The sequence below is a fragment of the uncultured Lactobacillus sp. genome (genome assembly GCF_948948975.1).
GTDB lineage: Bacteria > Bacillota > Bacilli > Lactobacillales > Lactobacillaceae > Lactobacillus.
Genome location: NZ_CARBVX010000001.1, coordinates 1 through 115,343 on the forward strand (window position 1 = coordinate 1; position 115,343 = coordinate 115,343).

Sequence of the window (115,343 nt, forward strand, 5' to 3'; positions counted from 1 at the left end):
AGAATCCTTCTTTCTTTTTATTTAATATAGTTAACCTTGTCAATCATAACGCACTAAAGGTTTAAATTCAATCTAGGAATTGCTTTTTTCTTGACGATGTCTAAGCCAATAAACAAAAATACAAATTAAAATCGCTAAAAGTGCACCAGCTGAATCAAGAGCCACATCATGGACACTGGGTGTTCTATCTCCAGTTAAATACTGGTGAAATTCGTCTAATCCAGCCAAACCAATGATACCTAGCCAAATAAATAAAGGACCACACCATTTCTTAAACAATCGATCTAATCCCAAGCAAGCAAATAGACCCACTAAAAAATAAGATGAGAAGTGAGAAAATTTTCTCATAACAAACTGTGTCATCCCCGCTTCACCATTGTCTAAAATTGCATTATGCCATCTGCCACCATAATAAATATTCCATTTTCCAACTATTCTTTCAATGATTGGAAAATCCCGGTGACATCTCTTGCTCATGATAAGTCATTGAACTAGAAATAAACAATCCAAGTAATACAGCAAGCATTAAACATACAAAAATAATTTCTCGCTTAGTTAACAAAGTTTTTCTCATTTTATAACTTTCCTGCTTTCAAGCTCCTCAGCAACTAAAGTAATTATTTTTTTTGCTATTTCTACTTTAGTTGTTTCTATTATATCTTCATTTGCCCTATCTTTTCTTAATACGGTAACTTTATCCTTATCGCTTCCAAATACTCCTCGACTAACATCATTGACTACAATCATATCGGCATTTTTATTTTTTAATTTTTTAGCCGCATTTTCGAGTAAATCATTTGTTTCAGCCGCAAAACCAACTACAACTTGTTGTTCTTGCTTTAAATTTCCCATTGTTTTTAATATATCTGGAGTTTCTTTTAAATAAATTTTTAGTTTATCCCCTTGATCTCGCTTTTTAATTTTATGATCTATGTAGTTCACGGGCTCATAATCTGCTACAGCAGCTGCCATAATTAAAACATCCGCAGTAGAAAAAGCTTTCTTCACAGCGGTAAGCATTTCTTCAGTCGTTTCCACATGAGTAACTGTAATTTTTGATGACTCAGGAATAGGAACTGAAATATGTCCTACAATCAAAACAACCTCTGCCCCAGCTGCAAGAGCTGCTTTTGCTAAGGCAATTCCCATCTTTCCACTAGAACGATTGCCTAAATAACGAACAGGATCAAGTGGTGAGACAGTTCCACCAGCAGTAATTATAACTTTTTTACCAGCTAATTCATCATTTACTTGAAGATATGCGCTTATCCACTGCATAATTGCTATTGGTTCTGGCATTCTCCCCTTGCCACTATATCCTTCAGCTAAACGACCAGTATCAGGATCCATTACAAAAATTCCATCTTGCTTTAACTGCTGTAAGTTTCTTTGAAAAGCAGCATTACTCCACATATGACTGTTCATTGCCGGAATAACATACTTAGGTGCAGCAGTTCCTAAGAACGTTGTACTTGCAGCATCATCTGCTATCCCATTGGCTATCTTAGCAATGAAGTTAGCTGTTGCCGGAACTACAACCGCAATATCAGTCCAGTCGGCCAATTCAATATGCTGGATCTTATCGGCTGTATTCTCCTGCCAGAGATCCGTTAATACTGGATACTTCGTTAAAGCAGCTAAAGTTTGCGTTCCAATCAAGTGAACTGCCTCTTCCGTCATCGCTATTCTTACTTCATGTCCTTCTTTTTGAAAATCACGTACAACACTAATTGCCTTATATGCAGCAATACTACCCGTGATATATATTGTAGCTTTCATTTTTTATCAACCTTAATTCATAATTTCTTTCTACTATAACACAAGCTTATTAAGTCGAATTACTAAAAATAAATTAGCAAATTAAAAAATATTAGTAAATTCTGCTATGATTTATATTGAATGAAGATCTAAACAATATAATTCGAAAGGATAAATATATAGAAATGAGAAAATATTATCAAAAGATTTTTGCTCTCTTTTTTGTAATCAGTAGTCTTATTTTAATTCTTACTGGCTGCTCAAAAAAAGAAGATTCATCAAATAAAATTTCTATTGTAACAAGTACTAATGTGTATGCTAACATCGCACAAAATGTCTTAGGAAAATATGGTAAGGCGACTGCTATTATTACTAATAGTGCTACTGATCCACATGATTTTGAACCAACAACTGCAGATGCAAAAAAAGTTCAAAATGCAAAAATTGTTGTTGCTAATGGTTTAGGGTATGATTCCTGGCTTCCCAAGCTTGCTAAATCAACGAATAAGTCTGCCGTTTTAGTTGGTGAAGATTTAATGGATCTAAAAAATGGCGCGAATCCGCATATTTGGTTTGATTTAAAGATGCCTAAAAAATATGTTAATTATTTAGTAGAGCGACTCTCTAAAATAGACAAAAAGCATGCAGCTTACTACAAAGAAAATGGAAAGAAATATCTTGCAAAAATCAATAAGATCCAAAAGATTGCGGATTCTATTGATGGCGCAAAACAAAAGCCAGTATATGTTAGCGAGCCAGTATTTGACTATGCCTTAAATGCTACTCATTTTAAGATTGGTGATAAAGCTTTTGAAGAAGCAATTGAAAATGAAACAGACCCAAGTGCCAAAATTATTCATCAAATGAATCAAACAATTAATAATCATGGAATTTCTTTCTTTGTTAAAAATTCTCAAGTAAACAGTTCAACTGTTAATAATTTTGTAAAAAGAGCTAAGTCAAAAAATATCCCAATCTTGCAAGTTCGTGAAACCATCCCCAACAATACAACTTACATAAAATGGATGACAGAAAATTATCAGAATTTAGCAAATATTACTAAAAAACTAAATTAGTTTATTAAAAAGAGAGCCTCTACAAGAGACCCTCTTTTTTTACTTTAAAACATCTTTTAACTTTATATTAAATTGTTGTGGGATTTCCGCCATAATTACATGTCCGGTCGGTGACATAATAAAACTATTTATTCGAGTATTCTTTTGCTTTAGCTTATTTTCATACCCCTCTCGGTAATATGGACTTTCCTTTGCAACAAAAAAAGTAGTTGGAATTACTGTTTCTTCTAAAACTCTTCGCCAATCTAATGACATATGATTTTCAAGCAAATCTATATTATCTCTTCTATCAAATCGATTAGCTTTCTTGGCCTCCATTAACTTAGCATAAACATCATCATCCAAGCCATTATATGTTTCATGAACCTGTGGTCTTTCTTGGCACTTTTCTAAATAATTTTCTTTTGTATAGTTCATAAAGCCATATTTCCAATTTTCGTCATTAAGCATTTTAGGTGACTGATCTATTAAGAATGCTTGTGTTACCAGCTTTGGATTATTTTTCATTAAACAACAGATGATAGAAGCACCCATTGAATGTCCCATAAAAATAGCTTGTCTAATTTTCAAAAATGATGTCAATTCATCTAAATCTTGTGTCAAACGCTCGATAGTATGGCCTTTTTCTGTCCGTTGGCTTTTCCCCATATTTCTGTGGTCGTAAGTTAAAACTTGATACCCTAATTTATTTAAAAATGGGACTTGTGCTGACCATATTTCTTGATAAGCTCCAAAGCCGTTAACCAAAACAATAGGTTTTCCTTTTCCCGTTAATTCATAGTTAATTTTTACATTATCACTTGTCTTAAATAGCATTTTTTATTCCTTAGTCTGCTTAATTTTAATAAATAAACAACCCACAGCCGCAATAATTGCAGTAATTAAGGCTTGTGTTAATCCACTGCTTAAGCTTACATTAATTCCGCTATAAACACTCTCATGGAGCGAACTTGTTGCAATCTGGGCTGCATACGATAAAACACCATATGATCCAATAGCCGCAATTAAAAGTGGAATAAGGGCTACTTTTTTTCCAAACAAAGCTAAGGCCATTGCTAAAATATACAGTCCAATCAATAAGAAGTAAATTAAATGATAAATCTCAGCAGCCTGTTTGACCGAATCAGAATTCTGTCTCAACTGTTCATTTACCAATTGCAATACGACTTGATTAAAAACTTGTTCCTGCTGTGTATCATTCTTTAAATTCAGATCAGCAGCCGTTAACTTATCATTAGCCAAATAATTGGTGCTTAATTGATTTAATCCTTGATAAGACGTCTTTAATTCAATATTTTTAGGCAACTGTGACAAAAGTGTATCTTCAATACCTGAGTCTTGTAGAAAACTAACACCCATTTGCAAATCACTATTATTTGCTTGATCAACAACCTTATTAATAGAACTTTTTACTAAGCCGGCTGTACTGTCTACTTTTAATTCTACGGGACTAGTTAAAGTTAAACTCAATGATATATAGATAAGCCCAACTACCACCAATCTCCAAATCCATTTTACAAATTTCAATTTTTTCTCCTAATGAAAACTTTAAAATTATTTTTTACACTTAATAAAGTAAATCCATAGATTTTTTAGTGCTATATAATAAAAGTGTAACAAATATTAAAGGAGTTCAGCATGATTGATGAAAAACTAAAAGAATTTTTCAATAAATTTCCTCACATTAAAGAAAATAAACCTTTACAAAATACTTTAAGTAAAAAAATTAAAAACTTAATAAAAAAAGAAATTCAGCATGGTGCCAGTCAATTTGAAGCAGAACAAAAAGCACTTTTAAATTTAACAGATCTTGATACCATGCTTTCTCAACTAAAATCTTTAGAAGAAAATGACTATGTAAAATATAATGATTTTTTCGCCAAAATTTTCGATTCAAAACTAGTCAATGAACTAAAGATAAAATTAAATCAAATTGATGAAATTCATCTTAACTATCGCTTGGGTGATATTTTAGTTTTACCAACCACTTCTTCCCAACTAATCGTGCATGACTTTATGTCTCGCGATATTGAAAATCTACACTCAACGGTTGAAAAAGTTGGAAATGTTCTAAAAATTACCCAAGGACCGCGCAAATTAGTTGGTATTTTTAAAAATAAAACTTTGCTATTTTTACCTAAAGAGTTCACTGGTTTTCTAACTATTCGCAGTCAAAGTGGGGACGTCTATATTAATAAGATTTCCAATTATTGTATGGTAGATGTAACTGCTATTTCAGGAGATTTTCTATTAGCTCATTCTACTCTTAAGCGAGTACAAGCAGACTTAAAATCTGGAGACATCGTCATTTCTAATACTTTAGCTAATGTCTTTCATGTTAATGGTCACTCAGGAATGCTAAGCAGTAATGATGTGTATGCAAAAGAAGAAATATCTTATCACACAATCAGTGGAAATATTGAATTAGAAAATATTACTACTAAAAACTTTTTTGTGGACACTAAAAGTGGCAAAATCGTTGTAAATAAACTTACAAGTGAGAATATAGATTTAGTAACCGATACCGGATTAATGCTTCTAAATAATCTTACTGGAAGTGGTAATATTAAATCTGATGTGGGGAAAATTAACTTATCACTGGCTGAAAAGTCTAAATTTAATTTATCAATTCAAAGTAAAGTTGGTAATATATCGGTTAATGTCCCACCGGCAATATTTTTCAAATTCAAAATTAATACCAAAAAAATTGGTCCAACTGATTTTCCTCTTGATGCCATTATTTACGGAAACGATGATTACGATAAAATTGAAGGCTATGTTGGTAAGGAAGATTCAACTAATTTAATTAATATTTCAAGCAAAGTAGGAAAAGTTTCGATTAAAAACTCGAATTAATAACTAACAAAAAGAATGTTGACGAAATTCGCCAACATTCTTTTTGTTAGAAGTCTAAATCACAGTCCCTATCTCATATCCTAAAAATACTAAAATTAAGCCAACACCATATGATAGCAATGCATACAAGGTAAATACACAATAATTACGATCTCGCCAATGAGATAGTAATTCAACGTTTAACGTTGAAAATGTTGTGTACCCACCTAATACTCCTGTTCCAATAAAAGCATAGATAAAGGGCGAGAATTTACAAGAAAAAATAAATCCCAATAACAGTGCTCCTGTAAGATTTATTAATAGCGTTGCGTATGGAAATTTCTTAGACCAATGTTTTTTACCATAGTTAGTAATACCATATCTTAAAATTGCTCCCCAAATAGCTCCGAATCCGGCTGTTAAAACTGTTATCATGCTTTTTCTGCCAACTTTCTACCTATTCTTTTACCTACTAACATTCCCAAATAAGCAAATAAAAAACCAATAAAGATCGAACTAAAGAAATAAATAGTTGCTTGACTATTCATCCCACTTTCTAATTGCTTAAGCGTATCTAAATTAAAACTTGAAAAAGTAGTAAAGGAGCCAACAAATCCTGTACTTAGTCCAGTAACTAGCCAATCTCTTCCTTCTCGATATTCAACAAAAAAATAAGTAAAAAATGCCAATAAAAAGCAGCCGATAATATTAGCAGTCAAAGTTCCAGTCTGTGACCAGATTAAATTTAAATAGGCTCGCAGTCCACCTCCAAAAAAAGCAAAAATCCCTACACTTAAATAATTTTTCAATCGTCTATTCATTAAAAACCAGCCTTCTTAATGCATACGCTATTCCGTCTTCATTATTTGTTTTAGTTATAAAATTCGCACGCTTTTTTATCTCAGAAACCGCATTTCCCATAGCTACTTTATAGAATCCCGAAACATCAAACATAGAAATATCATTAGTTTGATCACCGAAAATCATTACTTCATCTTCTTTTAAATTTAGTTTTTTAGCCAACTCTTTTAACGCATTTCCTTTAGATGCATGCTTAGAATTAATCTCAATCAAAGTTTCATCTGAAGTTGAGACATTATATCTTTCAAATACTTCCTCTGATAAATTCCCATAAATATTCTTCATTTCAGCTGGAGATCCTGAAAACATTGCCTTAGCAAATTTAATATCTTCCGAAATATCTTTTAGTTCAGAAACCTCTATTGGCATTCTTGTCAACCAACTTTCACGTGATAGATAGTAATTAATAAAGTGATCTAATGTAATAAACTTGTCTCTTACTTCAATATGAAAATTCGCTTGTAATTTATCAGCAATTTTTTCAAAAAAGATAAAATCATCATAACTTAACAGTTCTTCAACGATTGGCTTTCCTTGAGTATTTAACACTAAAGCCCCATTAAATGCAACAACGTACTGAGTAGAATCCTTTAAATCTAATTCATTAAGATAATCCTTAATACCTGGAAATGGTCTACCTGAGCAAGGAACTATTTTAATTCCCATTTTTGATGCCTTTTGAAGAGCTTGTTTTGTTTTAATACTTATTTCTTGTTTATCATTTAATAAAGTTCCATCAAGATCTACAGCAATTAATTTTATATTCATTAGTTTTTCTCCTTATGTAATCGGTTACTCTCCTTCCTATTATACAAAAAAAGCATAAAAAAAGACGACACTACCTCCCTGTTAATACAAGAAAGTAGGCGTTGTCAGATGTTAATCGGTTAAATTGGTGAACACCATCACCATATTAAATTTTAAATAAAGCCAGAGAATTAATTTGAACCCATTTCTTCTTCAACAACCTTAGCAACTTCTTCACAGTACTTGTCAGCTAATTCTTGTGTTGGAGCTTCAGTCATTACACGAAGCAAACTTTGAGTTCCAGATGGACGGACAAAAATACGTCCTTCATCACTTAATTCTTTTTCAACTTTTTCAATGGCTTCAGTAATACGTTTATGTTCTTTCCAGTCTTTTTTGTTTTCAACAGGAACATTAATTAAACGTTGTGGGTATTCTTTAAAGTCACTCAATAATTCACTGAGAGATTTACCGGTATCCTTCATTACATATAATAAATGTAACCCAGTAAGCATCCCATCACCTGTGTTGTGGTAGTCGCTGATAATAACGTGACCTGATTGTTCTCCACCAAGATTATAACCATTAGCTCTCATTTCTTCTGAAACATAACGGTCACCAACTTGTGTTCTTATATTTTTAAGACCACGTCTTTCCAAAGCCTTTGTAAAACCAAGGTTACTCATTACAGTTGTAACAATTGTATCTTTCTTTAAGCGACCGTGATCAGCAAGATAGGAACCAATAACGTACATAATGTGATCACCATCAACTTCATTCCCATTTTCATCGACCGCAATACAACGATCAGCATCCCCATCAAAAGCTAAACCTAATTGGGCTCCTTGTTTTACAACTTCTTCTTGTAATTTCTTAGTATGAGTTGCACCAACATGATCATTAATGTTTAAACCATCTGGATGAGTTGCAATAGTAGTAAAGTCAACCCCCATATCAGCAAATAACCTTGAAATCAAAGCACTAGCAGCACCATTAGCGCCATCTACAACAACTTTAATTCCACTTAATTCTTCTGGTAAAGTATTTTCAATAAATTGTAAGTACTTAGAAGCTCCTTCATGGTAATTTGTTACAGTTCCTAAACCTTCTGCAGAAGGACGTGGAAGCTTATCTTCAGGTGCATCAATCAATTTTTCAATTTCTTCTTCTTTAGCATCAGATAATTTCAAACCATCACTACCAAAGAATTTAATTCCATTATCTTCAACCGGATTATGTGAAGCTGAAATTTGAACACCGGCATCTGCCCCTTGTGCACGTACTAAGTAAGAAAGACCGGGAGTAGTAATTACACCAACTTCTAAAACTTCAATTCCGACGGAAAGCAAACCAGAAATCAATGCGTACTCTAACATTTGTCCAGAAATACGTGTATCACGAGAAACTAATACCTTGGCTCTTTCTCCATCCTTTTTATCCTTAGTAAGAACGTATCCTCCATCACGACCTAATTTAAAAGCCATTTCTGGAGTTAAGCCCGCATTAGCAACCCCCCGTACACCATCTGTTCCAAAATATTTAAGCATAATTTTTAACAACCTTTCCTTGTTTTATTCTTTTTTAGCAGTAGTATCAGTTACTTTTATATGAACTGGTATTACTGATGGTGATGCCTTAACAACGCCATCTGGCAATTTAAGTGCAACATTTTTCGTAACGTCATGGTTAATACCGCTTAAATCAACCTTTAAAGGTAGAGACGTTATCTTCTTGAGCGTATTTTCATCACCATATATCTCAATATTTTCTTCCTTTGCAGTTAAAGAATAAACATGAGTCGAAGATTCATTCTTCGAAGTTACATTTATCTTAACCTTCTTCTTAGATAAGCTAATTGGGATAGTAATATATGCCGTTACTGGATCCATAACGACGTTAAGCTGATGTCCATCTTTATCAAGTGCTACCAGCATTTCTTCTCGTTCAAATGTGCTGTCTATTCCCTTTGGTAAACTTGCCCGAGCTACTACTCGATCAACTTGGTTAACCTCACTTTTAGCTCCAGTAATATTAACTACTTCTGGATCGCTTTTAGCTTTTCCAAGATTATACCCACGAGCTACAGCACTCTTATTATACTCTATTTGCACAGGAAGCGTACGAGATTTTCTCTTTTGAATACTTACGCGTACTTTACTTGGGCTAATATTATAAGTTAATTGACTGCTTAAACCATTTACCTTAATTGGTACAGTATGCTCTCCTGTTTTTAAATGACTTAAATCAATGTAGACACGAAAGTTTTGAGTATTAATAGTAGATATGACTAGAGCATTTGATCCTTCTAAAGTTAAATTTACTTTTTCAGGATATCCCGTTACATAGTACTTATCCGTATTAACTGAAACTTGTAAGGGGGCCTTAATTACCTGGGTTTTAGTTGCAGTTTTTAAGGTTTCTTCACGTCGGCCTTGAGTAACATAACCTTGTTGATTAGATGCTACATAAACAGCTAATAAAATAGCCAAAATCAAAGCAATAATTCTATAGAACCAAGGTTTGTCAAAAAACTTTTTCATTTTTTATTTGACCCCCAATTCCAAACATGATTTACAATTCGTTGATACCACTTTGGCTTTTCTTCTTCCTCTTTTGGAACTAATTGAGCATTTAAATATTTTAAATATTCCTCTCTAGTTAGATCAAGCATAAATTGGCTGTTGCGAGTAATGGTTACACCACCCGTTTCCTCTGAAACAACGATTGTAATCGCATCGGTAACTTCTGAAATACCAACAGCTGCCCGGTGGCGTGTCCCAAGTTTTTTAGGAATCATACTATTATCCGAAAGAGGTAAATAAGCTGCAGCAACTGCTATGCGATTATTGCGAATAATTACGGCACCATCGTGCAATGGCGTATTAGGTATAAAAATGTTGATTAATAATTCTCCGGTAATATCAGCATCAATTGGAATACCGGTTTCAATATAGTCCTCTAGTCCTGTATTTTGTTGAATCGTGATCAAAGCACCAATTCTTCTTTTTGACATATACTGAATTGCTTTATCTAATTCTCCAATCATCTTTTCGGCAGCTTGCTTTTCAGTCATTGTAGTCCCACCAAAAATTGGTGATCTACCTAAGTGCTCTAAGCCACGCCTAATTTCTGGCTGGAAAATAACAATTATTCCAATTACTGACCAAGAAAGAATTTGATCGACAAAATACGTTAACGTATGTAAATGTAACAACCCAGCTACAATTCTGACAAGAATAATTAATGATATCCCTTTAACTAACTGAACTGCTTTGGTCCCTCTTACCAACATAATTAAACGATAAATAATATACCATACAATTAAAATATCAATAATATTCATCAGGTTTTGCCAGGTAAATATTTGCTCAATATTAAACTTCATTGCCACCCTCCTAAAATTCAATTATACCTAAACGAAGCTCTTATCGACCATACATTTTAAATTCGAGAAATAGATCATTATATTCTTGAATTTTCTTTGGACCTAAGTCTCGATAAACTTGTAAATTTTTCATTGCTTGTTTACTTGGATAAAATTGTTTATCATTTTTTATTTTCTTTGGTAATAATTCTTGAGCTTTTACATTAGGAGTTGCATACCCGATATACTCTGCATTCTGAGCAGCATTTTTAGGATCAAGCATAAAATTAATAAAAGCATAAGCACCTTTTTTATTCTTTACGGTCTTAGGAATGACAAAATTATCAAACCATAAGTTTGAGCCTTCAGGCGGTACTACATAATGTAAGTGTTTATTATCGTTTAGCATTGTACGAGCCTCTCCAGACCACGTTACTCCAACAGCAGCTTCATTTTGAATCATATACATTTTTAATTCATCTGAAATAATTGCTTTTACATTGGGTCCGAGACCGTCCAATTTTGTTTTTGCTAATTTTAGATCTAAGGAATTAGTAGTATTCAAAGACTTTCCCATAGACGCTAAAGAAAGTCCCATAATATCTCTAGCGGAATCCACTAATAAAATATTATGCCGATAATCTTTGGACCAGAGATCATTCCAATGTTTTATTTGTCCAGGTTTCATAAATTTATCATTATATACAATCCCTAACGTTCCCCAAAAATACGGAACAGAGTAGGTATTTTTTGGATCAAAAGAGTGATGTAAAAACTCACTCCCAATATTTTTGTAATTTGGAATTTCTTTAGTATCAATTTTATCAAGCAATTTAGCTTTTCGCATTTTTGAAATCATGTAATCGGAAGGAACACAAATATCGTATGCAGTACCACCTTGTTTTATTTTCGTGTACATAGCTTCATTAGAATCAAATGTTTCATAAATTACATGATATCCAGTTTGTTTTTCAAATTTCTTGATTAGCTTGGGGTCAATATAATCACCCCAATTATAGATAATCAAATTTTTGTTATTAGCGCTAACGCCATTATTATTTAATTGTTTAGCACCAGCTTCTAAGCCAAAGCAGACTAGTAGAATAGCCACTATCCCAATTAATAGCTTCTTCATTGTGCACGCCCCTTACCAATATGGGTTTTATGATTAGTAATTACATAATAAATAAGTACTAAAATCATTACAAAAATAAACATTATAGTACTCAAGGCATTGATTTCTAGGTTAATTCCTTGGCGCGCACGTGAATAAATTTCTACTGACAATGTTGAAAAACCATTTCCTGTCACAAAAAAAGTAACTGCAAAATCATCTAAAGAATAAGTCAAAGCCATAAAAAAGCCAGCTAAAATCCCTGGTGTAATCGCCGGAATCATTACCTTGCTATAAACTTGCCAAGTAGATGCACCTAAATCTCGAGCTGCATCCACTAAAGAGTAATCAAATTCTTTTAACCGCGGTAATACCATTAATACAACAATCGGAATCGAAAAAGCAATGTGACTTAATAGAACAGATCCAAAACCTAAGCCAATTCCTAAAAAAGTAAAGAAGATTAAAAAACTCGCCCCGATAATTACATCTGGTGATACCATCAAAACATTATTTAAGGCTAATAGAGTTTTTCGCCCTTTTTTATTTTTAGTCTGACTAATTGCAATCGCTCCAAAAGTACCAATTATAGTAGCAATCAAACTAGATAAGAGAGCTAGTAAAATTGTTTCTAAAAAGATAGCTAATAGCCTATTATCATTAAAAAGATCCTGATAGTGACTGAAAGTAAACTTTTCAAAATGATCCATATTATGACCACTTGAAAAAGAATAAAATATTAAATAAAAAATGGGTAAATACATCAAAACCAGAACAAAAGCAAAATAGATTCGGGACCATTTGATTTTTTTCATAGTTTGATCTCCTTTTTATGATGATGATCTGATGAAGTAAAGAGCATAACAATCACCATTAACACTATTAATACCACACCAATTGTTGAACCCATTGACCAATTCATAGTAGTCATAAAATATTCTTCAATTGCAGTACCAAGGGTAATTACTCGATTTCCTCCAATTAGCCTCGTTAGCATAAATAAAGAAAGTGAAGGTATAAAGACTGCTTGAATTCCTGATTCAACTCCAGATTTTGAAAGTGGCCATAAAACCTTAATAAATGTTTGCCATTTACTTGCGCCTAAATCATAAGCTGCTTGAATTACAGCTGGATTAATGTCACAAATTGCATTATAAATTGGCAAAATCATAAATGGAATTTCGATATAAGCCGCAACAAAAATAAAGGCAAAATCTGTAAATAAAATATTCGCAGGTGCTATTCCAAATAGCCGTAAAAAATTATTTAACAATCCATGCTTACTAAAAATGCCAATAAATGCGTAAGCTTTCAAAAGTAAATTAATCCAAGTAGGCAAAATAATTAATAACAACCAAAATTGTTGGTTTTTCATTTGGCTTAAAATATAGGCAATTGGATAAGAGATTAGCAAGGTAATTAAGGTAATTAAGAATGCATACCAAAATGAATTTAGAGTCATTCTTAAAAACGTACCATTGACAAAAAATTGCTGAAAATTCTTTAAGGTAAAGCCATCCTCTCCCTTAAATGCATTAATTGTGATCAAAATAATCGGAGCAATAACAAATAAACTAAGCCATAAAATATAAGGAATGAGAAAAAATAACTTGCTTTTTTTCATATCTTACTCCTCTCCTTCATATGCCTCTAAACGCTTATCAAATTCAGCTTCACTTTCGCCAAAACGCATAACATGAATATCTTCAGGATCAAAATATACTCCTACTTCCTTACCGATTTTAGTTGGATTAGTTGAGTGAATTAACCATTCATTTTCGTCACTATCAATGGCCTTAATTTCAAAATGATCTCCTAAAAAGAGCTGACTTTCAACCACAACTCTTAGTTTTCCATGTTCAATATCAGTGATATCTAAATCTTCCGGTCTTAAAACGACCTCTACCTTTTCACCAGGTTTAATACCTGCATCAGCACATTCAAAGCGATGATTTCCAAATTCTACTTCATAATCCTTAATCATTCGTCCACTTAAGATATTAGAATCGCCAATAAAGCGAGCAACAAAGTCATTAACTGGTTCATCATAAATATCAACCGGACTACCACTTTGTTGAATTTTCCCTTCATTTAAAACAAAAATTTCATCACTCATTGCTAGGGCTTCCTCTTGATCATGAGTAACAAAAATAAAAGTAATCCCCAGCTTTTTTTGAATTTCACGTAATTCAAATTGCATATCTTTTCTTAACCGTTTATCTAAGGCAGATAAAGATTCATCTAAAAGTAGTACCTTTGGTTGATTAACAATTGCTCTGGCAATTGCAACTCGTTGCTGCTGCCCACCACTTAACTCAGAAATTTCTCGATTTGCAAAACCATCTAATTGAACCATGTGTAAAGCTTCTTTAACAGCCAATTTTATTTCTTGCTTATCCTTTTTCTTGATCTGCAAACCGAATGCCACATTTTCAAAAACATTCATATGAGGAAATAAAGCATAATTTTGAAAAACAGTATTAATTTTTCTTTTAGCAGCATCTAAATTAGTAATATCTTTCCCATCAAAAAAAACTTGTCCACTCGTTGGTTCGCTAAATCCAGCAATTATTCTTAAAATAGTAGTTTTTCCAGAACCCGATGGCCCTAATAAAGAATAAAATTTTCCTGATTCAATCGTTAAATTAATATCCTTCAGTGCTACAAACCCATCATCATATTCCTTACGAACATGCTTTAATTTAATAATATCGCTCAATTTTTTCTCACCATCTATCTCATAAAAAAAGCTACAAGCCGTTACTTGTAGCTCTGTACTAGTATCTAATCTCTTTCTTTCCCAATAATTCTTACTTCAGTTTGTAAATCAACACCAAAGTCTTTTTTTATTGTTTTTTGAATTAAATGAATTAAATCTAAATAATCCGTAGCTGTAGCGCCACCAACATTAACAATAAAGCCAGCATGCTTCATTGAATCTTCTGCTCCGCCAATTCTTTTACCTTGAAGACCTGCTTTAATAATCATTGGTCCTACGAAATGTCCTGCTGGTCGTTTAAAAACACTCCCGCAAGAAGGATACTCAAGTGGTTGTTTTGCTCTACGTAAGCCATTAAAATATTCCATCTTTGCTTTGATAGCCCACTTATCCCCTGGCTCAAGACCAAAAGTAGCACTCACAACAATATCTCCAGTTTCTTGAACTAAGGAGTGACGATAACCAAATTCCATTTCATCATGTGTGTAAGTCTTAAATTCACCAGCCCGAGTTAAGACACGAACAGACTTAATAACAAATTCTGTTTCACCGCCATAAGCTCCAGCATTCATGAAAACTGCTCCTCCAACACTACCGGGAATACCAGCCGCAAATTCTAGGCCGCTTAGACCAGCTTCACATGCTGCTTCAGATGTATCAATAATTCTTGCACCAGCATCCGCTGTGACAGTTGCCTCATCTTTATTTGCAACAATTGTGTCCATTTTTGTCAAAATCAAAACTAAACCAGAAATACCACCATCTCTAATGATCAAGTTAGAAGCATTTCCAATAACAGTTAAGGGAATATTATTTTCTTTAACCGTATCTACTAATAGTTCGAGCTCATTTAAATTTTTAGGAAAAGCAAGATACTGCGCAGGTCCTCCCGTCTTAGTAAAAGTAAAACGGCTCAATGGAATATTTTCTTGAATGTCAATCCCCTGTTTTTTTAAATCCATCAGTTGCATTTTTATCTCTCTTCCTTAAATAATCATCTCTTTAATCATACCGCATTAAATGGATAGTTTTCTACCTTAAGTGTTATACTAAAAAGAAAAATAATGTTTTATTTAGAGGATAAAAATGAACTTTACTGCAATGGATTTTGAAACGGCAAACAGTCATCCCGAAAGCGCCTGTTCTCTTGCTTTAGTTATGGTCAGAAATAATGAAATTGTGGATCGTTTTTATACAGTTATCAATCCGCAAATGCCTTTTGATGGAAGAAATATAAGAATTCATGGCATTACAGCTGAGGACGTAAAAAATGCTCCAACAATGGCTGAAGTCTGGCCAAAAATAAAAAAATTATATCAACCAGGAATGTTAGTAGCTGCCCATAACGCTCGCTTTGATTGCCGCGTAATGGAGAAATCGCTGGCTCGCTATAATATTCCGGCACCCCATTACTTTGCAATTGATACTTTAGCAACTAGTAAAGCCTTTGAACCCTATCTTCCTAATCACAAACTAGATACTGTCTCAGAAGCTTTAAATATCAATTTATGGCATCACCATAATGCTTTAAGCGATAGCGAAGCTTGTGCAGGTATTTTAATTGAGGAAAATAAACGTGTTGGAGATGATCCAATCAAAAAAATGGTTAAGCCTATCTAAGCTTAACCATTTTTTATTATTCAAAATATTTTTTTATTTCTGACAACCAAACTTGGTTTCTTTCTCCGACAGCTTTGAACTCAACTATTCTTTTGGTAGAATCCCATGAATCATCTACACGCTTAATCGATAATTCAAGATAATCGTTAGGTAGGTCTTCAATAATAAATTGTGGCCATTCGATTACAACCAATCCATCTTCAGCTAAATAACCGGGCATATCTATACTTGATAAGTCACCATCTTCTAGCCGATACATATCCATATGAAAAAGCGGTCTCTTACCTTCTCGATATTCTCTAACAATTGTAAAAGTTGGACTTTTAACCGGACGCTTAATCCCCAGAGCTCGTGCAATTCCTTTAGTCAAAGTCGTTTTTCCGGCACCTAGATCACCTGACAAGAGTAATAAATCATGGCCCTTACTACTTTTACCAATTGCGTTACCTAGCTTTTTCATCTGTTCATCAGAATTTATTTCTAAGGAGTTCATTTTACTTCTCCATATTAGCTTGAGCAGCAGTTAAAATAGCTAACAAATATACATCTTCAGTTTTGCATCCACGTGACAAATCATTAATTGGTGCAGCCAGACCTTGCAATACAGGACCAATTGCACTGAATCCACCTAAACGTTCTGCAACTTTATAAGAAATATTACCGGATTGTAATTCTGGAAAAATAAATACATTTGCATGTCCTGCAACCGCAGAACCTGGGGCTTTTGCTTCTCCAACCCGAGGAACAATTGCAGCATCAAATTGTAATTCTCCATCACAAATTAATTCAGGATATTTTTGATGGACTAATTCAGTAGCTTCTTGCACTTTAGTTACCATTGGTCCCTTTGCTGATCCCTTAGTTGAAAAGCTAAGCATTGCAATTTTAGGCTCAAGACCAATCATTTCAGCGGTTTTACTTGATTGATAAGCAATTTCAGCTAGAGTTTCACTATCTGGATCAATATTAATAGCACAATCAGCAAAAATATATTTTTCATCTCCGCGTTCCATAATCATAGCTCCTGAAACACGGCTCATACCTTTTTTAGTCTTAATAATTTGAAGAGCTGGACGCACAGTATTAGCAGTAGAATGAGTAGCCCCTGACACCATCCCATCGGCTTTTCCTTCATATACTAACATTGTGCCAAAGTAAGAAACGTCTTGTAAAATTTCCTTTGCTTCTGTTAAAGTATTCTTTCCTTTTCTTAACTCAACAAAGTCTTGACACATTTTTTCAAAATCTGGATAAACTGCCGGATTAATAATTTCAATTGAACCTAAATCAACATTCAAGCTTTGAGCAGTCTCTATTACTTCATCAGGCTTTCCCAGTAAAAGTGGTTTAACAATGCCTTCTTTTTCGAGGCGAACAGCAGCTTTTATTATTCGGTCATCGTTTCCTTCTGGAAAAACAATTACCTTCTTTGATTCTTCTGCTTTTTTCTTAAGTGAGTCAAATACTTTCATAACAAATTAAGCCTTTCTTTTTTATTTATAAATAATATTTTACAATTTCAAAGCTTTTTCTCAAAACAAAACCTACGCCATATCTGCTGGGTTTACTTCTTGTGGTAATTGCCAATCAATTGGACTTTCACCAAATTTAATCAAAGCATCATTACATCTAGAAAACGGACGTGAACCGAAAAAGCCACGATCTGCTGAAAAAGGGCTAGGGTGAGGAGATTTGATAATTACATTCTTTCCCTCATCAATTAAAGGAATTTTATTTTGCGCAAATCTTCCCCATAAAATAAATACAACTTTTCCTCGATCGCTTAATGCCTTAATAGCTGCATCAGTAATTAGTTCCCATCCTTTTCCTTGATGACCATTTGCCTTTCCATATGGTACAGTCAAAACTGCATTTAACAGTAATACTCCTTGATCTGCCCATTTTTTGAGGTAGCCATGATTTACTGGAACTGCCCCTACATCATCATATAGTTCCTTATAAATATTTTTTAAAGATGGGGGTAATGAGACTCCTGGATTAACACTAAAGCTCATTCCAGTAGCTTGACCTGGATTATGATATGGATCTTGTCCTAAAATTACAACTTTCGTATCTGCAAAACTTGTTAGTTTAAAAGCAGTAAAAATATGATACATATCGGGAAATATCTGTTTTGTTTGATATTCTTCTTTTAAAAAATTACGTAATTCTTGATACTTCTCACTTTCAAAAACAGGTTCTAAAACTTCATCCCAATCATTTCCAATTAATTTTTTCATACTTATTCTATCCTCTTGTCTCTCTAAGAAATCCAAGTTCATGATATCATATAGATAAAAGATTGGAGGACTTAAAATGATTAAACTTATTGCAAGTGACATGGACGGAACATTGTTAAATAAACAAATGCAAATTTCATCTAAAAATATCGCTGCTATTAAAGAAGCACAAGCTAAAGGCGTTGAATTTTTAGTTGCAACAGGTCGCGCACCTTCCGAATCCCAAGGAATACTTACTAAAGCAGGCCTTCATACCGGATTTATTAATTTGAATGGTGCTATGGTTTTTAATACAGCTGGCAAACTAATTGTAAATGAGCCAATTCCTAAAGACCAAAGTATTAAGATCAATAGATTACTCAAAGATTCTGGTTTTTACTTTGAAATAGTTGCTGCAGATAACGTTTATTCAGATTCTCGTTTGCGCAGAATTGCTAACTTTTCTGATCTATTAGTTGATCTCAACAAAAAATTAACTTTTAAAAAGGCGGTTTCTTTTGCTGCTGGCTCAGATGAAATCATGAGAATTAAATACGTTTCTGACTTTAAAGATTTGCTTGAAAAACCCAACTTTGAAGCCATGAAATTTGTTGCTTTTCATCCTGATGGTCCTAAAGTATTTAAACATATTCGTGATGAAATCGGCAAAATGGGTGACTTAATTGTTACTGCAAGTTCTTCAACCAATATTGAAATTAACAATATTAAAGCTCAAAAAGGCATTGCTTTAATGGATTATGCACGTCTGCAAGGCTATCAACCAAATGAAATAATGGCCATTGGTGATAATCTTAATGATGAATCGATGATTCGCATGGCTGGTGTAGGTGTAGCAATGGAAAATGCTGCCCCTGAAATTAAAAAAATTGCTAATTTTATTACCAAAAGTAACAATGATAATGGAGTTGCATATGCAATTCGTCATTTTTGTAAATAAACATAATTTTTCTAAAGGTAGATGAAATTATGCGTTATACTGTTCAACTTACACATGGCCAAACTTGTGGTCAAATCCCAGTAAAAAATGATCAAGGGGAAATAGTTTATATTTTAAAGGGTAATCTTAATGAATTTAACCAACCAATTATTCTAACTGATACTAACCATAATGAAATTGGTCGACTTTATTTAGACTCTAACCATCTTTTAGCAAGTTATAGTGTTGATGTGGTCAATCATTCTCTAGTCAAAGTAAAAAAACTTAATAGTCGTTTTACTAATTTATTCTATATTACTCGGTTAAATTATTGGATCAAAGGTAGTCTAAAACAAGGTAGATATGGCTTTTACTCAGGTATTAAAAAAGTGGCTAGCGTCTGTTCGCTAGTCACCGATATGGGGCTTACATGGAGCTGTGATATCTCTCGTCCTGAAGATGTCCCCTTTATTATTTTAATCAGTTTGCTTTTTACACAATGGCATACTAAGCCCTTGTTTTTGCCGACCTTTAATTTTCAAAATCGAATTAATGTACTTTCTTAATCACAGTTTAAATAGTAATGTGAAAAATTAAACACTTGATATTGATGAGAACAAACATGCTTTTGAAAATCAATCAATTCAATAATGATTGCTAAATCTTCCAGTAAATAACTATAACTTTTATTACATCCATGACTTATCCAAAAACAGATTCGATCATAGAGGATATTAGTCAATTGTTTAAGTATAAGCTCTGAAAAACTTCCTCGTTTGTAAACATATGATCGAATATATTGAAAAAAATGTTCTCTCATCTTTTCACACATGCAGTTTTCTTCACTTAAATTATATGCATTGTAAAAATATTGTTTATGTTTTTGAATATAGCTACATAAAATATTAAGAATTTGTCTTAAACTATTTTTTTCATTTTTACGTAACTCTGTTTTTAACTCTAACAAAATACAAGCTTCGATACAGTTATTTATTTTTCCGTATCTCAAATAAAAAGTTCTTCTCCTAATTCCTGCTTCAATACAAAGTTTAGAAATATTTATTTTCTTTAGGTCTGGTTGAGATAACATATCATGTAAAGCTACTTGGACTCGTTGTAATTCATCCAGCATTTCATTCTAATTTCCTTTCTAAGTTAAACTATGATCACTCTCCAATCTTACATAGTTTTATTACTTTAACAGGTTTTTAAATGGTGTGCAACATTAATAATGTAATTAATGTTATTTTTAAATATTTCTTTAAATTTAATAACAAAAAGAGAATCAATCTTTCTTTAATGATTGATTCTCTTTTATTTTAATTAACTTTTTTAATCATATGATCATACATACGATCTCCAATCGTCATGGTAGAGGTCGTTTTAAAGCCCATGTAATCGTACAAGCGAGCAGCTCTAGGATTATCTTGATCAACGTTCAAGCTTATCTTTTTATATCCCTTTTGCGTTGCTATATCGGGAGCAATTTTAATTAACTTCTGTCCAATTCCTTTTCCCCAGTGTTTTGGAGAAACAGCAATAGCATCCAGATACCATTCATGCGGGAGTGCCTCTTTATCTGAAAAAATAACTGCATCCAGAGGCAATCCAACTTTCGGATAAGAACTTTTTAATGAAATATCGATTAAACCTTGATCGTCATAACCATACATTACTATGAGACCAATTGGTCGATCTAAATCATCTGTTTCTACCCACATTCGATTATGTGAGTAACGATAATGAGGAGAATAAAAGCCATGTTTCATTAAGTCATAAAACTGACTCTCTGGAAGAGCTTTAATAGTATCCATGTCCATCTCGTCAAAGATTTGTTTTAAAATTGGATAAATTAAAGGAAAATCAGTTAATTTTGCCTTTCTAATCATTTAATTCACCTACTAAATCCCATACTTACGATGAATTTCACGGTCTTGATCACGCTTTTTAATGGTTTGGCGTTTATCATATTGCTTCTTCCCCTGGCCTACTCCAATTAAAACCTTAGCAAATCCATGTTTTAAATATACTTTTAAAGGAATAATTGTCATCCCTTGTTGAGCTTGAATTCCGGCTAAACGAGCAATTTCTTTCTTATGAAGCAACAAGCGCCGTGAGCGTAAAGGATCATGATTATAGCGATTACCTTCTTTATATTCACTAATATGAACATTTTCTAAAAAAGCAGATCCATTAATAATTTGAACATATCCATCACGTAAATTGATTCTACGTGCACGAATTGATTTAATCTCTGTCCCAGTTAATGCAATTCCGGCTTCAAGAGTTTCCTTAATAAAATAATCATGACTTGCTTTTTTATTTTGAGCAATCAAATTATCTGCTTTTTGTTTCATCGTTTTCTTCCTAATTATTTTTTATTGGACTTGACAGCTGTTGTTTTGCGATGACGAATCTTAAAACTATGACCATTGTTTACATGAGAAGTGTTGTTATTTTTCTTGTTTCCACCATTTTTTCGTCCTTTATCAAAGCTACGTTTTCCATGATTATTGCTTCTTTGAGGACGTTTTGGTGCATTCGGATCATAAATTTCAAAGTCTAACTGATGTTGTTCCACATCAGCTCTAATCAACTTAACTTTAATTGGCATTCCAATCTTAAATTGCTTATGTAAATTACGTCCAGTTAAAGTCAATGATTTTTCATCAAAGTTGTAGTAGTCATCATTTAAATTCGAAATATGAATCAAACCTTCAACAGTATTCGGCAATTGAATAAACATTCCAAAACTTGTTACTGAAGAAACTATTGCATCAAATGTTTGACCAACTTTATCAGCCATAAACTCGGTCATCTTTAAATCGTTTACACTTCGTTCAGTATCAATTGATTTTCTTTCTTGTGTTGAGGTTTGTTCAGCAACATCTGGAAGTTGAGCCTTAAAGTGTTTTTGAATATCTTGATCCATATTTTCATTTGCATATTCATGAATCATACGATGGACCATTAAATCAGAATAGCGACGAATTGGTGAAGTAAAGTGAGTATAGTACTTAGCTGCTAAACCAAAGTGACCCAGTGGTTCAGGAGAATAATGTGCTTGCTTTAAGCTACGAAGCATCATCATTTGAACAACAGCTTCTTCAGGTGTACCCGTGGTTTTAGCTACAATCTTTTGCAAATCTTTTGGCTTTACGTCATTTGGATCAGCCTTCACGTTTAGTCCAAATGCACTTACAAACTCAAAGAATGATTGCATTTTTTCTTGATCTGGGGTTTCATGTACACGATAAAGGAAAGGTGTATGTTTCTTATAGTAGTCCTCGGCAACAGTTTCATTTGCCATCAACATAAAGGATTCAATCATCTTTTCAGCAGTTCCACGTTCATGAAGAACAATATCTGTTGGCTTACCCTTATCATCAACTACAATTTTTGCTTCTGGTTCTTCAAAATCAATAGCCCCACGTTGGTGACGTTTTTTATACAAAATATTATGTAAATCGGCCATTTCATGAAGCATTGGGGCTGCATCTGCATACTTTTGCTCTAGCTTTTCATGATTATTTGGATCAAGAACTTTATTAACATTATTGTAAGTTAAACGTCCATGTGACTTCATAACTGATGGATAGATTCTATATCCAACACGTTTACCTTCTGGGGTAATTTCCATATCACATGATAGAACTAAACGTTCTACACCCTCATTAAGAGAACAAATACCATTTGATAATCTAAATGGAAGCATTGGGATAACACGATCAACTAAATATGTACTGTTACCACGAGCAAAAGCTTCTTTATCTAGCGGTGTTCCTTCTTTTACATAATGAGATACATCAGCTATATGTACTCCTAAGTGATAGTTACCATTAGGGAGTTTCCAAACTACAACTGCATCATCAAAGTCCTTAGAATCGTCACCGTCAATTGTTACAGCTGGTTGATCTGTAATATCAACGCGTTTGCTTTTTTCTTCTTCAGTTACATGATCAGGAATGTTATTTGCTTGATCCATTGCTTCTTCAGGCCAATCAGTTCGAATGTCATTATCAACAACAATTGACATGATATCAACACCAGGATCATTCTTATTACCGATTGTGAGGAGTGCTACACCCTGCATTTCATCAGGTTGATCTTCATCCGGATATTTAGTAATAGAAATTTTTACCATATCGCCCATTTGTGGCTTAACACCGTTATCAGTAATATTAATCTTGTATTTCTTTAATTTTCTATTTTCACTAACAACATAACCGTAAAATCCACTTGATTTCACTACTTCATCAGAGTATGGATGAAATTCTCCAACTAAAGTTTCTACACCACGTTCAGTAATTTCTTCGACTTTACCTTCGGGACCTTTGCCATTCCATGGATTAGCACCAGCAATAATTTTTACCTTAACGCGGTCTCCATCAATGGCAAATTTAGTATTATGTTTATCAATAAAGGCATCTTCCATGCTTTCATCATCAAATCTAACAAAACCAAATCCCTTATCATTTGCCTTAAAGGTACCTTCAGCAACAGTGTTTAATTGATTCAACTGGTACTTTCCCTGACCATCAGTTACAATCTTTTTACTATGCTCTAAAAAAGTTAAAGCTTTAACCAAATCAGGAAAATTCAATCTTTGGCTACGACTAAGATCATTTTCAAGTTGATCCACATCATATTGTTCTTGAGGATTATGTCTAAATGTTTCATAAACATCAGCTAAAACTCGTTCATTCTGTGTCATTATATAAATTGCCTCAATTTCTTTATAAAATAAGTTAAGTTAAAAGAAATTAAAAAAGCCCTCCTGTGACCGGAAGGCTTTTTTACTTGGATGAAAGTACTGCCAAGATCAAAGCAAGAGCAAAAAAGAGAACCAATAATACAGCGGTAATCCTTTCCATTAATGCTTCAAATCCACGCTTCTTTGTCTGGCCACTAAATACTGCACCGCCAGACAATGCGTTTAAGGCATCTTGTTGCTTTTGCGGCTGCATCAACGTAGCAATAATAATTAAAAAGCTAACAATGATGAGTAGCGTCATGACGATATTATACAAAGCGCTGCCTCCATTACCTAAATTTCTTACTGTACTGATTTTACCATATTTAGCCAATGAATGCTAAAAGAAAAAGGGAGTCACCTAAAGCAACGTCCCTCTTTCTTTTATTCAATTATTAATTAAAATTGTTTGTGTAAGTTGTAGAAACTGTGAATTCCTTTGTATTGAGCAGTGGAACCCAAAGCTTCTTCAATTCTCATTAATTGGTTGTACTTAGCAATTCGATCAGTTCTTGACATTGAACCAGTCTTAATTTGACCAGCATTAGTTGCAACAACTAAATCAGCAATTGTAGTATCTTCAGTTTCACCAGAACGGTGAGAAACAACAGCAGTGTAGCCTGCTTCCTTAGCCATTTCAATAGCTTCAAAAGTTTCAGTCAAAGTACCGATTTGGTTAAGTTTAATTAAGATTGAGTTAGCAACCCCCATCTTAATACCTTTTTCAAGGTAGTTAGTGTTAGTTACGAATAAATCGTCACCAACGATTTGTACCTTATCACCTAAACGTTCAGTGAAGACTTTCCAACCTTCCCAATCGTTTTCATCCAAAGGATCTTCAATAGAAATAACTGGGTATTTGTCAACAATGTCTTCCATAAGTGAAGTCCATTCTTCAGCAGTGTATTCACGGCCATCAGCAACAGTCACATACTTCTGAGTATCCTTGTTGTAGAATTCAGAAGCTGCACAGTCAAATGCAATAGAAATATCTTGACCAGGCTTGTAGCCAGCACGTTGAATAGCTTCAACTAAAATTTCAAATGGTTCTTCGTTGTTCTTCAAGTTTGGTGCAAAACCACCTTCGTCACCTACAGCAGTTGATTCACCACGTTCTTGAAGCAAGCTCTTCAAAGTATGGAAAGTTTCTGCACCCATACGAACAGCTTCATGAAGAGACTTAGCACCAACTGGCATAATCATGAATTCTTGGATATCAACGTTGTTATCTGCGTGCTTACCACCGTTAATAACATTCATCATTGGAGTTGGTAAAACATGAGCGTTTGGTCCACCTAAGTATTCATATAAAGGTAAACCTAATTCATCAGCTGCAGCACGTGCACTTGCTAATGAAACAGCCAACATAGCGTTAGCACCTAAACGACCCTTATTTGGAGTACCGTCAAGGTCAATCATAGTTTGGTCAATTAAACGTTGATCAGTTACATCTAAGCCAATAACAGCTTTTGCAATTTCACCATTAACGTTTTCAACAGCAGTTAAAACACCTTGACCAAGAAAACGAGACTTGTCACCATCACGTAATTCTACTGCTTCATGTTCACCAGTAGAAGCACCAGATGGTACAATAGCACGACCAAAGCCACCTAATTCAGTGTAAACTTCAGCTTCAACAGTTGGATTACCACGAGAGTCAAGAACTTCACGTGCGTGAATATCAGTAATAACAGACATGGAGATTCTCCTTTTTTCTTCTAATTCCGTTTAAATAAATTGTTAATTAATCTTGGTAGTTTACTAATGCTAAGAATGATTCTGGATCAAGAGAAGCACCACCAACTAAACCACCATCAATGTCAGGCTTAGACATTAATTCTTTTACGTTAGCTGGTTTTACTGAACCACCGTATTGGATACGAACATTTTCAGCAGTTTCTTCATTGTACAAGTCTTTTACAGTGTCACGAATAGTCTTGCACATTTCTTCAGCTTGATCAGCAGAAGCAGTCTTACCAGTACCGATAGCCCAAATTGGTTCGTAAGCAATAACAAGTTTAGAAACTTGTTCTGCAGTTAAGCCATCTAAAGCAGCTTTAATTTGAGCTACTACCCATTCATCTTGCTTGTTAGCTTCACGAGTTTCAAGAGACTCACCACAGCAAATAATTGGAGTTACGCCATTAGCAAATAAAGCCTTAGCTTTCTTGTTAATGTCTTCATCAGTTTCGTGGAAGTAACCACGACGTTCTGAGTGACCAATAATACAGTAGTCAATACCCATTTCATTCAAAACTTTAGGTGAAGTTTCACCAGTAAAGGCACCTTCAACTTCAAAGTATGCATTTTCTGCACCAGTATGTAAGTTTGAGCCTTCAGCAGTCTTCTTTAAAACATAAAGATCAACTGCAGGTGCAGCAATAACTGATTCAACTTTACTTGGATCTGGCAACTTACCCTTAACTGCATTAACAAATTCAATGGTTTGTTCAGGGTTCATGTGTAATTTCCAGTTACCAGCAATAATTGGTGTACGCATTAAAAATTCCTCCTAATTTTACTTGTCAGAAACACAAGCGATTCCTGGTAATTCTTTACCTTCAAGGTAGTTAAGTGAAGCACCACCACCAGTAGAAATGTGGCTGATCTTAGGAGCGATTCCTAATTGCTTAGCAGCAGCAGTTGAGTCACCACCACCAATAATAGTTACAGCATCCTTTAAATCAGCTAATGCACGGCCAACTTCCAAAGTACCTTCTGCGTAATTTGGCATTTCGAATGCACCCATAGGTCCGTTCCATACAACAGTCTTAGCATCTTTTAAGATATCTCTGAATTTTTCAACAGTCTTAGGACCGATGTCAAGACCCATTTCGTTGTCAGGAATATCGTCACCAACAACTTCGTGAGGAGCATCATTTGAGAATTCAGTAGCTGCAACGTTATCAACTGGAAGAACAATCTTGTCGCCAGCCTTTTCAAGCAAGCTCTTAGCAAGTTCTACCTTGTCAGCTTCAAACAATGATTTACCAATCTTGTGACCTTGTGCAGCTAAGAAAGTATAAGCCATACCACCACCGATTAGAATGTGATCTGACTTAGGAATTAAGTTTTCAATAACACCAATCTTATCTGATACTTTTGCACCACCAAGAATAGTTACAAATGGGTGAACTGGGTTTTCAACAGCATCACCTAAGAACTTAATTTCCTTTTCAAGTAAGTAACCAGCTGCTGCAGGCTTACCAGCCTTCTTCATAGCAGTTGCAATACCAACGTTTGAAGCGTGACTTCTGTGAGCAGTACCAAATGCATCATTTACAAATACATCACCAAGACTTGCCCAGTATTCGCCAAGCTTTGGATCGTTCTTAGATTCACGTTTACCAAAGTCGTTGTCAATATCTTGGAATCTAGTGTTTTCAAGAACAACAACGTCGCCATCCTTCATGTTGTCGATAGCTTCTTCTACTTCCTTACCTTCGTTTTCTGGTACAAAAGTTACAGGCTTTTCTAATAATTCACTTAAACGTTCTGCTACTGGACGTAATGACAATTCTTTCTTGTCAGCATCTGACTTAACACGACCCAAGTGGCTAAGCAAAATTGCTTTACCACCGTGATCAATAATGTATTTAATAGTTGGTAATGCAGCAACAATACGGTTGTCGTCACCAATAACACCATTCTTAATTGGAACATTGAAGTCAACACGAACTAAAACTTTTTTACCTTTAAGATCAAGGTCTGAAACGATTAATTTAGCCATTTAAACTAATTTACCTCCGATAGATTATTTGAAAAAAGGCGGAGGAAGTAATTCCCTCCGCCTTCTCTCGTCTGCTTACTTAAAATCAGTAATAAACAATTAATGATTAAAGAGTAGCAAATTTCAATAAAGTACGAACCATTTGGCAAGTGAATGAGTATTCGTTGTCGTACCAAGCAACAGTCTTAACTAATTGCTTGTCACCTGCAGTAGTTACCATGGTTTGAGTTGGGTCAAAGATTGAACCAGCAGTCATACCTAAAACGTCGCTAGAAACGATGTTGTGGTCGTTGTATGCAAATGAAGGACTTTCGTACTTCTTAACTGCTTCGTTAACTTCGTCAGCAGTTACATCCTTGCTTAAGATTGAAACTAATTCAGTTACAGAACCATCTGGAACTGGAACACGTTGTGCGTGACCGTTCAACTTACCGTTCAATTCTGGAACAACAAGACCAATAGCCTTAGCAGCACCAGTTGAGTGAGGAATAATGTTGATAGCTGCAGCACGTGCAGAACGTAAGTTACCACCACGTACAGGACCATCTAAAAGCATTTGAGTTGAAGTGTAAGCGTGGATAGTAGTCATAGTACCAACTTCAATGCCGAATTCTTTTTGTAAAGCATTAACCATTGGTGCTAATGAGTTAGTAGTACATGAACCAGCTGAAACAATCTTGTCATCAGCAGTCAAAGTATCATCGTTTACGCCGTAAACAATGGTCTTCAAGTCTGAACCTGCAGGTGCAGAAATTAATACACGCTTTGCACCAGCCTTAAGGTGAGCTTCTGACTTAGCTTTGCTAGTGTAGAAACCAGTACATTCAAGAACAAAGTCAACGCCATCGTTCTTAACCCAAGGAATGTTTTGTGCTTGTGGTTCAGCGTAAACACGGTACTTCTTACCGTCAACTACGATTGAGTCATCAGTTGCTGAAACTTCGTGGTTGAAAGTACCATGAGTTGAGTCGTACTTAAGTAAGTGAGCTAAAAGTGCTGGAGTAGTCAAGTCGTTGATTGCAACAACTTCAATATCTGAAGACTTTTCGCCTAAATCCATAATACGACGGAATGCTAAACGACCAATACGGCCGAAACCGTTAATACCAATTTTAACTGTCATATCCTATATTCCTCCTTAGGAAATATGTAAGTAACAATTTATTTTAAACGGGAATTACTTCCCCTTTAAAACCAAGTTTGAGGCTCCTTCATCTGTGATTAACCACGTTTGTTTAGGAGCATGATGCATGTAAGCTACAATTGCAGAAGCTTTACTAGCCCCAGCAGCAATTGCAAATACATGAGGTATTTTATCTAAGTCTTCTAATTGAAGACCGATCCGTGGGATACGTTTTACAAGTCTACCTTGTTGGTCAAAGAAATACCCAAAACATTCGGCCACAGCTCCATCATTTCGAAGCTTGGAACTAGTCATTACATCTAAGCCACGTCTTTTTGACATGACATCTGCTCTACCAATTCCATGTATCACCATATCACTATTATAAATGTTTGAAATCGCATTCGCAATATCTGTGTCTTGAAGCAATAAAGTCAAGGCCTCAGATGAAACATTTTCAGGTAAATATAGCCCTTTATGCTTTCCTCCTGTCTCAGAAGCCATCATCTGAGCAACAGTATTACTCTGGATTTCAACGCTTTCTCCAACTGCTCCTCTTCCGGGAACAAATAACAGATCCCGATAGCGGCTTAATTTAGGAGAAAGATGATGTGCTACTCCTGCCACAGTAGTACCACCTAAAACGGTAATAATACTTTTTCCTAATGGTAAAAGTAAATCAAGTGCAGAGTTAAGTTGTTCACCCATTAAGTCAACAACGCGCTCTTGTCGATCCATATCACCAGGAACAATAATAGCTCGATCGATCCCTAATTTTTGTGCCAATTCAATTTCAGTTTGACTAGCGTTAAACAAACGATCGATTAAAGGAGCAGCTTCTTTTAAAGTTCTCTTTCCTTTATCAGTTAATTCCATACCGTAGCTCTGGATATTAATGAGTCCTAACTGCCGTAAATAATCAGTTTCAGTTCGCACATTGCGCTCGCTTAATCCTAATTTTTTAGCAACAACTCTTCGCCCAACTGGAGCTAACAGCGAAATCTGTTCAAGAACAAGAAAACGTTGCCGAATTATTTTTAAAACATCAGGAACTAAGCTTTGCAACAAGGTTAAATCCGAGTCCATCGCTCGCTCCCTCTATTGGGTCAAAATTGATACCACCATATGACGGTAAGCGACCCAAAAAGCTTAAAAATATTAGAGAGACGCGAATTAACTATATTTCAATTCACATTTCTCTCTCGACATTTTTTAGTATAGCAATATCTTTTTTTAAATTCAAGATATATCATTCAGAATAATTAATTTGTACTTTCTACATTTTCTGATATACTTATTTTAGTTTGTCGTGCCCTTAGTGTAATGGATCGCACGTAAGATTCCGGTTCTTAAAATCTGAGTTCGACTCTCAGGGGGCGCATAAAAGCAGCCAGCGTATGCTGGCTGCTTTTTTGTATCATTTAATTACTCGGTTTATTTAGAAATAACCTATCATTTGTAAGCATTTTCGTTATAATTAAAATTGGTGTTAACATGTACAAAAACAGAAAGGTTATTTTATGATCGAAGAAGAAAAAAAGTCTGATGCCAAAAAAATGCTTTGGCCTACACTGGCAATGATGGCATTTTCAACTGTTTGGGGCTTTGGCAATGTTGTAAATGGTTATGTTTACTTCGATGGTACTAAGGTCGTTTTCAGTTGGGTTCTAATGTTTTTACTCTATTTTGTTCCCTATGCATTAATGGTTGGAGAATTAGGCGCTACCTTTAAAAATGCAAATGGTGGTGTCTCATCTTGGGTTAATGCGACCATGGGTGCAAAATGGGCATATTATGCCGGATGGACCTATTGGGCTTGTCACGTCGTTTATATTTCCAGTAAAGGTACCGGTGGCTTAAGAGCGATGGCGTGGGGGATTTTTGGAAATACTAAATGGTATGATGGTCTCCCAACAGCCTGGACTCAACTTGCAACTCTAGTAATTTTCCTATTTTTCTGCTGGGTCACTAGTAAAGGAATTCCTGTTCTTAAAAGTTTAGCCACTATTGCTGGATCATCAATGTTTATCATGTCTATTTTGTTTATCATTATGATGTTTGCTGCTCCAGCAATTAACCCTCACGCAGGATATTATTCAATTAACTTTAATTGGAAAAGTTTAATGCCAACATTCAATCTTAAGTATTTAACTTCTCTTTCAATTCTAGTTTTTGCTGTGGGTGGATGTGAAAAAATATCTCCCTATGTAAATAAAGTTAAAGCCCCTTCAAAAAACTTCCCGAAAGCCATGATGGCTCTTGCTATTATGGTTATGATTTCTGCTATTTTAGGAACATTTGCCATGGCTTTGATGTTTGACCCTAAGGTTGTTAACAATAATTTAAATGAATATATTTCAAACGGTGCTTATATGGCATTCCAACGTTTAGGTGAATATTACCATGTTGGTGGCTTGTTTATGTATATCTATTCATGGTGTAACGTTATTGGACAATTTTCTACCTTAGTTATTAGTATCGATGCTCCACTTAGAATGTTATTAGGTAGTAAAGAAGCTAAAAACTTCATCCCTAAGAAACTCCTTAAAGTTAATAAACACGGAGCATATATCAACGGTATTTGGATGGTTGTTATCCTTTCCGGTGGTTTAATTGCAGCTCAAGCTTTACTACCAGATGCACAAGCTGTTATGGCGCAATTAGTTAAGTTAAATTCTACTACAATGCCAATGCGCTATTTATGGGTATTTGCAGCATATATTGCTCTTAGAAAGCAGCAAATAAAATTTGATACTTCTTATCAAATGACAAAGAATCAAGGTCTTGCATATACTGCTGGAATTTGGTGTTTCATTGTAACAGCTGCATGTTGTATTTTTGGAATTTATTCTCCTGATCCATTTACACTTTTCCTTAATATTATTACTCCAATTATTTTGATTGCTTTGGGATTGATTTTACCCGCAATCAAAAAAAGAGAAGATGGAAGTAACCCATTAATAGACTAATTTTAATGACCGATATATTTTTATCGGTCATTTTTTCTACATAAAAGTAAGCTTGATCAGTTGACATGATTAAAAGTAAGTGATTTAATTAGCACTGTACTTATTAGAGTGCTAATTTTGTTTAGGAGGTAAAATTAATGCTCGTACCTACAGTTATTGAACAAACTGCACGTGGCGAACGTGCTTACGACATTTATTCAAGATTATTAAAAGATAGAATCATTATGCTTAGTGGTGAAATTAACGATCAAATGGCTAATTCCATCATTGCTCAACTTTTATTCTTAGATGCACAAGATAACACTAAAGATATTTCTCTTTACATTAATTCTCCAGGTGGTGTTATTACCTCTGGATTAGCAATTATGGATACAATGAACTTTATCAAATCAGATGTATCTACAATTGCCATCGGTATGGCTGCTTCTATGGCTTCCATTCTTTTAACTAGTGGAACTAAGGGTAAACGTTTTGCATTACCAAACTCAACAGTTCTTATCCACCAACCACTAGGTGGTGCACAAGGTCAACAAACTGACATTCAAATTGCAGCTAATGAAATTTTGAAGAGTCGTAAAAAACTCAACCAAATTTTACATGAAACCACTGGTCAACCTCTTGATAAGATCCTTAAGGATACTGAACGCGACAATTACTTGTCTGCTGAAGAAGCTAAAGACTATGGTTTAATCGATGAAATTTTGGTAAACCAAAAGAAAGACTAGTTTATTTTCAGACAAAAATAGAGCTCACGATGTGAGCTCTATTTTTTTATCTAATTTTCTTCTTTTAATTGCTTCGCTATTTCACGAATTTTTTGAAAACGATGGTTAACCCCTGACTTTGAGATTGGACCATCTGGTACTTGTGCTGCAACTTCCTTAAGAGAAAGTTCTGGATGTGTTAATCTAAAACGAGCTAACACAGTCAATTTTTCAGGTAAATTTTCTAAGCCAAATTTTTCTTCAATCAATTGAATATCTTCAACTTGCTTAGCTGCTGCATTCGCAGTTTTTTTAAGATTTGCTGTATCGCAATTCACTAAACGATTTACTGAATTACGCATATCACGCATAATTCTCAAATCTTCAAAAGCTAGCATTGCGTTTACTGCACCAACTACATGGAGAAAATCACCAATTTTTTCTGCTTCTTTTAAATAAACAATATAGCCACTTCGTCTTCTCGTCTCTTTGGCATTTAAATAAAAGAAATTATTCATTAGTTTTAATAAATCTTGATTATGATTCTCATAAAGAGAGTAAATCTCTAAATGATAGCGACTAGTTTCTGGATTATTTACACTTCCAGACGCTAAAAAAGCTCCTCTTAAATAGGACATTGCTCTTTGTTCCGAAGACATAATCTTTTCAGGAATTCCTGTAATAAGACCGTTACTACTATCAAAAATTTCTAAGTCAGTTAGAATTTCATGAACTTGTTTTTGAAGTCTAACTAAATACTGATAATTTTTCTTTAATTTCATCTTCTTAGAAACAATTAACAGGGGTTCAATTCCATAAGCAGTCTTAATAAGAGAAAATATTCTTCTTGCAATCGCTGGATTTTCAGTTGTAATATCCAAGCTAAACTGATGATCGTGCAGGCTAAGTACTCCATTCATTCGCAAAAAAGCTGCTAATTCTGCCTTTGCATGTTCGGGATGAACTGGCAGACTTGTAAGTTCTTTTTTTACGTCACTTGCGTATGAAACCATTACCTAATCCTGTTCCCTCTCTCTTCGACTATATGCTTCAAAAGCTAAATTTAAAATTTCATCAGCTACTTTTTTCCCATCATGAAAAACCAATCCACTATGTTGATCAATAAAGTCAGCTGTAATTACTCGACAATCTTGAGCCCGCAATCCGGCAAAATCATTCCTTACCGGTTCAAGATAAGCATCATAATCGGCCGGGTTAAATTTAGTCATATCAATCTTAGCCCCGTTAACCAAAGCCGTATTAATATAGTGTCCTCCTAAATGATCATTAATAACTTGTACATGCTCAGCTGCTGTAAAATGATCTGTCTCACCTTGCTGAGTCATAATATTACAAATATAAATCACTTCAGCTTTAGTTTGTCTTACAGCATCCCCTAAATTAGAAATCATCAAATTAGGTAAAATCGATGTAAATAAACTTCCCGGTCCTAAAACTACTGCATCTGCCTGCATAATAGCTGCTAAAACTGGTAACACAGCTTTAGGTTTATCATCTGAATCAGTATCTGTGACCCATACACGTTTAATTCTCTTATCTTTTGCTGTAATTTCTGTTTCTCCAGATTCGGTTGTACCATCAACAAATTCTGCGTTTAAAGTTAATGGCTCATTCGAAGCAGGATAAATTCTTCCATCAATTCGCATCATCCTAGATAAAGACTGCACAGCATCAAAAATATTTCCCTGCATTTCATCCAAAGCAGCAATAATTAAGTTTCCAATTGCATGACCTGCAAAAAACGAGTCAGATGAATTAAACCGATATTGAAAAATATCTTTTTCTTCTTGTGGTAAATCTGATAGAGAAACTAACACATTTCTAATATCACCTGGTGGCACCACATTAATATAATCTCGAATTACACCCGAAGATCCGCCATCATCTGCTACAGTAACAATTGCTGTTATATCAGCATTTTGCTCTTTTAGAGCATTCAAAATAACAGGTAACCCTGTCCCTCCGCCAATAACAACAATTTTAGGGCGACGTCCGCGAATGACACGTACAATTTTATTTTCTCCGTATGCCATCTCCCGCTCCTTTATTGTCCAATATAACGACTGATTTCTCGGTGAGAAATATCAACAGGATATTTTTTAGCTAAATCGACTGCTAATTGGCGTGCAATTGAGACACTTCTGTGTTGACCACCTGTACAACCAATTGCAATAGTCAATTTTTCTTTTCCTTCAGCAATATATCCTGGAATAGCCGTCTCCAACATATCCAAAAACTTAGCATAAAACTCTTTAGTTTCTTTCTTGCTCATTACATAATCAAAAACTCGACGATCTAAACCAGTAAATGGCTTAAGTTGAGGAATATAGAATGGATTTGGCAAAAATCTTACATCCATCACAATATCTGCATCAATCGGAATACCATATTTAAATCCAAAACTCATTACCTCAATTGAAAACGTCCGAGTTCGATTATCTCCAAACTTATCTACTAATTTTGTCTTTAATTCCTTGGTAGATAAATGGGAGGTATCAATAATTATGTTTGAAATATTCTTGGTTCTTGATAAAATATTTCTTTCTTCTTGAATTCCATCAAGCAAGCGACCCGTATGAGCTAAAGGAGGCAAGCGTCTCGTCTCTTTATATCTAGATACTAAAACATCGTCTGAAGCATCTAAAAACAAAACTGTTGACTGAACATTTTGACTATCTTCCAAAGATTTGATTTCATCAACCAAATCCTTATAAAAACTCTTTACTCTCAAATCAACAACTACTGCCGCCTTGCTAAAATCTGAAGAATTGTTAATTAATTCCCAGAAACTTCCCAATAATTCTGGTGGTAAATTGTCTACTACAAAATACCCCATATCTTCTAATGCTTTAATAGCAACAGTTTTACCTGCACCACTCATACCAGTAACAATTAATAATTGTTTTTTCTGTTCAGCCATAGCTATTCCTCCTTAACCGACATTATAACATACCGGGTGTTCCATTTTTAAAATAAAATAAAAAGTCGTTATCTTTGGTAGTCTTCCAACGATATACGACTTTTTATTTTATCTATGCATCCATGAAACAAAAATTTCATTAATTCCAAATACCATTAACCAAAATGCTACTAAGTAAACTAAAGTAATAGCGGCTAACATTGGGTTAAATAGTAAAGCAAAAGCAATAATTAAACTAATAATGTTTAAAATTAAGCAAAGAACAAAGTACCCAGTTGAATACTCACGTAAGTGCCATGAGAAAATGATCCCAATAATCGAATCGGTCAAGAACCAAATAGCAAATAAAATAGCTAAAGTTAATCCCCCAATTTCACGTGAACATAAGAACAAAACACCAATTACAATATCAATAATTGCAGAAACTATTGTTACCCAGCTCAAATCAAAAATATTGTGAAATTTAACATATGCTGAAATCCAAATTAGTCCTTGTAAAATTGATAAAATACCGAATACAAATACAAATGCTTGTAAACCACGTCCAGGGTAGCGTAATAACAGGAACGATGCTATAACAAACAAAATCCCTGCTATAAATGAGCCCCAATCAAAGCCTTGATGTCTAGAATTATAAATGTTGTTCATTTTTATATCCTCCCAGATAATATTCTACACTTAATTTTCTAAAACACCATTAACTTTCTTCTTGCTCTTTTTTATTATTTATCATTTGCTTAGTTAATTCAGTATCTCTTTTAAGAACAGGTTTTAAATATTGACCAGTATAACTTTCTTTGACCTGTACAACTTCTTCGGGAGTGCCAGTAGCCACAACTTGTCCACCGCCATCTCCCCCTTCAGGGCCTAGATCAATTAGCCAATCTGCATTTTTAATGACGTCTAAGTTATGTTCAATAATTAAAACTGTATTTCCTTCATCAACTAAGCGCTGCAATACTTCTAATAGACGCTTAATATCATCAGTGTGCAAACCTGTTGTAGGTTCATCCAAGATATAAAAGTTATTTCCAGTAGAAAGTTTTTGTAATTCAGAAGCTAACTTCATTCTTTGCGCTTCCCCACCAGATAACGTAGTTGCTGATTGTCCTAACTTCACATAACCTAATCCTACATCAACAATCGTTTGTAACTTACGATGAATTTTTGGAATATTTTCAAAGAATTTACATGCTTCGTTAATTGTCATATTTAAAACTTGAGAAATATTTTTTTCACGGTAAGTTACTTCTAAAGTTTCTGAATTATATCTTGTTCCGTGACAAACTTCGCAAGGAACATACACATCTGGCAGGAAATTCATTTCTATCTTAATGATCCCATCTCCATGACATGCTTCACAACGACCGCCCTTAACATTAAAAGAAAATCTTGCCTTAGTATATCCACGCATTTTTGCTTCATTAGTCTGTGCAAATAAAGTCCGAATATCATCAAATACACTAGTATATGTTGCTGGATTACTACGGGGAGTTCGTCCAATCGGACTTTGATCAATATCTATAATTTTTTCAATATTTTTATATCCCTTAATTGATTTATACTTCCCGGGCTTTGCAGAATTATTATTCAACTTCTGTGCCAGAGCACGTTTCAAAATTAAGTTAACTAGTGTTGATTTTCCTGAACCCGATACTCCGGTTACAACAACTAATTTACCTAACGGAAAATCGACAGAAATATCTTTTAAATTATTTTCTTTTGCACCTGTAACAGTTATTTTTTTACCGTTACCCTTTCTTCGCTCTAGAGGAACTGGAACAATCTTTTTACCAGACAAGTACTCTCCAGTTAAAGAATGTGGATTCTTCATTACTTCTTCAGGTGTACCAGCAGCCATCACCTTTCCGCCGTATACTCCTGCTCCAGGTCCCATATCAACTAAGTAATCAGCTTGCTTCATGGTCTCATCATCATGTTCCACTACAATCAGAGAATTTCCCAGATCTCTCATTTTCTTAAGAGAAGAAATAAGACGATCATTATCACGCTGATGAAGACCAATCGACGGTTCATCTAGAATATACATGACTCCTGACAAATTAGAACCAATTTGAGTTGCTAATCTAATTCTTTGAGCTTCTCCGCCAGATAAAGTACCAGCAGAGCGAGATAGAGTAAGATAGTCTAAACCAACATTAATTAAAAATGTTAAGCGATCACGTACTTCTTTCAAAATTGGTTTAGCAATCATTTCTTCTTGTTCACTTAATTTTACTGAGTTGAAAAATTCTAATGCTTTTGCAATCGAAAGGTCCGATGCTTCAGCAATATCTTTACCGTTTACTTTTACGGCTAAAGCCTTCTCATTCAATCTTTTACCATGACAAGTTGAACAAGTAAGTTCAGTCATATACTTACCCATTGCCTCGCGCATGAATTTAGACATTGGATGGTGGTAGCGACGATTGATATTATTTAAAATTCCTTCAAATTCCTGAACTGTATCGTTTACGCCAAAGTCCCCTTCAAGATGGAATTTTATTTTCTTTCCCTTAGATCCATTTAAAATTAAATCTTTTTGTCTTTTAGTTAATTTTTTATATGGTTTATCTAAAGGTATTTTCAAGGCTGTACAAGCTTGTTCTAACATAGCAGTATAGTACTTAGAATTAGCCCATGGAACTAGAGCTCCTTCGCTTAATGACTTATCCTTATCAGGAATTACTAAATCTTCATCTACTGACAGCTTCATCCCCAATCCATCGCAATCAGGACAAGCCCCAAAAGGCGCATTAAATGAAAACAAACGTGGCTCCATTTCACCAACAGTAAAACCACAAATAGGACAAGCATAGTATTCTGAAAAATTGATGCGTTCGCCCTTAATTACATCAACATCCATGTACCCATCTGCTAAACGGAGGGCTGCTTCTACTGAATCAAATAACCGACTACGAATATTTTCTTTAACAATTAGACGATCTACAACAATATCAATACTGTGTCGCTTGTTTTTATCTAGATCAAACTCATCAGTAATTTCATGCATTTCGCCATCTACAATTACACGCACGTATCCTGCACGCTGAATTCGCTTAAATACCTCTTTATGTTCTCCTCTTTTAGAGCGGATAACTGGAGCTAAAATTTGAATTCTACTTCTTTCAGGTAAATCCATTACTCGATCTACCATTTGATCTACGCTTTGTCTCTCAATCAAAGTTCCATCATTTGGACAAATTGGATGGCCGACACGGGCCCACAATAAACGTAAATAATCGTTAATTTCTGTTACAGTTCCAACTGTTGAGCGCGGATTGTGTGAAGTTGTCTTTTGGTCAATTGAAATTGCTGGATTTAGCCCGTCAATCGAGTCAACATCCGCTTTATCCATTTGCCCTAAAAATTGTCTCGCATAACTTGATAATGACTCTACATATCGTCTTCTACCTTCAGCATATAAGGTATCAAACGCCAATGAACTTTTTCCTGAACCCGATAGACCAGTAATAACTACTAATTTATCTTTTGGAATTGATAAACTTATATCTTTTAAATTATGTTCCCTGGCTCCGTGAATAACAATTTCATCATTTACCATTTAACTGTCCTCCTCTACTTTTTCTTTTCATGCACCTGTTTTTTTAAGTCCATAATTGCATCACGCAAATTAGCTGCTTCTTCAAAGTCCAACTTTTTAGCAGCTTCCTGCATTTGTGCAGTTAAAGTCTTAATCATATTTTGTTTTTGCTTCTTAGTCAATTCATCAAAGTTTAGGTCAGCAAAACTTTCTTTATTCTCTTTATCATCACTATCCTTAGTGATAGAAATTACATCTCTAATAGGCTTAACGATAGTTTTAGGAGTAATGCCGTGTTCTTTGTTGAACTTCATCTGTAGACTACGTCTTCTCTCCGTAGCGTCAATTGCTTCACGCATTGAATCAGTAATCGAATCAGCATACATAATTACTTTACCATTTGAATTTCGAGCAGCACGTCCAATCGTTTGAACCAATGGTCTAGTAGAACGGAGAAAACCTTCTTTATCAGCATCTAGAATTGCAACTAGAGAAACTTCAGGAACATCGATACCTTCCCTTAGAAGATTAATTCCTATTAGTACATCAAACTTTCCTAGTCTTAAGTCTCTAATAATTTCAAGACGCTCTAAAGTTTTGATATCAGAATGTAGATATCGCACTTTTATCCCCAAATCCTTTAAATAGTCGGTTAAGTCTTCGGCCATTTTCTTAGTTAAAGTTGTAACAAAAACACGCTCATTACGTTCAATACGCTTATTAACTTCACCAACTAAATCATCGATTTGTCCCTTAATTGGTCTAACCTCAATTTCAGGATCAAGTAATCCAGTAGGACGAATAATTTGCTCAACCTTGTGATCAGTTTGATTAAGTTCATAATCACCTGGAGTTGCTGATACATACATGATTTGATTTACATGTTTTTCAAACTCTTCTAATTTTAAAGGTCGGTTATCCAAAGCAGATGGAAGTCTAAAACCATAATCAATTAAGGTTTGCTTACGTACCCTATCTCCATTGTACATTGCCTTTAGTTCTGGCATTGTGGCATGCGATTCATCAATTAAAATTAAGAAGTCATCAGGAAAAAAATCTAACAAGGTATGTGGTGGCTGTCCAGCTTTTCGTCCTTCCATGTGTCTAGAATAGTTTTCAATTCCATTAGTGTAGCCAACTTCACTCATCATTTCCATATCATACGTGGTTCTTTGTTTAATTCGTTGAGCTTCTAAAAGTTTTCCTTCCCCTTCGAACTTTTTCACCTGAATATTCATTTCATCTTTAATTGAGGCCAAAGCTCTTTCCATAATTTGTTCATTAGTAACAAAGTGAGTTGCTGGGAAAATAGAAACTTGTTCTCGCTCTCCAATTACTTCACCGGTCAAAGAATCCACTTCAACAATTCGGTCAATCTCATCACCAAAAAATTCAACTCTAAATGCATGATCAGAATATCCTGCTGGAAAAATTTCTACTACATCACCGCGTACTCTAAAGCGTCCACGCTGAAAATCAATATCATTACGATCATATTGAATATTTACTAAATCTCGTAATAACACATCCCGGCTAATCTCTTGACCTTCAGATAAAGAGACTACACTAGCCGCATACTCTCTTGGATCACCTAAACCATAAATACATGATACTGACGCCACAACAATTACATCATTTCTCGACATTAAATCACTAGTGGTCTTATGCCGTAATTGATCAATTTCATCATTAATTGATGAATCTTTCTCAATATAAGTATCAGATTGTGGTACATAAGCTTCTGGTTGATAGTAATCGTAATAAGACACAAAATAATCAACGGCATTCTTAGGGAAAAACTCTTTAAATTCACCATACAGTTGGCCAACCAAAGTTTTATTATGAGAAATTACTAAAGTTGGCTTATTTAACTTAGCTATTACATTCGCCATAGTAAAAGTCTTACCAGTTCCAGTAGCACCTTCTAGGATTTGTGCTTTTTCTCCTTGCTCAAATCCATCAGTCAACTTTTTAATTGCTTGCTCTTGATCTCCTGCTGGTTGAAATTTAGAGACAAGTTCAAATTTTTTATTTTTTTGTCGTCTAATCATTTTTCATCCTCCGCAAAAAAAGTTGGACTAAAATAGCCCAACTTCTATATAACGTATTCATTTTACTACAGCGAACGTATTTTCGCACTATTTTTGCATTACTTTAATATATTAGCTAATGCATCTTGATACTCTTCTGCAGCTTTTTCTGCAGTTTCAATATCTTTCTTATTTACTCCAACATAAGCCTTAATTACAGGTTCAGTTCCTGATGGACGAAGAGCAACCCAAGTTTCATCATCTAAGAAGTACTTCAAAACATTAGACTTAGGGAAACCAGTTAATGGAGTTTTCTTTCCATCTTCAATAGTTTCTTGGGTTTCAAAGTCTTGAATCTTAACAACTTTTGCACCATTAATTTCAGTTAAATGTTCTTTACGTAACTTACTCATTAATTCAGCCATCTTCTTTTGACCACCAATACCAGGCATTTCGATAGCCTTAGTAATTTCGTAAGCTACACCATATTTTTGCCAGATCTCTTGTAGTCCATCAAAAACAGTCATTCCTTTAGATGCATAGTAACTTGCTACTTCTGCAAACATTAATGCACCTTGCATAGCATCTTTATCTCTAGCGAATGGCTTGAATAAGTAACCGTAACTTTCTTCAAATCCCATCAAGAATTTACCGTCATTTTCTTTATTCATCCGGTCAACTTCTTCACCAATGTACTTGAATCCAGTTAGCACATGCTTAGTTTTAATACCAAAATCATCAGCAATCTTAAATGGAAGTGCACTTGAAACTACTGAAGTCACTAATTCATAGTCGGATGAAAGAGTTCCGTTTTCCTTCATATGAACTAATAAGTAATAGGCCATTAATGTAGCAATTTGATTACCAGTTAAAACTTGGAAATCACCATCTGATTTTCTAACAGCTGCACCCATTCTATCTGCATCTGGGTCAGTTGCGATAATAACATTTGCATCAACTTCATTAGCAAGCTTAAATCCTGGTTCAAATACATCACGATATTCTGGATTAGGTTTGATAGTTGTAGGGAATTCTGGATCAATAATGGATTGGTTTGGAACTGGAATCACATTGTCAAAACCACCTTGTCTGAATGCACGATCATATAGCATCTTTCCAGTACCATGTAATGGAGTGTAGATAATCTTTAATTTATCAGCATTAGCCTTAACCATTTCAGGATCAACAGTAACATCCTTTAAACGAGCTAAGTATGCTTCATCTACATCTTCACCAATCAATTGTAGCGTGCCATTAGCCCGTAGTTCTTCCACAGGAGCAGCTTTAACACTAAAAATGTCATCAACTTTTTGAGCATAAGCAAACAAACGGTCAGCATTTTCTGGCGCCATTTGAGCACCATCTTCACCATAAACCTTATAACCATTATATTGTTTAGCATTATGTGAAGCAGTAATGTTAATTCCAGCAAAGGTATTTAAGTGACGGACAGCAAATGATAATTCAGGAGTTGGTCTCAAATCATCAAATAAGTATACATGAATTCCATGTGCACCTAAAATACGAGCTGCGTGTTCGGCGAATTCTCTTGAGTGATAGCGTGAATCAAAAGAAATTGCAACGCCACGTTTTTTAGCTTCTTCACCATTTTCATCAATTAGTCTTGCAAGACCTTCGGTTACTCTTCCCACAGTAAACAAATTAATTCTGTTTGTACCAGGTTCAAGTCTACCTCTCATCCCGGCAGTACCAAAATTAATATCTTGTCCGAAAGCATCTTCAATCCACTTTTCATCTTTACCTAGATCATTTAATTGATCTTTTAAATAATCGGGTAAATTATTTGCATTAGTCCATTGACTATAAATTTCTTTTGCGTTCATAATTTCCTCTTTACGTAAATTTTATGGTTTCATCTGCTATTTTAACGCAACTCATTGTGAAATTGCTATCATATAACCATAAAATTTTTCTATGCATCAAAGATACTTATGACCCTTACTTTATAATCACTTGAAATTCCAGTTGATTTCACGTTCAAACTTTTCATAAGGAAGTAACGTAATCTCTCCTAAATCTGTTCCTTCCGCAGGTGGACATTGTGCTTCTAATGTAATTCCATCATACCGTCCAATATTATTTGCCACACCAGTATGATTAAAGTGATTAGCAGTATACATAACAATTGCAGGTGCATTCGTAGTCATAATCATTTGATGACTTTTTGATGTTAAGATTGCAGCTGGCTGCATCCCATTTAAGATAAAAGGATGATCTAAACCATTCCGCTTAAGATAAAAGGCTGATCTAAACCATTCCGCAATTTAATTTGATCATCATCGCTGTTTAAAGCTAGAGAAATTCTCTTTTTCTTTCTAAAGTCAAAAGGAGTATTTTTAACATTTTTCATCCCATGATTGGGCAAACCATCTGCACCAACCGGTAAGTAATAGTCTGCTGCAAGTTGCAATTCTAAGTCTGCTGCTTTTTCTCCTAAATTAAAATAAGTATGATTAGCTGGATTAAAAATCGTCAATTGATCACTTACAGCTGTAAGTATATAAGTTAGGTTGTTCTCATTATCTAACTTATAACGAGCATGTAATTTCATATTACCAGGATAACCATTCTCACCATCTGCATCAAAAAGGAAAAAGTCAGCTTGAGCCCCTTGATCAGAATTTTTTAACTTAAAACTCCAAATCTTCATGTCAGTCCCAAGACCTCCATGAATATGATTTTTTCCATCATTTTGAGGCAATTGCTGGATCTGTCTTCCATGTCTCCATTGTCCTAGACGAACACGACCACAAATCCGACCAACTGTCCCACCTAAAAAATTTCTTTCTTTTGAATAATCTTCTGGACTATTCAAAGTCAAAATCATATTTTCCTGATTCAGTAAGACTTTTTCTAAAGTGGCTCCATAATTAAGAATATTAACTTGCATTCCATAATCGTTTTCAAGGCTAATCTCACACAAATCTTGGCTATCTTTACGTCCATACTTTTTAAAACTAGTTTTCATTTACCTATCTCCCTCGCTTATCAAAGCATCAGTAAACTTTTGCCAACCTATTTCTCCATCTTTATTATTCTTAAAAACACCTGCACACTCAAGTACTTGATCAAATATTTCGACTAAGGCTTGCTGTAAAATAGAGTCGACATTTTCTTTGGTAATTTGAGAGTCTGCTTTCAGTTTTCTAGCCCAATTAAGGTGACTATCAGCTATTCTATTATCTTGATTAAGTAAATACTTCTTAACTTCCTCTAATTCTCCTTTAAGTCTCCCAGGTAAAATTGCTCTACCCATCACTTCGATTAAACCAATATTTTCTTTTTTGATGTGCCAAAGTTCAGCATGTGGATGGAAAATTCCTAATGGATATTCATCACTTGTATTATTATCACGAAGAACCAAATCCAAAATAAATCTATCACCTTCACGGTGCATAATTGGCGTAACAGTATGATGTCTATTTTTACCCTCGAAGGCTTTAATTTGACGATTTGGATCGCTATAATGATCCCAAAAATTAATAATCTTACTACCTAAATCAATTAAATCTAACGAATCTTTACTAATTAAGCGCAGATCACTCATTGGCCAATCAACTATGCCAGCTTTAACTTCAGGATATTTTTCAAAATAAATTTCTTTTTTTATTTTGGCCTTCATCATTGGAAAAATATGACGTCCACCTTGATAATGTTCATGAGCTAGCATTGAACCACCGACAATTGGCAAATCTGCATTTGAACCAACAAAATATTCAGGCAGCTGCTTTTCGATATCAACTAAATTAATTAAAGTTTGTTGATTAATAATCATTGGGATATGCTTTTGATCTAAGAAAATGCAATGCTCATTAAAATAAGCATATGGTGAATATTGAAAGCCCCAACGTTGACCCCCGATCATCATTCGGATTATTCGCAAATTGCTGCGAGCATTTTTTCCATATCCACCTAGATAGCCTTCATTTTCTAAGCACAACGCACATTTTGGGTACTTATTTTCCACCTTATGAGCTGCAGCGGCAATTGCTTTAGGATCTTTTTCAGGTTTTGAAAGATTAATGGTGATTTCTAATTCATGGTTTTTAGAACTTTTTCCAGAAAAAACAATATTTTTAGCAATAGCTTCTTTTTTAACATAATTATTGTCAACACAAAGTCGATAAAACCAATCAGTTGCAGTCTTAGGCGACTTTTGCATCTTTTCCCGGAAAATTTCATTTACCTTTGAAGGTGCTGGTATTTTTAAATCATATAATTCATCATTCAGGACTTCCCGTGAGGTAACATCATCAGGAATAATTTTATGGTCCACAGCCATTTGAACAAGTTGCTTTACCGGTGAGAGATTTTCATCATATTCTTCATCTTCATCTCCTACCAAAGCCTTAATTTTATTAACTAGGTAAACATAATCTAGTTCTTTATACGTTCCACTATCAATCACTTCATATGCAAATTTTTCAATAACTTTCATTTTTGTAGCCCCTTAAGTTTAAATTTTTTAGTTCCATCTACAATTTCTGCGTCATAGAAACTTGCATCATAACCTACTTTATCGTGATATATTTTACCAACATTTTTCTTGAATTCTTCTGCTTTGTCTTTTTTCACAATTGCAATTGCACTGCCACCAAAGCCGCCGCCAATCATTCTGGCACCTAGAACACCATCTTGTTTCCAAGCTGCTTCTGCTAGGGTATCCAGTTCTTTACCTGTTACTTCATAATCATAGTGGAGAGAAACATGAGACGCATTTATCAAATGACCTAATTTTTCAAGATCATTATCCTTCATTGCCTTAGTTGCTCTGATCGTTCTTTCATTTTCATTAACTGCATGACGAGCACGTTTTATCTCTGTCTCATCATTAATTAAATATGCATATTCATCAAAAGTCTGACTATCTAACTCACCTAAAGAAGTAATACCAAGCTTAGTTTGTAATTTTTCTAAGGCATTCTTACATTCTCTTACCCGATCGTTGTAGGCAGAATCGGCTAGAGTATGCTCTTTATTGGTGGACATAATAATAATTTCATAGTCTCCTAACTTAAGAGGCAGATATTCATATTCCATGGTGTTGCAATCAAGGAAAATAGCACGATCGTTCTTACCCATAATGCAGGCAAATTGATCCATAATTCCCGAGTTTAAACCGACAAATTCATTTTCTGTTTTTTGACCAAGTCGGGCTAAATCTAGCCGATCAATATCTAAATCAAATTCATCTTTTAAGATCATCCCCATTAACATTTCAATTGCTGCACTTGAAGATAAACCCGATCCGGAAGGTAAATCAGCCTTAATATATAGGTTAAAGCCATGATTAATCTTATTTCCATCTTCTCTTCGTCGTAAATAAGTTATCATTCCTTTAAAATAATTTGCCCAGAATCGATCATCTTTTTCTACTGTATCATCATTTAAGTCAAATTCTACAATTTCGCCGTCCACATTACCTGAATAAAGATGAACTTTATTATCATTTCTTGGACCATAAACACCGTAAATACCTAGGCTAATCGCTGCTGGAAAAACATGCCCTCCATTATAATCAGTATGCTCTCCAATTACATTAATTCGACCCGGTGAAAAAAATACATCTTTTTCATTTTTACCAAATACTTCTTGATAATTTTTAATTAATTCATCTTTATTCATAATTTTTACCTCGTAAATCAATCAGATATATGTAATCGTTTTCATAGATGATTATAAAACTATTTATCATTTTAGTAAATAAATTTACTACTTTTTTTATAAAAAAAGTGCATTAAATTTTTAATGCACTTAGTTAAAACTTTTTCTTATAACTAAATTAGTATTCATGGTTAAATGCACCTGCGGCAATTCTGAGTTAGTAATTCGCATAAGTAAAACAGAAATTGCTAATTTACTCAAAGCAATTTGATCAATATTGTATGAAGTTAGTGGTGGTGAAACATACTTTATGACATCACTGTTGTTAATACTGATAATAGCAGTATCTTTTGGGACTCTAATTCCTACCTCGTTAAAGTACTGCAAAACACCCACACTCAATGTATCAGAGGCAATAATAAAAGCATCAGGTAACTTTTTCCCTAATTTATTAACTACTTCTTTTGCTAAGTTATAGCCATTTTTAACACTAACAATTCCCTTGGCAAATACCTCAGTATTCTTTATCCCTCGGGTTTTACAATACTCTGTAAAAGTAATCTCTCGAATATCGCGTTGTGGTTGATGGTCTAAAGTCAAACTTTCAGCACCGATGTAGCCTAAATTATTATACCCATGCGCTATTAATTTCTGGATTGCATCCTGTACTGTTAATTCAAGATTAGGCTGAACCGAATCAAATAGCTCTGGAGCAGGGTTAATATCAATAAAGACCCCATTTGGTAAAACATCGTGTAGTTTTTCTAATTCCTTATAGGTAAGTTCAGCTGTTCCTACTCCAATAAAACCTTGAAAGATCGAAGCTTGTTGTATCAACTTGTTCAATTCAGTGAATAAAGTTAATTTAATACCTTTTTCTTTCCCCACTTTATTAACAGCATCCCGTAAAAAAGAAAAATATTCATCCTGAAGTTGTTCCTTCCCATTTACGCGATAAAGCAATGCAATTTCAGGCTTTAAGTCACTTACGTTATTACGCTTTTTAAAATATCCTAATTCACTTGCTACTTTTAATATCTTACTTTTCGTTTCAGGAGTAACTGACAAACGCGAATCATTATTTAATAAGCGTGATACAGTTGCCGGTGAAAATCCAGATTTGGCAGCTATTTCTTTAATTGTTGTCATATTTTCCACCACTTTTTCTATTCACAAATACTGTATCATAATCCTAATTAATCCGCTATTACTGAATAATTTATTACTTAAGTAAATAATTTATTGATTCTTTCATAATATAAACAATTTTATATGCAAAAAAGCTGCCTATCAATGATAGACAGCTTTTCTTTTCATTTATGATCTTAATCTTCATCAAGACCTTGGTAATAGTTATATACTTCTTGACCGGCAATACTTCCTTCACCGACAGCAGTTGCAATTTGACGAAGTTCTTTTGCTCGAACATCACCCAAAGCAAAGATCCCATCAACTTTAGTACGCATATGATCATCCGTTAGGATCCAACCTTGGTCATCAGTAATGCCTAAATCTCTAAAAGCATCTGTTTGTGGTTGAATACCAACATAAATAAATACACCAGCTACTTTAATTTCTTTTTCTTCACCAGTTTCTTTATCCTTATATTTCACACCAGTTACTTTATTGCCATCTCCGACAATTTCTTCAGTTTGAGCATTCCAGACAAACTTCATCTTATCATTTTCGAAAGCTTTCTTTTGTAATTCAGCTTTCGCACGAAGTTGATCACGCCGATGGATAACAGTGACTGACTTAGCAGACTGTGCCAAATATAGCCCCTCTTGAATAGCTGAATCTCCGCCACCAATTACAGCAACATCTTCATCTCTAAAGAAAGCGGCGTCACAAACAGCACAATATGATACGCCTTTTCCAGCATATTCTTCTTCGCCAGGAACTCCAAGATGCTTATGAACCGCACCAGTAGCAATAACAACTGCACCAGCTTCGTATTCACCTGAATCAGTTTTCACAATCTTTTTATTACCATCTTGCCTAATACTTTGTACATCGCCATAAGCAAATTCAGCTCCGGCATTTGTAGCCGTTTGATACATTTTTTCGCCTAATTCAGGTCCTTGAATATCAACAAAGCCAGGATAATTATCAATGCCAGCAGTATTATTCATTTGGCCGCCATAAATACCACGATCCAAAATAACTACTTTCAAATTAGCTCGAGCGGCATATAAAGCAGCAGTTAAACCACCAGGTCCTGCTCCAATTACAATTACATCGTAGTTTTTTTTCTCAGCCATATTCTCGCCTCTATTCTTACTTTTTGTAAGTATATATTACTATGAACAAATGAAAATTGCAATCTTTTTGCTTATAGTTGAACTTCTGGCTTAGGATTTCTTCCCATCATTGTCTTAATTTCTTGATCTACATCAGCATTTTCATATAAAACACGGTAAATAGCTTCACTAATTGGCATGTCAATATTCTTTTCTTCTGCTAATTCATGTACAGCCTTAACAGTCGTAGCGCCTTCGACAACTTGGCCCATATGATCTAAAACATAATCAAGACTCTTTCCTTCTCCAATTTGCTTACCTGCACGCCAATTACGAGAATTTTGAGAAGTTGCTGTTACAATTAAATCACCAATTCCTGAAAGACCTGAAAAAGTCATTGGTTTTGCGCCGAAGTATTTAACTCCTAAACGAGTAATCTCAGCTAAGCCTCTAGTCATTAAAGCAGCTTTTGCATCATCACCATATCCTTTACCAACTAGGATACCTGCAGCAATTGCAATAACATTTTTTACTGCTCCACCTACTTCAACTCCCACTAAATCATCATTAGTGTAGAAACGGACATAGTTATTTGAAAATATCTTTTGTACTCTCTTAGCATTTTCTTCACTGGTGGATGCACAAGCAATTGCAGTTAAATCCTTTTGAGCAACATTTTCAGCATGACTAGGACCTGAAATAGCTACTATTTTTTCACTATCATTTGGATAAACTTCCTCAGTTAAAATATCTGAAATTAGTTTTTTACTGCCGGGTTCAATTCCTTTAGTTGCAGTTACCAATAAAGGAGTAGCGCCAGTTTTATCTAATATTTTACGTACATTTTTAGCAACAATACGAACTGCTTTAGTTGGTAAAACAAATAAAACAATTTCGGCACCATCCAATGCTTTTTCTAAATCTCCAGTAGCAGGCACATTAGGATTAAGTTTCCAATTTTTCATGTAGTGAGTATTAGTATGATGTTCATTAATTTCTTGGTTAACACTATCAATGTTTCCATATAATACTACATCATTTCCGTTATCAGCTAACATTGAACCAAGAACAGAACCCCATGAACCATTACCTAAAACTGCAATCTTTGCCATTTCTTTACTCAAACTTTCTATAAAAAATTATTTCTTTCAATCTCTATTATACGGGTATTTTAAACCGCTGCCAGCTAAATACCACTTTGGCTTTACAACTTTACGACGATAAATCCAAAGAATAATTGCGCCAAAAAACAAAATCAAGCTCAATGCTTGTGAAACTCTAATTGTATTCGCCATATATAAACTATCCGTTCTCATCCCTTCAACAAAGAAACGAACAGCGGAATACCAAATTACATAACTTAAAAATATTTCTCCACGCTTAAAAAGATGTTTTCTATGACGTAAACTTAAAATCAAAATTAAGCCAACCAAATTTAATGTCGACTCATACAAATAAGTCGGTTGGTAATATGAACCATTAATATACATTTGCTGAATAATGAAATGTGGCAAATGTAGACTTTCTAGAAAGGATAAAGTTGTTTTAGCACCATGCGCTTCTTGATTCATAAAATTACCCCACCGAGCAATTACCTGTGCAGCCATTACACCTGGAGCGATGATATCAAGCATTAGAAATGGCGGTAGCATTCGTTGATGACAAAAAATCAACAACACTATTAGTCCAGCGATCAAACCACCATAAATAGCAATACCACCATTCCAAATAGCAATTATTTGGTCGGGATGTTGAGAAAAATAGCCCCATTCAAAAACTACATAATATATTCGAGCTCCAATAAAACCAATCGGAACTGCCCAAAGGAGGAAGTCAATGAAGTCATCAGGCATAATATGCCTTTTCTTTCCTTCATTAATTGCCATTAAAGTTGCTACTAAAACTCCCGTAGCCATTAAAATACCGTACCACTTAACTTGAAGCGGGCCCAGATTAAAAGCTACAGGATTTAAAGCTAAACTCATTTCCTGCTTTCACCCTCGTCTTTTTTAGAATTGTCTGAAATTAATTCAGTTAGATTTTGTTCAAATTTTTGACTAGCATCATAGCCCATTTTCTTAGCTCTGAAGTTCATAGCTGCTACTTCAATAATAATAGCCAGATTTCGTCCCACTTTAACTGGAACAGTTACTTGCGGTACATCTACTTCAAAAATCTCACGCGTCTTTTCATTAAATCCTAGGCGATCATAATTGGCTTTTGGATCCCAATTTTGCAAACAAATTATCAATTGAATTTCAGTACTGTCTTTAACTGCTCCAGCACCAAAAAGATTCATCACATCAATAATTCCAATTCCTCGAATCTCCATTAAATGCTTTAAGATCTTAGGAGCTTCTCCCACTACAGTCTTATCATCTTTTTGGTAAACATCAACTCGATCATCCGCAATTAAACGGTGTCCTCGTTTAACTAAGTCTAGGGCTGTTTCTGACTTACCAACACCAGAATTTCCAATAATCAATACACCCATTCCGTAGATTTCTACTAAAACACCGTGAATACTCTTTCGAGGTGCAAGTTTTTCATCTAGAAATTGAGTAATGACACTTGATAAATGTGTTGTAGCCATATTACTCGAGAGAACAGGTATATTTTCTTTCTCAGCTGCTTCAAGCATCTCTGATGGAATTGGTAAACCTCGTGACACAATGAAACAAGGAGTTTCTGGAGTTGCCATTTTGGTAAATACTCGCTCACGCAAATCATGATCTAAACGCGCACTATAAGAAATTTCCGTTCTTCCTAGCAATTGAATTCTATTGTTAGGATAGAAATCAAAATACCCTGTTAATTCTAAACCTGGACGCGAAATATCAGAAGTATTAATTAACTTTTGATCTAAATAGGCCTTTCCTTCAACCACTCTAAGTGAAGGAAGATCTTTTACTAATTCACTAACTTTAACTGCTTCAACCATTTTTGTTATCCTCTTTATCTTCTACATCTTTGACTGAAACATTTCGTGCTTTCTTTCGCTTTTGATTATTAGTGGACCGCTGCACCGGCTTATGTCTATTAGTTTTCTTTGTATCTGTATCTTTTTTATTGCTAGAAAATTTAGCTAGCAGCCAAATAATCAAAGCAACAATTATAGCAACAGGTAACAAGCCAATAAAGAATTTAAATATTGAAAATAAAATACTTAAAATCACCAAAGCAGCTAATACCAATATTAAAATAGTTACAAATCCCATAGATCTTTTCCTTAAACTTTAGTCCGGATTTTTTTGGCTTAAGAGCCACTGTAAATAAGCATAAATAAAATTATCTAATTTTCCATCCATTACACCATTTACATCACTAGTTTCAAAATTAGTCCGATGATCTTTTACCATATTGTAAGGATGAAAAACATAAGAGCGAATTTGAGAACCAAAGCCAATTTCTTTTTGATTACCTTTAAGTTCTTCTGTTTGCTTTCTTTTCTTCTCTTCTTCTAGCTGGAATAACTTTGCCCGTAACATATTCATGGCAGTTTCTCTATTTTGCAATTGAGATCGCTGAGCCTGCGATGAGGTAACAATTCCAGTAGGTAAGTGGGTAATTCGAACTGCACTAGAAGTCTTATTAATGTGCTGCCCGCCAGCCCCACTTGAGCGATAAACATCAATTCTTAAATCATCTGGATTAATATCAACCTCAATGCTTTGATCAATCTCTGGTATTACTTCTACAGAAGCAAAAGATGTATGCCGTCTTTTTGCCGAATCAAAAGGAGATATTCTTACTAATCTATGAACACCATTTTCAGATTTAAGTAATCCGAAAGCATTTTTTCCTTGAATCCGGATGCTTACACTTTTAACACCAGCTTCTTCACCAGGTTCATAATCTTCAATTTCAAATTTCAAATCATGACTAGTTGAATAGCGTTGATACATTCTTAAAAGCATATCAGCCCAATCCATGGCCTCAGTACCACCAGCACCAGGATGGATTTCCATTAGAGCATTATGTTGATCATATTTATCTGATAATAATAATGATAATTCATAATCATGAAAACTTTGTGATAATGACACCATTTCTTCAGATAATTCTTCACTCAATTCAGGATCGGGATCTGCTTTAAGTAACTCTAAAGCAGTTTGAGCATCATCGTATTTTGCTTCAAGTTGCTTAAAGTTTTCACTTTTTTCCTTCATTCGATTAGTATCATTAATTAAGCTTTGTGCTTGTTCTTGATTATCCCAAAAACCAGGTTCTGCCATTTTTTGCTCATTAATTGCAATACCTTCATTTAATGAATCGAAGTCAAAGAGACCTCCTGAAATGCTCTAACTTAGGATTAAGATCATTTAATTCTGCTTGAATTTCACTAATCTCCATTTTTATTTTCCTCACATTATAAAATTAATTTTTACTTTAATAATAGCAAAAAAGAGAGACATTATCTGCCTCCCTTTATTTTTTATCGACTAATGTTTTGTCTTATTTGAGCCTTCATAAATAGACGGGTGGCATCAAATTCGATATTACCGATCATTTCCTCAAACATTCTATAGCCAGCTTCTTGATATTCAACTAATGGATTTAGTTGTCCATATCCTCTTAGACTAATAGATTGTCGTAATTGATCCATCGCATCGATATGATCGGTCCAACGTTCATCTACAACACGTAAGATAACAACTTTCTCAAATTCTAGCATTTGTTCCGGATCAGCAAGTTGTTTTTCTTTTTCAGTGTAATTATCTTCTGCAATCTGATAAAGACGCTTCTTAAGCTCTTCCGCACTTAAGTGCTTCATATTAAGCTTTTTAGTAGTTTCTTCGTCAGTAATAGCAGATGAAATAAAATCTCTTAATTGATCATTTCGCCAATCTTTTTTGTCGCCTTGGGTATACATATCAATTTGATGATCAATAGTTCGCTTAATCATTGGCATTAAGACAGATTTTAATGATTTTTCTTCAGAAATAACCTGCATTCTTTCTCCGTAAATAATTTCACGTTGCGTACGCATAACATCATCGTATTGCAAAGTTTGCTTACGAGTATCGTAGTTATTTCCTTCAACACGCTTTTGAGCTGATTCAACTTGTCTAGTAATCATACGTGATTCAATAACTTTATCATCATCATTATCAGATATTCGATCAAGGAATAATTTTACTCGATCTCCACCAAAACGCTTCATCAAATCATCTTCTAGAGAAAGATAAAATCTTGTTACACCTGGATCCCCTTGACGACCGGATCTACCACGAAGCTGATTATCAATACGACGAGACTCGTGACGTTCAGTACCAATAACAGCTAAACCGCCTAATTCTTTAACACCGGGTCCTAATTTAATATCAGTACCACGACCAGCCATGTTAGTAGCAATTGTAACTGCTCCTCTTTGCCCAGCATTCATAATGATCTCTGCTTCTTTAGCATGGTTTTTAGCATTCAAAACTGCGTGTGGAATACCTGCTTGATTAAGCATTTGACTTAAACGTTCAGAGCTTTCAATAGCTACAGTACCAACTAATACTGGTTGTCCTTTGGCGTGACGTTCCTTAATTTCTTTTACTACAGCTTCAAACTTAGAATCTAAGGTTGGATATAAAATATCCGGTAAGTCTTTACGAGCAATAGGGCGGTTAGTTGGAATAGTGATTACTTCCATGTTATAAATTTCACGAAATTCTTCTTCTTCCGTCTTAGCTGTACCTGTCATCCCTGCCAGCTTTTTATACATTCTAAAGAAGTTCTGGTAAGTAATGGTTGCTTGAGTTTTAGACTCTTCTTGAATCTTAACTCCCTCTTTTGCTTCAATAGCCTGGTGAAGTCCATCGGAATAGCGACGACCTTCCATTACACGTCCAGTGAAAGAATCGACAATCATAACCTCACCATTTTGTACTACATAATCAATGTCTTTTAACATGATGTAGTTAGCTCTTAACGCTTGATCAATATGGTGAACTAAAACTTGATTATCAATATCATACAAGTTCTTCAAACCAAAGTGCTCACAAGCTTTTTTGATTCCTTGATTGGTCAAATTAATTGTTTTAGTTGGCCAATCAATCTTGTAGTCACCATGGTCTTCATCATCATCTACATCGTCATCACTTTTATCTTCAACTAAAGTTTTAACAAAACGATCAGCACGAATATATTCACTATTTGCTTGCTCTGCTTGCCCGGAAATAATTAATGGTGTTCTTGCTTCATCAATTAAAATTGAGTCAACCTCATCGATAATTGCATAATTAAGTGGACGTTGAACCATTTGATCTTTGTAGACAACCATATTGTCTCTTAAATAATCAAATCCCAGCTCAGAGTTAGTTGAATAAGTAACGTCACAATTATAAGCGTCTCTCTTTTCGTCTGCAGACATCGAATTAAGGTTCAAACCTACAGATAACCCGAGCCACTTATATAATTGCCCCATTTCACTTTCATCACGACTAGACAGGTACTCATTAACTGTTACTACATGAACACCTTTCCCCGTTAGAGCATTTAAATAAACTGGCAAAGTAGCAGTTAAGGTCTTACCTTCCCCAGTCATCATTTCGGCAATATTACCGTAATGGAGTGCAATACCACCAATAATTTGAACACGGAAAGGATATAATCCTAAAACTCTTTTTGCACCTTCACGTGCTGTAGCAAATGCTTCTGGTAGAATATCATCTAACGTTTCACCATTTTCTAAACGCTTACGAAATTCTGGTGTCTTTGCTTGGAGTTGCTCATCAGATAATTTTTCGTACTCGTCTCCTAAAGATTCTACCTTAGTTGCTAATTTTTCGAATTTCTTTAATTCTCTTCTATCGTTATCGTAAATTTTTTTAAGAATATTAGCCATTTAATCGGTCCTTAAATTTAAATTTTGTGCACAAATCTAAAATAATACTATGTAATTTTAACATTAATTTGTAAAAATGAGAAACCTACTATTACAAGAAAAAGCCTCTTAAGCTCAATAGCACTTAAGAGACTCTCAATTTATAAGATTGTTTTAATTATTCATTAGTTTCAATTAAGCCATAACGACCATCATTTCTGCGATATACAATACTGGTTCCATTTGTATCTGCATCTTCAAAAACAAAGAAATCATGACCCAATAAATCCATTTGTAAAACGGCTTCTTCCGCACTCATTGGTTTTAAATCTAAATGCTTGTTACGAACAATATCAAATTCTTTAGGTGCTTTCTTTTCTTCTTCTAAGTCTTCATAGAAGAAATCCTTTAAGCCCTTCTCACGGCTCTTTCTGTTAATACGAGTCTTGTACTTTCTAATTTGACGTTCTAGTTTTTCAGAAACAAAATCAATACTCTTGTACATGTCATCAGTTGTATCTTCAGCACGTAGAACTAAATATGGGAGTGGAATGGTTACTTCCACTTTAGCTGTATGATCTGGATAAACCTTTAAATTGATATGTGCAATTACATCAGAATTAATTTCGAAGTACTTTTCGAGCTTAGTCAATCTCTTTTGAACATAATCTCTTAAGGCATCAGTAACTTCGACATTTTCTCCACGAACATTGTACTTTAACATTGTAGATTCTCCTTCCAACGTCTTGTGACGTTTTTCTTTACACTTATAGTATAGCAAATTGTAAGCGGTTTTACTAATGATTTATCTACTAATTGTAAAACTATTTATTTTACAATTAGGGTAAGCTTCTAGAAGTGCATCCCGTGCATGGTACAGCGTTCTACCGGTGGTATAAATATCATCTAGCAATAAAATTTTCCCACTAACATTTTTATTATCGAGAGCCAAAAAGGTTTGCTTAGTCAACAAACGTTCTTCCCTATTCTTTTCTCCCTGAGCTTTCTCCGTATCAGCCTTAACTAATAATTTTGTTAAAGGAACTAAATTTTGATAAATAGCGCAAATTGTATCAAATCCTCTTTTTTTTAGATGACTAGGCGAACTCGGAACTGGAACATAATAATCAGCTGATGGCAACTGATCAATTAATTCAGCTAGTACATAACACAAAATATAATCTCCATATCTTTTGTATCGCACCATAACATCGTGAAAAGTATCATTATATTGATATAAAGAGCGATTGTCTAATAAATTGCCTTTATATTTCTGGCTCCAGTATAGACAATCATTACACAGTTCTTCTTTATCTATTTCTTTATTACAGCCTGAACATATTTTTCCTTTCTTTTTAACAAACTTTTTTAGACATTCAGAACAAGTATATCTTTCCTTGTACTTAACAACTAAAAATAATTTTTCATAATTTATCTCTCTGCGAAAAGAAGAGTGACACAATAAACAATTATTCACTTATTCATCATCCTAATCTGTTTCATCGCTTGTCGGATATTTTTCGTATATTTGTGATAACAAAATAAAACTAGCCCATCTCTATCATCCGCACTTCTTCCTACTCGACCTGCAATCTGAACTAGACTTGGAGTATTGTAAATCGGATCATCTGCCGCAATTACAATTACTTGAACATGTTTAAAAGTTACCCCTCGTTCTAAAATTGTTGTTGTTAGTAAAATATCAATTTCTTGATTACGAAATCTAGCGACTTTACTTTGCCTTTCTTTGTCACCCGCATATACACTCACAATCTTTTTCTCTTTAAAAACAGCAGTCAAATGTTTCTTATATATGGGCAAATCTTTGATTCTCGGAACAAATACCAGAAGAGGTTTGTTAATACTTATAATTCTACTAATATGTTTAATCAAAGCAGGATGAACTTTTCCTTTACTAGAAATAAAGGGTTTAAAGAAATATTTTTCTTTTGGTACAGGCAGTAATCCCTTATGAAATCTTCTCTTCAGCAAAGAATAATTAATTGCCTTACCTTTGGCCTGTTTTAACAATTTTTCATCTGGAGTCGCAGTTAGAAAAAATGTGCATCCCTTTTCTTTTACAGCATTTTTAGCTGCAAAATGAAGCATTTTATTTTCATAAAAGGGAAAAGAGTCTACTTCATCAATCACAATCAAATCAAAGGCCTGGTAAAATTTTAAAAGTTGATGTGTTGTACATATGATAAATTGCTCATCTTTTGCATCATGATATTCACGTCCATGGTATTTTCCAATTTCCACATTTTCAAATGCTGCTTGAAAGCGGGGAAATAATTCATCAACTACGTCAATTCGAGGCGTAGCAATTGCTATTCGGAAGCCATTTTTTAAAACTTCTTCTACTACTTTAAAGAGCATCTCTGTCTTACCAGCTCCAGTTACTGCATGAATTAAATGATTTCGTCGCTCTTTAAAGGAATTAACCAACTCATTAGAAATTAACTCCTGTTGATCAGTTAATTTTCCCCGCCAGCTTAGTGGAGTAACTATTTTAGGATAAGTACTTTTTTCAATGTTTCTTTCTAACTTATTCTCTTCACTTATTCTCCCAACCCCAATGCATTCTCGGCAATATAAATATCCATTAGGTAATGTTGCATCTGCTTTAGTGTTGCATCGTTGGCATAAACCATTTATCATTGCAGGAACTTTTGTCGTCTTACTATTTATGTTATGGTTATTTTGATTATCTATTCATTGGCGTCCTTTTAATTCACTCATCAATATCACCCTATATTAATTACGCAGTTGGAGGCGATTTTTTGTCATCAAAACAACTAAACTATTTAACAATCAGTAAATCGGGTCAACATGAGATAGTTATCAAAAAAAGTAGATTCATCTGCTCGTTAGCTCGTACTAAAACAGTGGAAGAAGCTCAAACATTTATTGAGCAAATTTCTAAAAAATATCATGATGCAACTCACAATACCTATGCTTATACTTTAGGATTAAATGATAATCAAGTTAAGGCAAGTGATAATGGTGAACCTTCTGGAACAGCAGGGATTCCCGAACTAAAAGCTCTTCAATTAATGAAATTAAAAGACGTAACTGCTGTAGTCACAAGATATTTTGGTGGTATTAAATTGGGTGCTGGTGGATTAATCCGCGCTTATTCAAATTCCGTAATTGAAGCTGCTCAAAATATTGGTGTAGTAAAGTGCGTCATGCAGCAATTAATTGAATTTACAATTCCATATAATCGACTAGATGAGATTAATCACTATTTAAATGAAAATAAAATTCTCATTGCTAATCAAATATATACTACCGATGTAACAATCCAAATTTTCCTAGATCTAGATCAAATTACTCAAGTTGAAAAGGATCTAATTAATTTATTATCTGGAAAAGTAGAATTCAAAAAAATAGACCAGAGATTTAATGAAATTCCTATTACTAATTTAAACTTCCATGAACAATAAAAAGATTTACGTTGTTTTAACGTAAATCTTTTTTGTTTGTATTTTTTTTATTTAATCGTCTTATTTTTACTTCAGGATCTGCACGTTCCATTTTATTAATAGTATGTTGAAAAAAATGTAAAAGTGGTTTATATTTTTCGCCCAATAATCCGATCGTTTCAACAAAAAGTTCAACTGCGAATAATAGACCTAAAATTAATAGCCAGATTCCCCACCGAGGAGATACTAATGAAAGCAATGAGACAAAAGAAAAAATAAGTGAAATTCCATAAATAGCTAACACAGTTTGACGATGGGTTAATCCCATTCGCATTAATTGATGATGCAGGTGATGCTTATCTGCTTGAGATATGTTTTTCTTATTTAACTTTCGTCTGATCATTGCATAAACTGTATCAGTAATTGGAACACCCAAAATAAGGATTGGAACTAATAATGACACAAAAGTTACATTTTTTAATCCCTTTAAAGAGAGAACGGAAATCATAAATCCGATATATAACGCACCCGTATCTCCCAAAAATATCTTCGCAGGATGAAAATTATAAGGTAGAAAACCCAATAAACAAGCTGCTAACATAATACACATAATTGGAACATAATGTTGCCAACTCTTTAAAAAGAAGAAACCAACAATTCCCATTGTTACAAGGGAAATCAAGGTAACGCCAGTAGCTAGGCCATCTAAACCATCAATAAGATTGACAGCATTTGTTAAGGCAAGAATCCAAAAAATAGTAAGAGGAAAACTCCACCAACCTAATTGAATATGGCCTAAAAATGGTAAGCTTAATTCTCTTACCTTAATTCCAGCTAAGAAATATACCACTAGGGATGCAACAAAAATCCCAAACATTTTTTGTCTAGGTTTTAATTCTAAAATATCATCAATCAAACCAGTTAAGATAATAACGCTGGATGCCAATAATACTGAAAAAAGCTCATGAGTAGGAAAGTCTTTCCGTAATAAGACAAATTCTCCAATATTAAAAGCTACAAATATTGCTAATCCACCAATAGTAGGCATAGGCTTTTTATTGATGCGCCGAGCATTTGGATTATCAACTGCACCTAATACAAAAGCTAATTTTCTAATAAAAGGAGTTATAGCAGCAGTAATAATTACTAATAAGAATATTTTAACAATTGTTTGAAACATAACAATCTACTTTCTTAAACTTCTTTTTTTATTATACCTACACCCCAATATAAACACAATAAAGCGGTAAACAAAAAAGACGAATCTTAAGATTCGTCTTTATTTAGCTATTGCAACAGCACGTTTTTCTCGAATAACAGTAACTTTGATGTTACCAGGATATTCCATATCTTGTTCAATTTGATTTCTAATGTCATGAGCAAGAATGGTAGTACGAGCATCTGAGATCTTATCGGGCTCAACCATTACTCTTATCTCACGGCCTGCTTGAATTGCATATGCTTGTTTTACACCAATGTGTCCCTTTGCAATCGTTTCTAGTTGTTCTAGTCGACGAATATAGTTTTCTAGAGATTCGCTTCTAGCACCTGGTCGAGCTGAAGAAATCGTGTCAGCAGCTACAACTAATTCTGCAATAAATGATAACTTAGGAACATCATCATGGTGAGCAGCAATTGCATTCACAACCAAATCTGGTTCATGATGCTTTCGTGCAAGTTCAACACCAATTTCTACATGGGAACCCTCAATTTCATGATCAATTGACTTCCCAATATCGTGTAATAATCCTGCGCGTACCGCTATTTTTTCGTCTAAACCAAGTTCAGCAGCCATCACACCTGTTAATTTACCGACCTCAATAGAATGAGATAAAACATTTTGTCCATAAGACGTCCGATACTTTAAGCGTCCTAAAATCTTTACCAATTCTGGATGCATCTTATGAATACCAAGTTCCATTAAGGCACTTTCACCAGCTTCGTAAATATCATCATTTACTTCTTTACGAGCACGATCAACCATTTCTTCTATCCGCGCTGGATGAATTCGACCATCTTTAATTAAACGCTCTAAAGCTCTTTTTGCAATTTCACGTCTAATTGGGTCGAAACCACTTAAGACTACTACATCTGGAGTATCATCAATGATTACATCTACACCAGTTAAAGCCTCAAATGAACGGATATTTCTACCCTCACGGCCAATGATACGACCTTTCATATCATCACTTGGTAAATTAACAACTGAAACAGTTTTTTCAGAAACCGTATCGGCTGCACTACTTTGAATTGCATCAACAATTACTTTACGAGCAAAATGATCTGCTTTTGCCTTAGCAAGTTGATTACTTTCTTCAATCATTTCTGCTCTTTCCTTAACCAATTGGTCTGAAAGCTTATCTAAAACGATCTTTTTAGCATCTTCTTGATTCAACTCTGCAACTTCATAGAGTTTTTTCTCTCGCTCGGTCACTAATTGATCAGCCCTATTTTCTTTTTCTAGAACTTGAGCCTGCAATTTTTTAATTTGGTTTTCTTTCTGTGTGAGTTGTGAATCTTTTTGATCCAACAAACTATCTTTACGATCAATAGCATCTTCACGTTGCAGTAAGCGATTTTCTTGTCTGGAAATTTCCTGACGTCGTTCATTAAGTTCATTATCTACTCTTTCACGATAATGATGAATTTCTTCTTGTGCTTCCAGAATTTTTTCTTTTTTTGCATCCGCTGCTGCCTTCTTCATCGCTTCTTTTTGTGAAGCAAGATCAGCTTCTACAGCTTTAGCTTTACTTTCTGCATCTGCCAAGATGTGTTTTGCATCATGGGCTGCATTCTGTGCTTGAGTTTCCCACTTATTTTTACGGATACTATAGCCAGCGCAACCTCCAACTAAGACAGAAACAATAGCGACAGCAACAGGAACTAAAATTGTATTTACCATATTTTTACTATCGCCTTTTTTATAGAATTATTTCACACATTATTAATAATAAAAGTATCCGGAAGTGATGTCAATCATACAAAAAAACTTGGCCTTTAAAAGCCAAGGTTTAACTGTATTTGTCTATTATTTTTTTTCGCTTTTTTCATCGGAAGTATCTTTGTTTATTGTTACTTCCTTGTCCTGTTTTACCTTTTCAGGATTTTCACGTTCTTCAATTGCTTTAGCATCAATTCCATAAGCTTCACGAACTTTTTCTTTTACTTCTTCGTAAACATCAGGATGCTCTTCTAGATATTGTTTAGCATTCTCGCGGCCTTGTCCAATGCGATCATCGCCATATGAATACCATGATCCAGCTTTCTTAATGATATCTTTATCGGCAGCCATATCAATTAACTCACCAGTTTGAGAAATTCCTTTACCATACATGATATCGACTTCGGCTACTTTAAATGGTGGGGCAACTTTATTTTTGACAACCTTTAATTTAACGCGGTTACCAATTACATCTGATCCTTGTTTAATTTGTTCTGCTCTACGTACTTCTAATCTAATCGTAGAGTAAAACTTCAAAGCACGTCCACCAGGAGTAGTTTCTGGATTTCCGAACATAACTCCAACTTTTTCACGAATCTGGTTAATGAAAACAGCAATAGTCTTAGTTTTAGAGATATTTCCTGAGAGTTTACGTAAAGCCTGACTCATTAATCTAGCTTGCAAACCAACATGTGAATCTCCCATATCACCATCGATTTCGGCTCTCGGTACTAAGGCAGCAACAGAATCCACAACTAAGATATCGATTGCACCACTTGCAATAAGAGTATCTGCAATTTGCAAGCCTTCTTCACCAGTGTTTGGTTGAGATAAAATTAAGGAATCAATATCAACACCTAATGCCTCAGCATAAGCAGGATCCATCGCATTTTCGGCATCGATATAAGCTGCTGTTCCTCCACGTTTCTGAACTTCTGCAACAGCATGAAGCGCCACAGTTGTTTTACCAGAACTTTCTGGTCCATATACTTCAATAATTCGTCCGCGGGGATATCCACCAACTCCAAGAGCAGCATCTAAAGCTAGTGAACCGGAAGGAATAGTGGAAATTTGAGTGTCTACTTTTTCACCCATACGCATAACCGCGCCTTTTCCAAAGTCTTTTTCAATCTTCTTTAAGGCAATGTCTAAAGCCTTCTTTTTATCATCTTTAGCCAAATCTCTTCCTCCTTATTCCATTTATAATAATTATACTTGGTTTGACTACCTAAAAGCAAGGAAAATACGAACTAACGTTCAATATTATATTCCTCTATTTTTTATTACGTATTTTTTATTAATTTTTTTCAAAAAAAAGAAGCATTCCTGCTTCTTTTAATCTTAAATTTCACCTTTAAATACGTCGCCACTTTGCTTAAAGTAATCGTAACCAGAGTAAATAGTAAAGATTAAGCAAATGTACAACAAGATTGTACCGATATAGTACACATCACCAAGCAATAAGAAAATAATCGAGAGCATCTGAGTCGTAGTTTTAATTTTACCAGGCATTTTTGCTGCTAAAACTTGACCTTTATTTTCAGCCAAAATCAAACGTAAACCAGTGACAGCCAATTCACGACAAACAATAATAGCTACTACCCATGCCGGTGCCAAGTTTAACGAAATCAAAAATACAAAAGCCGTCATTGTTAACATTTTATCTGCTAATGGATCGGCAAATTTTCCAAAGTTAGTAACTAAGTTCCTTGAACGAGCGATATGTCCATCCAAAAAATCAGTTATTGATGCCACTGCAAAAATTACAGCTGCTAACACATGAGACCAATAAATATGTGCTCCTAGGAAAGTTGCACCGCCTGCTGGCCAATTAAAAATTAAGACTAGCATAAAAACTGGAATCATGAAAATTCTAAACATAGTTAATTTATTTGGTAAATTCATTAACGGTTACTTTGACCTCCATTATTTTGGGTAGTATTAGTTTGACCTTGTGTGTTCTGCGTATTTTGCGTATTGTTTTGAGTAGCTTGGCCATTTTGTGTATTTTGATTTTGTTGGTTTTGTTGTGTTTGATTATTTACATTATTAGTTGAACTTTGAGTAGTTGCACTACTTTGACGAGTACTACTACTTTGGCTACTTTGATTGCTCTTTCCAGCAAATGTAAACCTAATCGTCATTGGTGAAGCTGGATTAGTTGCATTATGTGCATTTACCTTCTTACCGGCTAAAGTTAAAGTAGTTGATACACTGTTCCCCATTTGTACAGAAACACTATTTACATTTTCTGGTAATTGGACTGAGTGCTTCTCATTAGCTTTCAAAGTTCCTTGCCAAACAGAAGATCCATTTACTAAAATTTGTGCCCAAACATCATTCTTAGTGGTTCCTAAGGTTAAAGTTCGGTTACTCTTCAATTCACTAACACGATAACTATTATTACCTAAACTAGAAATTTTAACTTCTGAGGTTGTAGTTTTTGGAGTTGATTTCTTCTTTGATGAAGTTTTAGATTTTGAAGATTTGATATGAGAAGAAACTGTTACATTCTCAGCTTGATTTGCTGACTGCTGATTAGTACCAGTAAAGAAGCGAGTATAAACAATATAAACCACTAGAATTACTAGAACAATACCAACTACTGTTGCAATTTGAGGTAAATAGTTACGCCATAATCCTTTACGGCTATTAGTTGTCTCTTTAATTCTTTCGCTCTTATTGTCGATTGAATTTTCAACATATTCTTCTGGTTTTGCTTCAGGTACTTCAGATTTATAATCTGCTAGCAATTCCTTGCCGTTAAGGCCAACAACATCAGCAAATTGTCTAATAAAGGCTCTAACGTAAAAATCTCCAGGTAATTGATCAAAATCATCATTTTCAATTGCTGTAAGATATCGACGCTGAATCTTAGTTATTTTTTCTACATCTTCAATTGACATGCCCTTTGCCTTACGAGCACTGCGTAATTTATCTCCAATATCTGCCATAATATCCTCTCAACTTTTTGCAATAATTCAAATATGAGTATACCAAAATAATCGACCATTAAACAAGCCAGCCACCATCGACATAAATAGTTTGTCCAGTTAAATAGTCTGAACGTTCATCAAGTAAATTTTCTACCCAAAAAGATATATCTTTTGGATTTGCTAATCTTCCTGCAGGAATTTCATTTTTAACTTCGTTTAAAGTTTCAGCATCAAAAATTGCATTCATTGGTGTATCAACTGCTCCAGGAGCAATCACATTTACAGTTAAATTAGCCGATGCTACCTCACGTGCATACCCTTGTACAAAGCTTGATAATCCACCTTTACTGGCACTATACACACTCTCTAGCGCACTTGCTTGTCCTCCATACACAGATCCAATAAATATTATTCGGCCATGTGCCTGCTTTAAAAGTTGGGATTCTAAAAGGGAAGTTATCTTTATCGGAGCTAATAAATTAATTTGGATAATCTTCTCAATTTCATCTAATTCTTGACTTCCAAGAAATTGATAATTAGTAATTCCTTGTGTAAAAATCACGGCACTTATTGGTAAGAGATTTGATACTATTTTTTTAATCACATCATCTTCAGCCAAAAAATTTAATTTTAATGAAAAAAATTCTTGGTCTGGATAGTTTTCAATGAATTCCTGTACCATTTTATCGGCTTCTTGCTGGTTATGATTGTAATGAATATATAAAGACCAGCCATTTTCAGCCATATTTTCTGCAATAGATCTTCCTATTCCACCAGTTGCTCCAAAAATTATTGCACGCTTCATTTAGTTAGCTTCCTCTTTACCTTTTAAAGTTGTAGTAAATATATCACTTTTATCCAATATATTTTCAACGGCCGTATAAAATTCATTAAAACTTAAAGATTGAATTGTCTGAGAGGCTGAATTAAAACTATTATTTTCAAGTCCATATTCTGCTTCTTCAATAGCAATTGTGCTAAGATCATCAAATTCTCTAATAGTCTGTGCCAATGCTTCCTTCTTTTGAAATACGAAGGACTCTTCCGTGACTGGAACTTCCAAGAGTTGGCTCTTAATATTCTTTAAAAATAAATCCGGTTTACTTGAAGCGCCGATAATTGTAGCAAAATTACCCGCGGTAGTATATGAAACTTGCAGTTCCATTGGTGAATTTAAAATCCCTTGTTTTTGCATCTTTTCAAACCAAGGACTAGTTACTCCTAGCTTTGCCTGTAGCATCATTTCAAAGATGCTTTGGGCTGTACTATTTCCCAAACCTACTTTTTTAAAGTCAGGTAGTTTTATTCCTATACCAACTCTAGAAGTAATTAAATCAGATTCAATAATTTTACTATGCTGTTTTTGAGAATTTACAATAGATAGTTTTTTTGGAGCAACTTTTTTAGAAACTAAATATTTACTTTCAAGCTTCCCCACTTCACGCAAAATCTCTTTAGTTTGATTTTCGCTAAATCCACCACAAGCAACAAATTCCATCCGACAGCTAACGTAGTTTTTGTCATAAATTTCTTGTAAAATTTCCGGTGTCATTTTTTTCAAACTAGATTTTGTACCCGTTAAATCTTCTGCCAAATTTGTTTTTGGAAACATCATTTGCATTAGCTCATAATTTACTTGCCAGTTAGGATCGTCTTGGTACATCGCTAATTCTTGAGCAATAATTTTTGATTCTTTAGTAACATTACTTTTGGTAAAATACGTTGTTCCAACCAATTCAAAAATTAACGGTAAGACCTGGCGCCAGTGTTCCGTAAAGCTCGCATAAAACATCGTTTCATTATATGTAGTAAACGCATTCGTAGAAGCTCCAAGTTCTTCAAAACGTTGCGAAATGTCACCATCTTTTTTAGTAAATAATTTATGTTCTAAAAAATGTGCTCCACCACATAATTTTTGAGGGTCACTGCCTCCAAAATCTACAATTATTCCCATAAATTTTTGCGCAAAAAGTGGTCTTCTAATTACTTTTGCACGAAATCCAGACTTGTAATCTCTAGTTGTTACATCTAATTTTTTCATTTTAAACAATAGCTTTCGTTAAAGTATAATTTTTGGCTGAATTCAACTAATTTATCTATCTTGAAGTGATCAACTTCAGCAATTCTCTGTGCAAAAGTATAATCACGTCCTCTTAGAGCATTGGCTAACATTTGAATCAAAATTAAATCTTGACGATCAGTACTAATTTGGTAGTTACGCTTTAAGGCAGATTTAGCCTTAGAGAAAACCCCCTCATCCACTTTTCCATCCTGCACTGCTTCTACACCCATTTTAATCGCCCTAGAAGCAGCTGATATCTTATCTTTAGAAATCCCTGTACTAATCAAAAATAGAGAATTATTGAGATAATTAGTAGCATCAATTGCATATGCCGCCTCTAGTTTTTTTCTAACTTCAGTAAAGAGTTTAGACGACTCATCCCCAGCAAGATACTCTCCTAAAAATAATCCACCAAATTGTTTTAGATATACTGGAAGAGATTGATCATAACCATACCCAATTAAAAGTTGAGCTTGTTCACTCTTAAACTGTACCTCTCTTTCAATTGGATTTTCTTCTGCAGGAATAGACAATGTAGAGACTACAAAATCATCAAAATAACCAGGCCAATCAAGTTGTGTTTGAACTAAATCAGTTAAGCTATCAGGATCTTGGGCTTGTCCTAAACAAAAAGCTGGAGCATTTTTTAACGTATTAAAAAATGACTTAATTTCTTCTAAACTAGTATTTTTGAGTGTCTTTTCATCCCCAAAAATACTATCTTGGAAACTCGGCATATTTCGATACCAAGTATTAAAAAATCCGCTTAAAGAAACATTAGCTGGCAGTTCATAATATTGTTTTCTTTCTTGTTCGAGTTGCCTTTTCGCTAATTCTAATAATTGCTCATCAAAAAGCGGCTCTTTTATTACCTTAAAGAAAGCATCCATCATTACTTCATAATTATAGTCAGGATCTAAGATTTCACGTGGTTCAACGAAATTTACAGTATAAAAAACCACGATTTGGTTTCCAAATACTTCAGGGAAAACTTGCAAACTCGCATTATAAAGGTTAGAAAAAGTTTTTGCCTGTAAGTTTATGCCGGGAAATTCTTTACTGGCATTACTTTGCATACATGCTAAGATATTCGCCAATGCCAGTGTTTTTTTATCTAAAGGTAAACGTAAAAAACAGCCCAATGTGGCTGTTTTAAATTTTAAATTATGGTCAATTCTAATATTTGTCATAATTACTGGTCATCATCCTTTTCTGGTGGAATAAGCACTTGTCTAGGTTTTGATCCCTCTGACGGTCCTACAATTCCTTTGGCTTCCATTTCGTCTACAATTCTTGCAGCTCGATTATAGCCAATTCTAAATCGGCGTTGGAGCATAGATACACTTGCTGATTGTTGTTTTCTAACTAAGGCTACTGCCTGATCATAAAATTCATCTTCAGGCTCATCTTCGCTCTCGACTTGGCCTTCAGAATCATTTTTGGAAGGAATCATGTCTTCGTTATATACGGCCTCTTGTTGTTCCTTTACCCAGGATACTATTTTTTCCACCTCAGTTACAGAGATATATGCCCCCTGAACTCGTTCAGGTTTAGCAGCACCAATTGGCAAGAAGAGCATGTCTCCACGTCCTAGAAGTTTTTCAGCACCAACTTGATCTAAAATAGTTCGCGAATCTACTCCACTCGAAACAGCAAAAGAGATTCTTGAAGGAACATTTGCCTTAATTAACCCAGTGATGACATCAACACTAGGTCTTTGAGTTGCTAAAATCATGTGAATACCTGCTGCTCGCGCCATCTGAGCTAAACGAACAATTGCATCTTCTACATCATGCCCAGCAACCATCATTAAATCACTTAACTCATCAACAATCACTACAATGTAAGGCAACTTTTCCATTACTGAATTATTTTTATCAGCATTATTTTCAACTACTTTTTGATTGTACTCAGTGATATTTCGAACACCTCCAGCAGCAAAAAGCTGGTAGCGTCTTTCCATTTCTTTAACAGTTTTACGCAAGGCATTTGTTGCTAATTTAGCATCTGTAACAACAGGAATTAGCAAATGAGGAATTCCATTATATACAGAAAGTTCAACCATTTTTGGATCAATTAATACTAATTTTACATCCTCAGGGTAAGCCTTCATCAAAACACTGGTAATAATCGTGTTAATTGCAACGGACTTACCGGATCCAGTAGATCCCGCGATTAACAAGTGTGGCATCTTACGTAAATCTGCAGAAATTACTTTTCCCTCAACATCTTTACCTAATGGCACATCAAGCGAAACCTCTTTTGATTTTGCATCTTGATGGACCATGACATCCTTAAATGAAACGGCAGAAGTAGTTCGATTAGGTACTTCAATACCAATCAATGGTTTACCTGGAATTGGAGCTTCAATACGGATATCTTTGGCAGCCAAAGCCAACGCAAGATCATCAGCCAAGTTGACTATTTTACTTACTTTCACCCCAACTGCTGGCTGTACTTCATAACGAGTAACTGTTGGACCTAATACAGCCTTCTTTACGATAACATGCACGCCAAAACTCTTAAAAGTTGACTCTAAAATTTCTGTATTTTTCTGAATTAGGGACTTATCTTGGCTCTGATCCACATTTTTTATAGGTGATAATAGATTAATTGGCGGTTTTTTATAGTTAGGATTCTTTGGCTGAGTACTTTGTTTCGTCTCTAAATCCCCATGATCAATATTTTGAAGTTCTTGTTTCATCTTTTGATCTTCTTCTACATAAGAATGTGAAACTGGCAAATCATCTGTAGAAGTATCTTCAATTTCTGTTGCTGTCGGGATACTTTGTTGAGAAACTTCAATTGGAGGTTCAAACTCTGAACTGCTTTCTTCCTTAACTTTATTAGAAGTCGCAGGTTCACTATTAAAATCAGACATACTTGGAAAAGTACTATCATGATCATCTAAGGGATCAGTTAGTTTTTCTCGATTATTTAATTTTTCTTGCTTATTTTGCTCATGCTTTTCAACTAAATCGCTGTATTTACTTTTTAAAACTTCCCCAGCATCTTTATTTTTCTCAATTACTAATTGTGAACCTTTTTGAAAACCGGACAGTAAGGTGGTAAATTTTACGTTACAGATCATTAAAATACCGATTAGCATCATCAACAAAGATATTACTTCAGATCCTACGGTTCCCAAAATTGGAAAAACAAGTTGATAAAACATGCTTCCAATAAAGCCGCCACCAACCTTAGTTGTAATCTGCGCCCGGGAAAATTCTTCACCAATTGATGTCAAAAAAGCATTTACAAATCCTTGATGAATCATCATTTGATTAAAAACGCGAGAACTTTCCCAAAGGAGTAAGCCCAAATAAAATACACCTAATCCACTCCCACGCTTCAAACTGAAATGCGGGGGTTGATTATAAATAACCATTACTAAGCCAAACAAACCAAGAATAATACTAGCTAAATAGTGGCTATCACCAACAAAAAATCGAATTAAATTAATTAGTTGTTGACTAAATAAACCGAAATGAACGCAACTTAAAACTGCTACTAAGACAAGTACTATTCCTATAATGACCCAGTCCATACTTTGCTTTTTCTTTTTAGTAGTTGTTTTTTTCTTTTTTGTTGCCCTGCGTTTTCGCTTTTTAGCCATCAAGACACCTTCTCAATCTTTTTATTTGTCATCTTTATCTTTTTGATTATCCTTGTTTAACTCGTTAAAGTTTGACTTAAAACTAAGGTTAACTGGGTGGTCTAAAGTTAATTGAGTAATTTCATAAGTCAAAGTTTCAATTTCTTCAACTAAAGGTCTAGAAAGTAGTTGATAATCTGACGGTTCTAAATCTGAACCATCTCCAAAATAGTCAACAAATTGAACCACTCTAGTAATTACTCCACTAACTGTAAAGTCACCTGGAGCAGGTGATACTTCAAAAGGAACGGCAATTTCGAAATATTTGCCGTTCTTACCTTCATCTTGACTACCATCTTCTAAATCTTGATAAACCTGGCGCAAGGAAACATTAACTTCATTTTTTACCATTTGTTCATCATTTAAATCATAATGAAAAGAACGAACTACGATTGGGGTCATATTTTTAAAATCCATTTTAATTCTCTCCTAAATTTCTTTCATAACGTTCAGGACGATTGTAATTATCCTTTAACTTATCATTTTCATAATGGTGGCTCTTTTCCATATTTGGAAAACCTTGCTGTCTTAAAGCTTCCAATAAAACCATAGCAACTGAATTTGATAAATTATAACAACGAATATTATCAGACATAGGAATTCTAAGATTCCGATCATAATATTCTCTCATAAAAGTTTCTGGCAAGCCTGTTGTTTCTTTACCAAAAACAAAATAATAATCTTTATTGGGATCCGTATAGTCTACTTGAGCATAATTTTTTGAAGAAAACTTTGAAATTAAGTACGTTTCATCATTTGGACCAAGTGTATTCAAAAAAGCTTCTAAATCATCATGCATTCTAATATCAACTTTATCCCAATAATCTAATCCAGCACGCTTCATTTTTTTATTATCAATTTGAAAGCCAAGCGGTTCGATTAAATCCAAAACTGTATTAGTACCTGCACAAGTACGAGCAATATTTCCCGTATTTGCTGGCATCAATGGTTCATAAAGTACAACGTGATTTGTCATAAAAAACTCCTCTTGTAAAAAAACGCAGCACCTGTAATATGGCAAGTACCACGCTTAATTCTATCTTTAATTCTACTCCTTACTTCCTTGAGTATCACTATCTTTGATTGATTCATCATCATAAAGATTTGAAATCTTACGATAATAATTGAATAATCTGGTTACAATTATTTTGATTACAGCATAGACAGGGATGGCAAAAATAACTCCCCATAAACCAGCTACTGCGCTTGCACCAATTAATAGCAAAATAGTTGTTACAGGATTCATATTCATCTTATTTCCCATTACTAGTGGTGAAATAACGCGTCCTTCAAGTGTTTGCTCTATAGCAAACACTATTAATACTTTGATCAACATCATTGGAGAGCTGATTAATCCTAAAATAATTGCAGGAATAAAGGCAATAAATGTACCAAAATATGGGATCATATTCAAAATTCCAGCCAAAACTGCTAATGTAATTCCATAATTTAGTCCAATTACTGAATAACCTATTGCAAATATTATTCCCACCCAGAAGGCAACAGTAATTTGGCCTCGAATATAGGAAGCAACTGCTCCGTTAATATCACTAAGTAAGCTTGAAAAACTAGGTTGTAGTTTTTTAGGAGCAATCTTAGTCACATAAGGATTCAAACGATGACCATCTTTTAACATAAAGAATAAAACAAAAGGTGCTGTTAATAAGGTCATAAAAATCATTGTAATTACGTTAACAGCAGATGACAAATTACTCAAGGCTAAATTGAAGCTATCCTGACCTGTTTTAAACATTTTAGTTTGTGCATCAGAAATAGCTTGATTAATTCCTCCGCGAACTCCATTTAAGCGTGGATCGCGAATCATCTTTTCGAAACCTTTTTGTGCATCTTTCCAATAAGTTGGCCAATTCTTTACTAGAGAATCAGTTTGATGCTGAATAATAGGGATCAAAGTATTAATGATCCAAATCAATCCTCCTACAACGATAACAAACAGTAGAATAATCGTAATTATTCGGGGAACGTTTAATTTTTTCTCCATCCAATCAACTACTGGATCCATTAAATAGTATTGGATTGATGCAACTAAAATTGGTGGAAAAATTGCATTAAAAAATGTCCAAAAAGGATTTAACACAAAAGAAATTTGGTTAAATACCAAAATGATCAAGAAGAACAATAAAATATTTAGTAGGGCTATGCTAAAACGGTTATTCAAAAACCACTTAACAAAAAAATTACTCTTCTGATGATGTTTTTTTACATCCATAGCTTTCCCTCTTATCTATGTTCATAGGTAATCCAGTCGCCTACCTTAAATTCTGGTATTTTTTCTTTAGAATCTTTTTCTAAATAGATAGCATTAGTCATTGGCTTTTTCGGAACTTCATCAGTAAATACTAAAGTAGCATGACCAATAGCTTGCATATTCATTTGAACCATTGGCCCAACATATAGAGCTAAGTAGGTAGTGCCATCAATTGTGATAGAATCGTCTTTTTTAAAGACAAATTTTTCTACTGGTGTTGCTGGATCGAACTCTTGCAATACAGCAACATCCCGCAACTTATCGGTAGCCTTATTATCAAATAAAATTACGATATTATCTGCTGGATCCAATGCTTCCGAACCAATAGCAGTAATTGTAGAATTCCATTTCATTTTTATCAACCTCTTTATTAAATTTTACCATATCAACTTATTTATCCAATAACACTTAATTGCGATTGCCTATTCTTATTAAAAGGTAGAAAATAAATATGTTATGGAAAGTTTTATCAGGAGGCTAACATAAAAATTATGAAAGTTTGGTTTGGTGGCTATACAAGCCATGACTCAAAGGGTATTTACACCGCTAATGTTGAAAATGATGGAACTGATATTAAACTAACTAATATTAAAAATGCTGTTGAAGTTGAGAGACCAACGTATTTCCAATTAGTTGATGATTTATTGTTTACTATCATCCAAAAAGGTGACCAAAGTGGAATTGCTACCTATAGAATTAAAAATGGTGAAGCTGAAAAATTGGATACCTATTTTCACAAAGGAGCAGCTCCTTGCTACATCAGTGTTGATTCACAAAAGCATTTAGTTTTCACTGCAAATTATCACTTAGCAACTATTAATGTGTTTTCTTACGATAAAAATGGAAAATTAACCTTTATTACTAACGACAAGCATGAGGGTCATGGACCAAGAGTAGAACAAGATCAGGCTCACCCACATTTCTTCGATGAGACTCCTGCTGGTAATTTAGTTTCATGTGATTTAGGAATTGATGCTGTTGATTTTTATAAGTTAGATGGCAACAAATTAAAACATCTAGCACGCTATCAAATGGAAAAAGGCTTTGGTACTCGCCACCTTACCTTTTCACCAGATGGTAAAACCATGTACATTGTTGGTGAATTATCTAGTCAGGTTAATGTTGCCCGTTTAAATGAAAACACTTGGGAATTTGAAGATATAGCAACATATAAGACTATCCCTGATGATTTTACTGATCATAATGGGGCTGCCGCAATTAAAATTTCTAAAGATGGAAAATTTGTTTATATTTCTAATCGTGGTCATGATTCAATCGCTGTCTTTAAAGTTTTAGATGATGGAAAACTAGAATTAGCCCAAAGAATTTCTGTCTTTGGCTCCTTCCCACGTGATTTTAACTGGGATAAAGCAGAAAAGTACCTAGTTGTAGCTAATCAAAATACTAATAATGCAACTCTTTACCGTCGAAACTCTGAAACTGGTAATCTAACTCCAATTCAAAAAGACATTTCTGTTCCTGAAGCTACACGCGTATTATTTGAAGAAGATTAAACTCATTCTCTAAATTAAGCCATGAATATTCATGGCTTTTCTTTATTTATTGGAAAAAGGATATACAATATGCAAAATAATGCAGCCGACAAACTTTCACCTTTCAAAAAATTAACAATAGAACAACAAAATCTAATTACTCAGATTATTTCTTTTACTAAACAACACATTAATCAAAACTTTCCCGCTGTTTTCACCATCTATGGCGAGGCCGGTACAGGAAAAAGTGTTGTTCTCTCTTCCCTGTTTTACCAAATACAAAAATTACGCCATGATAAAACTAGTAGTATTTATCAAACTAACAATTACTTTCTTGTTAATCATCCAGAGATTTTAAAAGTTTATCGTCAAATTGCTGGAACTTTACCTAACCTCTTAAAGAAAAATTTTCAAAGACCAACTACTTTTATTAATCAATTAGACAAGAAAAGTGAACATGCTGACATTGTTATAATCGATGAAGCGCACTTACTTCTTTCTAAGCCAGATCATTACAATAATTTTTATCATGAAAATCAGTTAGCTGAGATTATTAAAAGAAGCAAGGTAGTGATTTTAGTATTTGATCCATATCAAGTACTAAAAATGAAAACTCTTTGGACTAAAGATCGCCTAGAAAAAATTATCGATCTCTATCCCCATCAAAAATATCATTTAAAACATCAATTTAGGATGACCGCTTCTTCTGAATTACTTAGTTGGTTCAATTCATTTACTAAACATAAAAACATCGGTCCTATCCCTACTAATGCTAATAGCAACTATGACTTTCGTATTTTTGATGATGCCGAGAAAATGCGAAAGGAAATCGTTAAGCGCAACCGTGAAGTAGGGCTAAGTCGAGTTCTTTCTACATCCGGCTATCCTTCGACCTTAGATGGAGGCAAACATTACATCCAAGAAGGAAAATTCAAAATGCCATGGGACCAATATAACTACACTGCCACTCCTTGGGCTGAAATACCAAAAACAATTGATGAGGTAGGCTCGATATATACTTGTCAGGGATTTGATTTAAACTATGCTGGTATTATTATCGGGCCGCCCATCAGCCAAATCCCGGGTAAAAACAAAATCCGTGTTAATTTAGACAAAATAACTGATATAGAAATGTTTAAAAAGAGAAAAGATTTATCTGATCCTCATGAAATCAAAACTCTTGAAGAAGAAATGGTCCTTAATTCTTTAAATGTTTTATTTAAGCGTGGAATCAAAGGAACTTATCTTTACGCTCATGATCCCTTGCTTAGAAAAACGTTAGTCTCTATGTTCAAGCAAGCAACACAGAAGGCAAAATAAAAGATTATGGTTTAAAACAAACCATAATCTTTTTTGTTAATTCTCATTTAAATAAATTGTTACATCTTTAAATTAGATTTGCTTCTTCAAGCAATTCTTCAATCCATGTTCCCTTAATCTTCTTCAATACCAGCTTTTACGGCTAACTTTTCTGGTAATGGCATTTCTTGGTCTGCTAATTTCTTTTTATCAGACATGTAATACATAGCACGAAGTAATTCCCGGATATCATAAACAGAACTCCAAACTTCTGGAACTCCTCGATCTACATTAAGTAGTGTGTAAACAGATTCCATAGCTGTTCTAACTGAATATTCTGTAGTAAACACTGTATCTCTAGTAGGACTTTCAGCAAAGTTACCAATAAATGCCAAATTCTTTGATCCTTCAGGTACAACAGCTGGACGATCACCATCATGACGAGGCATGAAGTAACTAGTAATATAAGGCATATATACCGGAACGGTGTTCATATTTTCTTCTGAAGATAATTCTTTAATTTCACTTTCTGGAACACCCAAATGATAAAGCATTTCTTCAGCAATTTCTTGTCCAGTACAGTCAACTACCCTTTTCTTAATATAATTCCCCTCAGTATCTGAATACAAAGCATAGATCCAGACTACAATTTCATTTGGCTTTTGAGTTGGAAAATGAGGTTGACGGTGAATAGTAAAACTTAAACCCCAATTTGAATCTGTAACTGTAATAATTCCACCAGTATTTACTTTTCCATCATACAAGTTGCGTTTAGTCAATCTTTCAAAGTAAGGAGCGACCTTTTTATTCTTTAATGTTGTAGTTGCAGAAACAAACCATGATTTTTCAGGTAAGTTTTCACTAAAGACGTCAGGATGACCAAAAGCAGGATCTTGTTTAGCTAGATTTTCCCATAACTTCCAAGATCCACCCTTAGCATGAGTAATGGGCGCAGGAGTAGTTTGATTACCGTAAGTAGAACTTTCAGTAATTGAGCCATTAGTTACAAAGACAATGTCATTTTCAGTCAAATCAATATCTTCTTGCTTACCGTTCTTCTTCATCACGATCTTTTTAGCAACTTTTTCATTTCCTTCATGGTCAACTAGTACATTTTCTACTTGAACACCATATTCAAACTTAACGCCATGGTCTTTCAAGTATTTAAGTAGGGGCTTTACCATAGAATCATATTGATCATATTTGTTAAATTTCAAGGCAGTAAAGTCAGGCAAGCCATCAATATGGTGAATGAACCGCATGCAATAGCGTCTCATTTCTGCCAGAGAATGCCATTTTTCAAAGGCAAACATTGTTGACCAATAAGTCCAAAAATTAGTTTCAAAAAATTCAGGTGAAAACCACTCTTCAATTGTTTTTCCTTGAATTTCAGATTCTGGTGTTAAAACTAGCTTAACAATTTCACTAGCATGCGACCCCAGCTGATACAGTCCATCTGTTGGTAATTCATTACCACGCTTATGAATCAACCGACAATTCGAGGAGTTAGGATCTTCTTTATCAAGCCAGTAATATTCATCTAAGTAAGAAGCACCTGGTATCCGCAATGAAGGAACTGATCGATACATGTCCCACATACATTCAAAGTGGTCTTCCATTTCTCTACCACCCCGAACGACAAAACCAGCATGAGGACGATTAGTCCCATCTAGAGAGCCGCCCGCAACATCTAATTCCTCTAAAACATGAATTTTATCACCAGACATCTTAGCATCTCGAACCAAAAAGAATGCTGTTGAAAGGCCAGCTAATCCACTACCGATTATGTAAGCAGATTTCTTGTCTACACCAGCCGGCTTTTTAGTATCCGCAAAAGCTTCATAGTTTCCTTTTGAATAGTACATACAAGTGATCCTCTTTTCTATATTCGAATAGTATTAACACTTCTTATATACAATTCTATGTAAAGCGGTTACAATAGTCAATCAATTTAGCTGATATATTATAATTTATTACTTATCATGTTCTTCCATAATGTTTCCATATCAGTAGGATCTAATATTTCAATTTTTTGTCTTTTTTCTGAAAAAGGGTCATCAAATTCAAGATAAAAACAATTTAATGCTTGTCGCTTAAAATTATCTTTAATTCCATACAAGGGATCACCAAACAAAGGATGACCTAAATATTGCATGTGCACCCTAATTTGATGAGTTCGTCCAGTTAAAAGCTGCAATTCTACTAAACTAGCCCCTTTAACTTGATCCAAAACCCGATATTTTGTAACTGATCGCTGTCCAGTCTCTACTACTCCGCGCTTAACTCCAGTATCTATTTTGCCAATTGGTGCATCAATAACTCCCTGGCTTTCTGCTTCTCCAAAATTTCCATGCACAATTGCATGATATTTCTTAATAAACTCATTCTTTTCCATCTTACTAAAACGTGCATGCGCAACAGCGTTTTTTCCTACCAAAACTAATCCAGATGTATCTCGATCAAGTCTTGTGATCACATGTGGCTTAAGATCAGTTTGTTTTTGTTGCTGAAAGTAGTGCAATAGACGATTTACTACTGCATCACTATCTTCATAGCGCGATGGAATTGATAATATTCCGGCATCTTTATTAATAACTAAATAATCTTTTTGTTCAAAAACGATATTTAGCTTATTAAACGAGGGCTTTAACCATTTATTTTCTTTTTCTTCTCCTAAAATAAAAATCACTTCATCCCCAGCATGTAGTAAGTAGCTAGTATACCGGCGGCGATGATTTACTAGAATCATCCCACCATGATGCTGGCTATTAGTCAAAGCGCGCTTAGAAAAACCATTTTTTAACAAAAAACGCCCCAGTTTCTGAGGTGTTTTATTTTCAACTTTTAATTTAAAATATTGCATTATTGTTTATCTTTAGGTTGGCCGATAAAGGCATCTTCTACACGATTCCAAAAATGAGTATGTTGATACTTATCGAAGCGAATAACATGTTGAGAAATACGATACTCAATTTTTTTAATATGCTTGTGATTAAATTCATAACCATCAAATGTAACTACATAATGATCATCGCTACCTGTTTCCGGCTTAATAGTGATCCATTCATCTGGTGCAATTACAATTGGAGATGAGAGAGTTCTAAACACGCGATTATTAATTGAAGCTATTTCGGTCATTTGTAAAGCTTTTAAACGTGGATGAATAACAGCACCGCCTAATGACTTACTATAGGCAGTAGAACCTGTAGGTGTTGAAACACATAAGCCATCCCCCTTAAAACTTTCAAAAAACTGGTCCCGGATGTAAACATCAGCCTTTAAAGTCTTAGAAACTCGTTTAATAGTCGCCTCATTTAATGCAAGCAACTTTTTCTTTTCACCTGCTCCAGTAGTAATAATTAATTCCAATAGTGGATAGGAAGCTGAAGATGGTTGTTTCTTAGTCAAATTATCTACCATTTTGTTAATTTCAAAATTACGCCAGTCAGTATAAAAACCTAGGTGTCCAGTATGAACACCAATAAATCTAATTCTATCAACTAGATTTTGGTATTTATGAAATCCCGAAATCAATGTTCCATCTCCCCCAATAGTAATTACTACGTCAGGATTTTCAGGATCAATTTCAATTTTTCTAGCATCTAGTAATTTTTCTAATGCTTTAACCACCGCTAAGGTTTCAACTTTATCATTATAAACGAGTGCGACTTTCATTATTGCTCTTTTCCTTTAGATTTAGTAAAAATTCTCTGTGCTTCCTGCACTTCATCTTTAATCGATGACATTTCTTCATCTAACTTATAAGCAGCTTCAGCTGTTGTCTTAAGTCGCTTAGAAATATCTTCTGGGTACTTCCCCTGATATTTATAGTTTAGTGTGTGTTCTACTGTTGCCCAGAAATTCATTGCTAAGGTACGAATTTGAATTTCAGCAATTATTTTCTTTGGTCCATCGGGTAAAAAAACTGAATATTCAATTACCATATGATAAGATCGATATCCGGATGGTTTAGCATTTTGAATATAGTCTCTTTCCTCAACTACCTGCATATCTTGCCGTTCATGAATTAGATCAACTACTCGATAAATATCATCGACAAATTGACACATAATTCTAATCCCAGCAATATCTTGCATATCATTTTCAATAACCTCCGGGGCAATAACACGCCGTGTCATTTTCTCCTTAATTGAATCAACTGTTTTAACGCGTCCGACCACGAATTCAATCGGCGAATGCTCACCCTTGTTTAAAAAACTTTGTCTAAGTGATCGAAATTTAACTTTTAATTCAGAAACAGCCTGTTGATAAGGCCATAAAAATAAATCCCAATCTTTCATGTATAAATCCTTTCCGTTTCAAACAAAATTATTCTACCATATAGAGGGATAACATTAACTAGTGAAAGGATAAAATTATGAGTAAAAATTTAGAAATTGAATCAAAAACCCTACTAGATAAAGAAACCTATGAAAAAATGCGTGCAGCTTTTACCGCAAAATCTGATTTTATTCAAAAAAATTATTATTTTGATACACCAGACTTTGACTTAAAAAATAGTGATGCGAGCTTGAGAATTAGAATTCTTGTTGACCATGCAGAACAAACTATTAAAGTTAAAGAAACTAATCCTAAGGAAAAGAAATACAGTGAACGGATCGAAATTAATGATTTACTATCTGTAGCACAAGCTGAACAAATGACTCAAAGTTCATATGAAGGCACCTTCTTTTTATTTGGAGGAGATGTCGGTGATTACCTCCAAAAGCATTATTCTAATGAAGCAATTCACTCTTTGAAATTAATTTCCTGGAGTCAAACTCGAAGAATACTAGCTAACGGTCCAGAAAACTGTGAATTAACTTTAGATTTAACAGAATTTCCTGATGGGTATTATGACTTTGAATTAGAAATTGAAAATGATAATCCGGATACTATTAAAAAGATACTTTCTCAATTAGAAAAGCAATTTAATTTTACGGTTAATAAGGAAAATACTAATCAAAGTAAAGTACAACGCGCTTGGGAACATAAAAAATAAAACAAATTTTTTTCCATTTCATTCATTTTCTGATAAAGTATTCATGGACTTGGATGGAGGAAATAACAAAATGTTTGAAATATTTTTCTTTGTTAATCCAATTGGGATTAACTGTTATCAAAATGAGCAGGAGATAGTCGCTGCAGTCAGTGGTTACAATCAAAATATTTCTTACCACTTTATTCCCATAACTACGATGAACACAATTCGGAACGATATCAAAGCTAGACATCTTTCTTTAAATAATGTCGAAGTTTTCAACACTTTTAGTCAAAGTGCTTACAACGCAACTAAAGATTATCACACTCTAAAACTAATTGTCGGTAATAAAAAGGCTAGACAATATATCATTAATTTGCAGCATGCTATCAATGATATGAATAAAACTTATTCTCCAGAGCTCGTTAATGAGATTCTAACTTCTTTAGATGTTTCAATTAAAAACTTCAAAAAGAATCGAGAATCAAACTACATAAAGCTCTCAATGGATAAGGATTTAAAACTCGCCGACGACTTAAATGTCGTCACTACTCCTACGACCATTATTTTTAACTATGATGAGGATCGAGGAGACTCTGGTATGATGATCGAAGGTTGTGCAAATCGTGAAGAAATTGAGTCTGCAATCGTTGGGGATAAACAGACTAGTAGTGATAATAGTTTACGCTTGTTATAATTCAATTAGGCTAGATGATTTTTTGAATCATCTAGCTTTTTTTGTAGATAAACTACTATTGGACTCTTTTCCTTCGGTCCCCTTAACTCTAAAAATAATTTATCAGGTATATCTGCTACTGAAAAATGTAATTGATATAACAGCGCTGCAATTTTTAACCCTAATTTACTTTTCTGAGTAATTTGTTTCTGCAAATATATTTTTTGATCTTGAATAGAAGAGGATTTTATATTTTGTTTAGTAGCTGGCGTAAAAGTAAATAAATTTGCAATTCCTTTCTCATCTAAAGAAAAATGTTTTATTTCATAACTTATTTCCGAACTAAGGGCAGCTCTCAAAATATTATATTTTAGTGTAATTACACAACTAAATGGATTAATTTCTAAATAATACCATTGCCATCGTGGACTATACCTTAAAAATATTTCTTTTGAACGATTAATTTTATTTTTTAAATAATGCCTTTGACCCACAATCCAAATATCTTTTATAGATAATTTTTCATATAAACTATGGCGATGATTAAACTCTTTTTCACTTAAAGGTGCACATTGCACTTCAAAAGCTAATTTATTTTCTACTAATACATCAGCTCTCAACTGTTGATCGAATAAAGGAACCTCAACTTCTGCATTAATTCCATTTGCTTTTAGTGCAGTACATAAAAGTTGCTTAGATTGATAATGTTCTTCCTTCTCTCCTGTTCCTTTTACTTGATAAAAATGTTTAAAAAATGGTAGCTTTTCTTCTGATATAATCAAAATCATTCGTTTTCTACAAGACGGACAAGTATAATAATCCTGATTTAACTTCTTAAATCCTTTATTAACTTGTTCTGCTTCCTTGATGGCTAAGACTAATTTTCTATTTAAAATAGCCGCATACATTTTATCGCCCAATATTATATACGCAAAAAGGGAGATGATTTTTCCCATCTCCCTTTTAATCAAAATATTCTCTTATATTCCCTAATGCATCTTGTCCAATTAGGCACTTAGCATTTTTCTTTATTCTTTGGAATTGCTTCTCAGTCATTCCAGTGCCGTATTCATTAGCAATTACCCAAGTATCTTCGGGCTTCAATTCTACATAATTATCATCTAAATAGGCTAAATCTAGATAGTATTCATGATGATAGGTATATAAACTAGAGGCTAATCCATCGACCTTTAAAGCATCGGCTAAGGCTGCAACTAAATCAATACTATCCAGCTTAAAGACGCGACGATTATCACTGACTAATTTTTCACGATCGTCATCAATTTCAGTTTTGCGTTGATCATCTTCTCCAGCCCCTAATCCCTTTAAAAGATCTCGTAATTGATCATTCGAATTGTTACTACTATCATCATCACTATCAGGAACTTTTGAAATAAGTAATTCTAATCCAGAACTACTTGGCATAACCTGAAAAGTAACAGGATCTCCTTTAGCAAAAGTATGATCTGTATCGACTTCACTTAAAATTTGATAGAAGAAATGTTGAATTTGACTTTTGTTTCCTAACAAGTCGAGCATTGTTATTCCGCGTTCTTTAAGTTCATCTGCGTCCATTGTTACACGAATGGTATTTTCACTTATTCTGTGTACTTCCACTTATTATCACCTCGAAGTCTCTATCTTTAATACATTGTAACCTATTTTCCTACTCATATAAAAACGCTAGCTTAAAAAAGCTAACGTTTTTACAATTTTTAATTAAAAATCAGCAGTCATTGCTTGGATCTCTTCAAGTTCTAAGCGACGAACTTTACGAGGAAGAAATCTTCTAATTTCATCTTCGTTGTAGCCTACCTGTAGACGTCTATCATCCATAATAATTGGACGTCTTAACAAACTAGGATTCTTTTCCACAAGATCAATTAGTTGATCGATTGATAAATCATCCAAATTAATCTTTAAGTTTTGGAAAGTACGAGAACGAGTAGAAATAATTTCTTCTGTGCCGTTTTCAGTCATTCGTAAAACTTGCATGATTTCCTCTTTATTTAACGGATTGGCGAAAATATTTCTTTCCTTAAATGAAATATCGTGTTCCTTCAACCATGCTTTAGCTTTACGACATGAAGTACAACTTGGTGATGTATATAAATTTAACACTTAACTCCACACTCCTTTACGTGTAGAAAAATAACTACTGTTTCACTTACACAAAACATTGTAACACAAATACCTGTCTTTTATAAGTTGTAATCAAATTTCTTTTATTAGCTTACATAGTATACTCTAGCAACAAATATTGAAGTTTGTGTGAAGTTCCAACAAAAAAAGAGTACTAATAGTACTCTTTTTTCTAATCAAGAATATTAAGCTTCTTCATAGTTTCTTCAACTAATTTCTTGTTTTCGTCAGCAGTTTCTGAAACAAAACAAGCTTTATTTGCTAATTCTTTAATATCTTCAGTATTGATCTTCTTCATCAAACTTCTGATACGTAAGATTGAAGTTGCACTCATTGAATATTCATCAAGTCCCATTGACAAAAGAATTGGGAACATAATGTCATCACCAGCAGCTTCACCACACATACCACACCAAATACCATTTTCATGAGCACCATCAATAGTGTGCTTAATCAAACGTAAAACAGATGGGTTGTATGGTTGGTAAAGATATGAAACGTTATCATTACCACGATCAGCAGCCATAGTATATTGGATTAAGTCGTTAGTTCCAATTGAGAAGAAATCAACTTCTTTAGCAAATTGATCAGCTAATACAGCAGCAGCTGGAACTTCGATCATCATACCAACTTGTAAGTCGTCACCGATCTTAACGCCTTCCTTGGCAAGTTTATCTTTTTCGTCAGCTAAGATTTGCTTTGCTTCACGTAATTCTGCTAAAGTACCAATCATTGGGAACATAATTCCTAATGGACCATATGCAGATGCACGAAGTAAAGCTCTTAATTGAGTTCTAAAGATATCCTTGTATTGCATTGAAAGACGGATAGCACGAACACCTAAGAATGGGTTCATTTCTTCTGGAAGATCCCAGTAATCTAAGTGCTTGTCTCCACCAATATCACAAGTTCTAATGATAGTTTGCTTACCATCCATGTCTTCGATAACTTTCTTGTAAGCATCAAATTGAGCTTCTTCGGATGGGAAGTCCTTTGAATCCATGTATAAGAATTCAGTTCTGTACAAACCAATTGCTTCAGCACCGTTTTCTTTTACGCCTTTCATATCATTAGGAGTACCGATATTAGCAGCGATAATGAACTTCTTACCATTTGCAGTTACAGATGGTTCATTCTTTAGCTTCTTCCATTCTTCCTTTTGCTTAGCGAAGACTTCACCTTTCTTAGTGTATTCTTCGATTTGAGCATCAGTTGGATTAATGATAGCATCGCCGTCTAAACCATCGGCAATAAGCATATCGCCATCTTTAACATCTTTAGTAATAGTTTCAGTACCAACAACAGCTGGAATTTCCAATGAACGAGCCATGATTGCTGAGTGAGCAGTTCTACCACCAACATCAGTTACAAATCCCTTAACGTACTTCTTGTTAAGTTGAGCTGTATCACTTGGTGTTAAATCGTAGGCTACTACTACAACTTCATGGTCAATAGCTGCAGGATCTGGCAATTTCTTACCAAGAAGATGTGCCATAAGACGCTTTGAAACATCGCGTACGTCAGCTGCACGTTCTTGCATATATGCATTGTCAGTCATACCTTCAAAAATAGTAATGAATTTTTGAGCAGTTTCATCTAATGCAGCTTCAGCATTAATTTTTTGATCTTTGATTTCTGTTTCAATAGCCCCAGTAAATTCTGGGTCGCTTAAGAATAGAAGGTGAGCATCAAAAACTTGTGCTTCTTCTGGTCCTAAACTTTCCTTAGCTTTATCACGAACTTTTTCAAGTTCTTTAGTTGATTCTTCAACAACTTTTTTAAAGCGAGCTACTTCAGCATCAACATCGCTAACTGAGGTTTTAGAAAACGAAAGGTCAGGTTCTACCAAAAGGTAGGCTGGTGCAACTGCAATACCATCACTGGCTGCAATTCCCTTTAAAGTTTTCGACATTATTCAGCTAAACCTTCCTTTTTCATAGTGTCAGCAATAGCTTCAATTGCTTCTTTAGCATCGTCACCGTCAGCAGTAATAGTTACATCTGCACCTTGGCCAACACCTAAAGACATAACACCCATGATTGACTTCAAGTTTACTGATTTACCATTGTATTCCAAGTTAATATCTGAGTTAAACTTAGAAGCAGCTTGTACCAACAAAGTAGCTGGACGAGCATGAATACCAGTTTCAGCAATAATATGAAATTCGCGTTTTTCCATTTTAAATTATCTCCTTTAAAATCAAAAATAATCGGGAGTTTTATACCCACTCGTTTATTAGGTTATCATGTTTTCAAAATGAAAACAATACAAATGTAAATGTTTACATTACAAAGCACTTAATTTTCATTATCAGATAAGGTATAAATTATATCACCGCCTCTTTGGGCAATCCCAGTTATGCTCTGTCTCTTCCCATAGCTTCTAAGAGCCAATTGGAATTGAAAAGCATCTTTGGGACTAACCCTATATTCTTTCAATTCACCGCTTATGAGTTTATCTAATATTTCTTTATAATCCATTTCTTATATTTTTTCTCCTTAGAGTTTCTATATTTTTATAAAAAATCCATTCTTTTTCATATTATATCAATTTTCTATAAAAATCTGGGTTTATCACTTGCAATTAGTAAGTATCCGTACTATGATATTAGCAAGTTAGCACTCCTACATTAAGAGTGCTAAAATAAGAAATATAGCCTGAATATTATAAGAAAGGCGGAAATATTAATGCTATGTGATAACTGTCATGAACGTCCTGCCTCTATTCATCTTTATACAAATGTAAATGGGCAAGATCGTGAAATCTCATTATGTCAACAATGTTATCAAGAATTGAAAAATCAACAAGGACAAAATAATAGTATGAATAATAACAATGCATTTTTTGGCGATTTTGATGATTTATTCAACGCCTTAAATAATAACAATAATGAACAAAATAATTCTCAAGGCCGTGACCCACGTATGCAAATGGGTGGTGGGCGCCGAGGTGGAAATAACGGTGGTCAAAAATCCCTACTCGACCAATATGGTACTGATTTAACTGACTTAGCAAAAAAAGGCAAAATTGATCCAGTTATTGGACGTGATAAAGAAATTGCTCGTGTTATTGAAATTTTAAACAGACGAACTAAAAATAATCCTGTTCTTATCGGAGAAGCCGGTGTTGGTAAAACTGCTGTTGTTGAAGGCTTAGCACAACAAATTGTCGATGGTTCAGTTCCAGCTAAGCTTCAAGACAAGAGAATCATTTCTTTAAATATGGTATCAATGGTTCAAGGAACTGGAATTCGCGGCCAATTTGAACAAAGAATGCAACAATTAATCAAAGAATTAGAACAAAACGATAATATCATCCTATTTATTGATGAAATTCACGAATTAGTTGGTGCGGGGAATGCTGAAGGCGGGATGGATGCGGGGAACATTATTAAACCCGCCTTAGCTCGGGGAGATTTCCAATTAATTGGTGCTACTACCATTAAGGAATATCGAAACATCGAAAAAGATTCTGCCCTTGCTCGTAGATTCCAACCAGTTGAGGTTAAAGAACCTACAACTGAAGAAACAATTAAGATTTTGCAAGGCATTCGGAAGCGTTACGAAGATTATCACCATGTGCACTATACTGATGAATCCATACAAGCTGCAGTAGATCTTTCTTCACGCTACATTCAAGATCGTTTCTTACCTGATAAAGCCATCGATCTTTTAGATGAAGCTGGCTCAAGAATGAATCTCACTATTCCCTATGTTGATAGTGAAAAAATCAAAGAAAGACTTGATGCTGCTGAAAGCCTAAAGCAAGATGCTTTAAAAAATGAGGATTACGAAAAAGCTGCCTACTATCGTGATCAAATTGAAAAATATGAAAAATTAAAAGATCAGAAAGTAGATCCTGATCAAACACCTAAAATCACTGAGAAGATCATGAATAAGATCGTTGAAGAAAAAACTAATATTCCTGTCGGCGACTTACAGAAACAAGAAGAAACACAATTAAAAAACTTAGCTACTGACCTTAAAGATAATGTAATTGGTCAAAACAAAGCTGTTGAAACCGTTGCTCGTGCAATAAGACGAAATCGAGTTGGATTTAACAAATCTGGTCGTCCAATTGGTTCCTTCTTATTTGTAGGACCGACTGGTGTAGGTAAGACAGAATTAGCTAAACAATTAGCCAAACAAATCTTTGGTACGGAAGATGCCATGATTCGGTTCGATATGAGTGAATATATGGAACAATACTCCGTATCTAAGCTCATCGGATCTGCACCAGGTTATGTAGGTTATGAAGAAGCTGGTCAATTAACAGAAAGGGTACGCCATAATCCATATAGCTTAATTTTATTTGATGAAATTGAAAAAGCTCATCCTGATGTACTTCACTTATTCTTGCAAATTCTCGATGATGGTCGCTTAACTGATTCGCAAGGTCGCACAGTTTCATTTAAAGATACCATTATCATTATGACCTCTAATGCTGGTCAAGGAATCAAAGAAGCTAGCGTAGGCTTTGCAGCTGAAAACAGTCATCAAGAACAATTTAAGAATAGCTTAGGTCAATACTTTAAACCTGAATTCTTAAATAGACTTGATGATATAGTTGAATTTAATGCACTTGATAAGAAAGACTTAATCAAGATCGTTGATTTAATGCTTGCAAATACCAATGACATGGTAAAAGATCAAGGTCTTCATATTGAAGTCATGCCTGAAGCAAAAGAACTTCTTGTCGAAAAGGGTTACGATCCATCTATGGGTGCTCGTCCACTTCGTCGTACAATCCAAGAAGAAATTGAAGATAAAGTAGCAGATTATAAACTAGATAATTCAGCAGCTAAAGAACTAAAGGCTGATGTAGTTGATGGTGAAATAGTAATTAGTGAAAATTAATTATCTAAAAGTAAATAAGAGTCACAAGTTTCGTGACTCTTATTTTTATTTTTATAAATTCTGCAAAAAGGTTATACTTAAATTGGGGTTTTAAAGACACATTTATATATCGAGGTTATAAATATGATGCATTTAATTGATGTTACAAATAGCTACCGTGATTTAGTCCAAAGACAATTAGCAGCTACTAATAGTCAATTCGTAAAAGTTTACTCTTTAGGTAATACCACAGTAGTATACAGCGAAACAACTGATAAAATTGAAATCGTTATGGAAAACCATAAACGTCCTATCAGACAAGATGAAGTAGAATTTGTTATTAAGCGTCTAATTCATGAAGATCGAATTTATGATATAACAGTTGATAAAAGTAGAAAAATCATTTCTATCACTTGTGATCGTTAAAATCGCAAAAAAGCCGTGGAACAACTCCACGGCTTTTTTCTATCTTATAATCTTGAAGTTAATTCAACATCAGGATACTTGTCTTTAAACCATCTTTCAGCAAATGCATTTTCAAATAAGAATAGTGGCTCATCATCCCTATCCTTAACTAATAAGTTACGGGATGATGACATTTTAGGATCTAGTTGATCTGGTTTAATCCAACGAGCTACACGGTTTCCTAACGTATGGAGTTCAACTTCTGAATTGTATTCATTTTTCATTCTGAAAGAGAATACTTCAAATTGTAATTGACCAACTGCCCCCAAAATATAATCATCAGTTGAATAGCCACGATAAAGTTGAATCGCACCTTCTTGAACTAATTGATTCATCCCTTTATGGAATGATTTTTGTTTCATAACGTTTTTAGCAGTTACTCGCATAAAAATTTCGGGGGTAAATTGTGGTAATTCCGGATAGACAATTTTCTTCTTCCCAGCATAAATTGAGTCACCAATCTGAAAATTACCCGTATCATACAAACCAACTATATCTCCGGCTACTGCATCAGAAACTTGTACACGTTCGCTAGACATAAACTCAGTTGCATTATTTAATCTAACAGGCTTACCAGTTCGAGCTAAAGTTACATCAATCCCCTTTTTGAATTCGCCGCTTCCAATTCTTACAAAAGCAATTCGATCACGGTGATTAGGATTCATGTTTGCTTGAATTTTAAAAACAAAACCAGAGAATTCTGGATCATCAGCAGCTAATTTCTCATCTTCATTAACCACATGTTCTTGAGGTGCAGGTGCTAAATTAACAAAACTATCCAAGAAAGTTTCTACCCCAAAGTTAGTTAAAGCCGATCCAAAGAAGACTGGTGTTTGATCTCCTCTTAAAATCTTATCTTTATCAAAAGTATTTCCGGCTTCTTTCAACAAGTCAATATCATCTAAAGTTGATTGATATAGACTATCCTGGGCTAAAGCTTCATCTTCAGCTAATTTACCATTTTCATCTAATGGCAAATAACGATCATCATCATCTTTTCGATAGAGTTCAACTCGATTGTTCGCAATATCATATAATCCTTTTAATTGCTTTCCCATACCAATTGGCCAGTTCATTGCTACTCCTTCAATGCCTAGCAAATCTTCTAATTCAGCAATTAAGTCTAGTGGTTCACGTCCATCCCGATCTAATTTGTTCATGAAAGTAAAGATCGGAATACCTCTCTTCTTTACAACTTTAAACAACTTTTTAGTTTGAGGTTCGATACCTTTAGCAGAATCAATAACCATTACTGCAGCGTCAACAGCCATTAAAGTCCGATAGGTATCTTCAGAGAAATCTTGGTGTCCAGGAGTATCTAGAATATTAATTCTCTTCCCCTGATATTCAAATTGCATAACTGAACTAGTAACTGAAATACCACGCTTCTTTTCAATTGCCATCCAGTCACTAGTTGCATAGTGGCCACTTTTACGCGCTTTTACTGTACCTGCACTTCGAATTACTCCACCAAAAAGGAGCATTTGTTCAGTAATTGTCGTCTTACCCGCATCAGGGTGAGAAATAATCGCAAATGTGCGTCTTTTTTTCACTTCATCCGTTAACTTTGTCATTAATCTTTAGCTTCTTCCTTTTCTTGTTTTTCTGGAATTGTGAGCAGCAGTGTTAATAAACGAGAACCTTTCATTCGTCTCGTAGTTAAAACCATCCCGTTATCAAGCTTAACGCTCAACTTCTCTCCCTTAGCTGGAATTAGACCTAATTTAGTAATTACATATCCAGCAACAGTATCCACATTTTCCATTGCCAAATCAGTTCCAAATTCTTCATTGAAGTCCGCCAAAGGCATTTTTCCATAAATAACATACTCTCTTGGACCAATTTTTGAAAATAATACCTCAGCCTTATCAACTTCATCGTCAATATCGCCGACAATTTCTTCAATTAAATCTTCAATTGTTGCAAGTCCAACAACACCGCCGTACTCATCAGTCAAAATAGCAAGCTGTCTTTGGGTCTCCTGCATCTCGACTAACAATTCTCCTAATTCAATAGTTTCAGGTGCAAATAAAGGCTTAAACATAACCTGATCGTAGTCTAGCTTATCAAAACCAACTTTATGAGCTTTTCGTAAAACAGTTCTAATATGAATGACGCCGACAATCTTATCTTTATCACCATCATAAACAGGCACTCTTGAATAAGGCTCTTTTAAGATCTTATCTAAGTTTTCTTGAAAACTATCATTAATATCGACCATAAAGGCATCCGTTCGAGGCACCATTACTTCTCGTGCCATCTTTTCCTCAAATTCAAGAATACCTTCCATCATTGAATATTCGCGATCACTAATCTCTTTTTGCTCATGTAATTTATTTAAAATTTTATTTAACTTACGTTGGCCATCAATATCTTCATCGCCACGAAATTTAGCTCTTAATTTGCTAAATATATCCCCCGCACCGGGATCACTACTCATCTTTAAATTCTCTCTTTCTATTGCTGTATTAATGCCCATTTAATCACAATTATCGGTAATTATATCACATGCAAATATATGATAAAATAAGGAACAAGAAATGGGGTCTTATAGATGAAAAAACCAAACATCTACTTAGTCTTTACTTTTTTACTATTAATTCCGTATCTTTGCAGTTTAACTTTAATTGGTATCTGTTACAATGCTCTAGTCAGACACTCTAGTGATATTTTTAGAAGTTTTATCGGTGCCCTAGTTGGTACAATTATTATGTTTGCAATTAAGGCCACTATTCAACGTCCACTTGATTTAGTCTCTGATGAAGTACCAAATAACTTGTTTAAACAGATTTTACGTTTTTATAGTATTCGTAGACGTAAATTTCTACTTATTTGTAATTGTTTAGTTGACTTTGCCCTCTGCTGGCTTGCCATGGACTTAGTAAGAAAATTCTTCTCACTATCTTTTATTATTGGCAATTCCGTTGGGATAGTCCTATTGATCATGCTAATTTCAACATGTATTGGCGCTTATATTGAATATGATAATCTTTCTATTGACCCTAAACAGAAGTAATTATTTTGAACTTTCTTCAGAACTGGCATCTAGATATAAAATCTGGGCCAGTTCTTTTGTTTCTAAGTTTAATTTAGCTAAAACATATGGTTTTTCACTATCGCCTAAATTTTCGTACATAGTAATGCCATCTTTTGATAATTTATCTAAAAAAGTAGGAATAACAAAATTTAAAGGTTGGCTAAAGAAAGCTAAATTACTATCTGGTGTATCAATTTCCGCAATTTCTGAAGCAGGTAATTCAAATTTATTTAATCCTGCAACAGGCATTTGTTTGTCATCAGCCAAGATTCCATACCAAAACATAAAGTTTTCTGGTCCAAATACCACTAAACTTGCTCGTTCATTTTCATATCCATTGTCTTTGACAAACTTTTGGAATACAGGATCATTTTCCATTTCTTGGATAGCAGCTGTATATGTTTTATTTTCATCCATCTGATTTGGCATAAAAACCTTACCAATAAAGTTATGTGCCGAGTATTTTTCTTTCTTCATTTTCTCTCCCCTTAAAAAAGCTTCGATCCAAGTCAGGACGCAATTGGTTATAGCGTTCATACCAAATTTGTACAAACTTTTTAGCAAATGGCCCCTTCTTTTGATCAATCCAATCTAATAATTCAAAACTAGTACTACGCAAAATACTATCAATCTCTTCGCTATAATGCCAACGTTTTTTGTTCATCGCATACTCATCAGCATCTAGAAGTCTTTTTTCTCCATCTGGAAAAACTTTAATATCTAGATCATAGTCGATATATTTTAATGCTTCTCGGTCTAAAATAAATGGACTAGCTAAATTTGCATAGTATGCAACACCATCAGGCCTAAGCATTGCTATCACATTAAACCAAAGTTTACGATGAAAATAAACAATTGCTGGTTCACGACTAATCCACTTTCTACCATCTTCTTCGGTAATCAAAGTCCGATCATTAACGCCAATAATAATATTTTGTTCTGTTTTAACTACCATAGTGTCACGCCAATTTCGGTGTAGCGTACCATTATGTTTATAACTTTGTATTGCGATATAATCGCCTTCACGAGGCATCTCCATGATATTCGCCTCCTAACTAAACATTATACCAGCAAATTAATATTCATCTATTTCTTCTAAATTTACTACTTCACCACTTAAGAAACTATCAATTTCTCCACTCGAAAAGCCATGTTGAAATAAGTATCTTTTAACTTTCTGTCGTCTCTTAAAGTTATCATCTCTTCGATACCGACGCCAAGCTTTGACTCCTTGTTTTCTCAATGCTTCTAGCTGATCTTCCTCTGTACTTTCTAAGTCTAAACTATCAACAACCAACTGTCCTAATTCTTGATTAAAGCCATGTGTCTGCAGCTTCTTTAGTGCCTTTTGTCTGATCTCTTTATACGACATTTTTCCTACTTGATGAGTAACTGAATGTACTAATCGAATGCCAGCTTCTGTCCATTCTCCATCTTCTACTTCATAAAGAGAATCCTGAATAATATCATTAGCTACACCTTTTTGTTTTAATTTACTACTAATCGATCTTGGCCCATCTTTTCCTACTCTAAGGTTATTCTGGATAAATAAGCGTGCAAAATTATTATCATCAAGATAATTTAATTCTACTAAGTTTTCTATAGCACTTTGACTAGCTTCTGGACTAATCCCCTGCTTATTTAAGTAAGTTAAGACTTCATATACACTACGCGGCTGATAGCTTAAATAAGACATAGCTAGCTGGAGCGCATGACTATCTGCTTCAGCCTTTTTTATTTTTTCAATATCTTCAAGGCTTAGTTCAGTTCCTTTTAACAGTCTTTTTTCAGCTAATGTTCTTTCACTGACACTGAAGGCATATTCATTATCAATAAAAATATTATAGCGGCCCTTCCGCTTTTGCGTACTAATCTTAGTAATAATTGGCATTATCGCACCTTCTTCATTTTTTTATTTCTTCTATATTATAATAAATTAAATACTTGTATCACTTGAAAATAACGCTTATGCTTATTGTGACACTTTTTTCATGAATCAATCGAAATGAGGGCCTTATTTTGACAAAATTTACTAAAAACAAACAAGAAAAAAATATTATCATCACTATTAAACGCTTGGGTATTAATGGTGAAGGTATTGGATACTATAAAAAGAAAATTATTTTTATTCCTGGTGCACTTCCAAATGAGGTAGTTGTTGCTAAGATAGTTGATCGCCATCCACATTACCTGGAAGGTGAATTAGTAAGAATTAAAGAAAAATCTCCTGACAGAGTTACCTTTCCTAAAGGAGTTGATCCTGCAGTTGGCGGGCTAGAACTCGCCCACCTTTCTTATCCAAAACAACTTGAATTTAAACAACATTTAATTCTAGAATCGCTTAGAAAATATCACCCAAGAGACTATATTAAATATAAAGTTAAAAAGACAATTCCTGCACCAAACGCTTGGAATTATCGAAATAAAGCTCAATATCAAATTGAATTTAATAAGGGAAAGAGTAAACTTGGTCTCTATGCTCCTAATTCCCGTCATCTTATTGACCTGCCAGATATGCCTACTCAAACCAACGAGACTCAAAAAGTAGAACGTGAAATTAAGAAACTAATCGATAAACTTCACATCCGAATTGCCGACTTTAGACGTCATACCGATGGAATTAAAACCATTGCAGTTCGTCAAAGCAATGCTACTGGTGAAATTCAGGTAACTTTAATTACAATTGGTAAAAAAATTAAAGATCTCAAATTACTTGCTAGTCATATTATGAAACTTCCAAATGTAGTTTCTGTTTTCCAAAATGAAACTCAATGGCAAAATCCTCAAGTTTGGGGCAATAAAACCATTAAATTGTTCGGAAAGTCACATATTACAGAAGAAATACTAGGTAAAAAATTTAAGCTTTCACCACGCGCATTTTTCCAGCTTAACCCTGAACAAACTACTACTCTTTACTCAGAAGCCCTTAAATATCTTGACTTAACTCCTGATCAAACTTTGATCGATGCTTATGCGGGGGTTGGGACTTTGGGAATCTTGGCTAGCGATCAAGTAAGACAGGTTATTGGAATTGAATCTATTCCTGAAGCTGTAATCGATGCTCAAGAAAACTGCCGCTTAAATCATGTAAGAAATGCGGAATACATTCAAGGAAATGTAGAAAAATTACTTCCAGAACTAAAAAATCAAGGTGTTCCAATTAATGCATTAATCGTCGACCCACCACGTACAGGATTAAGCAAAAAGCTAATTAAAACTCTACTTGAAGTAAAACCTGAAACCTTTGTTTACGTTTCTTGTAATCCAGCTACTCTTGCAAAAGATTTAGTTCTTTTAAGTGAAGCTTATGATGTCAGAGTTATTCAACCAGTTGATATGATGCCACAAACACCACGTTGGGAAGGCGTTACCAAACTAGTTTTAAGAAAAAACAAGTAATTATATTAATTCAAGCAGTCAAATGGCTGCTTTTTTTGTACTTATAAAAAAAGGTTGTAGACTGCCTGGTCTACAACCTTTTTTCAAGTGGATGAGGTAAATACTATCTAGCGCCATAACGTCAGTATCTGGGTTTGATATTATGACTTGATCAACATCACTTGTTTGCATCTGTATTGAATAACGACTATTTGATCTTACTAAGAGAATCTTGTCTTTAAAACACTACAATCTGGAGATAAAAACTATTTACAAAATTATTCTACCTCTCCACACATCTTATTATAACGACTATGTAAGCGAATACAAGTTATTTAACTTGATATTGGCGGATATCATTACGAACACCAGCAAAATAATATCTACCAGTTTCTTCATCACTGATAAGCTCAACATTATTTTCTGGATCTTCCAAACCTGCAGAAAAGATTTCCTCATATTCGGCAACACTAAGCTTGCTTCGATTATCTAATAAAGCTTTATCTCCAACCTTATCAAGTTGTTTTTCATAGCCTTCAACTACATTTGCGGAATAAAATTCAGCCATTGCACCTGAACCATAAGAAAACAGACCGACTAAGTCTCCAGCTTTTAACCTACCATTTTCAAGTAAACTAAGTAGACTCAAGTATAACGATCCAGTGTAAATATTACCTACATTTGCATTCAATTCTTTAGCTGCAGTAAAGCTGCCCATTAAACGGGCATTTGTTTCTTCATCCGTTCCCTCAACAACTAATCTGTTTGCCTTTAATCCCATCTTAGTAAAAGGTAAGTGGTAGACAATAGCAGCAAAATCTTTTGTTTCAAGATTCTTTTGTTCTTTGTAAGCAGAAAAAGTATGTTTGAAAAAGTCTAAGTAAACCTGGGTAGAATACTTTCCATCTACCTTAGCTGTTTTAGAATAGTTAGGCCGCCAGAAATCATTGATATCCTCACTATAAGCACTATGGCCCTCATTTAATTCTAAAATTCTTGGATTACTAGAAATTAATAAACTAACACTTCCAGCTCCTTGAGTAACTTCACCAGCAGTATTAACCCCATAGCGAGCAATATCACTGCCGATAACAATAGCAGTTTGATCAGGATGAAGTCGTACAAAATCTTGGGCAATCATTAAGCCAGCAGTTAAGCCAAAACATGCTTCCTTAACTTCAAAAGCTCTCACAGTAGGATCTAAACCTAATGCCGATTTTACAAATAAAGAACCAGATTTAGATTGATCCACACTACTTTCAGTACCAAAAATCAAAAGTCCTACTTTTGATTTATCAATCTTATCGCTATAGCGTAAAGTTGCATTAATTCCCATTGAAACTGCATCTTGAGTTTGATCGGCAACACTCATCTTTTTCTGTCCAATTCCAATTAAAAATTTATTTGGATCTTGATTCCTAGCATGTGCTAAATCCACCATATCCACATACTTATTTGGAGTAAAATATCCAATCTGATCAATTCCAACCTTCATCTACTTGTAATCCTTTCTTATTTCATTTAAAAATTCAAAAGCTGCTTCTTGAGTATATTTTTTACTTTCTTGCAATTTCTTTAAAACCATTGCTTTTTCAGCTTCATTAGCTTTTAAGGTTGCTACCAAATTTCTCGCCTGCAATTTCATATGCCCGGCTTGAATTCCCTTGGTAGAAATTGCTAAAAGAGCTGAAAAGTTATTGGCTAATCCAGTTGTCGCAATAACTTGTGCTAGCTCTTTAGCAGAGATACTGCCTAAGAGACTAAAGCTTTGCTGAATGTCTCGACGAGCCTTAATTGAGCCACCTACTACACCTATGGCTAAGGGAACTGTTACCGTCCCCACTAACTTATCTTCTTCAATTTTCCACTTACTTAAAGATGTATAGGTGTCATTTTTATTAGCCCAAACAGCGGTTGCTGCTTCAACTCCACGATAATCATTACCAGTTGCAACTAATACACTATCAATACCATTCATAATTCCTTTATTATTAGTCACTGCCCGATAAATATCAGTTTGCCCTATTTTACTCAATAAGACTATCTTTTTGGCAACTTTCAATCCTCCTACGCTATCAAGCGAAAGACTTACTTTTGCACTAGTCAATTGAGTAGGATAATTAGACAAAATTGCGTACAGAGTTTGTTCAATATCTGACTGCTTCTCTAATTCATTTCCTAAAAATTCTAAAATAGCATTTGTTTTATTAGCTCCCATGGCTTCTGCTGGATCAACTAAAACTCTAAGAAAAACTAAATTTTCTTTTTGAGAAGCTTCAATTTTACGAACTCCTCCGCCATGCTTGACTAAGCTGTCGAATTTTTTATTAGCTAATTTAATTAATTGAGGAAATTCAGTAGTAAACCTAGTTAAATCAAAATTATCAGCTACCTCTAAAACAATTTGACCATATATTCCATTTCGTCTACTATCAGCTACCGCTCCACCATTTTGATTAAAAATTTTAGCTGCATGATTTGCGGCTGCAACAACTGATGGTTCTTCGACGGCCATTGGTACTTGATAATCTTTCCCGTTAACTATTAACTTGGGAAGCACACCCAGCGGAAGACGGACTTGACCAATTACATTTTCACTAAGTTGATTTAGTCTTTCTAAGGCTTCAGGATCAATTTCACTCAGCTTAATTCCCTTTTCTGTTAAAAAGGCTCTTCTTTCCTCTGGCAGCCATTGATAAAATTTCTTGTTAGATGATTCTTCTAATTTCATATGCAATTCCCTGACCACCGCCGATACATAGAGATACAATTGCTCTGCGACCATTAATTTTACGCAAACCATTTACTGCACTCATTACCAAGCGCGTACCGGTTGCACCAAGCGGATGTCCTAAACTAATTGCTCCTCCAGCGATATTTAATTTTTCTTTTGGAATATTTAGGTCACGGGCTACAGCATATGCTTGAGCTGCAAAGGCTTCATTAATTTCAATAAGATCGTAATCTTCAATTGTGCTATTAGTTTTTGTAAGTAATTCTTTAATGGCAAAGTATGGCGCATAACCCATATAAGCAGGATCACAGCCAATTTCTGCATAGGCACCTAAGTATGCTAATGGGGTTAAATTTAACTCATCTAATTTTTGTTGATTAGATAATAACAACATACTTGCACCATCAGTTAGCGGAGAAGAGTTACCAGCCGTAACTCGTCCATTTTCTTTAAATACAGGTTTTAATTGACCTAATGCTTCTAAACTAGAATCTGGTCGAATGGTTTCATCATGATCAAGAACATTACCATCGAGTTCAATTGGTGCATACTCTTCCTCAAACCAGTTGTTCTCTTGAGCTGCATAAGCCTTGGCATGGGAATCACGCGCAAATTCATCCATATCTTGACGCGTAATATGGTATTTATCAGCTACATTTTCAGCTGTAATTCCCATTGGCTTTCTCGAATAAGCATCCCCAATTCCATCTATCATTAAACTATCTCGATATGCTGGATTTTCATCATGCTTTTTACTTTTATCAAGTAAAAGCGGTGCATTTGTCATACTTTCTACCCCGCCTACAATTGCAATTTGAGAATCTCCTAGGAGCATTTGACCTTGAGCAAACCGTAATGCCTTTAAACTTGAACCACAAACATCGTCTACACTAGTACCCACTACAGCTTCAGGTAAACCTGATTTTAAAGCTATTTGTCGAGCGACATTTTGACCTAGTCCAGCACTTAATACATTCCCCACTAAAATATTATCGATTTCATCTTGTGGAACAATATTCTTTTTCAATAATCCCTTAAGTGCTAACACTCCTAAGTCAACAGCACTTTTATCCTTATAAAATCCGCGATACTTGCCAAAAGGAATTCGATTCATTCCTACTATATAGACATCCTGCAACACTCTTCCACCTCTTAATAAAAATTATTCTACTAACATAATAGCTCACGACATGTATCAAATGTATAAAGTACAATTTTTTTAATCAATTCTAAAAAAGATTGCTACCCAATCTTAGCAACCTTTTACATATACTTACTCAAAAACTCATTTACTTTTTCTTGATATTGAATCGGGTGAGTCGCAAATGATTTAGCATGTTTAGCACCTGGAACAACCCAAAGTTCTTTTGGACCATTTGCTGCCTTATAGTTTTGATAGACCATCTTTGTTGGTACAAAAGTATCTTTAGCACCATGAATAAATAGTATTGGCTTTTTATTTTTAGCGACTTGGTTTACGCTGCTAGCATCTTTTAAAAAATAACCTGCTCGAAGTCTAGTTATTCCACTTAAAATTTCAACTAGAGGAAAACGAGGAAAAGTCGGAAAATGATATAAATCTTCTGCTTCGTGTTCTATCTCATCTTTAACATTAGTATAACCGCAATCTTCAATATAAGCTTTTACTTGTTTAGGCATTTTTAGTCCACTTGCCATCATTGTTGTAGCACCACCCATACTTACACCAAAGATAGCAATCTGACTCTGCTTTCCATTCCTTTTAATAACTTTCTTAGCCCATTTTTTAATATCTACTTTTTCACGCCAGCCATACCCAATATAGTTTCCTTCACTTTGTCCATGACCACGCGCATCTGGTAAAAGAACATTGTAGCCTAGTCTATGAAACATAGCAGCATACGCTCCCATTGTATCTTTATTATTCATAAAACCGTGCAGTACAATGACTGTCTTTTTAGAATTATTTACTGGAATATAATTTGCATCTAACCTCAAATTATCATCTGCTGATTTCATAATCCACTTTTGTTTGTGCACATTTTGATACCACTTCTTCTCCTTGTACAGTGGATCAGTTTTAACTAGCTTAGTATCATTATTAATAAATGATTTATGTCCTGGAACAACAGCCACCTGATAGAAATATAGGCCTGCAGCTAAAAAAATACCACAAACTGCTAAAATAGAGATAATGATTATTTTTATTTTTTTACTTTTCAGCTTCATTAGAAGACCTCGGTTCTAAAATATAATCTATATTATCTCTAAAAAATATAGAAATCAAGAGAGGATAAAGATCTATGTACTTAGATGATTTCTTAATTTTAATTTCTGATCTCCATCCTAATTTTCAATTTTTTTATCAAAATAAAAAAGATGGTGTAATTGACCCAATCAATAAAGTCCAAATTGATGGAGAACAATGCCTTTTATATACTGGGGAAAATGCTAAGACAATTGCTCAAATTAATTATTTACTGGGTAAATTAAAGTCTAACCATCTTCCTATCTATGTATGTACGAAAAATACAAACGAAAAAAATAAAATTTTTGGTATCAAAATAAATTTAGTAAAGGGACAAGTCTATATTTTATAAAGCAAGCTAAAAGGGATATGAAAAATCGATTCTCCACATCCCTAATTTTTATCTAGATATTCCTTTAAAACTCTCAAAACTCCATTGTCATTATTGCTAGGAGCCAGATACTTTGCATGCTCTTTTGCAATAGCCATCCCATTTTTCATTGCATAGCTATATTTTGCAAAATTTAGCATTGGAATATCATTACCACTATCACCGAAAGCAATTAAATCTTCACCTGTTAAGCCGAAATAAGCAAGTAACTTTTTCAATCCAGTTGCCTTATTAATCCCATGTTTAACAGCGTCAATAGCTACTGGATTTGAAGCAAAAGTAGTCACAATCTTTCCATATTGCTCATTAAATTTTTTCTCAATCTCTCCAGCTATTTTACTATCATGATGAAAAGTTAATTCAATAAAAATATCATCAGGTAACTCTTGCCAATCACTAATCTCTACACTTTCTTTAGCGAAGTACTGCAAAAATTCCTTATCTTTTTCTGGTGCTTCAGTTCCAATATATGCTGTTTCCCTACCATAGGCCATTGTTGCCATACTCCCATAGGTATGATGGACAAAATCAATTAAATCAATGGTCTGTTTTTTAGTTAATCCTTCAATAGACACTTCTTTTCCTTCAACAATTAGTCGAGAACCATTGGCAGTCACAAAATCTATGCGATCAATAAATTCAGAAAAGTCATTTTTTAAACGGGCAAACGGACGACCACTAGCTACAATAAATTGAATATTATGTTCTTCTAATTTATTTAAAACTTGAGCGAACAAATCATGATCATAGCTTCTTTGGTCATTTAAAAATGTTCCATCCATATCAACCGCAACAGCTTTAAAAGGAATAGTCATATTCTTCTCCTTACTAACGGTAATTTAAGGCACCATTTAATTTCTTACGATATATAAAGTAAATAATTAAAATAATTGGCACAATAACTAATAAAACTGGGTAAAAGTAATCTGGAGCTAAATTTTGAGCAGTTACCCCACCAATCATCGGACCAGAAGCCATTCCTATATCCAGGCCCAAGTAAAAAGTCGAACTAGCTAACCCTTGTTCTTCAATTGGAGCTAACATCAAAGCAGTAGACTGATTAACAGAATAAATAACTCCATATCCAATCGAAAGCATAATTGCAGCTAATCCCATTAACCAATTATTAACCATAAAAGTAGCAATAATTAAAAATAAAATCATCGCAACTAAACTTAGCCAGAACCAAAAGCCAAAGCGGATTAAATCAAAATACTTTTTCAAACCAATTCTAATTAATAATAAGGCGATCGCATAAATTACAAAAAAATAACCTACAGCAATCGAAAAGTGTTGTCTTTCCACATACACTACAATGTCGGCTTGTGTAATAAAATATGGAATCGCAAAAAAAGTAGTTAATAACGCTACAGGAATAGCATCTTTTTGAATGATTTTTATTTTTCTTTTTTTATTATTAGTAATTTTAGGCTTAGCATGGTTTCCAACAAATTGAATAGAAACAATCATTAATAGTGCTGCAAGTACAGCAAGCCAAAGAGCTGACTTATAACCAATTATTTTATATAAGTTAATGGCTAAAGCTGGGGCCAGAGCCATGGCTAAAGCATTCATCAAACCATAAAATCCCATCGCTTCTCCAACATGACTGCGAGGAACCAGAAATGCTAACCACGTAGTCATACAAACCGTTGCCAGCACAAAACCCGTACCATTAATTAGCCTAAAAATTAAAAGCCAATTTCCTGATGGAGAAAAACAGTAGCCTGCCACCCCAATTAAAATTAGTACGCCCCCAATAAAGGATAAACTATACTTTGAAAAACGATCGGTTAAATTACCAGCGACTGGTCTTAAGAACATTGAAACCACACTCATAATACCTGTTATCACACCGGCAAAGACAGCACTAGCTCCTAAACTAATTGCATAGCCATTAATCAAGGGTGTTACAAACATTACTGAAAACATAAAAAAGAAAGACGCGGCCATAACCAGAATAACGTCTTTAGTATAAATTGATTGCTTCTGTTTCAATTTTTTTACTCCTATCTAGCATTATCACTTTTAACTTTATCACACTTTTAGTTTAAGCAAAAAAAGCCAGTTGAATAAATCAACTGGCTTAGTAGTTTATCTTACTTAATTAATAACCCATGTAACGGTCTCTTTCCCAGTCAGAAACTGATTGAGTGTACTTAGACCATTCAAGGTTCTTAGAATCAATAAAGCTTTGAGTCAAGTGTTCACCTAAAGCTTCTTGAATTAATGGGTCAGCCTTAAAAGCTTTTACCGCATTATGCAAAGTAGATGGAAGTGGTTTAATGCCTCTCTTAGCTCTTTCTTCTTCAGACATTTCAAAAACGTTAGAAGTAATAGGAGCCATTGGCTTCTTAGCTTCTTTAATACCATTTAATCCAGCAGTTAAACAAGCTGCAAGGAGAAGATATGGATTAGCAGTTGGATCAGCTGAACGCATCTCTAGACGAGTGTTAATTTCTTCTGCATCCGGAATACGAACAAGTGGTGAACGGTTCTTAGAAGCCCAGGAAATATAAACAGGAGCTTCAAAACCAGGAATTAGACGCTTATATGAGTTAACAGTTGGATTACCAATTGCTGTAATTGCACGGGCATGTTCCAAAATTCCATTTAAGAAATAAAGAGCCGTATCTGATAAGTGGAATTCGCCATCTTTATCATAGAAGACGTTTTTACCATCTTTAAATAAAGACATATTAGTGTGCATTCCATTTCCAGCTTGACCTTCTACAGGCTTAGCCATAAATGTTGCATACAAACCATGCTTTCTTGCTACTTCACGAACAACCATCTTAAATGTTTGAACACGGTCAGCAGTAGTTAAAGCATCATCAAATCTAAAGTCGATTTCTTGTTGACCGTCACCTACTTCGTGGTGAGCTGCTTCAACTTCAAAACCAATATTTTCTAAAGTTTCAACAATATCACGACGACATCTTGCACCTTCATCATCTGAAGTCATGTCAAAGTATGATGCGTGATCTGGAACTTCAGTAGTCCAATTACCATCTTCACCTAGTTTGAAGAGGTGGAATTCAGCTTCAAAACCAATATCGAAATCTGAGAAGCCCATTTCTTCCATTTCTTTAAGCACACGCTTTAAGTTATTTCTTGGATCACCCTCAAAAGGTTCACCATTTGTCTTGTGAACTGAACATACTAAGCGACCGATCTTTCCACCCTTTTCATCTCCCCAAGGCAAAACCGCCCAAGTAGAAAAGTCTGGGTATAAAACCATGTCACTTTCCTCTAGACGAACAAAGCCATCAATTGAAGAACCGTCAAAACGAATATCATTAATTAAAACTTTATCTAATTGGCTAGTTGGAACTTCAACGGCTTTAGATGTTCCGTTAATATCGGTAAACGCTAATCGTAGAAAACGAACATCGTTATCTTTAACACTCTTTTTAATATCTTCTGCAGTAATAGTTTTACTCATTGTACACACCTATTCTAAAGAACTATAGTCCAATTTTTAAATTGGTATAGTCCTTAAAAATCTATTCACTACTTGTGCTTATGCACATTGAATACAATAGCAGACCAAATTGGTCTCGTCAATAAATATTAATATTTCTTTAGCTATTATTTAAATTAATTATTATAAAGAATACTAATAATGCCCTATTATAACTATAATTTTTTATTTGTTTAAAAACTTATTTATTTTTCTAAGAGCTTTTTCAGATACATTTTTATCCTGTAAAGGATCAAGCCAAACAACAGGTAATTGATGTTTGAAATACGTCAATTGACGTTTAGCATACTTTCGAGAAGCTTGTTTCAGTTTATTCACACATTCATCTAAAGTCTTTTCTCCAGAAAAATATGGAAAAAATTCTTTATATCCAATAGCTTGAATTACTTGATGTTCACGAGACCTATTTTCATAGATGAACTTTGCTTCTTGTAGTAACCCATGCTCCATCATTTTATCTACGCGCATATTTATTCTCTGATAGACTTCTTCTCGATCACTATTTAATCCAAGAATTAAAGCATCATATCGGGGACTAATCTTTCTTTGTTGTTCACTAAACAATTTACCTGTTCTACTAATCACAGTTAATGCTCTAAGAGTACGACGACTATTTTGCGGCGCTATTTTTTCTGCTGCGGCTGGATCTTTCTCTTGAAGAAGGTCCCACAACTTATTTTCTCCATTCTCTTTTAGATATTCTTCCCATTGTGGATCAACGCTTGTTTGATACTCCCCTGGTTCACCAAGTTGAAGCTGGTTGACCAAGGCATTAATATAAAAACCTGTTCCACCAACAACTAATGGAATGGCCCTATCAGCAACAATTTTATCTACCGCTTTGGTACCTTCAGCAACAAAATCTTTGACAGAATATTCTTCAAAAATTGAACGTTGATTAATTAAATAGTGCTTTACTCGTTTTAGTTCTTCATCTGTTGGCTTAGCCGTACCGATACTTACTTCTTGATAAATTTGCATCGAATCCCCAGAAATAATTTCTGCATTAATTTTTGGGGCTAAACCTAACGCTAGGTCCGTTTTTCCGATCCCGGTTGGGCCAATTAGTACAATAATTTTTTGCATATAAAATCCTCTTATTTTCTTGGTATCAATTCTAACAAAAATCTGCTCTTTCTTCAGAGTTAATATAGCAAAAATCTTTATTGAATTAAGAATTACTGCTAAAATTTGAGGTGATAAATAATTTTTTAGGGAGGCATTTGTATGGCAAAGAAATTCGGTGCTGGTGTTGTAACTGGTGTTTTAGCAACTGTTGGTGCACTTGCAGCAGGACTTGCTACTTACAAGAAAAAGGTAGTAGAACCTGAGCAAAAAGAAGCTGACAGAATTGAACAAAATAGAATTAAAGCCAACAGAAAGAGCTACTCAGCTCACCAAGGCTAAATAAAAAAGAGAGATTAATCCCTGTAAAAAGGTGTTGATCTCTCTTTTAATATTTAGAGGCCTTAGTTTGACCATCCCATTTTTCAAAACCATCTTTTAGCCAGTATACCTTTTCATAACCCTTCTTTTGTAAAAAGCGGGCTGCTCTTACCGTCAAGGCATTTGAATCAGAATAAAGATAAACTGGTAAATCTGGACGAATTTCTTGATATTGATATTTGAACATTGTATAAGGAATATTACGTGCTCCTAGAATATGTTCTTTTTTAAAAGGATTTTTTTCGCGTACATCAATAATTTGTGCTTTTCGCTTTCCCTTTTCAAATTCTTCATTAGTTAATGCACCACCGACTCTCTTTGATTGGATCCATGTCCAAAGCCAACTCAAAGCAAAAGCCAAAATAATGATGATTAAGATAATGTTGATAATCAAAAAAATATTCATTAATTACTTACCCCTATATAAGAATTTCTATAGTACTATGATAGTCCATTACTATCTTTTGCGCTAGTTTCCTTTTCTTCTTCAATTTCATGTTCGTGACTTAAAATCAACTTTGCGTTCATGTATTCTTTCTTAGAAACTACACCTGCATGATATAAATTATCAAGTTCAATCCCCATCAGTTCTATGTCCCACTTACGTTTGCCAACATAAACAATAATATTGAATTTTTTTAATAGCTTTTGAACATCATGTAAATTTTTCATTATTAATTATTAATCACTATTCCCTGATGTAAACAGAAGACAACATAAATAATTGCTACTACCGCTGCAATAACTCGTAATTTATGATGATATTGTCTCAAATGGGCACTACCAAAAATTATTCCTAAAAGAAAACCAGATATTAATCCACCAAGGTGACCCAAGATATCAATATGACTTGCAAATAAATCAAGCGCTAAGTTAATGATAGCCAATGCTAAAGCTTGTCTTCCCAAATAATTAATTGCGGGAATTGCCCGATTAGCTAAATAAAGAGCAATTACTACACCAAAAAGTCCAAACAAAGCTGTAGAAGCACCAGCACTAACTACAGAATCGCTTCCATATGCGTAACTTAACAGATTTCCACCAATCCCTGATAATAAATAGACTGTTAAGAATCGCCAGTGACCTAAAAGTGGCTCCATAAATTGACCCATATAATAAATCATTACTGCATTAGATGCAATATGTAACCAGCCGATATGTAAAAATTGAGCTGTAAACAAACGCCACCATTGATGTTCAACAGTAACAAGTTGATTATTCATTGCCCCAAGGCGAACTAGGGTATTAATATTAGTCGAGCCACCCATTATTGTTTCAATTATAAAGACAACAAAGAGTACTATTAAAATCGCATTTGTAACAAAAGTGTTAGAAAATCGATTAGTATTCAACTTTTGCATTGTCCATCATCCCCTTTATTTAATTAAAATAAGATTTTTCAACGGAACATCATGATCTTCAATTTTCCATTCTGTTTGGTCAAAAGCCTGGATGGAATTAACCAAGCTAAGAGTTTGAGTAGGATATTTCTTTAAAAAACGATCATAATACCCACCACCAAAACCAAGTCGACTATTTTTATCTAAGCCATAAGCTAACCCTGGTACGATTATTAAATCTAAATCATTTTTTACCTCAGCTTTTGGATCGTGATTTTCTAAAACCCCAAACTTAGTTTTTTCTAAGGAAGTATTTTTATTATAAAGTGTAAATTCCATGTTTCTTTTTGGTAAACAACGTGGAATATATACTTTCTTTTTCATCTTCCATAAAGCAGCAATAATAGGAGCTGTATCCACTTCTAGAGCCATTGAAATAGAAATACCAACATTCTCTGCTTGATGTAATAGTCGGCTTTTAAGTAGCTTTTCTTTTAAGATTCTATCTTCTAATTGTTTTTGCTGATTTTTTTCAAATTCAGTCAGTTTTTTTATTTGTAAATTTCGTAAGTCTTTTTTATTAATTAAATTCATTAAATAAAATATTATTAGATACAAAAAAACAACAGGAATTGCCTGTTGCTTTGATTACTTAGTTTCGCGGTGAAGTGTTACCTTTCTTTCAACTGGGCAATACTTCTTTAAAGCTAAACGTTCCGGATGCTTACGCTTATTCTTTTCAGATAAGTAACTTCTATCGCCACATTCGGTGCATTCAAGGATAATATGTTCTGCCATGTTTTCCACCACCTACTTATTTAGTTAACTGTTAAACTATACCATGTTTTCCGCACTTTTACCAGTACTTTTCTATTTATTAAGTTTGAAGTAGTCTTCAACCATTGCCTTTGCCACTTGCAAAGTATATGAACCTTCTTTATCTGGGTCAAGTCCTGGGAAGACTACAGCTACAGCGATTTCAGGATCTTTTGATGGGGCATAACCAACAAAAGTAGCGTTAATAACTTCTGGCGCATGTGGATTACCTGGATTATCTTCATCATAGTAAAAAGTCTGAGCAGTACCAGTTTTACCAGAAATCGAAGGCTTAACATTCTTTAATGAGTGGGCTGTTCCCCATGAATTAGTACCATGAACAACGCGGTACATCCCTTGATGAATAACATCAAGTTGATCCTGCGTCCAAGGAATACGCATCTGAACCTGTGGCTTAGTGTTATGAAGAATTGATACTTTATCACCTTGTGAATTAGTTTCACCAACTGATTGAACTAAATATGGACGCATACGATAACCACCATTAGCAATAGTTGAAATATATTGTACTAATTGAATTGGCGTATAAGCATCATAGTTTCCATAAGACAAGTCAAGAACAGAACCGGTAAGCAATTGACCAGCTGAGTTATATGAACGACCTTGAATTCCTGAAACTTCTCCAGGAAGGTCTACACCTGTTTTTTGACCCAAACCAAACATTGCAAAATTACGTCTCAATTTAGTAAATGCATCTGAAGGCATTGAGATAAAACTATGTGGCGTATATTTAGCATTTACCCATCTTAAAGCCAATTGCATCATGTAAATGTTACTTGATACTTCAAGGGCTGTTGGAGCATCAAGACTACCAAATGTACCAACTGGGTAAACAGATTTCTTAATTGGAGAACCTGGTAAGTAAATTGGCGTATCGGGCATCACATTATTAGTTGGTGTAATAACACCATTCATTAATCCACCCGCAACAGTTGCACCTTTGACTGCAGACCCCATAACAAAGGATTTATTAATTACACCTAACGCATCATCAGTATCTTTATTAGTCTTTGCATTATGATCAATACCTGCAATCGCTAAAAGTGCTCCAGTCTTTGGATTCATCGCTACTGCATAGGCACCATTAGAATACTGCGTAGCACCTGCAGCTTTAGCAGCCGCGTATTGCTTTTTCAGTGCATCTTCTACTTGTTGTTGATATTTAGCATTCATTGTCAAAATCAAACTGGCACCACTTTGTCCTTTATAGACAGTCTTAGTTTGTTCAACACCATCTCTGGACTTAGTAACTACCTGCGACTTAGACTTAGTTCCTTTCAGAAGCGGTTCATACTTTTCTTCTAAGTAACTTGTACCTACACGGTCATTTCGTGAGTAACCTTGTGTTAAGTAGTACTGCAAGTTATCACTTGGCAAACCAGCCTTTTCTGAAGAAACGGAACCAATGATACTTTTAATAGATTTTCCATTTGGATAACTTCTTGACCAGTCAGTTCCAATACCTACACCTGGTAATTCAGATAAATGCTCTCCAACTAATGCCATTTCTCGATCAGTTAGATCTTTATTCTTAATATAGATAGTGGATAAGGTGTATGCTCCAGAAATCTTATTGAAAATTAAAGCAGCTGTTTTTTGACGTTTAGTAAAATGGATATCTTGCTTTTCAACACGCTTTAAGACATTATTATAGATTTGACTTGAACTTAAAGCATCCCCATTACTATCATAACGCTCAGATCGAGGCAGCTTAGCTGTTTCCTTTTCTGATATTTTACTGTTAGCTAAATAATAATCATAGAGCTGTCTTTGGGTAGGTTCTTCATCAAGTGTTATATATTGACTTAAGCGATTAGAAATTTTATATATTTGACTAGACGTAATGCTAGAATTTTTGGTATAAGTAATTGCGTTATTAGCTTTATTACCTACCAAAACTTTACCGCTGCTATCATACATCACACCACGTGGTACATTATTTGATACAATCTTTTGGTCGGTTTGCTGTACCTCTGCTTGAAAACGTCCACCGTAGAAAAGCTGTAAGTAGGCCAATTGACCAATTAATAATAAAAATAAAACTAAAATGACGCCCAAAATAATTTTCATTCTTAGGGGCGTCGAAGTGGAATTTCTATTCGAACCTTTACTCTGTTTTAAATAATTCAAAATTCTAACCTCACTAAACTAGAATTGATTTTAGCAAAAAATGCATCTAAATTCTATTTTTCTCCCAGTGAAAATCGCAATAATTATATATTCTTAAGAAGTAGGGTATTTATCAATGATTATCAACAAAGTTAAAACATATTTTAAAAATAAATATCTATATTGGCTTTCTTTTTTACTGCCTACTTGTATCTTTGCAAGCTATTTTCTATATCGAGGCCAAGAAATTTTAACCGTTGATTTAGGGCAACAATATATTGACTTTCTTTCTTTTTATAAAAATAATCTACTCTCTAATCCTTTAAACTTTATTTTTACATTCAGTAATGGTCTAGGGAGTTCGTTTATTGGAACTAGTGCCTATTATTTAAATAGTCCCTTTAATCTTCTACTATTACTTTTTTCAAATTCATCTTTACCAATAGCTATTCTTTTAATTATTAGTCTAAAAGTCGGCGCTATTGGTTTAAGTAGCTTTTTTTATTTTCAGAAATTCTTCAAGGGTGATAATAAAATTTTTGCTTTAGCCGCTAGTCTTGCTTTTGCACTGAGCGGTTTTGTTGTTAGCTATAATTTAAATCTCATGTGGCTTGACAGTTTAATTTTATTACCTGTTTTACTAGACGCAATTGATAAATTATTTGAACAAAAGAAACACTATTTTTATCTTATCATGATCACTTTTTTACTGTGGTTAACTAATTTTTATACCGGCGTCATGGTACTATTTTTTGGCTTACTATATTTTATTACTGCCCTAATTAACCATTCTTTTTCAAGCCAAATTATTTTCCACTATTTTGCTAAGAGTATCCTAGGAACTACCCTCGCTGCATTTGCATTATTACCAGCTTTTTTTGAAATATTAAATGGAAAAATCAAGTCCGACACCACTATTTCGCTAGGTTTTCAATTTGCACCCTATCAAGCACTGGATAAATTAGTAATTGGCGCATTTAATTTTACTGAGATGGAAAAGGGACTACCTAACATTTTTTTAACTAGTACTTTTACTATCTTGTGCCTCCTTTACTTCATCAATCACCATTTTTCTCTAAAAGAAAAATTCACATCAGCTATTTTACTATTATTTTTATTCTTCTCTTTTAGCTTTAATCCATTAGTTCTTTTATGGCACTTAGGTCAGTATCCCGTTTGGTATCCAGCACGCTTTAGCTTTATCTTTTCTTTCTATGCAATCTATCTTGGTGTTCAAGTGATTGCACATACACACAAATTTAATATCACTAGTAAAACAGTTGCCTTACTTTTAGTAATTAGCTTAAGTGTCTTTCTTTTATTAAATATCCATCAAAAAGAATTTTTGAATCAAACTAATATTATTCTTACTATCCTTTTTCTTTTATGTAGTTTACTCATAATTTTATTTTTTAACTATAAGTGGATCCCAGTAATCTTTTTTGGAATAGTAGGACTAGAAGTAAGTATTAATCTGTTAGCAAGTTTAGATAATATCTCTTATCAAAAAAACTTTGATTATGCTAATTTCACTAGTAATGTTTCTCAAACTACAACCTATTTACATAAATATGACTCCGGCTTATATCGCACAGAAAAGACATTTACTCGTTCCGATGACGACCCATTCAGTAATAATTACTATGGGGTTAGCAACTTTAATTCTATTTCTGATCGTGCGGCTATTAACTTAGTAGATTATCTTGGGCTAGAAAACAATGATAATTCTTTTACCAATAATTTCGCTACGCCCTTATCTGATAGTTTTTTAGGCATCAAATATAATATTGTCCCCATTAAGAATAGGCGTAATCTACCTGAAAAAGAACAAGTTGTATTTACGAGTGCTTTTTATCGACCAGATTTAGTTACAAATACAGTCGTTAAAAGTTTTAAACAATTACAAATTAGAAAAAATTCATCTGCTTTACCACTTATTTTTATTTCAAATACCCATCAGAAAATCACCTTTTATAATAATATGCCTGCTACAAATCAAAATAATCTCTTTAGCAGCATCGTCGGTCAAAAACTTAATCTTTTCAATAGTTTATATCTAACAAATCCAAGCAAACTAAAAAACACTAAGCGTAGCAAGAATATCAATGAATATAAAAAGATTGATAAAAATAAAACTGCTACAATAACCTTTAATATTTCCTCATTTGAAAAGGGAGCTTATTATCTCGAGCTTCCCTCAAACTTAACTACTAATGTCACTTCTATTATTGTTAATAATCACCAACTTAACAATGATGATTTAGGTATTTCAAGTAAATTACTAAATATTGGATATTATTCGAAAAATACTCCTATTAAAATTGTTTTCAATCTAAACACTGAAAATATCAATTTAAATGGTATTAGAGTTCTTCAATTTAGAGAAGATGAATTTACCAAAATTATCCGTAAATTCAATCAAAAACAGCCCGTAACTCATCAAACAAGTCCTATTTCTTTAAAACTTAATTACACTGCACAAAAAAATGAAACTTTAAATTCTACCATTCCTTATTCAAAAAATTGGCTAATTTTTGACAATGGTAAACTTTTGCAAACCCAAAAATTTGCCCAAACATTTTTAAGTGCACCTATAAAAAAAGGGACCCATCACCTTACTTTAATTTATGTACCAATTGCTTTCTTAATTGGTCTTATAATTTCGATTATTTCAACCATAATTTTATTTATTTTTAAACCAAAAAGGGATTAACTTACCAGCTTTTACGTAAGTTAATCCCTTTTTTAGATAAATTATTTAAATTAGTTCAATGTCTTAACGTCATTGATAGTAACATCAAAAGTTCCACCTGGGGTGTTGATAGTTACTTTTTCACCCTTCTTCTTACCAAGTAAAGCTTGAGCAATTGGTGAATCATTAGAAATTTTTCCATTAAGCGGATCAGATTCATCAGATCCAACAATAGTATAGGTTTCTGGATCATCAGTACCTACTTCAGTGTAAGTAACAGTTTTACCAATAGAAACTTCATTAGGATCAACACTATCTGCATCAACAACTTGTGCATACTTAAGCATTTGTTCAATTTGAACAATACGTTGTTCTACAGCACTTTGTTCATCTTTTGCTGCATCATACTCTGAGTTTTCTGATAAGTCACCGAATGATCTAGCAACCTTAATTCGTTCAATAACTTCTGGACGTTTTACTAATTTTAAGTTTTTTAATTCCTTCTGAAGTTTTTCCTTACCTTCAGCAGTCATTGGATAAACTTTTTCTGCCATACTAAAAAATCTCCTTACCTATACCTATTTTTCTTTGCACCAAACAGCTTATGTTTTCTACCTAAAAAAGTCAACCATTTTTACTGGCCTAAACTACTATTTCGTTTCAAATGTTCATCATAGTTTTCGTTGTAGTAAACCTTACCGGTCTTAAGGTTTGCAACAAAGTAGAGATAGTTAGACTTAATTGGGTTCAATACAGCACTAATTGAATCTAGACTTGGATTGTTAAATGGTCCAGGTCCATATCCTTTGTGAACATATAAGTTATATGGTGATTTTACTTTAATATCCTTTAGTGATAAAGAATGTTTATGCTTATTCAATGCATACATTACTGAAATATCTGACTGAAGTGGCATATTAGCTTTAAGTCTGTTAAAGAATACTCCAGCAATCATACGCCTATCTTTAGTTTTAACACCTTCACGTTCTACTAATGAAGCTAAAGTTAAAACTTCCTGTACTGTTAAGTGCTTCTTCTTAATTGAACTATAGTATGGTTGCAAAACTTGATCAGTCTTATCAACCATTTGGTTAACTAATTCTTTTAAAGAAGCTCCTTGATAAACATCATATTTTGCTGGGAAGAGATATCCTTCTAAATGATAGCGAACACCCTTACTGTTCATAGAGCTAGTTAAAAGTTTAGGATATTGCTTCTCTAAACTCTTCATAAAGCTCTTATCTTTCATTAGCTTTAAGAAATCTTGTCGACTATACTTGGTATTCTTGCTAACTGTAGTGGCAATACTATCAATTGTTTGTCCTTCTTTTATTAGAACATGACCAACAACTGGCCGACCACCTCCACCTTGCAATTGGCTCACAATCTCTTTGTTATGCATTGAAGGTGATAAATAAAAATTCCCTGCTTGAAAATTTGTCGCACTATGACTCTTTAACCAAAAGTTGAAAACGGCCGCATTTCTAATAATCTTTTTCTCTTGTAAAATTTGAGCAATTTGACTATTAGTTGCTCCCGCAGGAATATGAACACTAACAACATCTTCATCATGTCGATTGGCTGGTTGAAGTGCGTATCCTACGTAACAGCCTCCAATCAAGACAACTAAAACTAAAATCGCTCCTAGTCCACCAAGGATCCAGCGAGTAACCTTTTTAGATGCCTGTTCCTCTAACTCATGATTTTTCTTTTTGTCTTGATTTAGCAAATGCTTTTCCTCCGAAAATCACAAAAATCTAAGACAATTATAGCAAAGCTCCCCAGAAAAGAATTAACGAACTTTAATCTTTAGACTTTCTTTCAGATCTGCTTCAATTTTTTCCATTGCTGTAGTTACAATTTCATCCGTTAATGTGTCTTTTTCATTTAAGAAAGTTAATGAGTAAGAGATTGATTTATGACCCGATTCAATCTGACTTCCGGCATAAACATCGATTACTCGAATATCGTAAAGATATTTGCCTCCATTTAACTTAATTTGAGCTTCAATTTGTGCATTAGTTACATCATTAGGTACTAATAGAGATAAATCTCGCTCAATAGCTGGGAATTTCGGAGCAGCCTTAGCTTTCATCCCTTTATGAAGCATAGAAACAATTGCATCTAAATCAATTTCATAAACATATATCTCACTGCCACGTAATGCTTTGTCAAGCGTAGTAACAGCATGTGCTAACATTCCAATTAGACCAACATATTGATCCTTAATATAAATACCAGCAGTTCTAGTTGGATGCATTCCTTGAACCAGTTCAGCGCGATACTCTACATCTTCATCTTTGATACCAATTGCTCTAAATAAGTTAGTTAATTGGCCCTTTACAAAATAGAAGTCAATCTTTTGGTCTAAATGTTGCCAATTGGCTGCTAAAGTATGTCCTGAATAAAGAGCAGCTAAATGTTCATGTTCATTAAATGTATTATTTTCATGATCATAAACTCTACCTTGTTCAAATAAAGCTAATTCTTTTTGCTTACGGGCCATATTGTAGCTTGCAGCATCAACCAATCCTGTTATTAGGTTTTCTCTCATAGTTGAACGACTTGAGTTTAATGGCCATTGAACTTCAACTACTGGTTTAGGATCTTTAGTAAATGAAATTGCTTTTTCCGGAGAAGTCAATGAGTAAGAAATTGCTTCCATTAATCCTTGACCTTGAACGATATCTTTAATTCTACGCATAGCAGTTTCTTTAGCTGAGTAACCACCGTGAGTTTCAGCTAAAAGCGGTTGGGTAGACT

At 34.2% G+C, this 115,343-nt stretch carries 110 protein-coding genes, 3 pseudogenes and 1 riboswitch (1 of these 114 running past the window's edge); of the genes and pseudogenes, 19 read left to right on the plus strand and 94 right to left on the minus strand.

Annotated features, from left to right (window positions below; genetic code table 11):
• Positions 1 to 72: 72 nt before the first annotated feature.
• Positions 73 to 574 (minus strand): annotated as a pseudogene (locus Q9R40_RS00005) (VanZ family protein).
• On the minus strand, positions 571 to 1,779 hold the full coding sequence (gene coaBC, locus Q9R40_RS00010) for a bifunctional phosphopantothenoylcysteine decarboxylase/phosphopantothenate--cysteine ligase CoaBC (RefSeq protein ID WP_304675674.1): 1,209 nt from the start codon (positions 1,777 to 1,779) through the stop codon (positions 571 to 573). The pseudogene Q9R40_RS00005 and the gene coaBC overlap by 4 nt, the downstream one beginning before the upstream one ends.
• 164 nt (positions 1,780 to 1,943) lie before the next feature.
• Here coaBC and Q9R40_RS00015 point away from each other — a divergent pair, with 164 nt between their 5' ends.
• On the plus strand, positions 1,944 to 2,834 hold the full coding sequence (locus Q9R40_RS00015) for a metal ABC transporter solute-binding protein, Zn/Mn family (protein WP_300723752.1): 891 nt from the start codon (positions 1,944 to 1,946) through the stop codon (positions 2,832 to 2,834).
• A gap of 39 nt (positions 2,835 to 2,873) precedes the next feature.
• On the opposite strand, the gene Q9R40_RS00020 is transcribed toward Q9R40_RS00015, so the two are convergent.
• Together Q9R40_RS00020 and Q9R40_RS00025 are read right to left on the minus strand one after the other, a co-directional pair.
• Positions 2,874 to 3,650 carry an alpha/beta fold hydrolase gene (locus Q9R40_RS00020; protein WP_300592007.1) on the minus strand — a complete coding sequence of 259 codons (777 nt, stop codon included), beginning with the start codon at positions 3,648 to 3,650 and terminating at the stop codon, positions 2,874 to 2,876.
• Positions 3,651 to 3,653: 3 nt separating this feature from the next.
• Positions 3,654 to 4,361 (minus strand): hypothetical protein, encoded by a 708-nt coding sequence (locus Q9R40_RS00025; protein WP_300592005.1) that lies wholly within the window; start codon positions 4,359 to 4,361, stop codon positions 3,654 to 3,656.
• Positions 4,362 to 4,472: 111 nt separating this feature from the next.
• Here Q9R40_RS00025 and Q9R40_RS00030 point away from each other — a divergent pair, with 111 nt between their 5' ends.
• Positions 4,473 to 5,690, plus strand: a complete 1,218-nt coding sequence (locus tag Q9R40_RS00030) for a DUF4097 family beta strand repeat-containing protein (protein ID WP_304675682.1) — start codon at positions 4,473 to 4,475, stop codon at positions 5,688 to 5,690.
• Between the two features lie 54 nt (positions 5,691 to 5,744).
• Here Q9R40_RS00030 and crcB read toward each other — a convergent pair whose 3' ends face one another.
• The 11 genes from crcB to murB form a co-directional block, all read right to left on the minus strand.
• Complete coding sequence (gene crcB / locus Q9R40_RS00035; RefSeq protein WP_304675684.1) at positions 5,745 to 6,104, minus strand: fluoride efflux transporter CrcB; 360 nt, start codon at positions 6,102 to 6,104, stop codon at positions 5,745 to 5,747.
• Positions 6,101 to 6,490 carry a CrcB family protein gene (locus tag Q9R40_RS00040; protein WP_304675686.1) on the minus strand — a complete coding sequence of 130 codons (390 nt, stop codon included), beginning with the start codon at positions 6,488 to 6,490 and terminating at the stop codon, positions 6,101 to 6,103. The genes crcB and Q9R40_RS00040 overlap by 4 nt, the downstream gene beginning before the upstream one ends.
• Positions 6,483 to 7,298 (minus strand): Cof-type HAD-IIB family hydrolase, encoded by an 816-nt coding sequence (locus Q9R40_RS00045; protein WP_300723445.1) that lies wholly within the window; start codon positions 7,296 to 7,298, stop codon positions 6,483 to 6,485. The genes Q9R40_RS00040 and Q9R40_RS00045 overlap by 8 nt, the downstream gene beginning before the upstream one ends.
• A gap of 88 nt (positions 7,299 to 7,386) precedes the next feature.
• Positions 7,387 to 7,449: riboswitch (Fluoride riboswitch) on the minus strand.
• Positions 7,450 to 7,468: 19 nt separating this feature from the next.
• The gene (gene glmM, locus Q9R40_RS00050; RefSeq protein ID WP_012846420.1) at positions 7,469 to 8,824 is read right to left on the minus strand and encodes a phosphoglucosamine mutase; all 1,356 of its coding nucleotides are present in this window, start codon (positions 8,822 to 8,824) and stop codon (positions 7,469 to 7,471) included.
• A gap of 24 nt (positions 8,825 to 8,848) precedes the next feature.
• Positions 8,849 to 9,817 (minus strand): YbbR-like domain-containing protein, encoded by a 969-nt coding sequence (locus Q9R40_RS00055; protein ID WP_304675695.1) that lies wholly within the window; start codon positions 9,815 to 9,817, stop codon positions 8,849 to 8,851.
• Positions 9,814 to 10,662, minus strand: a complete 849-nt coding sequence (gene cdaA / locus Q9R40_RS00060; protein WP_011161793.1) for a diadenylate cyclase CdaA — start codon at positions 10,660 to 10,662, stop codon at positions 9,814 to 9,816. The genes Q9R40_RS00055 and cdaA overlap by 4 nt, the downstream gene beginning before the upstream one ends.
• A gap of 40 nt (positions 10,663 to 10,702) precedes the next feature.
• On the minus strand, positions 10,703 to 11,776 hold the full coding sequence (locus Q9R40_RS00065) for a PotD/PotF family extracellular solute-binding protein (protein WP_023599771.1): 1,074 nt from the start codon (positions 11,774 to 11,776) through the stop codon (positions 10,703 to 10,705).
• On the minus strand, positions 11,773 to 12,570 hold the full coding sequence (locus tag Q9R40_RS00070) for an ABC transporter permease (RefSeq protein ID WP_023599772.1): 798 nt from the start codon (positions 12,568 to 12,570) through the stop codon (positions 11,773 to 11,775). Before Q9R40_RS00070 ends, Q9R40_RS00065 begins: the two co-directional genes overlap by 4 nt.
• Positions 12,567 to 13,379: an ABC transporter permease gene (locus Q9R40_RS00075; RefSeq protein WP_297939254.1), complete on the minus strand. Its 813-nt coding sequence runs from the start codon at positions 13,377 to 13,379 to the stop codon at positions 12,567 to 12,569. Before Q9R40_RS00075 ends, Q9R40_RS00070 begins: the two co-directional genes overlap by 4 nt.
• A gap of 3 nt (positions 13,380 to 13,382) precedes the next feature.
• A complete protein-coding gene (locus tag Q9R40_RS00080) occupies positions 13,383 to 14,474 on the minus strand; it encodes an ABC transporter ATP-binding protein (RefSeq protein WP_023599774.1) in 1,092 nt (363 codons plus the stop codon).
• Between the two features lie 65 nt (positions 14,475 to 14,539).
• Positions 14,540 to 15,445 carry a UDP-N-acetylmuramate dehydrogenase gene (gene murB / locus Q9R40_RS00085; protein WP_297939257.1) on the minus strand — a complete coding sequence of 302 codons (906 nt, stop codon included), beginning with the start codon at positions 15,443 to 15,445 and terminating at the stop codon, positions 14,540 to 14,542.
• A 115-nt stretch (positions 15,446 to 15,560) separates the two neighbouring features.
• Between murB and Q9R40_RS00090 the strand changes: the two genes are divergently transcribed.
• Positions 15,561 to 16,094: a 3'-5' exonuclease gene (locus tag Q9R40_RS00090; protein ID WP_014567647.1), complete on the plus strand. Its 534-nt coding sequence runs from the start codon at positions 15,561 to 15,563 to the stop codon at positions 16,092 to 16,094.
• Between the two features lie 16 nt (positions 16,095 to 16,110).
• Here the strand turns inward: Q9R40_RS00090 and tsaE are convergent, their stop codons facing one another.
• The 3 genes from tsaE to Q9R40_RS00105 all read right to left on the minus strand — a co-directional run bounded on the left by tsaE (position 16,111) and on the right by Q9R40_RS00105 (position 18,334).
• Positions 16,111 to 16,587, minus strand: coding sequence for a tRNA (adenosine(37)-N6)-threonylcarbamoyltransferase complex ATPase subunit type 1 TsaE (tsaE, locus tag Q9R40_RS00095; RefSeq protein ID WP_023599776.1), 477 nt, complete (start codon positions 16,585 to 16,587; stop codon positions 16,111 to 16,113).
• Position 16,588: 1 nt separating this feature from the next.
• A complete protein-coding gene (pta, locus tag Q9R40_RS00100) occupies positions 16,589 to 17,566 on the minus strand; it encodes a phosphate acetyltransferase (protein ID WP_297939263.1) in 978 nt (325 codons plus the stop codon).
• Between the two features lie 72 nt (positions 17,567 to 17,638).
• Complete coding sequence (locus Q9R40_RS00105; RefSeq protein ID WP_304675708.1) at positions 17,639 to 18,334, minus strand: uracil-DNA glycosylase; 696 nt, start codon at positions 18,332 to 18,334, stop codon at positions 17,639 to 17,641.
• 76 nt (positions 18,335 to 18,410) lie between these two features.
• Here Q9R40_RS00105 and Q9R40_RS00110 point away from each other — a divergent pair, with 76 nt between their 5' ends.
• Together Q9R40_RS00110 and Q9R40_RS00115 are read left to right on the plus strand one after the other, a co-directional pair.
• Positions 18,411 to 19,271, plus strand: a complete 861-nt coding sequence (locus tag Q9R40_RS00110) for a Cof-type HAD-IIB family hydrolase (protein ID WP_297939269.1) — start codon at positions 18,411 to 18,413, stop codon at positions 19,269 to 19,271.
• A gap of 29 nt (positions 19,272 to 19,300) precedes the next feature.
• Positions 19,301 to 19,816, plus strand: coding sequence for a hypothetical protein (locus Q9R40_RS00115; protein WP_304675709.1), 516 nt, complete (start codon positions 19,301 to 19,303; stop codon positions 19,814 to 19,816).
• Here Q9R40_RS00115 and Q9R40_RS00120 read toward each other — a convergent pair.
• From Q9R40_RS00120 to Q9R40_RS00165, 10 genes are all read right to left on the minus strand, one after another.
• The gene (locus tag Q9R40_RS00120; protein ID WP_023599781.1) at positions 19,813 to 20,382 is read right to left on the minus strand and encodes a TetR/AcrR family transcriptional regulator C-terminal domain-containing protein; all 570 of its coding nucleotides are present in this window, start codon (positions 20,380 to 20,382) and stop codon (positions 19,813 to 19,815) included. The two genes, Q9R40_RS00115 and Q9R40_RS00120, sit on opposite strands and share 4 nt — an antisense overlap.
• A gap of 187 nt (positions 20,383 to 20,569) precedes the next feature.
• A complete protein-coding gene (locus tag Q9R40_RS00125; protein WP_297939277.1) occupies positions 20,570 to 21,139 on the minus strand; it encodes a GNAT family N-acetyltransferase in 570 nt (189 codons plus the stop codon).
• A gap of 12 nt (positions 21,140 to 21,151) precedes the next feature.
• Positions 21,152 to 21,607, minus strand: a complete 456-nt coding sequence (gene smpB, locus Q9R40_RS00130) for an SsrA-binding protein SmpB (protein ID WP_023599784.1) — start codon at positions 21,605 to 21,607, stop codon at positions 21,152 to 21,154.
• Positions 21,608 to 21,621: 14 nt separating this feature from the next.
• A complete protein-coding gene (gene rnr, locus Q9R40_RS00135; RefSeq protein WP_304675712.1) occupies positions 21,622 to 23,964 on the minus strand; it encodes a ribonuclease R in 2,343 nt (780 codons plus the stop codon).
• 82 nt (positions 23,965 to 24,046) lie between these two features.
• Positions 24,047 to 24,280, minus strand: a complete 234-nt coding sequence (gene secG, locus Q9R40_RS00140) for a preprotein translocase subunit SecG (protein ID WP_004897700.1) — start codon at positions 24,278 to 24,280, stop codon at positions 24,047 to 24,049.
• Positions 24,281 to 24,402: 122 nt separating this feature from the next.
• Positions 24,403 to 25,701, minus strand: a complete 1,299-nt coding sequence (eno, locus tag Q9R40_RS00145) for a phosphopyruvate hydratase (RefSeq protein WP_023599786.1) — start codon at positions 25,699 to 25,701, stop codon at positions 24,403 to 24,405.
• Between the two features lie 46 nt (positions 25,702 to 25,747).
• Positions 25,748 to 26,503 (minus strand): triose-phosphate isomerase, encoded by a 756-nt coding sequence (gene tpiA / locus Q9R40_RS00150; protein WP_300723393.1) that lies wholly within the window; start codon positions 26,501 to 26,503, stop codon positions 25,748 to 25,750.
• An 18-nt stretch (positions 26,504 to 26,521) separates the two neighbouring features.
• Positions 26,522 to 27,733, minus strand: coding sequence for a phosphoglycerate kinase (pgk, locus tag Q9R40_RS00155; protein ID WP_004897702.1), 1,212 nt, complete (start codon positions 27,731 to 27,733; stop codon positions 26,522 to 26,524).
• 106 nt (positions 27,734 to 27,839) lie between these two features.
• A complete protein-coding gene (gene gap, locus Q9R40_RS00160) occupies positions 27,840 to 28,856 on the minus strand; it encodes a type I glyceraldehyde-3-phosphate dehydrogenase (RefSeq protein ID WP_003647012.1) in 1,017 nt (338 codons plus the stop codon).
• A 54-nt stretch (positions 28,857 to 28,910) separates the two neighbouring features.
• Positions 28,911 to 29,942, minus strand: coding sequence for a sugar-binding transcriptional regulator (locus Q9R40_RS00165; RefSeq protein WP_004897703.1), 1,032 nt, complete (start codon positions 29,940 to 29,942; stop codon positions 28,911 to 28,913).
• Positions 29,943 to 30,376: 434 nt separating this feature from the next.
• Here Q9R40_RS00165 and Q9R40_RS00170 point away from each other — a divergent pair, with 434 nt between their 5' ends.
• The gene (locus Q9R40_RS00170) at positions 30,377 to 31,825 is read left to right on the plus strand and encodes an APC family permease (protein ID WP_304675747.1); all 1,449 of its coding nucleotides are present in this window, start codon (positions 30,377 to 30,379) and stop codon (positions 31,823 to 31,825) included.
• Positions 31,826 to 31,962: 137 nt separating this feature from the next.
• A complete protein-coding gene (gene clpP, locus Q9R40_RS00175) occupies positions 31,963 to 32,550 on the plus strand; it encodes an ATP-dependent Clp endopeptidase proteolytic subunit ClpP (protein WP_003647009.1) in 588 nt (195 codons plus the stop codon).
• A 50-nt stretch (positions 32,551 to 32,600) separates the two neighbouring features.
• Here the strand turns inward: clpP and whiA are convergent, their stop codons facing one another.
• The 21 genes and pseudogenes from whiA to Q9R40_RS00280 form a co-directional block, all read right to left on the minus strand.
• A complete protein-coding gene (gene whiA / locus Q9R40_RS00180; RefSeq protein WP_023599789.1) occupies positions 32,601 to 33,542 on the minus strand; it encodes a DNA-binding protein WhiA in 942 nt (313 codons plus the stop codon).
• Between the two features lie 3 nt (positions 33,543 to 33,545).
• Positions 33,546 to 34,583 (minus strand): gluconeogenesis factor YvcK family protein, encoded by a 1,038-nt coding sequence (gene yvcK / locus Q9R40_RS00185; RefSeq protein WP_023599790.1) that lies wholly within the window; start codon positions 34,581 to 34,583, stop codon positions 33,546 to 33,548.
• Positions 34,584 to 34,594: 11 nt separating this feature from the next.
• Positions 34,595 to 35,470 carry an RNase adapter RapZ gene (gene rapZ, locus Q9R40_RS00190; protein ID WP_004897707.1) on the minus strand — a complete coding sequence of 292 codons (876 nt, stop codon included), beginning with the start codon at positions 35,468 to 35,470 and terminating at the stop codon, positions 34,595 to 34,597.
• A gap of 108 nt (positions 35,471 to 35,578) precedes the next feature.
• Entirely contained in the window at positions 35,579 to 36,118 is a 540-nt protein-coding gene (locus Q9R40_RS00195) for an HdeD family acid-resistance protein (RefSeq protein ID WP_297939301.1), read from the minus strand.
• A gap of 49 nt (positions 36,119 to 36,167) precedes the next feature.
• The gene (gene uvrA / locus Q9R40_RS00200; RefSeq protein ID WP_300724146.1) at positions 36,168 to 39,035 is read right to left on the minus strand and encodes an excinuclease ABC subunit UvrA; all 2,868 of its coding nucleotides are present in this window, start codon (positions 39,033 to 39,035) and stop codon (positions 36,168 to 36,170) included.
• Positions 39,036 to 39,049: 14 nt separating this feature from the next.
• Positions 39,050 to 41,065: an excinuclease ABC subunit UvrB gene (uvrB, locus tag Q9R40_RS00205; protein ID WP_304675763.1), complete on the minus strand. Its 2,016-nt coding sequence runs from the start codon at positions 41,063 to 41,065 to the stop codon at positions 39,050 to 39,052.
• A 98-nt stretch (positions 41,066 to 41,163) separates the two neighbouring features.
• On the minus strand, positions 41,164 to 42,888 hold the full coding sequence (locus Q9R40_RS00210) for a phospho-sugar mutase (protein WP_304675765.1): 1,725 nt from the start codon (positions 42,886 to 42,888) through the stop codon (positions 41,164 to 41,166).
• A gap of 126 nt (positions 42,889 to 43,014) precedes the next feature.
• Positions 43,015 to 44,033 (minus strand): annotated as a pseudogene (locus Q9R40_RS00215) (aldose epimerase family protein).
• Entirely contained in the window at positions 44,034 to 45,503 is a 1,470-nt protein-coding gene (locus tag Q9R40_RS00220) for a UDP-glucose--hexose-1-phosphate uridylyltransferase (RefSeq protein WP_304675767.1), read from the minus strand.
• Positions 45,500 to 46,690, minus strand: a complete 1,191-nt coding sequence (locus tag Q9R40_RS00225) for a galactokinase (RefSeq protein ID WP_304675768.1) — start codon at positions 46,688 to 46,690, stop codon at positions 45,500 to 45,502. Before Q9R40_RS00225 ends, Q9R40_RS00220 begins: the two co-directional genes overlap by 4 nt.
• Before the next feature lie 129 nt (positions 46,691 to 46,819).
• Complete coding sequence (locus Q9R40_RS00230; protein ID WP_304675769.1) at positions 46,820 to 47,818, minus strand: LacI family DNA-binding transcriptional regulator; 999 nt, start codon at positions 47,816 to 47,818, stop codon at positions 46,820 to 46,822.
• Between the two features lie 176 nt (positions 47,819 to 47,994).
• Positions 47,995 to 48,930 carry a thioredoxin-disulfide reductase gene (gene trxB, locus Q9R40_RS00235; protein ID WP_304675771.1) on the minus strand — a complete coding sequence of 312 codons (936 nt, stop codon included), beginning with the start codon at positions 48,928 to 48,930 and terminating at the stop codon, positions 47,995 to 47,997.
• A gap of 71 nt (positions 48,931 to 49,001) precedes the next feature.
• Positions 49,002 to 50,021, minus strand: a complete 1,020-nt coding sequence (locus Q9R40_RS00240) for an NAD(P)H-dependent glycerol-3-phosphate dehydrogenase (RefSeq protein ID WP_297940968.1) — start codon at positions 50,019 to 50,021, stop codon at positions 49,002 to 49,004.
• Between the two features lie 36 nt (positions 50,022 to 50,057).
• Positions 50,058 to 50,894 carry a prolipoprotein diacylglyceryl transferase gene (gene lgt / locus Q9R40_RS00245; protein WP_304675773.1) on the minus strand — a complete coding sequence of 279 codons (837 nt, stop codon included), beginning with the start codon at positions 50,892 to 50,894 and terminating at the stop codon, positions 50,058 to 50,060.
• The gene (gene hprK, locus Q9R40_RS00250) at positions 50,891 to 51,850 is read right to left on the minus strand and encodes an HPr(Ser) kinase/phosphatase (RefSeq protein WP_304675775.1); all 960 of its coding nucleotides are present in this window, start codon (positions 51,848 to 51,850) and stop codon (positions 50,891 to 50,893) included. The genes lgt and hprK overlap by 4 nt, the downstream gene beginning before the upstream one ends.
• The gene (locus Q9R40_RS00255) at positions 51,843 to 52,127 is read right to left on the minus strand and encodes a hypothetical protein (RefSeq protein ID WP_300593273.1); all 285 of its coding nucleotides are present in this window, start codon (positions 52,125 to 52,127) and stop codon (positions 51,843 to 51,845) included. The genes hprK and Q9R40_RS00255 overlap by 8 nt, the downstream gene beginning before the upstream one ends.
• An 18-nt stretch (positions 52,128 to 52,145) precedes the next feature.
• A protein-coding gene (gene prfB, locus Q9R40_RS00260) for a peptide chain release factor 2 (protein ID WP_304675778.1) occupies positions 52,146 to 53,262 on the minus strand; the annotation gives its coding sequence in 2 pieces (ribosomal slippage) (positions 52,146 to 53,189 and positions 53,191 to 53,262; 1,116 coding nt in all).
• Positions 53,263 to 53,344: 82 nt separating this feature from the next.
• The gene (secA, locus tag Q9R40_RS00265; RefSeq protein ID WP_304675779.1) at positions 53,345 to 55,744 is read right to left on the minus strand and encodes a preprotein translocase subunit SecA; all 2,400 of its coding nucleotides are present in this window, start codon (positions 55,742 to 55,744) and stop codon (positions 53,345 to 53,347) included.
• Positions 55,745 to 55,901: 157 nt separating this feature from the next.
• Positions 55,902 to 56,447 carry a ribosome hibernation-promoting factor, HPF/YfiA family gene (hpf, locus tag Q9R40_RS00270; RefSeq protein WP_297940572.1) on the minus strand — a complete coding sequence of 182 codons (546 nt, stop codon included), beginning with the start codon at positions 56,445 to 56,447 and terminating at the stop codon, positions 55,902 to 55,904.
• A gap of 81 nt (positions 56,448 to 56,528) precedes the next feature.
• Entirely contained in the window at positions 56,529 to 57,200 is a 672-nt protein-coding gene (locus Q9R40_RS00275; RefSeq protein ID WP_300723351.1) for a ComF family protein, read from the minus strand.
• Complete coding sequence (locus Q9R40_RS00280) at positions 57,197 to 58,384, minus strand: DEAD/DEAH box helicase family protein (RefSeq protein WP_370687752.1); 1,188 nt, start codon at positions 58,382 to 58,384, stop codon at positions 57,197 to 57,199. Before Q9R40_RS00280 ends, Q9R40_RS00275 begins: the two co-directional genes overlap by 4 nt.
• Positions 58,385 to 58,506: 122 nt before the next feature.
• Here Q9R40_RS00280 and Q9R40_RS00285 point away from each other — a divergent pair, with 122 nt between their 5' ends.
• Positions 58,507 to 59,172 (plus strand): YigZ family protein, encoded by a 666-nt coding sequence (locus Q9R40_RS00285; RefSeq protein WP_297940568.1) that lies wholly within the window; start codon positions 58,507 to 58,509, stop codon positions 59,170 to 59,172.
• A gap of 16 nt (positions 59,173 to 59,188) precedes the next feature.
• On the opposite strand, the gene Q9R40_RS00290 is transcribed toward Q9R40_RS00285, so the two are convergent.
• The 13 genes from Q9R40_RS00290 to Q9R40_RS00350 all read right to left on the minus strand — a co-directional run bounded on the left by Q9R40_RS00290 (position 59,189) and on the right by Q9R40_RS00350 (position 73,367).
• Positions 59,189 to 60,331 (minus strand): glycosyltransferase family 4 protein, encoded by a 1,143-nt coding sequence (locus tag Q9R40_RS00290; protein WP_297940566.1) that lies wholly within the window; start codon positions 60,329 to 60,331, stop codon positions 59,189 to 59,191.
• Between the two features lie 99 nt (positions 60,332 to 60,430).
• Positions 60,431 to 62,053: a ribonuclease Y gene (gene rny / locus Q9R40_RS00295; RefSeq protein WP_304675786.1), complete on the minus strand. Its 1,623-nt coding sequence runs from the start codon at positions 62,051 to 62,053 to the stop codon at positions 60,431 to 60,433.
• A 126-nt stretch (positions 62,054 to 62,179) separates the two neighbouring features.
• Positions 62,180 to 63,271 carry a recombinase RecA gene (gene recA, locus Q9R40_RS00300; RefSeq protein WP_061400729.1) on the minus strand — a complete coding sequence of 364 codons (1,092 nt, stop codon included), beginning with the start codon at positions 63,269 to 63,271 and terminating at the stop codon, positions 62,180 to 62,182.
• 162 nt (positions 63,272 to 63,433) lie between these two features.
• Entirely contained in the window at positions 63,434 to 63,997 is a 564-nt protein-coding gene (pgsA, locus tag Q9R40_RS00305) for a CDP-diacylglycerol--glycerol-3-phosphate 3-phosphatidyltransferase (RefSeq protein WP_004893865.1), read from the minus strand.
• Entirely contained in the window at positions 63,997 to 65,046 is a 1,050-nt protein-coding gene (locus Q9R40_RS00310) for a RodZ family helix-turn-helix domain-containing protein (RefSeq protein ID WP_304675792.1), read from the minus strand. The genes pgsA and Q9R40_RS00310 overlap by 1 nt, the downstream gene beginning before the upstream one ends.
• Before the next feature lie 58 nt (positions 65,047 to 65,104).
• Entirely contained in the window at positions 65,105 to 65,833 is a 729-nt protein-coding gene (gene ymfI / locus Q9R40_RS00315; protein ID WP_304675794.1) for an elongation factor P 5-aminopentanone reductase, read from the minus strand.
• Positions 65,834 to 67,069, minus strand: a complete 1,236-nt coding sequence (locus Q9R40_RS00320) for a pitrilysin family protein (protein WP_304675795.1) — start codon at positions 67,067 to 67,069, stop codon at positions 65,834 to 65,836.
• Entirely contained in the window at positions 67,066 to 68,280 is a 1,215-nt protein-coding gene (locus tag Q9R40_RS00325) for a pitrilysin family protein (RefSeq protein ID WP_304675796.1), read from the minus strand. The genes Q9R40_RS00320 and Q9R40_RS00325 overlap by 4 nt, the downstream gene beginning before the upstream one ends.
• Before the next feature lie 2 nt (positions 68,281 to 68,282).
• Positions 68,283 to 70,706, minus strand: a complete 2,424-nt coding sequence (locus Q9R40_RS00330; protein ID WP_304675797.1) for a DNA translocase FtsK — start codon at positions 70,704 to 70,706, stop codon at positions 68,283 to 68,285.
• Positions 70,707 to 70,727: 21 nt separating this feature from the next.
• Positions 70,728 to 71,162 carry a DUF1149 family protein gene (locus Q9R40_RS00335; protein WP_192005731.1) on the minus strand — a complete coding sequence of 145 codons (435 nt, stop codon included), beginning with the start codon at positions 71,160 to 71,162 and terminating at the stop codon, positions 70,728 to 70,730.
• A gap of 1 nt (position 71,163) precedes the next feature.
• Positions 71,164 to 71,721, minus strand: a complete 558-nt coding sequence (locus Q9R40_RS00340; protein WP_304675800.1) for a tRNA (cytidine(34)-2'-O)-methyltransferase — start codon at positions 71,719 to 71,721, stop codon at positions 71,164 to 71,166.
• A gap of 72 nt (positions 71,722 to 71,793) precedes the next feature.
• Positions 71,794 to 72,975, minus strand: coding sequence for an AI-2E family transporter (locus Q9R40_RS00345; protein WP_304675802.1), 1,182 nt, complete (start codon positions 72,973 to 72,975; stop codon positions 71,794 to 71,796).
• Between the two features lie 11 nt (positions 72,976 to 72,986).
• On the minus strand, positions 72,987 to 73,367 hold the full coding sequence (locus tag Q9R40_RS00350) for a PTS glucitol/sorbitol transporter subunit IIA (RefSeq protein WP_297939462.1): 381 nt from the start codon (positions 73,365 to 73,367) through the stop codon (positions 72,987 to 72,989).
• A 138-nt stretch (positions 73,368 to 73,505) separates the two neighbouring features.
• Between Q9R40_RS00350 and Q9R40_RS00355 the strand changes: the two genes are divergently transcribed.
• Positions 73,506 to 74,528, plus strand: coding sequence for a lactonase family protein (locus tag Q9R40_RS00355; protein ID WP_304675805.1), 1,023 nt, complete (start codon positions 73,506 to 73,508; stop codon positions 74,526 to 74,528).
• Between the two features lie 69 nt (positions 74,529 to 74,597).
• Positions 74,598 to 75,827, plus strand: a complete 1,230-nt coding sequence (locus Q9R40_RS00360; protein ID WP_304675806.1) for a DUF2075 domain-containing protein — start codon at positions 74,598 to 74,600, stop codon at positions 75,825 to 75,827.
• Positions 75,828 to 75,894: 67 nt separating this feature from the next.
• Here Q9R40_RS00360 and Q9R40_RS00365 read toward each other — a convergent pair.
• From Q9R40_RS00365 to Q9R40_RS00380, 4 genes and pseudogenes are all read right to left on the minus strand, one after another.
• Positions 75,895 to 77,671: pseudogene (locus Q9R40_RS00365) on the minus strand (oleate hydratase).
• Between the two features lie 98 nt (positions 77,672 to 77,769).
• Positions 77,770 to 78,669: an RluA family pseudouridine synthase gene (locus tag Q9R40_RS00370; RefSeq protein ID WP_304675807.1), complete on the minus strand. Its 900-nt coding sequence runs from the start codon at positions 78,667 to 78,669 to the stop codon at positions 77,770 to 77,772.
• A complete protein-coding gene (locus Q9R40_RS00375) occupies positions 78,669 to 79,481 on the minus strand; it encodes an NAD kinase (RefSeq protein WP_300593230.1) in 813 nt (270 codons plus the stop codon). Before Q9R40_RS00375 ends, Q9R40_RS00370 begins: the two co-directional genes overlap by 1 nt.
• Positions 79,481 to 80,107, minus strand: a complete 627-nt coding sequence (locus tag Q9R40_RS00380) for a GTP pyrophosphokinase family protein (RefSeq protein WP_004897745.1) — start codon at positions 80,105 to 80,107, stop codon at positions 79,481 to 79,483. The genes Q9R40_RS00375 and Q9R40_RS00380 overlap by 1 nt, the downstream gene beginning before the upstream one ends.
• A gap of 77 nt (positions 80,108 to 80,184) precedes the next feature.
• Here Q9R40_RS00380 and Q9R40_RS00385 point away from each other — a divergent pair, with 77 nt between their 5' ends.
• Together Q9R40_RS00385 and Q9R40_RS00390 are read left to right on the plus strand one after the other, a co-directional pair.
• A complete protein-coding gene (locus tag Q9R40_RS00385; RefSeq protein ID WP_297939441.1) occupies positions 80,185 to 80,808 on the plus strand; it encodes a CYTH domain-containing protein in 624 nt (207 codons plus the stop codon).
• 70 nt (positions 80,809 to 80,878) lie between these two features.
• The gene (locus Q9R40_RS00390; RefSeq protein ID WP_304675812.1) at positions 80,879 to 81,484 is read left to right on the plus strand and encodes a DsbA family protein; all 606 of its coding nucleotides are present in this window, start codon (positions 80,879 to 80,881) and stop codon (positions 81,482 to 81,484) included.
• 5 nt (positions 81,485 to 81,489) lie between these two features.
• Here Q9R40_RS00390 and Q9R40_RS00395 read toward each other — a convergent pair whose 3' ends face one another.
• The 6 genes from Q9R40_RS00395 to Q9R40_RS00420 form a co-directional block, all read right to left on the minus strand.
• Positions 81,490 to 82,371, minus strand: a complete 882-nt coding sequence (locus Q9R40_RS00395) for a competence protein CoiA (RefSeq protein ID WP_300724324.1) — start codon at positions 82,369 to 82,371, stop codon at positions 81,490 to 81,492.
• A gap of 55 nt (positions 82,372 to 82,426) precedes the next feature.
• Positions 82,427 to 83,080, minus strand: coding sequence for an adaptor protein MecA (locus Q9R40_RS00400; protein ID WP_304675813.1), 654 nt, complete (start codon positions 83,078 to 83,080; stop codon positions 82,427 to 82,429).
• A 102-nt stretch (positions 83,081 to 83,182) separates the two neighbouring features.
• Positions 83,183 to 83,584, minus strand: coding sequence for a transcriptional regulator SpxA (gene spxA / locus Q9R40_RS00405; protein ID WP_023599818.1), 402 nt, complete (start codon positions 83,582 to 83,584; stop codon positions 83,183 to 83,185).
• A 193-nt stretch (positions 83,585 to 83,777) separates the two neighbouring features.
• The gene (gene ptsP / locus Q9R40_RS00410) at positions 83,778 to 85,517 is read right to left on the minus strand and encodes a phosphoenolpyruvate--protein phosphotransferase (protein ID WP_304675817.1); all 1,740 of its coding nucleotides are present in this window, start codon (positions 85,515 to 85,517) and stop codon (positions 83,778 to 83,780) included.
• The gene (locus Q9R40_RS00415) at positions 85,517 to 85,783 is read right to left on the minus strand and encodes a phosphocarrier protein HPr (RefSeq protein WP_004893814.1); all 267 of its coding nucleotides are present in this window, start codon (positions 85,781 to 85,783) and stop codon (positions 85,517 to 85,519) included. Before Q9R40_RS00415 ends, ptsP begins: the two co-directional genes overlap by 1 nt.
• A 119-nt stretch (positions 85,784 to 85,902) precedes the next feature.
• Positions 85,903 to 86,085, minus strand: coding sequence for a hypothetical protein (locus tag Q9R40_RS00420; RefSeq protein WP_271328956.1), 183 nt, complete (start codon positions 86,083 to 86,085; stop codon positions 85,903 to 85,905).
• Positions 86,086 to 86,292: 207 nt separating this feature from the next.
• Between Q9R40_RS00420 and Q9R40_RS00425 the strand changes: the two genes are divergently transcribed.
• Positions 86,293 to 88,461 (plus strand): ATP-dependent Clp protease ATP-binding subunit, encoded by a 2,169-nt coding sequence (locus Q9R40_RS00425; RefSeq protein ID WP_297939426.1) that lies wholly within the window; start codon positions 86,293 to 86,295, stop codon positions 88,459 to 88,461.
• 126 nt (positions 88,462 to 88,587) lie between these two features.
• Positions 88,588 to 88,866, plus strand: a complete 279-nt coding sequence (locus Q9R40_RS00430; protein WP_297939487.1) for a DUF1827 family protein — start codon at positions 88,588 to 88,590, stop codon at positions 88,864 to 88,866.
• Between the two features lie 44 nt (positions 88,867 to 88,910).
• Here Q9R40_RS00430 and Q9R40_RS00435 read toward each other — a convergent pair whose 3' ends face one another.
• The gene (locus tag Q9R40_RS00435; protein WP_304675823.1) at positions 88,911 to 90,479 is read right to left on the minus strand and encodes a peptide chain release factor 3; all 1,569 of its coding nucleotides are present in this window, start codon (positions 90,477 to 90,479) and stop codon (positions 88,911 to 88,913) included.
• On the minus strand, positions 90,479 to 91,345 hold the full coding sequence (locus Q9R40_RS00440) for a hemolysin family protein (protein WP_004897754.1): 867 nt from the start codon (positions 91,343 to 91,345) through the stop codon (positions 90,479 to 90,481). The genes Q9R40_RS00435 and Q9R40_RS00440 overlap by 1 nt, the downstream gene beginning before the upstream one ends.
• A 114-nt stretch (positions 91,346 to 91,459) precedes the next feature.
• Here Q9R40_RS00440 and Q9R40_RS00445 point away from each other — a divergent pair, with 114 nt between their 5' ends.
• Complete coding sequence (locus Q9R40_RS00445) at positions 91,460 to 91,921, plus strand: hypothetical protein (RefSeq protein WP_300724111.1); 462 nt, start codon at positions 91,460 to 91,462, stop codon at positions 91,919 to 91,921.
• On the opposite strand, the gene Q9R40_RS00450 is transcribed toward Q9R40_RS00445, so the two are convergent.
• The 3 genes from Q9R40_RS00450 to recX are packed head-to-tail and all read right to left on the minus strand — an operon-like array spanning position 91,922 to position 93,833.
• Entirely contained in the window at positions 91,922 to 92,419 is a 498-nt protein-coding gene (locus tag Q9R40_RS00450; protein ID WP_271329164.1) for a hypothetical protein, read from the minus strand.
• Complete coding sequence (locus Q9R40_RS00455; RefSeq protein WP_023599822.1) at positions 92,391 to 92,981, minus strand: DUF402 domain-containing protein; 591 nt, start codon at positions 92,979 to 92,981, stop codon at positions 92,391 to 92,393. Before Q9R40_RS00455 ends, Q9R40_RS00450 begins: the two co-directional genes overlap by 29 nt.
• Positions 92,982 to 93,017: 36 nt before the next feature.
• Positions 93,018 to 93,833, minus strand: a complete 816-nt coding sequence (gene recX, locus Q9R40_RS00460; RefSeq protein ID WP_300734668.1) for a recombination regulator RecX — start codon at positions 93,831 to 93,833, stop codon at positions 93,018 to 93,020.
• A 128-nt stretch (positions 93,834 to 93,961) separates the two neighbouring features.
• On the opposite strand from recX, the gene rlmD reads away from it, so the two are divergent.
• The gene (gene rlmD / locus Q9R40_RS00465; RefSeq protein ID WP_304675830.1) at positions 93,962 to 95,341 is read left to right on the plus strand and encodes a 23S rRNA (uracil(1939)-C(5))-methyltransferase RlmD; all 1,380 of its coding nucleotides are present in this window, start codon (positions 93,962 to 93,964) and stop codon (positions 95,339 to 95,341) included.
• 310 nt (positions 95,342 to 95,651) lie between these two features.
• Here the strand turns inward: rlmD and Q9R40_RS00470 are convergent, their stop codons facing one another.
• The 4 genes from Q9R40_RS00470 to Q9R40_RS00485 form a co-directional block, all read right to left on the minus strand.
• Positions 95,652 to 96,815 (minus strand): hydroxymethylglutaryl-CoA synthase, encoded by a 1,164-nt coding sequence (locus Q9R40_RS00470; protein ID WP_304675831.1) that lies wholly within the window; start codon positions 96,813 to 96,815, stop codon positions 95,652 to 95,654.
• A complete protein-coding gene (locus Q9R40_RS00475) occupies positions 96,816 to 98,051 on the minus strand; it encodes a hydroxymethylglutaryl-CoA reductase, degradative (protein ID WP_297939408.1) in 1,236 nt (411 codons plus the stop codon).
• Positions 98,029 to 99,195 carry a thiolase family protein gene (locus tag Q9R40_RS00480; RefSeq protein WP_304675833.1) on the minus strand — a complete coding sequence of 389 codons (1,167 nt, stop codon included), beginning with the start codon at positions 99,193 to 99,195 and terminating at the stop codon, positions 98,029 to 98,031. Before Q9R40_RS00480 ends, Q9R40_RS00475 begins: the two co-directional genes overlap by 23 nt.
• A gap of 122 nt (positions 99,196 to 99,317) precedes the next feature.
• Positions 99,318 to 100,262, minus strand: coding sequence for an alpha/beta hydrolase (locus Q9R40_RS00485; RefSeq protein WP_297939404.1), 945 nt, complete (start codon positions 100,260 to 100,262; stop codon positions 99,318 to 99,320).
• 74 nt (positions 100,263 to 100,336) lie between these two features.
• Here Q9R40_RS00485 and Q9R40_RS00490 point away from each other — a divergent pair, with 74 nt between their 5' ends.
• Positions 100,337 to 100,633, plus strand: coding sequence for a hypothetical protein (locus tag Q9R40_RS00490; RefSeq protein ID WP_300594642.1), 297 nt, complete (start codon positions 100,337 to 100,339; stop codon positions 100,631 to 100,633).
• A 41-nt stretch (positions 100,634 to 100,674) separates the two neighbouring features.
• Here the strand turns inward: Q9R40_RS00490 and Q9R40_RS00495 are convergent, their stop codons facing one another.
• The 4 genes from Q9R40_RS00495 to miaA form a co-directional block, all read right to left on the minus strand.
• The gene (locus tag Q9R40_RS00495) at positions 100,675 to 101,487 is read right to left on the minus strand and encodes a Cof-type HAD-IIB family hydrolase (RefSeq protein ID WP_304675837.1); all 813 of its coding nucleotides are present in this window, start codon (positions 101,485 to 101,487) and stop codon (positions 100,675 to 100,677) included.
• Between the two features lie 13 nt (positions 101,488 to 101,500).
• Positions 101,501 to 102,670: an MFS transporter gene (locus tag Q9R40_RS00500; RefSeq protein WP_304675839.1), complete on the minus strand. Its 1,170-nt coding sequence runs from the start codon at positions 102,668 to 102,670 to the stop codon at positions 101,501 to 101,503.
• Between the two features lie 109 nt (positions 102,671 to 102,779).
• Positions 102,780 to 104,117, minus strand: coding sequence for a glutamine synthetase family protein (locus Q9R40_RS00505; RefSeq protein ID WP_304675841.1), 1,338 nt, complete (start codon positions 104,115 to 104,117; stop codon positions 102,780 to 102,782).
• A gap of 204 nt (positions 104,118 to 104,321) precedes the next feature.
• Complete coding sequence (gene miaA / locus Q9R40_RS00510; RefSeq protein ID WP_300724349.1) at positions 104,322 to 105,242, minus strand: tRNA (adenosine(37)-N6)-dimethylallyltransferase MiaA; 921 nt, start codon at positions 105,240 to 105,242, stop codon at positions 104,322 to 104,324.
• A gap of 141 nt (positions 105,243 to 105,383) precedes the next feature.
• Here miaA and Q9R40_RS00515 point away from each other — a divergent pair, with 141 nt between their 5' ends.
• Positions 105,384 to 105,563 carry a DUF3042 family protein gene (locus Q9R40_RS00515; protein WP_004897769.1) on the plus strand — a complete coding sequence of 60 codons (180 nt, stop codon included), beginning with the start codon at positions 105,384 to 105,386 and terminating at the stop codon, positions 105,561 to 105,563.
• 46 nt (positions 105,564 to 105,609) lie between these two features.
• Here Q9R40_RS00515 and Q9R40_RS00520 read toward each other — a convergent pair whose 3' ends face one another.
• The 6 genes from Q9R40_RS00520 to Q9R40_RS00545 all read right to left on the minus strand — a co-directional run bounded on the left by Q9R40_RS00520 (position 105,610) and on the right by Q9R40_RS00545 (position 109,909).
• Positions 105,610 to 106,008 carry a rhodanese-like domain-containing protein gene (locus Q9R40_RS00520; RefSeq protein WP_297940907.1) on the minus strand — a complete coding sequence of 133 codons (399 nt, stop codon included), beginning with the start codon at positions 106,006 to 106,008 and terminating at the stop codon, positions 105,610 to 105,612.
• A gap of 35 nt (positions 106,009 to 106,043) precedes the next feature.
• Entirely contained in the window at positions 106,044 to 106,274 is a 231-nt protein-coding gene (locus tag Q9R40_RS00525; protein ID WP_004893755.1) for a YqgQ family protein, read from the minus strand.
• A 2-nt stretch (positions 106,275 to 106,276) separates the two neighbouring features.
• On the minus strand, positions 106,277 to 106,963 hold the full coding sequence (locus Q9R40_RS00530) for a rhomboid family intramembrane serine protease (RefSeq protein WP_297940905.1): 687 nt from the start codon (positions 106,961 to 106,963) through the stop codon (positions 106,277 to 106,279).
• A gap of 15 nt (positions 106,964 to 106,978) precedes the next feature.
• Positions 106,979 to 107,536 carry a 5-formyltetrahydrofolate cyclo-ligase gene (locus Q9R40_RS00535; RefSeq protein ID WP_304675853.1) on the minus strand — a complete coding sequence of 186 codons (558 nt, stop codon included), beginning with the start codon at positions 107,534 to 107,536 and terminating at the stop codon, positions 106,979 to 106,981.
• A 54-nt stretch (positions 107,537 to 107,590) separates the two neighbouring features.
• Entirely contained in the window at positions 107,591 to 107,740 is a 150-nt protein-coding gene (gene rpmG / locus Q9R40_RS00540) for a 50S ribosomal protein L33 (RefSeq protein ID WP_003646937.1), read from the minus strand.
• 72 nt (positions 107,741 to 107,812) lie between these two features.
• The gene (locus Q9R40_RS00545; RefSeq protein WP_300592640.1) at positions 107,813 to 109,909 is read right to left on the minus strand and encodes a penicillin-binding protein 2; all 2,097 of its coding nucleotides are present in this window, start codon (positions 109,907 to 109,909) and stop codon (positions 107,813 to 107,815) included.
• Between the two features lie 115 nt (positions 109,910 to 110,024).
• On the opposite strand from Q9R40_RS00545, the gene Q9R40_RS00550 reads away from it, so the two are divergent.
• The gene (locus tag Q9R40_RS00550) at positions 110,025 to 112,601 is read left to right on the plus strand and encodes a YfhO family protein (RefSeq protein ID WP_304675862.1); all 2,577 of its coding nucleotides are present in this window, start codon (positions 110,025 to 110,027) and stop codon (positions 112,599 to 112,601) included.
• A gap of 50 nt (positions 112,602 to 112,651) precedes the next feature.
• On the opposite strand, the gene greA is transcribed toward Q9R40_RS00550, so the two are convergent.
• From greA to pheT, 3 genes are all read right to left on the minus strand, one after another.
• Positions 112,652 to 113,134, minus strand: coding sequence for a transcription elongation factor GreA (greA, locus tag Q9R40_RS00555; protein WP_003646934.1), 483 nt, complete (start codon positions 113,132 to 113,134; stop codon positions 112,652 to 112,654).
• Positions 113,135 to 113,214: 80 nt separating this feature from the next.
• Positions 113,215 to 114,309, minus strand: a complete 1,095-nt coding sequence (mltG, locus tag Q9R40_RS00560) for an endolytic transglycosylase MltG (protein ID WP_304675866.1) — start codon at positions 114,307 to 114,309, stop codon at positions 113,215 to 113,217.
• 63 nt (positions 114,310 to 114,372) lie between these two features.
• Positions 114,373 to 115,343, minus strand: partial view of a phenylalanine--tRNA ligase subunit beta gene (gene pheT, locus Q9R40_RS00565; RefSeq protein ID WP_304675867.1) — the 3' end only. It continues 1,444 nt past the right edge of the window; 971 of the gene's 2,415 nt are visible here — the last part of the coding sequence; its start codon lies off the right edge, out of view; it ends in the stop codon at positions 114,373 to 114,375.

Bases quoted from the DNA above. Each gene is read 5' to 3' on its own strand.
- coaBC (WP_304675674.1), bottom strand. From the start codon at position 1,779: ATGAAAGCTACAATATATATCACGGGTAGTATTGCTGCATATAAGGCA.
- Q9R40_RS00015 (WP_300723752.1), top strand. From the start codon at position 1,944: ATGAGAAAATATTATCAAAAGATTTTTGCTCTCTTTTTTGTAATCAGT.
- Q9R40_RS00020 (WP_300592007.1), bottom strand. From the start codon at position 3,650: ATGCTATTTAAGACAAGTGATAATGTAAAAATTAACTATGAATTAACG.
- Q9R40_RS00030 (WP_304675682.1), top strand. From the start codon at position 4,473: ATGATTGATGAAAAACTAAAAGAATTTTTCAATAAATTTCCTCACATT.
- crcB (WP_304675684.1), bottom strand. From the start codon at position 6,104: ATGATAACAGTTTTAACAGCCGGATTCGGAGCTATTTGGGGAGCAATT.
- Q9R40_RS00040 (WP_304675686.1), bottom strand. From the start codon at position 6,490: ATGAATAGACGATTGAAAAATTATTTAAGTGTAGGGATTTTTGCTTTT.
- Q9R40_RS00045 (WP_300723445.1), bottom strand. From the start codon at position 7,298: ATGAATATAAAATTAATTGCTGTAGATCTTGATGGAACTTTATTAAAT.
- glmM (WP_012846420.1), bottom strand. From the start codon at position 8,824: ATGCTTAAATATTTTGGAACAGATGGTGTACGGGGGGTTGCTAATGCG.
- Q9R40_RS00055 (WP_304675695.1), bottom strand. From the start codon at position 9,817: ATGAAAAAGTTTTTTGACAAACCTTGGTTCTATAGAATTATTGCTTTG.
- cdaA (WP_011161793.1), bottom strand. From the start codon at position 10,662: ATGAAGTTTAATATTGAGCAAATATTTACCTGGCAAAACCTGATGAAT.
- Q9R40_RS00065 (WP_023599771.1), bottom strand. From the start codon at position 11,776: ATGAAGAAGCTATTAATTGGGATAGTGGCTATTCTACTAGTCTGCTTT.
- Q9R40_RS00070 (WP_023599772.1), bottom strand. From the start codon at position 12,570: ATGAAAAAAATCAAATGGTCCCGAATCTATTTTGCTTTTGTTCTGGTT.
- Q9R40_RS00075 (WP_297939254.1), bottom strand. From the start codon at position 13,379: ATGAAAAAAAGCAAGTTATTTTTTCTCATTCCTTATATTTTATGGCTT.
- murB (WP_297939257.1), bottom strand. From the start codon at position 15,445: ATGCAACTGATGGATTTAAAAAAACAGGGGATTGACATTCAAGAAAAT.
- Q9R40_RS00090 (WP_014567647.1), top strand. From the start codon at position 15,561: ATGAACTTTACTGCAATGGATTTTGAAACGGCAAACAGTCATCCCGAA.
- tsaE (WP_023599776.1), bottom strand. From the start codon at position 16,587: ATGAACTCCTTAGAAATAAATTCTGATGAACAGATGAAAAAGCTAGGT.
- pta (WP_297939263.1), bottom strand. From the start codon at position 17,566: ATGAAAGTATTTGACTCACTTAAGAAAAAAGCAGAAGAATCAAAGAAG.
- Q9R40_RS00105 (WP_304675708.1), bottom strand. From the start codon at position 18,334: ATGAAAAAATTAATTGGAAATGATTGGGATGAAGTTTTAGAACCTGTT.
- Q9R40_RS00110 (WP_297939269.1), top strand. From the start codon at position 18,411: ATGATTAAACTTATTGCAAGTGACATGGACGGAACATTGTTAAATAAA.
- Q9R40_RS00115 (WP_304675709.1), top strand. From the start codon at position 19,301: ATGCGTTATACTGTTCAACTTACACATGGCCAAACTTGTGGTCAAATC.
- Q9R40_RS00120 (WP_023599781.1), bottom strand. From the start codon at position 20,382: ATGCTGGATGAATTACAACGAGTCCAAGTAGCTTTACATGATATGTTA.
- Q9R40_RS00125 (WP_297939277.1), bottom strand. From the start codon at position 21,139: ATGATTAGAAAGGCAAAATTAACTGATTTTCCTTTAATTTATCCAATT.
- smpB (WP_023599784.1), bottom strand. From the start codon at position 21,607: ATGAAACAAAAAGCAGATAATTTGATTGCTCAAAATAAAAAAGCAAGT.
- rnr (WP_304675712.1), bottom strand. From the start codon at position 23,964: ATGACACAGAATGAACGAGTTTTAGCTGATGTTTATGAAACATTTAGA.
- eno (WP_023599786.1), bottom strand. From the start codon at position 25,701: ATGTCTGTTATTACTGATATTCACGCACGTGAAGTTCTTGACTCTCGT.
- tpiA (WP_300723393.1), bottom strand. From the start codon at position 26,503: ATGCGTACACCAATTATTGCTGGTAACTGGAAATTACACATGAACCCT.
- pgk (WP_004897702.1), bottom strand. From the start codon at position 27,733: ATGGCTAAATTAATCGTTTCAGACCTTGATCTTAAAGGTAAAAAAGTT.
- gap (WP_003647012.1), bottom strand. From the start codon at position 28,856: ATGACAGTTAAAATTGGTATTAACGGTTTCGGCCGTATTGGTCGTTTA.
- Q9R40_RS00165 (WP_004897703.1), bottom strand. From the start codon at position 29,942: ATGGACTCGGATTTAACCTTGTTGCAAAGCTTAGTTCCTGATGTTTTA.
- Q9R40_RS00170 (WP_304675747.1), top strand. From the start codon at position 30,377: ATGATCGAAGAAGAAAAAAAGTCTGATGCCAAAAAAATGCTTTGGCCT.
- clpP (WP_003647009.1), top strand. From the start codon at position 31,963: ATGCTCGTACCTACAGTTATTGAACAAACTGCACGTGGCGAACGTGCT.
- whiA (WP_023599789.1), bottom strand. From the start codon at position 33,542: ATGGTTTCATACGCAAGTGACGTAAAAAAAGAACTTACAAGTCTGCCA.
- yvcK (WP_023599790.1), bottom strand. From the start codon at position 34,583: ATGGCATACGGAGAAAATAAAATTGTACGTGTCATTCGCGGACGTCGC.
- rapZ (WP_004897707.1), bottom strand. From the start codon at position 35,470: ATGGCTGAACAGAAAAAACAATTATTAATTGTTACTGGTATGAGTGGT.
- Q9R40_RS00195 (WP_297939301.1), bottom strand. From the start codon at position 36,118: ATGAACAACATTTATAATTCTAGACATCAAGGCTTTGATTGGGGCTCA.
- uvrA (WP_300724146.1), bottom strand. From the start codon at position 39,035: ATGGTAAATGATGAAATTGTTATTCACGGAGCCAGGGAACATAATTTA.
- uvrB (WP_304675763.1), bottom strand. From the start codon at position 41,065: ATGATTAGACGACAAAAAAATAAAAAATTTGAACTTGTCTCTAAATTT.
- Q9R40_RS00210 (WP_304675765.1), bottom strand. From the start codon at position 42,888: ATGAACGCAAAAGAAATTTATAGTCAATGGACTAATGCAAATAATTTA.
- Q9R40_RS00220 (WP_304675767.1), bottom strand. From the start codon at position 45,503: ATGAAAGTTATTGAAAAATTTGCATATGAAGTGATTGATAGTGGAACG.
- Q9R40_RS00225 (WP_304675768.1), bottom strand. From the start codon at position 46,690: ATGAATAAAGATGAATTAATTAAAAATTATCAAGAAGTATTTGGTAAA.
- Q9R40_RS00230 (WP_304675769.1), bottom strand. From the start codon at position 47,818: ATGACAACAATTAAAGAAATAGCTGCCAAATCTGGATTTTCACCGGCA.
- trxB (WP_304675771.1), bottom strand. From the start codon at position 48,930: ATGGCTGAGAAAAAAAACTACGATGTAATTGTAATTGGAGCAGGACCT.
- Q9R40_RS00240 (WP_297940968.1), bottom strand. From the start codon at position 50,021: ATGGCAAAGATTGCAGTTTTAGGTAATGGTTCATGGGGTTCTGTTCTT.
- lgt (WP_304675773.1), bottom strand. From the start codon at position 50,894: ATGAGTTTAGCTTTAAATCCTGTAGCTTTTAATCTGGGCCCGCTTCAA.
- hprK (WP_304675775.1), bottom strand. From the start codon at position 51,850: ATGGTTGAAGCAGTTAAAGTTAGTGAATTAGTAAAAGATCTTCCTTCA.
- Q9R40_RS00255 (WP_300593273.1), bottom strand. From the start codon at position 52,127: ATGGGATTTGTAACTATTTTAATATTGGTATTAGCTGCTTTGGTGATT.
- secA (WP_304675779.1), bottom strand. From the start codon at position 55,744: ATGGCTAATATTCTTAAAAAAATTTACGATAACGATAGAAGAGAATTA.
- hpf (WP_297940572.1), bottom strand. From the start codon at position 56,447: ATGTTAAAGTACAATGTTCGTGGAGAAAATGTCGAAGTTACTGATGCC.
- Q9R40_RS00280 (WP_370687752.1), bottom strand. From the start codon at position 58,384: ATGATAAATGGTTTATGCCAACGATGCAACACTAAAGCAGATGCAACA.
- Q9R40_RS00290 (WP_297940566.1), bottom strand. From the start codon at position 60,331: ATGTTTCAAACAATTGTTAAAATATTCTTATTAGTAATTATTACTGCT.
- rny (WP_304675786.1), bottom strand. From the start codon at position 62,053: ATGGTAAATACAATTTTAGTTCCTGTTGCTGTCGCTATTGTTTCTGTC.
- pgsA (WP_004893865.1), bottom strand. From the start codon at position 63,997: ATGAATTTACCAAATAAATTAACTATGTTTAGAATTTTCATGATTCCA.
- Q9R40_RS00310 (WP_304675792.1), bottom strand. From the start codon at position 65,046: ATGGCAGATATTGGAGATAAATTACGCAGTGCTCGTAAGGCAAAGGGC.
- ymfI (WP_304675794.1), bottom strand. From the start codon at position 65,833: ATGAAGCGTGCAATAATTTTTGGAGCAACTGGTGGAATAGGAAGATCT.
- Q9R40_RS00320 (WP_304675795.1), bottom strand. From the start codon at position 67,069: ATGAAAAAATTAGATGTAACAACTAGAGATTACAAGTCTGGATTTCGT.
- Q9R40_RS00325 (WP_304675796.1), bottom strand. From the start codon at position 68,280: ATGACAAATATTAGAATTGACCATAATTTAAAATTTAAAACAGCCACA.
- Q9R40_RS00330 (WP_304675797.1), bottom strand. From the start codon at position 70,706: ATGGCTAAAAAGCGAAAACGCAGGGCAACAAAAAAGAAAAAAACAACT.
- Q9R40_RS00335 (WP_192005731.1), bottom strand. From the start codon at position 71,162: ATGGATTTTAAAAATATGACCCCAATCGTAGTTCGTTCTTTTCATTAT.
- Q9R40_RS00340 (WP_304675800.1), bottom strand. From the start codon at position 71,721: ATGACAAATCACGTTGTACTTTATGAACCATTGATGCCAGCAAATACG.
- Q9R40_RS00345 (WP_304675802.1), bottom strand. From the start codon at position 72,975: ATGGATGTAAAAAAACATCATCAGAAGAGTAATTTTTTTGTTAAGTGG.
- Q9R40_RS00350 (WP_297939462.1), bottom strand. From the start codon at position 73,367: ATGAAATGGAATTCTACAATTACTGCTATTGGTTCGGAAGCATTGGAT.
- Q9R40_RS00355 (WP_304675805.1), top strand. From the start codon at position 73,506: ATGAAAGTTTGGTTTGGTGGCTATACAAGCCATGACTCAAAGGGTATT.
- Q9R40_RS00360 (WP_304675806.1), top strand. From the start codon at position 74,598: ATGCAAAATAATGCAGCCGACAAACTTTCACCTTTCAAAAAATTAACA.
- Q9R40_RS00370 (WP_304675807.1), bottom strand. From the start codon at position 78,669: ATGCAATATTTTAAATTAAAAGTTGAAAATAAAACACCTCAGAAACTG.
- Q9R40_RS00375 (WP_300593230.1), bottom strand. From the start codon at position 79,481: ATGAAAGTCGCACTCGTTTATAATGATAAAGTTGAAACCTTAGCGGTG.
- Q9R40_RS00380 (WP_004897745.1), bottom strand. From the start codon at position 80,107: ATGAAAGATTGGGATTTATTTTTATGGCCTTATCAACAGGCTGTTTCT.
- Q9R40_RS00385 (WP_297939441.1), top strand. From the start codon at position 80,185: ATGAGTAAAAATTTAGAAATTGAATCAAAAACCCTACTAGATAAAGAA.
- Q9R40_RS00390 (WP_304675812.1), top strand. From the start codon at position 80,879: ATGTTTGAAATATTTTTCTTTGTTAATCCAATTGGGATTAACTGTTAT.
- Q9R40_RS00395 (WP_300724324.1), bottom strand. From the start codon at position 82,371: ATGTATGCGGCTATTTTAAATAGAAAATTAGTCTTAGCCATCAAGGAA.
- ptsP (WP_304675817.1), bottom strand. From the start codon at position 85,517: ATGTCGAAAACTTTAAAGGGAATTGCAGCCAGTGATGGTATTGCAGTT.
- Q9R40_RS00415 (WP_004893814.1), bottom strand. From the start codon at position 85,783: ATGGAAAAACGCGAATTTCATATTATTGCTGAAACTGGTATTCATGCT.
- Q9R40_RS00420 (WP_271328956.1), bottom strand. From the start codon at position 86,085: ATGGATTATAAAGAAATATTAGATAAACTCATAAGCGGTGAATTGAAA.
- Q9R40_RS00425 (WP_297939426.1), top strand. From the start codon at position 86,293: ATGCTATGTGATAACTGTCATGAACGTCCTGCCTCTATTCATCTTTAT.
- Q9R40_RS00430 (WP_297939487.1), top strand. From the start codon at position 88,588: ATGCATTTAATTGATGTTACAAATAGCTACCGTGATTTAGTCCAAAGA.
- Q9R40_RS00435 (WP_304675823.1), bottom strand. From the start codon at position 90,479: ATGACAAAGTTAACGGATGAAGTGAAAAAAAGACGCACATTTGCGATT.
- Q9R40_RS00440 (WP_004897754.1), bottom strand. From the start codon at position 91,345: ATGAGTAGTGATCCCGGTGCGGGGGATATATTTAGCAAATTAAGAGCT.
- Q9R40_RS00445 (WP_300724111.1), top strand. From the start codon at position 91,460: ATGAAAAAACCAAACATCTACTTAGTCTTTACTTTTTTACTATTAATT.
- Q9R40_RS00450 (WP_271329164.1), bottom strand. From the start codon at position 92,419: ATGAAGAAAGAAAAATACTCGGCACATAACTTTATTGGTAAGGTTTTT.
- Q9R40_RS00455 (WP_023599822.1), bottom strand. From the start codon at position 92,981: ATGGAGATGCCTCGTGAAGGCGATTATATCGCAATACAAAGTTATAAA.
- recX (WP_300734668.1), bottom strand. From the start codon at position 93,833: ATGCCAATTATTACTAAGATTAGTACGCAAAAGCGGAAGGGCCGCTAT.
- Q9R40_RS00470 (WP_304675831.1), bottom strand. From the start codon at position 96,815: ATGAAGGTTGGAATTGATCAGATTGGATATTTTACTCCAAATAAGTAT.
- Q9R40_RS00475 (WP_297939408.1), bottom strand. From the start codon at position 98,051: ATGAAATTAGAAGAATCATCTAACAAGAAATTTTATCAATGGCTGCCA.
- Q9R40_RS00485 (WP_297939404.1), bottom strand. From the start codon at position 100,262: ATGAAGCTGAAAAGTAAAAAAATAAAAATAATCATTATCTCTATTTTA.
- Q9R40_RS00490 (WP_300594642.1), top strand. From the start codon at position 100,337: ATGTACTTAGATGATTTCTTAATTTTAATTTCTGATCTCCATCCTAAT.
- Q9R40_RS00495 (WP_304675837.1), bottom strand. From the start codon at position 101,487: ATGACTATTCCTTTTAAAGCTGTTGCGGTTGATATGGATGGAACATTT.
- Q9R40_RS00505 (WP_304675841.1), bottom strand. From the start codon at position 104,117: ATGAGTAAAACTATTACTGCAGAAGATATTAAAAAGAGTGTTAAAGAT.
- miaA (WP_300724349.1), bottom strand. From the start codon at position 105,242: ATGCAAAAAATTATTGTACTAATTGGCCCAACCGGGATCGGAAAAACG.
- Q9R40_RS00515 (WP_004897769.1), top strand. From the start codon at position 105,384: ATGGCAAAGAAATTCGGTGCTGGTGTTGTAACTGGTGTTTTAGCAACT.
- Q9R40_RS00520 (WP_297940907.1), bottom strand. From the start codon at position 106,008: ATGAATATTTTTTTGATTATCAACATTATCTTAATCATCATTATTTTG.
- Q9R40_RS00525 (WP_004893755.1), bottom strand. From the start codon at position 106,274: ATGAAAAATTTACATGATGTTCAAAAGCTATTAAAAAAATTCAATATT.
- Q9R40_RS00530 (WP_297940905.1), bottom strand. From the start codon at position 106,963: ATGCAAAAGTTGAATACTAATCGATTTTCTAACACTTTTGTTACAAAT.
- Q9R40_RS00535 (WP_304675853.1), bottom strand. From the start codon at position 107,536: ATGAATTTAATTAATAAAAAAGACTTACGAAATTTACAAATAAAAAAA.
- rpmG (WP_003646937.1), bottom strand. From the start codon at position 107,740: ATGGCAGAACATATTATCCTTGAATGCACCGAATGTGGCGATAGAAGT.
- Q9R40_RS00550 (WP_304675862.1), top strand. From the start codon at position 110,025: ATGATTATCAACAAAGTTAAAACATATTTTAAAAATAAATATCTATAT.
- greA (WP_003646934.1), bottom strand. From the start codon at position 113,134: ATGGCAGAAAAAGTTTATCCAATGACTGCTGAAGGTAAGGAAAAACTT.